Consider the following 111324-nt stretch of genomic DNA (forward strand, 5'->3'; position numbering starts at 1 on the left):
GCTTGTCCGCGCCCCGGGTCACAAGCCCCGCCGTCTCACATTCTCAAGCGTTCCCGCCGGCCGCCTCACGCCTGGGCCCCGGTCCTCGGCCCCTGGCCGAAACCAGGACGACGGCCGTGGGGGCGACCTTGCGCCCCTATCCCTCCAGCGCCGCCACGAACGCCGCCACGCCGGCTTCGGGGGTCGTGTTGTTGCGCACCTGGACCACGTCAGGGCCCTCGACCTTGAACGCGCCGGCGCGAGCGACCCGCTCCTCGATCTCCTCGGCGCTCTCGCGGCCCCGGCGCAGGAGGCGCTCGCGGATGACCGCCTCGTCGGCGCCGATCGAGACGATGCGCACCCGGCCGAAACGTTCCCGCGCCTCGTCCAGCACCGCCCGGGAGACGTTGGCCACCACCGTGCGGCCCTGGGCGAGGTCGTCGCGCACCGCGGCCGGAACGCCGTAGCCCAGGCCATGGGCCCGCCACGACAGGGCGTAGGCGCCCGCCGCCTGGCGGGCGGCGAAGTCCGCCTCGCTGACCGGGATGTGGTTCTCCCCGCCGGCCTCGGCCGGACGCGTGATCTCGCGGCGGGCGAAGACCACGTCCCTGCCCGCCAGCGCCGCGCGGGCGCCGTCGATCAGGGTGTCCTTGCCCACGCCGGACGGGCCGACCACCAGCACCAGCAGGCCGGCGCCCGGCGCGCCCGCGTCAGGCGTACTTTTCGACGAAGTCTTCGGCGTCGAGGCGGCGGAAGTCTTCAAGGCAGTCGGCAAGGCGTTCGTGCTCCCAATCCCACCAGGCGATCGCCAGGATGCCGTCCTGCACCGCCTTGGGGAAGCGCTCGCGGATCGGCTTGGAGGGCACGCCGCCGACGATGGTGAAGGGCGGCACGTCCTTGGACACCACCGCGCCCGCCCCGACCACCGCGCCGGTGCCCACGCTCACCCCCGGCAGCACGGTCGCGCCGTGGCCGATCCACACGTCATGGCCGAGTGTCACCCGGTGCGAGCGACGCCAGTCGAAGAACTCGGCGTCGTCGGCCTCCCCCAGTTCGTAGGAGACGGCGCGGTAGCTGAAGTGGTGCTGGGCGGCCTTCCAGGTCGGGTGGTTGCCGGGATTGATCCGCGCGTCGCGGGCGATCGAGCAGAACTTGCCGATGTCGGCGTAGACCGCGCTGGAGTCGTTGACGATGTAGCTGTAGGCGCCCATCGACACCTCCGACAGGCTGGTGCGCGCGCCCACCCGCGTCCATGGCCCCAGGATGCAGTCGTGCACCTGAGCGTCCGGGTGGATGGCCGGCGCCGGCCCGCCCTTCTTGGCGGGCGCCTCCTTGTCGGCGACGAAGCGGTCGAAATAGGCGTAGCCGGGCGAGAGCGGCCGTTCGGCGAGAAGCAGGCTCATCACGCGGCCTCGACCACGGCCGGCGAGAAGGCGCCGGCGCGGCGTCCCTTCGAGCCGTTGCGGCCGGCGTAGACCCGCTCGACCACCTCGGCCGTGAGCGCGGAGGCCGGCCCGTCGAACACCACCTTGCCCTTGGCCATGGCGACGATGCGGGTGCAGTAGCTGCGGGCGATCTCCAGGCTGTGGAGGTTCACGATCACCGGGATGCCCCGCTCGCGGCACACGCGCTCCAGGGCGTCCATGACCACCTCGGCGTTGACCGGGTCCAGCGAGGCCACCGGCTCGTCGGCCAGCAGGATGTCCGGCTCCTGCATCATCGCCCGGGCGATCGCCACCCGCTGCTGCTGCCCGCCCGAGAGGGTGCCGGCCCGCTGCAGGGCCGCCGGCGCCATGTCCAGCGCGTCCAGCTCCAGGATCGCCCTGGCCCGCTGCTCGGCCGGGAAGAACTTCACCATCGAGGCCGCCAGCGGCCGTTCGGCGAGTACGCCGACCAGCACGTTGGTGATCACGTCCAGGCGCGGCGACAGGTTGAACTGCTGGAAGATCATGGCGCAGCGCCGCCGCCACAGGCGCAGCTCGCGCCCCTTCAGGCGGGTGACGTCCTGGCCGTCCCAGGTCACGCGGCCGGCGGTCGGCTCGGCCAGGCGGTTGATCATGCGGAGAAGGGTGGACTTGCCGGCGCCGGACCTGCCGATCACGCCGACCAGTTCGCCGCGGCCGACGCTCAAGGAGACTTCGTCCACAGCGAGGGTCTCGCCGTAGCGCTTCGAAACACCGTGCAATTCCAGCATGTAAGCTCCACTCCCCGCAGGGCTGCTGGACAGGAAGGCTAGCCCTGGGGCGTGACCCTCCGATGACGGCTCTTCCGGACCGGCGGCGCACCAGGGCCGGATTTGTGCAGGCGCGGCGGTCACGGCTCCGCCATCAGGGCTTCACCGCCGCCCGCTAGGGTGGCGGTTCAGTTCGCGGAGGCGCAGGTGACGAAGCTCTTGGTGATCGGCGCGCTCGCCTGGGACCGGCCGATCCGCATATCCGGTCCCCTGGCGCCCGGCGCGCGCCTGGTAGGCCGCACCCTGGACGGCCGGCTGGGCGGGCGGCTGGGCGGCGGCGGCGCAAACGCCGCGGTGGCCCTGGCCAAGGCCGGCCGCGCCGTCGCCCTCGCCTCGGTGGTCGCCGGGGACGCCGCCGCCGACGCCGCCTTCGAGGACGCCGAGGGCGCGGGCGTGGACCTGGCGCTGGTGCGCCGACGTCCCGGCGAGACCAAGACGACACTGATCTTCATCGACCCCGCCGGCGAACGCGTCGTCATGGGGCTGGACTGGGAGCCCAAGCCCCTGCCCGAGCTTGACCCTCCGGCCCGCTGGCCGGACCTGCGGCCCGCGGGCCTCTTCGTCCGCTCCGCCTATCCGGGCGCTGCGGCCTGGGCGGGCGCCTGCCAGGGGCCCGTGGTGCTGCACTGGCCCGCGCCGGGCTACGAGGGCCGCGCCGACGTGGTGGTCGCCTCGGCCGACGACCTCTCCGCCGAGGTCCTGGCCGATCCCCTGGCCGCAGCCCGCGCCGACCTGGGCGAGGGCGTCTGCCACGTGGTGGTGACGCGCGGCGCGCACGGCGCCGAGGCCTACGGCCGGGACGGGATCGTCCGGACCCCCGCCCCGCCCGCGGCCGTGGTCGACGCCACCGGCGCCGGCGACATTTTCGCGGCGGGGCTCCTCGACGCCCTGTCCGCCGGGGCGCCGATGGAGGCGGCCTTGGCCCACGCCTGCGCCTGGGGCGCGGCGGCGGTGGGGCTGGACAGCTCCGCCCCCCTCGACGCCGGTCCCGGCGCCTTCAGGGCCTTCGCCGCCTAGCCGGTCAGGCCAGGCGCTTGCGCAGCTCGCGCGAGATGAGGTCCAGGAGCGCCACGCAGGCCATGTAGAGCAGGATGATGAAGGCGGCCTGGTCGAAGGCGAAGATGCGGATGCGCTCTTCGAGCTCGAAGCCGATCCCCCCGGCGCCGACGATCCCCAGGACCGCGGCGTTGCGGAAGTTGCCCTCCAGGAAGAACAGGCACTGGCTGGCCATCACCGGCGTCACCTGGGGCGCCAGGGCGTAGCGCATCACCGCGAGCGGCGGGGCGCCGGCGGAGCGCACGCCCTCCTCCGGCTTGGGGTCGCAGTTCTCCAACGCCTCGGAGAACAGTTTGGCGAGGTTGGGCACGTCCGCCAGCGCCAGGGCGACGACCCCCGCGAAGGGGCCGAGGCCGAAGGCCGAGACCAGGATCAGCGCCCAGACCAGGGCCGGCACGCCGCGGAACAGGTCCAGGAAGCGGCGGAAGGCGAAGTGCAGCACCTCGTTGCGCACGATCGTCTTGGCCCCGATGAAGCCGAGCGGCAGCGCCGCCAGGGCCGCCAGAACCGTGCCGGCGAAGGCCATGGCGAAGGTCTCGCCGAGCGCTTTCAGGATCCGCGGGAGCTGCCCGCCGCTGGTCGGCGGAACCATGGCGCCGAAGAAGGTCCCGAGCTTGTCGACCCCCTTCATCAGGGCGCCGGGCGCCAGGTCCAGGTCGCGGGCCATCTGCACCACGCAGGCGACCGCCAGCACGGTCAGGCCGATCCGCAGCAGGCGGGTGGGAAGGCTGGCCGCCAGCGCCTGGGGGGCGATCGCGGCGGCGCGGGCGCGGACGTCGCCGTTCATGAGCGGCCTCCCAGGCCGATCAGCCGGTGGCGGATCGCCTCCGACAACAGGTCGAGGACGAAGATCATCCCCACGATCAGCATGAGGATCGCCAGATAGGTGTCGAACTCGGTGTAGGTGATCGCCCGCTGCAGCTCCAGGCCGATGCCGCCGGCGCCGACGATCCCCAGGGCCGCGGCCCCGGCCAGGTTGCCCTCGAGCCGGATCAGCACATAGGAGGCGTAGTTCGGCAGCACCTGCGGAATCACCCCGAAGCGGATCTTCTTCCACAGCCCCGCGCCCGCCGCCTCGAGCGCTTCCAGCGGCCGCGGGTCGACCTCTTCGTTGATCTCGGAGAACAGTTTGCCGAGGCTGCCCATGGTCGAGATCGCCAGGGTGATCACCCCTGGCAGCGGTCCGACGCCGAACGCCGCCACCAGGATGATGGCCACGATCAGGTCCGGCAGGGTGCGGATCGCCTCCAGCGTCCGGCGCACGAGGAAGCGCAGCGGCGAGAACGGCATCAGGTTGCGGGCGCAAAGGAACGAGGCGCCGACGGCCATGATCGCGCCGAGGATGGTGGCGAGAATGGCCATCTCCAGCGTCTGCCAGCCGGCCTTCAGCCAGAGCGGCAGGTCGTAGAACCACCAGGACAGCGAGCCCTCGGTGCGGCGGTCCTGGAAGAGGGCTTCGGCCCTGAGGTCCGGCGTCAGCCGCCGCAGGAACTCGCCCATTCGGCCGAGGGGATCGCCCCCCAGGTCGGCGTCGAAGAACTGGCTGCGCTGGAAGGAGATCACCAGCACCGCCGAGAACAGCAGGAGTCCGACCAGCGCCTGGCTCCGCTGCCGCAGCAGGCTCGCCCGGCGCAGGCGCTCGAATTCGGCCACGGCGAGGGGCGTGTCCTCACGCATGGTTCAGCGCGCCGGACGGGTGGCGAGGAGGGCGTCGGCCTCGGTGGGCTCGAACTCGGCGGCGTTGGGCGTCCAGGCGGCGGCCCAGGCGAAGGCGTCCGGGGCTTCCAGGTGCATGGGCATGTGGATGCCGATGAGCCGATAGCGCAGGGCGAGCGGCATGTCGCGGCGCACCACGATCGCCTTGGCCGCGCGCTGGCGCCCGCGCCAGATCTCCGCCAGGTCGGCGCAGCGGTCCTCGCCGGGCGCGTCGCCCCGGCACAGGCGCTGCCAGGCCGCCGCATTGAGCACCATGGCGTCCACCGCGCCGGCCCGCAGGCGGGCGACGGCCAGGTCCGGCGTCGCCTGGGTCTCCTCGCGAGCGAAGAAGGCGTCGTCGGCGCCCTGGTCGGCCAGGGCGCGCAGGGGCGCGTCATAGGCCGCCCGCCCCGTCCCGCCGAAGGCGACAGCCCCGCCCTTGAGCGCCGCCAGCGTCTTGCGCGGGGAGGCCTTGGGAACCGCCAGCACGATGGGGATGCGGTTGAGACTGTCCGCCGGCCGGACGGTGAGGATCGGGCGCGTGGTCTGGGCCACCGGCGCATAGGCGGCAGGATCGAGCACGGCCATGTCGGCTGCGCCGTCGGCGAGGGCCTTGGCGGCGGCCGCGGCGTCCGCCACCGGACATTTCTGGATCTCGGTCTCCAGCCTCTTGGCGAGCAGGCCGTAGTAGGCGCGTTCGCCGGCCGGGGCGGAGGCGCCGAGGGGCGCACAGGCGCCGTCGCCCGCGCCGGGGGCGGCGATCCGCAGGGCTGCCGCCGAGGCGAAGGCCGGGGCGGTCCAGAGCAGGACCGCGGCGATCAGGGCGCGCTTCACGGCCGGCCTCCTTCGCGTCCGCCCTCGCCGGCCCGGCGCTGGGCGATGTCGGCCGCGCGCAGCTTGATGATGTCGGCGTAGTGGCTGCGGTTGACGGCGGTCAGGGCGCCGCCGTCCGCCTGGCCGGTGTCCACCCAGAGCTGGGGGTCGTCGTAGGGCATGGCCGCCAAGGCGCCGCGGGCCAGGTCGATGAAGGCCTGCGGCCGGTCGGTGCGCACCACGATGGCGGAGTTCGGGATCGGGCCGACCACCCAGATGATCCGGAAATCGTCGATGTCCACCAGCCCGCGGCGGGCCATGGTGTAGTGGGCGCCGGTGGCGAAGCCGTGCTCCGGATCGCCGCCGCCGACGTTGATGATGGCCGCGTCGAACTGGCCGTTCTCCAGCGCCATCACCGCCTGGGTGTGGCCGCCGGCGAAGGAAGTCTTGCCGAAAAAGGTTTCTGGATCAATTCCTTGCTCGCGCATCTTGGCGCGTGGGAAGAGATAGCCGGAGGTCGAATTGAAATCGACATAGCCCAGGCTCCTGCCCTTAAGGTCCTGGATGCTGCGATAGGGACTGTCGGATTTCACCAGCAGGGCCGAGTAGTATCCCATGTCCCCCTCGGCCTGGCGCACGGTCAGGATCGGGGCGACCTTTTCGCCCACCTGGGCGTCGACGTTGGCGTAGCCGCCGCCCGCGATAGTGGCGATGTCCACCTGGCCGGACGACAGCGCCTGGATGGTGCCGTTGTAGTCAGAGGACTCGTAGAGCTTGACCGGCACGCCGCTCGCCTTCTCCAGGTAGTCGCGATAGGCGCTCCAGCGCTTGGCCATGCGCGGGTCGTCCTCCGAGCCGCGGACCGCCATTCGAATCTCGGACATGCCGGCGAAGGTCCCGCCATCCGCTTCCGGTTTGCCGCCGCAGCCCGAAAGGACCGCCGCGCACAGGGCGATGACCGCCCCCGTGTTCGTGGATAAGCCTCGATACACTCCAACAACCTCCTGGCGCCGCGCGGGGGCGAGCGGGCGGGCTGGGATGATGTGATGACACCGGCGTATGTCGTGGTCGTGACGCGGCGGCAGGCCTGGCGGACGACCGATGCCGAGGTTGTCGAGGACAAATCCGTCAGGCGAGCGCCGCCGCCACGCCGAGCAGGAATCCGACCTCGAAGGCCTGTTCGACCGCCCCCAGGACATCCCCGGTGTACCCGCCGATCAGCCGCCGCGCGGCGAGCGCGGGAACCAGGGCGAAGGCCGCGCCCAGGGCGAGCCCGAGGCCCGCCGCGGCGGGCGCCAGCAGAGCGAGGGGCCAGGCGGCGAGGGCCACGGCGAGGGCGATCTCCCAGGCCTTGAGGGTCTCCGGCGCCGGCTTCCACTTGGCCGCCTCGCCCCGCGCCACATAGGGCAAGGCCCCCATGGCAAGGACCGCCGCCGCCCGGCCCGCGCCGTGTCCGGCCAGAAGCGCCGCGGCGGCGGAAAGCGGCGCAAGGCCCGCCAGGGCCGCGGCCTTCAATCCAAGCGCGAGCACCAGGGCCAAGGCGCCGTAGGTCCCCAGGCGGCTGTCCTTCATGATCTCCAGCCGGCGCTGCGGCGAAGTTCCGCCCCCCAGGCCGTCGGCGGTGTCGGCCAGGCCGTCCTCGTGGAAGCCGCCGGTGAGGAGCACGCCGGCCGCCAGAGCCAGGAGCGCGGGAACCGCGCCGGACCAGACTTGGGCGCAGGCCAGGAGCACCGCGGCGCTCAGCGCGCCGACCATCTGCCCGACCAGGGGAAAATAGCGGGCGCTGCGGGAGATCCATGCGGGATCGAAATCCCGCAGCGGCGGGGTCGGCAGCCGTGTCAGGAACTGCACGGCGCAGAGCAGGAGCGCGACCTGGCGGCGCAACTCACACCCGCCCGGCCAGCACGTCGTCCAGGTTGGCGACGTCGGTGAGCAGGCGCGCGGCCGCGCGCACCAGGGGCAGGGCCAGGAGCGCTCCCGTCCCCTCCCCGAGCCGCAGGTCCAGGTCGAGGAGCGGCCTGGCCCCAAGCGCTTCGAGCATCAGGGCGTGGCCACGCTCGGCCGAGAGATGGGAGAAGACGCAGTAGTCTGCCGCCGCCGGCGCGATCCGGACGGCCGCCAGGGCCGCGGCGCCGGCGATGAAGCCGTCGACGATCAACGCGCGCCCGGCCGAGGCCGCGCCGAGAACCGCCCCGGCCATCATCGCGATCTCCAATCCGCCGAACTCGGCGAGCACCTCGAGCGGCGCGCTGGCGGCCGAGCGCGCCGCCGCGCGCGCCAGCACCGTTCGCTTGCGCGCCAGGCCCTGCGCGTCGTGCCCCGCCCCCGCGCCGACGGCCGCCTCCAGCGGGACTGGTCCCAGCCGGTGCAGGATCAGGGCCGCCGCAGCCGAATTGCCGATGCCCATCTCGCCGATCGCCAGCACGTCGAAGGACTCGGCCGCCAGGGCCGCCAGGGCCGCGCCGCGGGCAAGGGCGAGCTTCACTTCGTGCGCCGTCAGCGCCGGCTCGAGCTCGGCGTTGCGCGATCCCGCCCGCACCTTGGCCTGGACCAGCCCCTGCGCCGGCGGCAGGTCGGCCGCCACCCCGGCGTCGACGACCTGGACCTCGGCGCCCACCGCGCGGGCGAAGGCGTTGGCGCTGGCGCGGCCGGCCAGCAGGGTCGCGACCATGGCGGTCGTCACCTGCGAGGGATAGGCCGAGACGCCGGAGGCGTTCAGCCCGTGGTCGCCGGCGAAGACCATCAGCAGCGCACGGTCGGCCACCGGCTCGCGTGCGCCGGCGATCAGCCCGAGCTGCACCGCCAGGTCCTCGATCCGGCCCAGCGCGCCGAGCGGCTTGGCCTTGCCGTCGATTCGGGCCCGCAGGGCGGCCTCGCCGGAGCGGTCGAGGGGGGCGACCTGCGGGATCACGGGCGCAGGCCCAGGCCGGCGATGGCGGCGAGCCGCGGAATGTCGAGGGCCGTTTCCAGGACGGCGGCGATCTCGTCGAGAGCCGTTTCCACCTTCGTCTCCTGGTCCGCACCGTCGGATGCGCCGCCGAGGCCGTCCAGCAGCGCGGCGCGGGCCGCGCCCCGGTCGAACAGGCCGTGGACATAGGCGCCGGCGATGCGCCCATCCGGCGACGTCGCGCCCTCGCCGCTCCCGTCCCCGCGGATGAGGAAGGGACGCGAAGTGTCCGGTCCCTGGGTGCGGCCGACGTGGATCTCGTAGCCCTCGAAGGGCGCGCCGCCCGCCAGCCGCCCGAGGGTGCGCCGCAGCACCTTGTCACCTGTCAGCGTCGTTTCCACGTCGAGAAGGCCCAGTCCCTTGGCTTCGCCCGGCGCGCCCTCCACCCCCAGGGGGTCGCGGACGACGCGGCCCAGCATCTGATAGCCGCCGCAGACGCCCAGCACCCGCCCGCCCCTGCGCACGTGGGCGGCGAGGTCCACGTCCCAGCCCTGTTCGCGCAGGAAGGCGAGATCCGCCAGGGTGGCCTTCGTGCCCGGAAGGATCACCAGGTCCGCATCCCCCGGCAGCGCCGCGCCGGGCGGGACGAACCCGAACTCCACCTGCGGCTCGCCGCGCAAGGGGTCGAGATCGTCGAAGTTGGCGATCCTGGAGAACATCGGGGCGACGATCCGCAGCCGCCGGCCCGCGGCGGCCGCCCCGGTCCGCTCCAGGACGACGGCGTCCTCGGCGGGAAGCCGGCGGGCGGCGGCGAGCCACGGGACGAGCCCGCAGTCGGCCCAGCCGGTGCGCGCCCCGATCTGCGCGCGCCCCTCGTCGAACAGGCGAGCATCGCCGCGGAACTTGTTGATCAGAAAGCCCTTCACCATCGCCCTGTCGTCCGGATCGAGGACCGCGTGCGCGCCGACGAGGGCGGCGATGACGTGGCCGCGGTCGATGTCGCCGGCCAGCACCACCGGCACGTCCGCCGCGCGGGCGAAACCCATGTTGGCGATGTCTCCGACGCGCAGGTTCGTCTCCGCCGGACTGCCGGCGCCTTCGACCAGCACGAGGTCGGCCTCCGCGGCGAGGGCCTGATAGCTCTCCAGGACTGTCTGCAGGAGTTCGCCCTTGCGATCCTGGTAGGCGCGCGCCTGCCAGGTTCCGGCCATGCGGCCGCGGACCACCAGCTGGGCGCCGGTGTCGCTCTGGGGCTTCAGCAGCACCGGGTTCATGTGGACGCTCGGCGCGGCGCGCGCGGCGCGGGCCTGCAGGGCCTGGGCGCGGCCGATCTCGCCGCCGTCGGCGGTCACGGCCGCGTTGTTGGACATGTTCTGCGGCTTGAACGGGCGCACGGTCAGGCCCCGGTCGGCGAACAGGCGGCAGAGGCCGGCGACGAGCACCGACTTGCCCACGTCCGAGCCGCATCCTTGGATCATCAGCGCGGCCACGCAAGCCCCCCCGCCGCCAGCAGCGCCCCGGCGAGGGCGCATGCGCCGAGGTAGCGCCCAAGGCCCCGCGTCAGGTCAAGCGGACCCGGCCTTGGCCCCTCGCCCAGGACGGGACGCTGGTGGACGGCGCCGTCGTAGCTCGCTGGGCCGCCGAGCCGCACGCGCAGGGCGCCCGCCATGGCCGCCTCCGGCCAGCCGGCGTTGGGCGAGGCGTGGCGGGGCGCATCGCGCCGCATGATCCGCCAGCCGCGGCCGGAGGCCAGGCAGATGAGCCCGCCGGCGATGCGCGCCGGCACGAGGTTCATCGCATCGTCCGCCCGCGCCGCGGCCCAGCCGAAATGGGTGTAGGGCGGCTCGCGGTGGCCGATCAGGCTGTCGGCGGTGTTCACCGCCTTGTAGACGAACAGCCCGCCGAGGCCGCCGGCCAGGAACCAGAACACCGGGGCGACGACGCCGTCGCAGAAGCTTTCCGCGAGGCTTTCCAGCGCTGCGGCGCTGACGCCCGCCGCGTCCAGCCCCTCCACGTCGCGCCCGACGATCCGGCCGAGCGCGGCGCGCGCCGCCGGCATGTCGCCGAGGCCGAGGGGCCCGGCCACCTCCGCCACGTGGTCGAAAAGGCTGCGGGCGGCCAGGCCCAGGGCGCCCAGGGCCGCGATCCCCGCCGCGCCCCAGGGCATGCCGCAAAGCGCCCGCTCCAGCAGCCAGCCGGCGCCGCCGGCCGCGGCCACGGCCGCCAGCAGGGTCGCAACGCCGGCGACGCGCCGCGCGCCGTCGCTCCATCCGGGGCGGTTGAGCCCGGTCTCCAGGCCTCCGATCAGGGCGGCGATCCAGGCCACCGGGTGCGGCAGGCGCGCATGCAGCGCCCGCGGATATCCGACCGCGCCCTCGATGGCCGCGGCGCCGAGCACGATCCAGGGATCAGCCGGCACGGCCGAGAATCTCGATCAGCGGGCCGTCGCGCCCTTCGGTGACGGCGGTGTCGACGCCGTAGGCGCGGGCCAGGCTCTGAGGCGTCAGCGCGGCCTGCGGGGAGCCGGCGGCCAGCACCTCCCCGTCCACCAGGAGCAGCACCCGGTCGGCCATGCGGGCGGCGAGCGGCAGATCGTGCAGGGTCACGATCACGCCCCGCCCCTCCTGATGCGCCAGACGGCGGAACAGGTCGGCGGCGTCGAGCTGGTGGCCTGGATCGAGCCCCGCCAGCGGCTCGTCCGCCAGGAGCCAGGCGGGATCCCCGGCCAGCGCCCGGGCGATCAGCACCCGCGCCCGCTCGCCGCCCGACAGGGTGGTCACGTCGCGGTCGGCCAGGGCTTCGACCTGGGCCGAAGCCATGGCCCGGTCGATCGCCGCGGCGTCCTGGGCCGACAGCCCGCGCGCGCCGATGAAGGGCGTGCGCCCCAGGCCCACGAGGATGCGCGCCTCCACCGCCCAGGCGATCTCCGGCGTCTGCGGGATGAAGCCGATCCTCTGGGCGCGCGACCGGGGCGAAAGGCGCAGGATGTCCTGGCCGTCCAGCCGCACGCGCCCCCTCCCGGGGCGACGCAGGCCGGCCAGGCAGGACAGGAGGGTCGACTTGCCCGCCCCGTTGGGGCCCAGGATCGCCGTCACCTCGCCCGCCCGGAAGCTGGCCGTCACCCCACGCAGCACCGCCTTGTCGCCGAGACGGACGGCCAGGTCGGCGGCCTCGAGCCCGCTCATGCGATCCTCCGGCGCAGGGATAGAAGAAGGGCGAAAAAGAACGGTCCGCCGAGGGCGGCCATGGCCACGCCGAGCTTCACCTCCGCCGCCGACGGCGTCAGCCGGACCGCGATGTCCGCCGCCAGCACCAGCAACGCGCCGCCGAGGGCGCTGGGGACCAAGAGCGCTCCGGGGCGCGCGCCCACCAGCGGGCGCAGCAGGTGGGGCACGATCAGGCCGACGAAGCCGACCACTCCCGTCACGGCCACGCTGGCGCCCGTGGCCAGGGCCACGCCGATCGCCAGGCGCCAGCGCAGGGCCGGCAGGCTGACGCCGAGCGAGCGGGCGCCCATCTCGCCGATCATCAGGGCGTCGAGGCCGCGGCCGGTAAGCAGCAGGAGCGCCAGGCCCCCGACGACGAAGGGCGCGGCCAGGCGCACGTCGTCGATGCTGCGGTCGGCGAGCGAGCCCATCAGCCAGGAGACGATCTCGTTCACCGCCCAGGGGTTGGGCGCCAGGCTGAGGGCCAGGGCCACGCCCGCGCCCGCCACCGTCTGCAGGATCACGCCGGCCAGGACGAAGGTGACGATGCTGGACGAGGCGCCGGACAGCGCCAGGAGCATCAGCACGGCGGCCAAGGCGCCGACCATCGCCGCGCCGGCGATGACCCAGGGGATCTGGGCGCCGGCGCCGAGATAGAGGGTGAGGACCGCACCGAACGCCGCCATGGCCGAGACGCCCAGGGCCCCGGGATCGGCCAGGGGGTTGCGGGTGTAGCCCTGCATCGCCGCGCCGGACATGCCAAGGGCCGCCCCGACCAGCAGCGCCAGGAGGGTTCGCGGCAGGCGCAGGTCGAAGATGATCGACCAGCGCGGGTCGGTCTGGTCGGTCCAGGCGGAGACGGGAACCCAGACGCGGCCCGCCTGCAGGCTGAGCACGGCGGCCAGCGCCAGCCCCAGCGCCAGGGCGCCGACGGCGAGGGGACGCGGGACGCGCTTCATCCGCGCGCCCTGCCCGCCCCGGCGGCGAGCGCATCGCGGCGGGTCTGCGCCAGGAGGGCGGCGGTCTCGATCAGCACCGGCCCGCCGCAGAACATCAGACGCTGCGGGAACGGGGCGGCGTGCACCTTGCGCGAGAGGCGGCCGAGGGCCGGATGGGTCAGCACGCGCTCGGCCCAGGTCGGAGCCCCGGCCTTGGGCTGGCCGGCCAGGATCACGTCCGGCGGATCGGCGACCAGGGCTTCCAGCGGGATGTTGCCGGTGCGCCGGAGCCCGTAGCGGCCGGCCGCGTTGTCCAGGCCCGCCCGGCGCATCATCTCGTCCATCAGCGTCCCCTCCGCCGAGGCGAAGCCGCTGGACTGGTAGACGATCGCCGACAGCCGCGCCTCTCCGGGCGCGGGCGCGGCGGCGGCGATCGCGGCGCGGATCCGCGCGACCAGGGCCGCGCCGCGTTGCGGGCGGCCGACGGCCGCGGCGACCCGCGTCACCTGCTCCAGGCTGGCGTCCACCGATTCCGGAACGCCGAACAGCTCGGCCTTCACCCCGAGCCGCTGCAGCGCCGCCCGGGTGGCCGGCGAGGAGTGGCGCGCCATCAGCACCAGGTCGGGGCGCAGGGCCACGACTTCCTCAGCGCTCTCATAGGTGATCGCCAGGCCCCGGCCCGCAGCGCCGACGCTGGAGTTCTCCGGATCGCGGGCGTAGTGGCTCAGGGCGGCGATCTGCGGGCGGTCGGCCACCTGCACCAGGATGACGTCCAGGCACGGGTTGAGCGAGACCACGCGACGCGGCGCCGGCGCGGTCGCGCGTGCGGAGCCGGCCGCCGCCAGCCCCCCGGTCAGCCCGGCCGCCAGCGCCCGCCGCGTGATCGCGCCGCTCAAAAGTCGATCCCCCGCTGCGCCTTGACGCCCTTGTCGAAGGGGTGGCGCACCAGCGTCATCTCCGTCACCAGGTCGGCGATCTCGATCAGCTCCGGTTTGGCGTTGCGGCCGGTGACGCAGACATGTTTGTCGCGCGGACGCGCCTTCAGCCCTTCCACCACCACGCCGATGTCCAGGTAGTCGTAGCGCAGGGCGATGTTGAGCTCGTCCAGCAGCACGAAGTCGAGTTCCGGGTCCGCCAGCATCTCCATCGAGGCGGCCCAGGCGGCCTCGGCGGCGGCGATGTCGCGGGCGCGGTCCTGGGTGTCCCAGGTGAAGCCCTCGCCCATCGTCCTCCAGCGGACCTGGTCGGGGAAGCGGGCGAAGAACTGGCGCTCGCCGGTGATCCACTTGCCCTTGATGTACTGGACGACGCCGACCTTCTGGCCCCATCCCAGCGCACGGGCGACCATGCCGAAGCCGGCGCTGGACTTGCCCTTGCCGTCGCCGGTGTGGACCAGGAGCAGGCCTGGCGCGTCGGCCTTCTCGGCCATCAGGACCTCACGCTCGGCCTTCAGCGCCTTCATAGCCTCGGCGTGGGCGCGGTTCTTGTCGTCGTCATGGCTCATGGTTGCAGGCCTCCAGGGCGGCGCCCAGGCGCCGCCAGTCGCCGGGTCCGGGCAAGCCGAACCGAAGCACGTCGGGGTCGAATGTGAAGGGGCGCGTGAGGATTCCCCGGGCGGCGAGCGCGGCGAACCGGCGCTCGGCCCGGGGCGCGCGCACAAGCCGGAAGAGGTCCGTGCCGCCGAGGGGGGGCAGGCCGCCCCGCTTCAGCAGCCTGTCGAGCCGGGCTGCGTCCCAGCGCAGATCGGCGCGGGCGCGGGCGGCCCAGGCCGCATCGGCGTAGGCGCCGAGCCCGAGGGCGAGCGCATCGGCGCCAAGCGGCCAGTCGCCCAACCTCGCCCGCATAGCCGCCGCCAGCCGCGCATCGCCGACCAGGAACCCCAGCCGCGCCCCCGGCAGGCCGTAGAACTTGCCGAAGGAGCGCAGGACCACCAGGCGGCCGTCAGCGAAGCGGGCGACGCTGAGTTCGGGCCGCACCTCGACGAAGGATTCGTCGACGATCAGCCAGGCGCCCCGCGCCGCGAGCCGGGCCGCGGCGTCCAGCACCTCGACCAGGCTGGTGGCCGACCCGTCAGGGTTGTTCGGGTTGACCAGCACCACCGCCCCGGCGTCGGCCTCGGCGAGGCGGTCACGCTTGACCAGGCTGACCTCGGCGCCGGCGGCCGCCCAGGCCTCGGCGTGGCCGCCGTAGGTGGGCGCGGCGATCGCCACCCGGCGCGCGCCGGTCAGCGACGGCAGCAGGCGAAGGGCCGCTTCTGCGCCGGGGCAAGCCGCCACGGCCTGCGGGCGGGCGCCGAAGGCGTCGGCGGCGAGGCCTTCGAGCCTCGCCACGTCCTCCGGGTCCGGCAACCGGCGCAGGTCGCCGGACGGCGCCCGACGCCCCGGCCAGGGGCGCGGGTTGATCCCGGTCGACAGGTCCAGCCAGGGCGCAGGCGCGTCGGGAAAGGCCCGACGCGCCCAGGCCAGGCGCCCGCCGTGGCGCAGGGGCGCCACGGCCGACGCCTCAGAACCTCGCCCGCACACCGGCGTAGACCCCACGCCCAAGGGCGCCGTAGTTGCGGATCGTCTCGTACTCCTCGTCGAGCAGGTTCTCGATCCGGCCATAGAGCTCGACGCGCTCGCCCACCGGCCAGGCCCCGCGCAGATCGAGCAGGGTGTAGCCGCTGATGCGGTTGCTGTTCGAGGCGTTGTCGAAGCTTTCGCCCACATAGCGCACCTGCGCCGTCGCCGATGGGCCGGCGGTCCAGGTGTAGGTCCAGGCGATGTCGGCCTGGTGCTTGGGCCGGCGGGTCAGGTTCCTGCTGACGTTGCTCCCGGGGGAGCGGTTCTCCGCGTCGGTCCAGGTGTAGTTCGCATCGATGGTGATCCGACCGAGGTCCGCCTGGCCGAACAGTTCGACCCCCTTGGTGTCGGCCGCCGCCACATTGGCGTAGTAGCCGAAGCGGGCCACGCCATCGACGACGCACAGGGGATCGGCGCCCCCGGTGCAACTGAAGTAGTCAATCTGGTTCGTCGTCCTGCGCTGGAACCAAATGGCCGAGACCCGCAGGCGTCCGTCCGCAAGCCGCTGCTCGATCCCCGCGTCCCAGGAGTCGGCCTCCTCCGCCTCGAGGCTGCGATTCCCGTACGGGCTGTACAGCTGGTAGAGGGTCGGCGCCTTGAAGCCCTGGCCGAAGCTGGCCCGGAGCACCGTGGCGCCCTCGTTCAGCGACCAGGCGAGCGCAAGCTGACCCACGGTCTTGCCGCCGAAGGTGTCGTGCTCGTCCCGTCGCAGCCCGGCGGTGAGGGTCAGTCCCGGTTTCAGTTCGCCGTGGGCCTGGGCGTAGACCCCCTCGATCACGGCCTCGGAGCGCGCGGGCGTGGGATCTGGATCGAACGCCGAGGGCGAGGCGGTGCGCATCTTCGCCTCCTCCCGCTCCGCCCCGAAGGTGGCCGACCAGGTCCGCCCGAACGCCAGTACGCCCTGGTACTCCAGCCGCCGGTTCTCGCCGCGGGCGTCGAAGGTGTGGTCGGTGTTCGCCTGGTCGGGATTGAAGTTGTCGCGGTCGGTGCGGGTGTAGCCGTAGGCCAGCCGGTTCTTCAGGGCCCCGTCGAACAGCGCCGCGTTGAATCCGGCGTAGGCGACCAGGTCCTTCGTCTCGCCATGCTCGGCGGTGTCGGCGAAGACGTATGCGGGCGCCGGAAAGCCGTCGAAGTCGTTGCGGCCCGACGAATAGAGCGCCCGAAGATCGAGTGAGGCGGCCGGCCCCAGGATCACCCGGCCGCGCCCGCTGACCTGGGTGTTGCGATAGCCGTCGTCCTCATCGCCCCTGGCGTAGGAGGAAGCGCCGCCGTCGGTGACGTAGCGGCTCGCAGCCAGGCGCCAGACCAGGCGTTCGCCGGCGCCGCCTGCGGCCGCGCGGGCGTAGGCTGTGCCGTCCGAGCCGCCCTCGACGGCGACCGAGCCCTCGAACGGCTTGCTCGGTTCGGCGGTGACCAGATTGACGACCCCGCCGATCGCCTGGCTGCCCCACAGGGTGGATTGGGCGCCGCGCAGCACCTCGATCCGCGCCACGTCGCCGATCACCAGGTTGGCGAAGTTGTAGCCGCCGCCGGTCGAGGACGGGTCGTTCAGCTTCACGCCATCGACCACCACCACAGTCTGGTCGGTCTCGGCGCCGCGGATACGCAACTGGGTCGCCCCCCCGACGCCGCCGTTGCGGGTGACGCTGACCCCCGGCGTACGGCCGAGGAGGTCGGAGGCGATCACCGCCTGGCTCGCGGCGATCGCCTCGGCGTCGAGCACCGTCACCGACTGGCCGATCCGGTCGGCGGCCTGGGGCGAGCGGGTCGCGGTGACCACCAGTTCGCTGAGCCCCGCGGCGGCTTCGGCGCCGGCGGCGTCCGGTTCGGGTGCAGGGCGCTCGTCGGCCCATGCGGGCGCGGCCAGGATCAGCGCGCCGGCGAGCGCGGTGGTGGAAATCAGAACGGTCTTCATCGGGTCATCCCCCTCTTCCTGACGACGGACCGTCGCGGAAGAAGGCCGGGCCGGAGGCTGACGCACGCCGGACGGCCCGCGCCCGCGCGCGGTCCAACAGCGTCGTCTCTCGGGACACCCCGTTCGCTCGGCGCACCCCGGCCGGACGAAGGACGACCGCGTCAGGCAGGTCTCCTGGCTCGCGGGTCACAGCCGATGCGCGTCGCCTTCCCAGACCAAGGTCCAGTGGCATATGACGCGCGGGCTCGCCGCTTACAGTTGCGGGGGCAGCCCAGGTCTTGCACCTGAGTTCCCTTTTGATCCCCTTGCGGGGAACCTGTCGCGACGCCCGCATTAGGCGGCGCGTGCGGGCTCGTCAATTCAGGAGTGTGGATGGCCTGGACCCTGGTCCTCGGCGGCGCCCGGTCAGGAAAGAGCGCCTACGCCCGGCGCGAAGCCGAAGCCGCGCCCCGCCGCGGCCGTCTGGTCATGATCGCGACGGCCGAAGCCCACGATTCGGAGATGGCCGAGCGGATCGCCCGCCATCGGGCCGAACGCGACGCGGCCTGGGCGACCCTGGAGGCGCCGCGCGACCTGGCGGGGGCCGTCTGCGGCCTGGCGCCGGACGATGTCGCGGTCGTCGACTGCCTGACCCTGTGGCTGTCCAACCTGATGCTGGACGAGGCCGATGTCGGCGCGAACCTGGCGCGGCTGGCGTCGGCGCTCTCGGCCAGCCCAGCGCGCCTTCTGGTGGTGTCGAACGAGGTCGGCCAGGGGATCGTCCCGGACAACGCCCTCGCCCGCCGCTTCAGGGACGAGGCGGGGTTCATGCATCAAAGGCTGGCCGCGGCCGCCGACCGGGTGGTGCTGGTGGTCGCGGGCCTGCCGCTGGTGCTGAAGGGCTGAACGCCCCTACCGGCCGCTGCTGGCGACGGTTTGCTGCAGCTTCTGAAACTCGACCCGGCTGATGCAGCGCGGGTTCGCCCAGGCCTCCTTGTCGCGCGCGACGGCCTCGGCCGTCACGAACTCCATCGAGCCGTGCGCACGCTCGAAGGAACGGCGGGTCAGGTCCGAGGTGTCGCAGACATAGAGCATGCGGGCCTTGGCGGGCGCCGCGCCTTCCCGGGCGGCGGCGTTCTTGGCCGCGTCCTCCGCGGAGGGGGCGGTGGTGGCCAGGGCCGGGGTCGCGAGCGCGGCGGCGAGCGCCGCACTGATCAGAACCTTCCGCATAACGTCGTCCTCCAGGTCTTGTTCTTGAGCCGGAACGGGCCGGTTGCGGGCCACATTGGCGCCGGTCGCGGCTTATGTGAAGTTTTTGCGACAAATGAATGAATGCTTCATGACGTCGCATGGCGTCGTTCGGCCCTCGGCTCGCCTGTCACGACAAGGCGGCGGCTCCATCGCGGAGTCTTCACGGACGCGTCACGCAAGTGTCGCGCAACCCCGGAATAAGCGCGGCTCACCTTCAAGGTTTCCGGCCCATGACCGCCCGAGCGAGCGGGCCGGCTGGACGCCCATGCGCTACGGCATCATTCGCGACGCTTCGTTCCTTCCGCCTCCCGCCGAGCAGCGTGAACTTCTGGAATCCAGGGGCTGCGACGTCATCATCCAGGAGCGCGGCTCGACCCCCGACGCCGCCCACCGCATCGACCGGCTGCTCTTCAGCGTGAAGAACGGAGACGAGGTGGTGGTCCAGAGCCTGGTGGTCTTCCTGAAGAGCACGGGCGATCTGGTGCAGACCCTGCGCAATCTCCTGGAGCTCGGCGCCAGGATCACCATCGCCTCGTCCCGGACGGACAGCGTCACCCTCTCGCCCAGCGAGGAGCTGATCGGGGCGCTCAACCTGCTGGCCGACCACGAGAGCCGCCGCCCGGCTCCGCCAGCCACGCGGGCGCGAGGCCGCATCGGCGGAGGCAGCCGCAATCCGCTGTCGCCCTATCAGATCGACTACGCCCGCAAGCTGCACGGGGAAGGCGCGTCCCTTCGCTCCATCGGCCTCTTGTTCCAGCTCTCCCCCGAGGACGTCTGGCAGTTGATCGGCCGCTGAGGACCTGCGCATTTCGCGCCCCATGGGGATCGACCATCTCTTCTGGGCCATAGCGAGCGTGGCGCTCGGGCCGATCATCGGCAGTTTCATTGCGCTGGCCGCGCAGCGGATGCCCCTTGGCCGGCCGGTGGCCGTGTCGCGCTCGGCCTGCGACCACTGCGGCCGCACCCTGGGGCCGCTCGAGCTTGTGCCGATCGTCAGCTACCTCGTCCTGCGGGGGCGTTGCCGTACCTGCGGCGAGCCGATCGGCGCCCGTCACCTGGCGGTCGAGCTGGCCGCCGCGGGCCTGGCGCTGTGGGCGGCGCTCGTCCTGTCCGGCCCCGCCGTGCTCATCGGCTCGATCCTGGCCTGGCAACTGCTGCTCCTGGCGCTGCTGGACGCCGAGCATTTCTGGCTGCCCCGGGTGCTGACCCTGCCCCTGATCGGATCGGGCCTGGCCCTGGCGGCGGCGCTGGGCGTCGAGCCGCTGTTTCACCACGCCCTCGGGGCGGCGATCGGTTATCTGGCGCTCAGCGTGATCGGCTTCGCCTACCGCCGGCTGCGCGGCCGCATCGGCCTGGGCGGCGGCGACGCCTGGCTCGCGGCGGGCGCCGGCGCCTGGACCGGCTGGATCGGCCTGCCGAGCGTGCTCGTCATCGCCGCGCTCAGCGGAATCCTGGCGCTGCTGGTCGCCCGGCTGGCGGGACGCCGCGTGGCGGCCGACACGCCCACGCCCTTCGGCGTCTTCCTGGCGCTAGGCGTCTGGCTGACCTGGCTCTACGGCCCCCTGGGGCTTTAGGGCTCGCAGGCGATCAGGCCGCCGACGGGCGCCACCACGCTCCAGCCGGACGGGTCGCTGAACTCCAACGCGCCGTCGGGAATGACCACGCCGCCGGGCGTGGGCCTTTGCCCGGTCAGATCCAGGTCGAGACTGAGCCGCAGCCCCTCGCCCTCGTAGACCTGCCGCGCGGTCTGGCCGGCGACGCTGGTCCCCTGGGCCGACACCCGCGCCAGGTCCAGGGTCCGTCCGGAAAGGCGGATGCGCGCCCGCGGCGGCCCCTCCAGGACCATGACGATACGCCGGGCGTCGGGAGCGCGGGTCCAGAGGACGAGGGCGCAGTCGCCCCGCTTCAGCGCCTGCGGCGGAAGCTCCTGCAACGGCAGGCCAGGCGCCGGCGCGGCGGCGGCCAGCAGCAGCGCCGCACAGGCGACGGCGGCAAGGATCCTAGGCGCCCGCATGGCCGAGCCGTCCCTGATCCACCCGGCCGAAACCGTCGAGGGTGCGCCCGAAGCCCGACAGCCCCAGGGCGGCCTCCACGGTCGGATCGGTGACGCGCACACGACTTTCCAGGCGCCAGGCGCCGGCGCCCTCGACCCGCAGGCTGCCGTCGAAGCGCACGCCTGCGGACTGGCCGGTGAGCGGGATGACCAGGGCGCCGTCCCGGCAGCCGAGACGGCCGGCGAGTTGCAGGCCCGGCACGTCCGGGCCACGCGCGCCCACGCCGAGCCGGTCGATCACCGCCCCTCCGCGCGCCGCCGTGCATCGGCCCGACTGGAAGCGTACGGCGGCGTCGCTCAACTGAAGTCGGCCCCGGAGCGCCAGGCCGGGAAACACCGTCAGCAGCGGGGCCTCGAGGTCGGCGCCCTCCAGGGCGATCCCCCGGCCGCCGAACCCCACCTTGCCGCCGCCCGACACCGCGCCGCGGGCATCGAAGCGCAGGCGCACGGCGCCCGTCGCCAGGGCCAGGGGGTCGAGCCCGGCCTTCACCACGCCCAGCGGAACCCCCGCGAGGCTCGCGTCGTGCAGTTCCCCCGCCCAGACGGGCCCCTCCACCTGGCGCGCGAAGAGGCCGGCGGCGCTCGCCCCGCTCCAGTCCAGCGCCAGCCGCAGCGGGAACAGCGCGACGGCGGCGACCAGGGCGGCCGATCCGAAGACGAGGCCGAGCCGGACGGCGCTCACGGGCCCGCCCGCACGAAGGTGGCGTCCACGTCCACGCCGCCGTCGCCCTTCAGCACGGTGAGGTGGCTCGCGACCACGCCGTGCTCGCGCTGCAAGGCCAGCAGCCAGGGGAACACCGAGGTCGACGGGGCGCCTTCCAGCACGGCCTGCACCCCGCCGGAGGCTTCGACCTCCACCCGCGCCAGGGTGAGGCCGGCGGCTTCGGCCGCCTGGCTGACGGCGGCGTCGACGGGGGTCGCCGAGGGCGCCGGCCGGGCCGCGCGCTCGAGGTCGGCGATCTCGGCCGTCGCCCGCGCCACGACCAGCCGGGTCTCGACGGCGCGCTCGAGCCTGGCCGCCGAAGCCTGGCGGGCCGCGCGCAGCGGCTCGACCAGGCCGAACCAGCCGGCGAGGCCGAGGCAAAGGGCGCCGAGCACGGCCAGCATCGCCTGTTCGCGCGGACTGCGCGCGCTCCACAGCTGCACCAGGCTGTTCATGGGCGGGCTCCCAGGATGATGTCGCTGACCACGCGCCCGGCTTCCTCGCGCGCGCCCTCCTGGCGAACGGTCACGCCGGCGCGGCGCATGGCCGCCGAAAGGCCGTCGATATCGGAGTAGTTGGCGTAGCTGACCGTCGCGCGCATGGCGCCGTCAGGCATGGAGATGAGGCTCTCCACCTGCCCCTGGTCCAGCGCCTCCACCGCCGCGAAGAGCTGGGCCGCAAGGCCCGTCGGGCCGGCCCCCGCGCCGATCCTCGCCTGGGCTAGCCGGGCCTCGACCTGCATGGCCGGGTCCTCGACGGCCGTCCCCTTGGGCAGGACCGTGGCGGCGAGCTCGGCCGCCTGGCGCTCCAGGCTGCGGGCGGCGCTCTCCTGGCGCACGACCTGCGCGGCCATCACCAGCAGCGGACTCGCCAGGACCAGGGCGGCGAGCACGGCCGCCAGGCGCAGGTCCCTCGGCTTCAGCCCCTGGCCGCGGGCCGGGTCGAAGGCGCCCTGCAGCAGGTTCACCGCCGGCGCGGCGGCCGCCTGCGCCATCGCCTGCTCCAACTCGGCGGAGTCCGGCTCGCGGGTCTCTCGTCCCTCCAGCAGCTGGGCTGCAAGGGGCTCCTCCACCGAGAAGGCCTGGCGCCATCCTCGGAGCGCCGCCCGACCGGGCGCGCGCGCCAGGTTCAGGGGCTCGCCCTCGCCGGGCTCCGGCAGCATCAGCGCCTCCGGCGTCGCCACGTCCGGCGAGAGGCCGTAGCCGGCCACGCGCGCCAGCCAGCCGCTCAGCAGCTTCGGATCGACCACCGCGACCGCCCGCCGGCCGTCGGCCTCCAGCGGCCCCAGGGCGAGGTGAGCCTCGCCGACCGGCGCGGCGAGCTCATCCTCCAGCGCCAGGGCGGCGGCGGCGCGCGCCTGCACGAGGTTCCGCGTCGGCGCGTTCACCCACCGCACGGTCACCTCGACGCCAGGGATCACGAGCACGCAGCGGGCCGAGGCCGCCTCGGCCGGGTTCAGCGGCTGCAGGACGCCTCGCTCCAGCACGCCGCCCCCAGCCGCCAGGACCAGCTGGAACGGAGCCTCCTCGGCCGCCGAGGGCAGGAAGACGATACGGGTTCGGGTCATTCGTCACGGGTCCAGCGTCGGGCCGCCAGGCGGGGTTCGCCGGCGGGGTCGATCTCGAAAAGGACGCTCGAAACCACCTCGGCGCCGCGATAGGCGACCTCAGTGTCCAGCGTCAGGTAGCGGGGGCGAAGGGCGACCTGATTAAAGACCGCATTGAGCGAATCGGTCCGTCCGGCCGCCGCGCCGCCGCCGGTCAGCTCCAGGCTGGCCATGCGCTCCATGGCGGCGAACATGCCCTCCGACTGCCAGAACGCGGCGGCGTCGCTCCAGCCGCCGCCAGGGCGGCCGGCGATCACCTGGCGCGCCTGGTCCAGGCTGAGCGCCCCGTCGGTCAGCATGACCAGCAGCACCGCCTTGTCCGCCGAAAGGGTGTTCACGTTGATGGGCGACAGGTCCGAGGTGGGCAGCGCGCACACATAGGGCCGGATGCGGCGGTAGACGTCGGGGGTGAAGCCGCGCACGGCGCGCAGCTCGCTGACCTCGGCGACCAGGGTTCCGGCGGTGCGGTACGGCCTCGGGCCCCGCGCGTAGGCCTCGTCCTCGGCGCCGCCGCTCTGGCGGATCTGATCGCTGTCGATCCAGTCGGTCAGGGCCGCGGCAAGGGCTTCGGCCTCGCCCGTCCCGGTCTTCAGGGCCGTCAGGAGCGCGATGAACTGCCGTCGGCCGGCGTCCCGGGGCTTCAGCACCTCGCCGTAGCCCTGGACCACGCTGTTGAGGTTGAAGCAGTCCGCCCCGGGCGAGAGCCGCGCCTGGATGGCGCCCTCCTCCACCGGAAAGCGGAACACGCGCCCGCTCCACTCGCCGGCCGCCGAGGAGGTCGGGTCGAGCAGGGCCATCCGCCGGGCCTGCACGGCGACCAGGGTCTCGGCCCCGATGGCGTACCAGCGCGCCTGGTCCACCGCCTCGGCGTTGAGGGTGCGGCGCTGAGCGAAGCGGATGTCGTCGAGGACGCTCACCGCCAGGGCGGACATCACCGCCACCAGCAGCAGCACGACCAGCAGCGCCATGCCGCTTTCGTCGGGACGCCTCATCGCGCGCCTCCCGGCAGGAGGAAGAGCTGGCGCACCTCGCCCACCGCGGCCACGTCCAGGTCGAGCCGCACCGCCTCGGGCAGCACCGCTGCAGGGCTGGACGTCCAGGCCTCCAGCCATTCGCCGCGGGTGAGGAACGCGGTCCTGGCGCTGCGCACGCCCCGGAGCAGGACCTGCGGGCGGCCGAGCTCGGCGCCGTCCAGGGCCGAGCGCGCGCGGCGCACTAGGGCGCCGTCCTCCAGGCTGTACTCCACGTACTGCAGCGAGGCCCGGGGGGCCTGGTCGGGATTGTCCCAGCCGCGCCGGGTCAGGCTGACCAGGGGGCCCTGCCCGCCGCCAGCGAAGGCGGGCCGCGCCGCGCCGGTCGCCTCGCGGGTGCGCCGGCCCGCGGCCTGCTGCAGGTCGGCGGCGATCAGGGCGCGGGCGCGCTGGAATTGGCCCAGTTCGGCCGTGCGCCCGCGCACCGCCTGCTGGTTGTCGACGCTGAAGCCCATGACGGCGACGCCCGCCGCGGCCACAAGGCCGAAGATCAGCAAGGCCACCATCACCTCGATCAGGGTGAAGCCCTTCATCGGCCCGGCCCCCGGAAGACGACCACCTCGGCCGCGGTGCGCCGGCCGGAAGGATCGGCGACCCGCACCGCCACCTGCAGGATCTGCGGATCGCCGGTGCGCGAGACCTGGCGGGTCCAGCGCCAGCGCCGGCCGCCCGCCTGCTCCTCGCCGCGCACGGCGCCCACCGCCGGCGGCAGCGGGCTGGTCAGGGCCTCGATCGCCTGGTTGTCGGCGACCACCCGGGCCAGAACCCGCGTCTCGGCGGCGGACACGGTGCGGGTGTTCTCGCCGGCCAGGTTGAGCAGGGCGAGCACCGCCAGACCGAAGACGGCCAGGGCGACCATCACCTCGATCAGGGAGAACCCCTCCTCGGCCCGCCGGCGGCGGGGCGCCTCAGCCCTCGACGCGCACATTGCCGGCCTCGTCGACGGACACCCGGGCGCGGCGCGCCTCGCGGGTCAGGGTGATGACGGCGGGATCGGCGCCGCCTGTGGGATCGAAGCGCACGCCGGTGCGGCCGCCGTCGGCCTCGAGGCTGGCCTTCAGTCCTTCGCTCCAGCGCGCCTCGCCGAACGGCTTTTCCGCCAGCGGCGCCCAGGCGCCACGCACATAGACGCGGAACCGATAGCCGGCGCCGGTGACGGCCACGTCCACCGACCGGTTCGTCAGCACCGCCTCTTCCTTGGCGCGGGTCAGGCGCGCGGCGAAGCGCTCGGCCTCCTCGGAGACCGGCGGCCGGTGATCGGGAATCGTCAGCACGACGGCGGCCCCGGCCAGGCCGATGACGAACAGCGTCACCATCAGCTCGACCAGGGTGAAGCCCGCCTCGGCCTCAGCTCCAGTTGCCGATGTCGGCGTCATCGCCCTCGCCGCCTTTGCGGCCGTCCGCGCCATAGGAATAGACGTCGAAGCGGCCGTGCTCGCCCGGATAGGCGTACTGATAGGGATTGCCCCAGGGATCGTCCGGCAGACGGCGGATGTAGCCGCCCTCACGGTAGCGGTCGGCCCGCGCCAGGCCGGCCGGGGGCGCGGTCAGTGCGCCAAGGCCCTGGTCCGTCGTCGGGAAGGTGAAGTTGTCCAGGCGGTAGCTCTCGATCGCCTGCTCCAGCACGGCGACGTCGGCCTTGGCCTTCTCCTTCATCGCCCGGTCCTGGCTCGGCAGCACGTTGATCATCACCACCGTGGCCAGAAGGCCCAGGATGACGATGGCGACCATCAGCTCCAGGAGGGTGAAGCCGGCTTCCGCCGGCGGCCGTTCGGGCTCGTGCATGCGGTCCTCCATCAGCTGAACGCAAGGGTGTTGATCTGCAGGATGGGCAAGAGGATCGACAGGACGATCAGGGCCACGACCCCGCCCATGACGATGATGATCGCCGGCTCCAAAAGGCTCAGCGCCACCGAGGTGAAGGTGTTGAACTCGCGCTCCAGGTACTCGGCCGCGCGCTCCAGCATCAGGTCGACGCGTCCGCTCGTCTCGCCGCTGGCGGCCATGTAGATCAGGAGCGGCGGAAAGACCCCTGCGCGCCGCAGCGCCGTCGACAGGCTGCCGCCCTCGCGGATGACCGCGGCCATCTCCTCGGTCGCCTGGCGCAGCACCCGGTTGCGCACGGTGGGCGCGGTGATCACCAGCCCCTCGAGGATCGGCAGGCCGCCGGCGATCATGGTCGACAGGGTGCGGGCGAGGCGCGCGGCGTGCAGGTCGCGCATCAGCTTGCCCAGCACCGGCAGGCGCAGGAGCGCGCCGTCGAAACGCAGGCGGAACGCCGGCGCCCTCAAGGCGCGGCCGAGCAGGAAGGCCCCGCCGGCCAGGCCCAGGAGCGCCAGCCAGCCGAAATCGCGCACGCCGGTGGAAATGGCGATGATCACCCGCGTCAGCAGCGGCAGGGTCGCGCCCATGCTGTCGAACTGGTCCACCACCTTGGGCACCACGAAGGTCATCAGGGCGACGATCACCACCAGGGCGGTGATCGCCAGGGCCGCGGGATAGACCACGGCGGTCAGGACCTTGCCGCGGGCCTGCTGCTCCTGCTCCAGGAGGTCGGCCAGGCGCTCCAGGATCGAGGGCAGCGAACCGGAGGCCTCGCCCGCCGCGACCATCGCCCGGTAGAGCGGCGGGAACGACGCGCCCTGGCGGGCCATGGCGGCCGACAGCCGATGGCCTTCAAGCAGCGCCCCGTGGGTCGCCAGCAGGACACGGCGCACGGCGGGCCGGTCGGCCTGCAGGGCGATGGTCCTGAGCGCCTCCTCCAGCGGCGCCACGGCGATCAGCGTGGCGAGCTGGCGCGTCACGAGGGCCAGAGCCCGCGCGTCCAGCCGCTGGCCCAGCCGCCCCAGGGCGCCCAGCCGGCTCTGGGCGGCCGGACGCGCGGGCGCCAGCTTCACCGGCGCCAGGCGGCGTTCCTGCAGCTCCTGCCTGGCCGCGCGCTCGGTCTGGGCCGAGATGACCCCCGTGCGTGTGCGCCCCTGGGCGTCGAGCGCCTGGTACTCAAACGCCGACACTGTCCGCCGTCTCCTGCCGGGTCACCCGGACCGCCTCTTCCACCGTGGTGATCCCGGCAGCCACATAGGCCCGCGCCTCCTGCGACAGGGGCGAGCCCCTGGCGAAGGCGACGGCGGCGATCTGCGCCTCGTCCGCGCTCTCGCTGATCAGGGCGCGGATCTTGTCGTCGACGCGGATCGCCTCGTAGACGCCGATACGCCCCGAGTATCCGGTGTGGCTGCAGCTGGAGCAGCCCACGGGCCGGAACAGCGGCGTTCCTTCGGGCAGACCGACGAGGGCGGCGGCGGCGTGCGAGGCCGGCTCGGGCTTGCGGCACTCCGGGCACAGCCGCCGCACCAGCCGCTGCGCCATGATCAGCCGCACGGTTGAGGCGAGCAGGAACGGCTCGATCCCCATGTCCCGCAGCCGCGTGATCGCCCCGGCGGCGTCGTTGGTGTGCACCGTCGACAGGACCAGGTGGCCGGTGAGGCTGGCCTGTACGGCGATCTGGGCGGTCTCGACGTCGCGGATCTCGCCCACCATCACCACATCCGGGTCCTGGCGCAGGATCGCACGCAGGCCGGCGGCGAAGGTCATGCCGACCTTGGTGTTGACCTGGGTCTGGCCGACGCCGGTCACCGCGTATTCGACGGGATCCTCGATGGTCAGGATGTTGCGGCTCGTGTCGTTCAGCTCGCGCAGGCCGGCGTAGAGGGTGGTGGTCTTGCCCGAGCCCGTAGGGCCGGTGACCAGGATCACGCCGTTGGGTTCGGCGAGGGCCGCGCGGAACGCCGCCAGCGTAGGCGGGCTCATGCCGAGGTCCGCCAGGCCGATCCCGGCCTGCTCCTGGTCGAGGATCCGCATGACCACCCGCTCGCCCGCCCGCGACGGCAGGGTCGAGACCCGGACGTCGAGCGAGCGCCCGCCGAGGGCCAGGGAGATGCGCCCGTCCTGCGGGATGCGCTTTTCGGCGATGTCCAGGCGCGCCATCACCTTGACCCGCGAGACGATCAGGGGCGCGAGCCGCGGCGAGAGGCTGAGCACCTCGCGCAGGACCCCGTCCACCCGCAGGCGAACGGCGAGCGCGGTCTCGAAGGGCTCGATGTGGATGTCCGAGGCGCCGGTGCGCGCCGCCTCGGCGATCAGGCCGTTGATCAGGCGGATGATCGGAGCGTCGTCCTGGGTGTCCAGCAGGTCGGCGGCGGCCGGAATGTCCTCGACCAGGCCTTCCAGCGTGCCCGGCAGGTCGAGGTCGTCGGCGCCCGGGGCGGCGAGGCCGTCGCCGGCATAGGTGTGGGACAGCCGCCGCTCGAACTCCGCCCGCGGCATACGCTCCACCTGAAGCGGACGGCCGAGGACCCGCCGCGCTTCGAGCAGGGCGAGCGGATCGGCGCCGTCGCGAAGGCCGACGTGAGCCTGCGCGCCCAGGCCCAGAAGCACGACGCCGTGCTGCTTGGCGAAGGCGTAGGCCAGTTTCGGCGCCGCCGCTCCGGAATCGGCGCCGGTCATTGCGGGCGAGCCGGCGGCGGGGGCGCCGCCGTAAGGGGCTCGGCGCCCATGTACTCGCGCACCAGCCAGTCCAGGTCGCCCACGCCGTCGCGGGCGGCGGCGGCCTGCTGGTCGCGGATGTAGCCATAGCGCGGCGCGGTGACCGCCCGGGCCCCGGCCGCGTCACGCACGATCGTCGGGCGGATGAACACCATCAGGTTGGTCTTGGCGCGCTCACGCGAGGTCGACCGGAAGAGGTTGCCGACGCCCGGGATGTCGCCCAGCAACGGCGTGCGCTCCACGGAGACCCGCTCGTTCTGGTCCAGAAGGCCGCCCAGCACGATGATGTCGCCGTCATCGACGTTCACCGTGGTCTGGATCTCGCGCTTGTTGAAGATCAGCTCGTCGGAGGACGAGGAGACCGGCCCGGCGACGCTGGAGACCTCCTGGCGCAGGTTCAGGGTGATCGTGCCGCCCTCGTTGATCTGCGGCTTGACCTCGAGCTGCACCCCCACGTTCTGGCGCTGCACGGTGCGGAAGGCGTTGGAGTTGGAGTCGCTCAGCACCTCGCCGGTGGTGATCGGCACCTCCTGGCCCACCAGGATCGAGGCCTCCTGGTTGTCGAGGGTCATGATCGAGGGCGTGGAGAGCAGGTTCGAGGCCGTGTCGCTCTTCACCGCGTTGATGATCAGTCCAAACAGAGCGTCGTCGTTCAGTTCGCCCCAGCCGCCGGTGATCAGGCCCTTGGCGCCCAGCAGCGCTTCGGCCGCGGCCGCCTGCAGCGACTGGGCGACGGTGGAGTCCTCGCCGAGCTTGTCCGTCGCCGCCGCGGCCCCCAGCAACGTCAGGAGGTTGGGCGAGGCGTTCGAGAAGTTGGTGGCGGTGAACGGCACGCTGGAGCCGTTCTGCCCGGCGATGGCGAACTGCACGCCGAGCGCCTTGGCCGCATCGTCGGAGACCTCCACGACGATCGCCTCGACGAGCACCTGCTCGCGGCGCAGGTCGAGCTGGCGGATCACCTCGGCCAGGGTCTGCTGCAGCTTGGGGTCGGCGGCGATGACGATGGCGTTGGCGCCGGGGAAGCGGGCGATGTTGGCCCGGCCCGTTCCGACCGCCACCGGCGCGGCCGCGCCGGTGGAGGCCTTTGCGGCCTCGCCCTCGCCGTCCGCCGCGGCGGCGCCGCTGGCGCTTTGCCCGACCATCTGCTGCAGGACCGGCACGAGCTGCTCGGCGCTGGCGTGCTGCAGGCGCACCACCCGCACGTCGCCGGCCGTCTCGGCCCGCTGGTCGAGGTCCCGGACCAGGGCGGCCATCGGGCGAACCGCTTCCGGATCGCCGCGCAGGATCAGGGAATTGCTGCTCTCCACGGCGACGACCGAGACCACGCCGTTGCGCGCGCCCGCGTCCTCGCCCGGCGCCTTGAGCAGTTCGTTGACCACCGAGGCCGCCTCCCGCGCCGAGGTCGAGCGCAGGCCGATCATCTCGGTGACGCTGCGATCGGCGTCGATCTGGGCCAGGAGGCTGCGCATCCGCCGCAGGTTGTCCGCATAGTCGGCGACGACCAGCAGGTTGCCGCGCCGGCTCGGCATGATCACGCCATTGCGCCCGATCAGCGGCTTGAGGGTCTCGGCCGCCGACGCCGCGTCCAGGGTGCGAAGGCGGAACACCTGGGTGGAGAAGCCAAGGCCTGCGCCGCCGCCGACGCTGGCGGCCTGCTGGGCGGCGCCCTCCTCGGGGGCGATGCGATAGGTCCCGCCGCCGGTCGGGACGGCGACGAGGCCGTTAGCCCGCAAGGTCGAGAGCATCACCTCGAACAGCTCGGTGCGCGACAGCGGCTCCTGGCTGGCGATGGTCACCTTGCCCTGCACCCGCGGGTCGATGACGAAGGTCTGGCCGGTGGCGCGGGCCACGTCCTGGATGAAGGCGCGGATGTCCGCGTCCTGCAGGTTCAGCACCTGGCCCTTGGATTGCGCCAGGACAGGCGGAGCCGGCGCGAAGCCGACGGCCGCGGCGAGGCACGCGGTGGCGATCAGTCGTTTCAACGGGGAGCGATCCGTACGCGAGTGGTGATGGTCTGGCCGCCGCGCTCGACGCGCAGATCGACCCATTCGGACTTGGCCAGCGTGTCGGGGAGGTCCTGGGCGCGCTCGGCGTTGAACCCCTCCCCGTCGATGCTGAGGATGACGTCGTTCGGTTGCAGGCCCGCGCGCGCCAGGATGTCCGCGCCGGCCGCGCCGCGCGGGGTGACCCGATAGCCCTGCTCGCGCCCGTCCTTCATCCGCGGCGACAGCGCCGCGGCGGACAGAAGCTGCTGCGCCGGGACGGCCTGGCCGGCGGCCCCGGCGGGAGGCTGTGGCGCAGCGGCGGCGCCGGCCGCGGCCGCGACGGGCGCGGCGGGCGCAAAAGTTGAGGCGAACTGGGCGAACTCGAGCCGCTGGCGCGCCCCGCCGCGGGCCAGGATCACGTGGTCGTCGGCCACTTCGCGCAGCACCAGGCCCGGCTCGACCTCCTCGCCCACGGCGAAGGAGGCCTCGCGCCCGGCCGAGGTGCGGATGATCGCCGAGCCCGAACCGGAGCCGTCCGCGCGGACCCCGAACAGGCGCAGTCCGCCGGCGTCCTGGGCGGCCGTCGCCCCGGCGGGAGGCGCCGCGCCGCCCGCGTCCGCCCGGAAGAACGGATCGAAGCGCGCCAGGATCGCCAGGTCGGCGGCGCCCTTCGCCTCAGGTGCGGGGGGCGGCGCCTGGCCGATCGGGCCGGGCGGCGCCAGGAGAATCCAGGCGATCCGGGCCGCCTGCACCGCCAGAACGATGACAAGCCCCGCCTCCAGCCCGGTGACGAGCCGCCTGACCCCTCGCGCGCCGATGTTTGGAAAACCGAGGAAATTCAACAAAACGCCCCTGCGATGCCCGATGCCCGGGCGCGCGGAGCATCTGTCACTTGGCGCAAAGTCCCGTGAAACTTCGATGACATTACAATGACGAACGCGCGCCCCGGGGACCGAAGCGCGCGTCGAACGCCTGTGGCGGCGGACGGCGTGAAGCCGTCCGCCTTCTGAAGGTTCTAGAACTTGGTCGACAGGCTCACCGAGAAGCTGCGGCCCAGGTCGTAGCGCAGGTTGTCCACCCGGCCCGAACCCAGCTGCTGGAACTCCTCGAACTCCTCGCCCAGCAGGTTGCGGGCCTTGAAGCCGAACGAGAAGTCGCGTTCCCAGGCGGTGAACTCCTTGTTGTAGGTGAAGTCCACCATCGTGCCGGGGCTCTGCTCCAGGTCAGGCTGGCCAGGACGGCCGCGGGCCGAGATGCGGTCGCTCACATAGGTGACGAGGATCGTCGCCTGCGAACGGGCTTCTGCGTCCTCGAAGCCGAACTGGAGGTTGGCCGTGTGATCCGACTGGCCCTGGAGCTTGTCGCCGTCGTCCACATAGTCGGTGGCCGGGCGCGACGCCCCGCCGCCGGCCAGGGGATAGACCACGTCGCCGGCGTCCACCTGCACCTCGGAGTTGGCGTAGGTGTAGTTGGCCTGGATCAGCCAGCGCTTGGACGCAAGCCAAGCCGCCTCGCCGATCGGCTCGAACACCTTCTTGACCTCGATCTCGGCGCCGTAGAGGCGAGCCTTGGGCGCGTTGATGTAGGTCTGCTGGACCGCCGAGCCGGACTCGTTGACCACCGACTCCACCGGCTTTTCCATGTCCTTGTAGAAGGCGCCGATGGTGAAGAACTGGCCGTTGTCGAAGTACCACTCGAAGCGGGCGTCGAAGTTGGTCAGCTCAGTGTCGACCAGGTACGGGTTGCCGATGAACAGGCGGTCGCTGTCCGGGTCCAGGTACTGCTGAGGCGCCAGTTCGCGGAACTGAGGGCGGGCCAGCGTCTTGGAGGCGCCGACGCGAAGCTGCATGTCCTCGGCGAAGTTCCAGGTCACCGTGGCGGCCGGCAGCCAGTAGGCGTTCTCCAGCGGCGCCGGGGCGGCCGGGTTGGCCCCGCCGAACAGGTCCAGCGGCTGCACGCTCTGGGTCGCGTCCTCGTAGCGCACGCCGACCGCCGCACGCACCAGCGGGATCACCTCGGCGTCCACCTGGACGTAGGCGGCGTTCACCTCGAGGTTGCCGGCGTAGGCCGCCGCGCCTTCGGCCCCGGTCGTCTCACGGATCACCAGCCGGTCGGGGCCGATGTTGTAGTCCGACAGGAGGTAGTCCGGCCGCTCGCCCTGGACCTCGACGGGCAGCGCCGAGTTCAGGGCCAGGAAGCGGAACTCGCGGGATTCGGCGTGGCGGTCGTTGTCCGTCCGCGCCACCCCCGCGCTGAACACGGCCTCGCGGGCTTCCGACAGCGGCAGGGTGTACTTCACGTCCACGCCGCCCGACAGGACCTTGTCCTCCACCTCGCTGAAGCGGGTGTAGTTCTGCTCCTGCGAGGCGTTGTGCAGGTAGACCCCGTTCACCAGACGGTAGCGGATGCCCTTCTCGTAGGGCGCATCGCGCGTGCTCTTGGCGTAGGCGGCCCGCCAGTCGACTTCAAGCTGGCCGAACTCGTGCTTGCCGGTCAGCTGGCTGTTCAGCAGCGAACGCTCGAACCACTCGGTGTAGTCGTCGCGCACGCTGGCGCCGGCGGCTTCGTCGTTGCCGGCGCGGCTGCGGGCCTTCTTGGTGGTGTTGTGGACGTAGAGGGTGGTCCACTTGAGCTGGTTCTGGCCCCAGTCGAGGCCCGCGCCCAAGAGCCCGTTCAGCGTCACGTCGTTCTGGGTCGAGGTGAAGTCGTAGTCGGTGCGGACCTCGATGTCCGAGCCCTGGACCAGGCCCTCCTGCTGCACGCCCTCGCGGGTGCGCCAGCTGTTGTCGAAGCCGACCACGGCGATGTAGCCCAGCGAGCCCCAGCCGAGGTCGTAGGAGTCCCCGCCGCTGACGTCGATCGAGTAGTCGACGTCGATCTTGTCTTCCTTCTGCAGCAGGTTCAGCGGCGCGTTCACGAACGAGCGGCCGATGAGCTGCAGCTCATAGTCGCTGAAGTTGGCTTCGTTGATGCGCTGCTTGTTGGCGAACGCCTGGCGCACGAGGCCCGGCACCTTGCGGGTGCCGTCGTCGTAGCCGGTCCAGTCGGTGTCCGACCCGTAGTAGACCAGGCCGGATTGCAGGGTGGTCTCGGTGTTGCCGCCGATGCTGGCGCCGACCGACAGGAAGCGCTGCACGGGGATGGCGACCGTCTGCAGGTCGATCACGCCGCCGCCGAACTCGCCGGGATAGCTGGCCGAATAGGTCTTCTGCACGACCGTGCCGGCCAGGATGTTGGACGGGAACAGGTCGAGCGGCACCACGCGCTGCAGCGGCTCGGGGCTGGGCAGCGGCGATCCGTTCAGCAGGGCCGAGGAATAGCGCTCGCCCAGGCCGCGGACGTAGACGAAGCGGCCGCTCACGAGGCTGACGGCGGAGACGCGGGTCAGCGCCACCGCGGCGGTGGCGTCGCCGGAGCGTTGCAGATCCTCGGCGGTCAGCACGGTGGCGACCTCGGAGGTCTCGCGCATGACGTCGGGGATGAAGCGGCCCAGGACGACCAGTTCGTCCACTTCGCCCTCCGCCGGCGCGTCCTGCGCGAAGGCGGCCTGCGGCGCGATCAGGGCGGAGGTGGCGAGCAGGGCGGCGGCCAACGAGAGGTGAAGTCTTTTCATGATCGATGCCTTGTGTGTGTCAGCGGCGAAGGGATCCGGCGGCCCCTCGCAGGGGCCGCCGGATGGCCGATCAGCAGGACGAGCCGGAGGCGAGGCCGCAGGTCCAACCCTGCCACCAGGTGTCGCTCGAGTTCCGCACGGCGCCGATGTAGGTCACCTGGGTGAGGGCCGAGGAGTAGGTGGAGATGTTGGCCACCGGCGTGACCGCGGTCTCGTTGGCGCCGTTGATGAAGGTGCTCGTCAGGGTCGACGTGCCGTTGGCGGTGTTGTTGGAGCCGGCGTTGAAGATCGCCGCCGCCGCCGCCGCGTTGACGCTGCTGTCGTCGGTGAAGGCCGTCGGGCACGAGAGGTAGACCGACTGGAAGGTGGCCTTGCTGGTGGCGTCGTCGATGTCGACGCAGGTCCCCGCCGCGCGGTTCTTGGTGGTGATGACGCCGTTCAGCAGGATGTCGTTGGTGCCGGTGTTGGCCAGCACGCCGACGCCGCCGGCGCCGCGCATCACGAAGGTGAAGTTGGCGAACTTCGGATTGGACAGGGCCTTGGCGCTGGCGTCCGAGGACTCGATGCCGCGGTCGCCGCCGTTGTCGCGCTGCACCAGGATGATGAACTGCAGGGCGCCCTTGAAGCCGACGTCGGTGTCGAGGTTGTCGTCGTCGTTGCCGGTCAGGACGATGTGCTTGCCGTTGACCGTGCCGCCGAAGAACTCGATGCCGTCGTCGGAGCTGTTGTGCACCTGCACGTAGTCCAGGGTCGTGCCGGAGCCGACGCCTGCCATGGTGATGCCGTTCAGCTCGTTGTTCGGCAGGATCTGGAAGCCCGAGTGCTGGACGCGGACGTAGCGCAGGACGCCCGAATTGTCGGTGGCCGAGTCACCGCCGTAGAAGGCGTTGGTGCCTTCGACCTGGGCTTCGCAGGTGGCCGAGCCGGGGGTCACCGTGCCAGGGCAGTTGGCGATCGGCGCGCGGCCCAGGATCACCAGGCCGCCCCATTGGCCGATCGAGTCGACGCCGGTCGTGCCTTCGATGCTCTGCTTGCTGGTGAAGACGATCGGCTGGGCGGCCGTGCCGTCGGCGAAGATCTGCGAGCCGCGGTTGACGACGATGTAGTCCAGGCCCGAGGAGCCGAAGATCCGGACGCCCGGATCGATGGTCAGCACCCCCTTGGCCGCGCCGGCCTTCGGCGAGGCCGAGGCGCCGCCCTGGTCGGCGCCGACATCCACCCGGCCGCTGACCGAGTAGACCGTGCCCGAGCGCAGCGGGACCGTCAGCGACCCGGTGATCGAGGACGGCAGCTGGCAGTTGCGCAGGGTTCCGTTGGCCACGGTGCCGACGTTGGTGAAGCCGGTGGGGCAGTCGCTGGCCGCGCCGGACCCGCCGCTGGAGCCGCCGCCGGAGCCGCCGCTGGCGGGGGGCGTCGCGCCGAAGCTGCCCTCGCCGGGCGAGGCGACGTCGCTGCCGCCGCCGCCGCAAGCCGCAAGGGTGAGCGCGCTGAGCGACGTGATCAGGATGGTTCTGAAGTTCGTGAGGCCGGTCATCGTTCTCTCCACCGTGGCTCTTCGATGGCGCACGCGAGACCCGGCTCAGCTCCCAGTCCTTGCTGTAGCCCCGGCCGCCCGCCTGCCCCGGCTGGCCTTCTAGGCGCCCCAGGTGACAACTGGTCGAATGTTTTGCGACAGGATTGTTGCGGCCGGCCAACGCGATTGGTACTAGGCGGGGCGCACAAGCGAGGCACTTGTCGGGACGCACAAGAGGCGTAACCTGTAAAATGGGTTATTTAATCTTTGTACGGACGATTTTTATGCTTCATCCGCCGAGGCGTCGCCTGAGCGACCGCCTCCGACATCTGGCCCCTTGCGCGAATTAAATCGGAAATGGCCATGGTCCTGCGACTGACGACCGAACAAAACGACCTCCTGTCTGAAATGGCGCGCGAGGGCCTTGTGCGCCTTGCCCTGGGCGACACCACCGATGCGGCGGCCCGCCGCCGGACGGCGGCCGAGGGGCTTCGCGAGGCCGGGCTCCTGCGCCGGGCGGACACCATCGAAGACGGCGTGCGGCGGCGCGACTACGTGCTGACGGGCGCCGGCATCGTGGCGCTGCGCCGTCGCGGACATCGCCTGGGCGTCTGGACCGAGGCCTGAGGGCGCATCCGCCGCCGCTTCGGCGGCGACAAGGCGTCACAATGTCGGCGGGTGTGGCATTTTGGGCGCCATCGCCCTTGCAGCCCTCCCGCCGCTGGCCCCGGTGGAACAGGCCGCGGCGCGGCGGATTTCCCCTTGATCGGAAGTCGATCGGGAGAATCGCCATGACATCCATCGCCAAGACGGGCCTGCTGGGCGCAGCCGCCCTCGCGCTAGCGGCGTGCGGAACCACCATGACCGAACGGGCCGCGACCGGCGGCCTCGCCGGCGCCGCGGTCGGCGCGGCCGTGGACAGTTCGGTCACCGGCGCCCTGGTGGGCGGGGCGGCCGGCGCGGCCCTGGGCGCGGCCACCACGCCTCAGACCGACAACGTGAACCGGCGCCAGTACTACGACGAGCAGGCGCGGCGGTACTACTTCTACGACCCCGCCACGCGCCGCTACTACTGGGAAGACGGCAGCCCCCGCTACTGACCGCCAAGGGCGCCCGCGGGCGCCCGGCCGGCGGCGGCCCGGAACCGGCGGCCCGCCCTGCCGTTGGCCTAGCACGCCAACCGCAGGGCCCCGGTCCCGGGGCGCCGCGCAGCCAATGGAGGAAACATGAGCTGGGAACTGTTCTTCGCCGTAGGAGCCCTGATCCTCGGCGTCGTCATCGCCTATGCGGTGATGCGCAACCGCTCGCGCAATCGCGCCAACGACGCCCTTACCGAAGAAGCCACCCGTGAGCAGTACGCCCACCCGGAAAGCTACGGGAAGACCCACGATCGCATCGAGGAACGCCTGCGCCCGCAGCGCTAGGCCCCAACCGGCGGCTCCGGGAAAACTGATTGTGAACTTGCGGGTTTCGGCCCGCCCGAACCCTATCGCGGCTGATCCGTATCCCCGGCGAACGGCGAACGTCGTTCTTTCACTACAGGGGAGATACAGATGCGCACCTCATCGATCGCCTGCCTCGCGGCGGGAGCCGGCCTTGCCGCATCCGCCGCAGCCGCCCAGGTCAGCGACCCGCTCGTACGGCGCGGACAACTCAGCGCCCCGCCCGGGGAGTTTTACCTGAACAGCCAGGACGCGCGGGAGATCATCCACTACTCGAGTCCAAGGGACGTGCGGCTTTGCCTGCCGCGCCGGACGGACGCCAGCGCGCCGCCCGCCAAGGACGTGCCGCTGAAGATCACCTGGGACGACGCAACCGCGGTGCTGGCGCCAGGCAACTGCCTCTTCTTCGACGCCAGCCGGGTCAGCGTCAGTCCGGCGGCGCCGCTCCCGTCGGGCGTCTCGCTCCACGGGTCGGTCGAAACCGCCCAGGCCCTGCGCTGACCATGAGGGGGAAGCGCGACATGACCTTGTCGGTCACCTGGACCGCGGCGGCAGCGGCGGCCGCGGCCCTGTCCGCCTGCGCCGGCGGCGCCCCTCGCCCGATGGCGTCGGGCGCGCCGCATCAGTGCTTCTACGCCCAGAACATCAACGGCTTCGCCGCCGTCGACGAGCGCGCCGTGAACATCCGGGTCGGCGTGAACGACTACTATCGCCTCGACCTGCTGGGCCCGTGCCCGGACATCGACTGGGCGACCGAAGTGGTGATCCAGTCCCGCGGGACGAGTTGGATCTGCTCGGGCCTGGACGCCATGGTCATCGCCCCGTCCGCGATCGGGCCGACGCGCTGCCCGGTGCGCACCATCACGAAGCTGACGCCGCCCCAGGTCGCCGCCCTGCCCGCCGCCCAGAAGCCCTGACCGGCGGCGACTCCTCCCGCCGGCGAAACCGACCGCCTCCGGCGGCCCCTCGCCGCCTCGCCCTGAACGCCCCCGCCGCCACCGCTTCGGTGGAACCGCTGGGCGCCTTAATTGTTGTCCGCGCGCATAGGCCAGAACGGGAGAGCACGATGCCGGCGAAGTCGAAGTCCCAGCAGAAGGCGGCGGGGGCCGCGCTCTCGGCCAAGCGCGGCGACACCAAGGTTGGCGACCTGCAGGGCGCCTCCAAGTCGATGTACAAGTCGATGAGCGAGTCCGAGCTTGAGGACATGGCCTCGACCAAGCGCAAGGGCAAACCCGAACACGTCTCCAAGGACTGATCCGTGGCGACCACGCTCAGCGCCGACGAGGCCCGATCCGCCCGCGCCGACGCCGCCGGCCACGGCCGTCCCGCGCCTGTCTCCACCATGCGTGCGGCCGTCCTGACCGGCCCTGGACAGATGCGCATCGAGGAGGTTCCCGTTCCCGAGCCCGGTCGCGGCCAGGCCAGAATCCGCGTCCAGGGATGCGGGGTCTGCGCCTCCAACCTGGAACCTTGGGCCGGCCCGGACTGGATGACGTTCCCCACCGCGCCCGGGCAACTCGGTCACGAGGCCTGGGGCGTGGTGGACGCCCTGGGCCCCGAGGTCTCCGGGCTTGAGGTCGGCGATCGGGTGGCCGCGGTGTCGCACCACGCCTTCGCCGAGTTCGACGTGGCCGAGGCGAGCGCGCTCGTCCGGCTGCCGCCGGACCTGCCGGCCGGCCCGGTTCCAGGCGAGCCGCTTGGCTGCGCCTTGAACGTTTTCGCCCGCAGCGACGTCCAGCCCGGCCAGACCGTCGCCATCGTCGGCCTGGGGTTCATCGGCGCCCTGCTGACCTCCCTGTGCAAGCACAAGGGGGCGCGGGTCATCGCCGTCTCCCGCCGCGGATACGCCCTGGAGGTCGGACGACGAAACGGCGCGGACGAGACGCTCGAGTCCGACGATCCCCACGCCGTCGTCGCGCGGGTGGGCGAGCTGACGAACGGCCGGCTCTGCGAGCGGGTGATCGAGGCGGCCGGAAAGCAGGCCACCCTGGACCTCGCCGCCCAGCTCACCGGCGAACGGGGCCGCCTGATCATCGCCGGATACCACCAGGACGGCCCGCGCCAGGTCGACATGCAGATGTGGAACTGGCGGGGCTTCGACGTCGTCAACGCCCATGAGCGCGATCAGGCGGCCTATGTGGAGGGCGTCAGGCGGGCGATTGAGGCCTGGCGGCAGGGGATCATCGATCCCGGCCCGCTGATCACCCACCAGTATCCGCTGGATCAGCTCGGCGCGGCCCTGGACGCCACCCGCGACCGTCCCGACGGGTTCCTGAAGGCGGTGGTGACGCCGTGAGCGGCGGCGTGCGGCCGGCCCGCGTCGGCTTCGTGGGCGTCGGATGGATCGGCCGCAACCGCATGGCCGCGATGCTGGAGACCGGCGCGGTCCAGCCCATCGGCGTGGTCGAGCCGGCGGAGGAGAGCGCCCGGGAGGCGATGGCGCTGGCGCCCAAGGCGCGGCGGCTCGCCAGCCTGGAGGAGCTGCTGGACCTTCGCCCCGAGGGGGTGGTGATCGCCACGCCGAGCGCCCTGCACGCGGCGCAGGCGGTGGCCGCGCTGGAGGCCGGCGCCGCCGTCTTCTGCCAGAAGCCCCTCGGCCGCACCCAGCACGAGGCGGCGCAGGTGGTCGGCGCGGCGCGCAGGGCCGACCGCCTGCTGCAGGTGGACCTCTCCTACCGCCGCACGGCGGCCATGCAGGCGATCAGCCGGGCGGTTCGCGAGGGCCAGCTTGGGCGCGTGTTCGCGGTCGACCTGACGTTCCACAACGCCTACGGCCCCGACAAGGCGTGGTTCTACGACCCCGTCCTGGCTGGCGGCGGCTGCCTGATGGACCTGGGCGTGCACCTGGTGGACCTGGCGCTGTGGGTGCTGGGCTATCCGCAGGTCGTCGAGGCGAGCGGCGCCCTGGCGCGCGGCGGGGCGGCCTGGCGCGGCCCGGACGACGGGGTGGAGGACTTTGCGACGGCGAGCCTGCGCCTGGCCGGCGGCTGCATTGTCCGCGTCACGACGTCCTGGCGGCTGCACGCGGGCCAGGACGCCGAGATCTCGGCCGCCTTCTACGGCGAGAACGGCGGGATGCGCATGCGCAACCTGAACGGCTCGTTCTACGATTTCGTCGCCGAACGCCTCTTGGGATGCAGAACCGAGACCCTGGTCTCGCCGCCGGACGCCTGGGGCGGCCGGGCCGCCGCGGCCTGGGCGCGCCGGCTGGCGACGGCCCCGGGCTTCGACCCCGAGGCCGAAGACCTGGTCGCCCTGGCCGCGGGCCTCGACGCGATCTACAGCGCCGCGACCGCCTCGGCCGGGCGGCTCACGCCCGTGGCGGCGGCGTAGCGGCGGACCATCTGGGCGCAGAAATCGGCGAACTCAGCCGGCTCCTGCGGCGGGCTGGTGTGATGCGGCTCGATCCCGCGGTGCTCGGGGGTGAAGCAGAACGTGAGCGTCACGTCGAACTCGGCGAGCGCCTCCATCTGCCGGTCGAACCAGTCCAGCGCGCCGGGACGGAAGACGTCCGCCCAGGACAGCCCCGTGCGCAGCTTGCGAACCCCCAGGCTCCGCAGCCATGCGACCGCGTCGTCGAGGCGATGGTCTTCGAAGTGGAACCACTGGCAGACGCCGAGGTCGTGGGCGTGCTCGGCGAAGGCGGCCAGCGCCTGCTTGGGCGTCCCGTCCTCGCGCAGGAGGCCCATGTGGAAGTGCCGATAGTAGGAGGAGCCTTCCGCCTCCTTGTGCCGGGTCGTCGCCTCCCAGGCGCTGGGCAGGTCATAGAGGCTGTACCAGTGGATGCGCGGCGTGCGCCCGGCGAGCAGTTCGACGGTCCGCCGCAGCCCCCAGGCCTGCACCTCCTCGGCGCCGAAGCTGGAGACGCCCGCCTCGGTGACCCATACCGGCTTGTCGGTCAGAGCCTGAATCTCCGCCAGCCGGGCCGGCCACTCGTCGATCCGCCACAGGTTCCAGTCCAGGGGAAAGCCGTGCACGGCGAGCACGTCGACGTGCTCCATCACGCCTCTCGCCTCGAGCGCCCTCAGGAAATGCGGATCGATGGGCGAAACGCCCCCCAGCACCCGCGGCAGTTCGGGCGCCTCGGCGGCGATCGCCTGGCCGGCCAGGCAGGTCATCTGCGAGAAAATCGCCCAGTCCGGATCGAGCACCGGGTCCCAATGCGACTTGTTGTTCGGTTCGTTCCAGATCTTCACCGCTTCCAGCATCGGCTCCCCCTCGCCTAGCGGCCGGCCGCGGGACGCGCGGGGTGGACCGCGCCCCCGGGAGAGGCGCCCGCGGAGCGACGGCAGAGGTAGACCTCCGGCTCCGGGCGCTCGACGATCTCGAAGCCGGCGCTGCGCAGCATGGCCGCGCTGCAGGCCGCGTTCGGCGCCCACCAGTTGCTGGGATCGCCGGCGTAGCGATGCTCGATGAAGTGCATCTTCGGGTAGCCCGGGGCGGCGAAGTGGTCCTGCTCGAAGAAATCGTAGTCTTCGGCGACCGGCGCCTCCTCCTCCGAGCCCCTCTGCATGGTCTGGAAGATCATCAGGTCGCCGACCACGTGTTCGCCCACCAGGTCGAGGGCCAGCAGCGGGTGGCGCAGGTGATAGAGGACGCCCATGAACAGCACCAGGTCGAAGCGCTCGCCCAGCTCGGCCACGTCATACACGGACATCTCGCGCAGCTCGATCTCCAGCCCGGTCACTTCCGAGGCGAGCTGCGCCTGGGCGAGATAGCGGGGATCGGAATCCACCCCAAGGACACGCGCCGCCCCGCGCCGCTTCATCTCCAGGGCGTAGAACCCGGCGTTGCACCCCAGATCGAGCACCGTCCTGCCGTCCAGTCGCTCGGGCACCACATGCTGGAAGCGCCGCCATTTCACGTTCGGATAGTCGTGGAGGAAGTGGTCGGGCGCGGTCTGCACGCCGTTCAGGTCCAGGTTGTGGAACCAGCGGCCGAGCGCCTGGGCCCGGTCGCGGATCTCCGAAGCGGTCAGATCGGACATGCAAAGGCTCCGTTCACGCACAACACCCGCCTGCCCCAGTCCCCCACGCTGATGACGCAGATCGAGCCGGGCGGCAGGTCCAGCCGCTCATGGGCGTCTCCCGAAAGGCCCAGGGCCAGGGCGACGGCGGCCTTGATGGTCTCGGCATGGGAAACCGCAGCCACGTGCTGGCCCGGATGGCGACGGGCGAGCCGGCCCATCCAGACGTCGAGGCGGGCGCGGACCTGGGCGAGGCTCTCGCCGCCCGGCGGGCGTTCGGCCTCGCGCGCGGCGTTCCACCGGCCCCAGCGGGGATCGTGGGCCAGTTCGTCGAACTTCTGCCCGGTCCAGTCGCCATAGTCGATCTCGTCGAGGGCGGGCTCGACGTCGGCGGACAGCCGCAGCCGCTCGGCGATGATCGAGGCGGTTTCCCGCGCCCTTTCCCGCGGGCTGGAATAGAGCGCCTGGATCTGGCGTCCGTGCAGGCGCGCGGCCAGGTCCGCCGCCTGGGCCCTGCCGGCGTCGTTGAGATGGACGCCGGACATGCGCCCGCACAGGACGTCGTGCACGCGCCCGTGCACGGCATGGCGCAACAGCCAGAGCGTCGCCGTCATGAGAGGACGGGGCCGGGCTCCTGCACGGCGCCGGAATGCGTTCGGATGAAGCTGAGGGTGAGGTTGCGGGCCTCGTGGTCGGTGTACTGCTCGGGCGGCGATTTCATGAAGTAGGCGCTGGGACCGAGCAGCGCCCCGCCGACCCCGCGGTCCAGCGCGAGCTTTGCGCATCGCACCGCATCGACCACGACGCCGGCGGAGTTGGGGCTGTCCCAGACCTCCAGCTTCAGTTCGATGGTCAGGGGCGCGCCGCCGAAGGCCACGCCCTCGACCCGAACGTGGGCCCACTTGCGATCGCTCAGCCAGGGCACGAAGTCGCTGGGCCCGATGTGGACGGAGTCGCTCGGCAGCGGCGCGCCGAGCTGGCTGGTGACCGCGCGGGTCTTGGAGATCTTCTTGGAGGTCAGCCGCTCGCGCTCCAGCATGTTCTTGAAATCGGCGTTGCCGCCAAAGTTGAGCTGATAGGTGCGCTCGACCCGCACGCCGCGTTCGCGGAACAGGTTGACGAGCTCGCGGTGCAGGATGGTGGCGCCGACCTGGCTCTTGATGTCGTCGCCGACGATGGGCAGGCCCCGCTCGGCGAAGCGTCGCGCCCACCTGGGCTCGGAGGCCAGGAACACCGGCATGCAGTTCACATAGGCGCAGCCCGCTTCCAGGGCGCACTCGGCGTAGAACTCGCTGGCCGCCTGGGAGCCGACCGGCAGGTAGGAGATCACGACCTCCGCGCCCGATCGGCGCAGGGCCGACGCCACGTCGGCGACGGGGGCGCCGGACTCCACGAGCTCCTCGGCCATGTAGCGGCCGATCCCGTCCAGCGTCGGCCCCCTCAGCACCGGTACGCCGAGCCGCGGGACCTCGCAGAAGCGCAGGGTGTTGTTGGGCTCGGCCAGGATCGCCTCGGCCACGTCGCGGCCCACCTTGGCGGCGCTGACGTCGAAGGCGCAGACCACCTCCATGTCCGCCAGCCGGTAGCCGCCGATCTCCTCGTGCATGAGGCCCGGCGGGCGCTCGCCGTCCTGCCCATAGCGCACCAGCCCCTGCAAGAAGGCCGAAGCGCAGTTCCCCATTCCAACGATGGCGATACGGATCCGTCGGCGTGACATCGCAATCCCGCTTTCCTGCGGCCGGCGGATCGCCGGCGCTGGACGGAAAGTCCGGTCGGCCAGGTTTGTTCCCAGGGAGGGTTACTTTATCGGCGAACACATGAGAGCAACAAAAGCTAAGCTCGCGCCAGCAAAGCTTGCGCCTTTTGTTAATATCCGGGCTTATGCATATATTTTAATTACCGGCGGTCGGAACTGGCTTCCTCATCATCTGTTTAGTTCGCCGCAGGCTGGATCGCTGCGGCCGCTTCTACTGAAGCCAAGCTCAAGCGTATTCAACTATCGCTCAAGAAAACAGCTGCTTACGGGCCGCCCCCGGCGTGTTCCGTGTTGAGGAACGCATGTCCCGAACCGTCCTGATCACCGGCGGCGCAGGCTTCATCGGCCGTCACCTCGTCGATGCGCTGCTGGATCGCGGCGACAACGTCCGCATTCTCGACGCCCTCATCAGCCAGGTGCATCCCACGCGGCGGCCGCCGCAGGGGCTGGCCGACAAGGCAGAACTGATCGTCGGCGACGTGCGCGACGCCGAGATGGTGCGACGCGCGCTGGACGGCGTCGACCACGTCGTCCACCTCGCCGCCGAGGTCGGCGTGGGTCAGAGCATGTATGCGGTGGACCGCTACACCTCGGTCAACGACTACGGCACGGCGGTGCTGTTCCAGGCCCTGATCGACCAGCCGGTGAAGCGGGTCGTCGTCGCCTCCTCCATGAGCATCTATGGCGAGGGCCTCTATCGCACCGTCGACGGCGAGCTCGTCGAGGACGTCGTGCGCAACCGCCGCCCCGGCGACGCCTCCTGGGATCCCCTCGACCGGGAGGGGCGGCCGATGCAGCCGCAGCCCACGCCCGAGACCAAGGCCAACGCCCTGCGCTCCATCTATGCGCTGGGCAAGTTCGTCCAGGAGCGGATGACGCTCACCCTCACCCGCCAATACGGGATGGAGGGCGTGGCCCTGCGGCTGTGGAACGCCTACGGCCCCGGCCAGGCGCTCTCCAACCCCTATACCGGCGTGCTGGCGATCTTCGCCTCGCGCATCGCCAACGGCCGCTCGCCCGAGGTGTTCGAGGACGGGCAGCAGAAACGCGACTTCGTGCACGTCCATGACGTGGCGCGGGCCTTCGCCCTGGCCCTGGAGAGCCCCGACGCGGACGGCGAGGTGTTCAACATCGGCAGCGGAAGGACCCGCACCATCGAAGAGGTGGCGCAAGTGCTCGCCACCGCGATGGGCCGCCCCGAGCTGCAGCCGACCATCACCGGCAAGGCCCGCGCCGGCGACATCCGCCACTGCATTCCGGACCTGACCAAGGCCCGGGACGTGCTGGGATTTAAGGCCACGACGCCGTTCGAGGACAGCCTGCGCGAACTGGCGGAATGGGTGGCCAGCCAGCAGGCCCACGACCGCGCCGCCGAGGCCCGCCGCGAACTGGAAAGCCGGGGGCTCGTCGCATGAGAGACGGTCCGATCCTGGTGACGGGGGGCGCGGGCTTCATCGGCAGCAACCTCGTCGATCGCCTGGCCGGCGACGGCCGGGACGTGGTGGTGCTCGACAGCCTCACACGGCCCGGGGTCGAGGCCAACCTGGCCTGGCTGGAGCGGAGGCACGGCCGGCGCGTACGCCGCCTGCGGGCCGACATCCGCGACGAAGGCCTCGTGGCCGCCGCCGTCGGCGACGCAGGCGCGGTGTTCCACTTCGCCGCACAGGTGGCGGTGACCGCCAGCCTGACGGACCCGCGCCACGACGGCGAAGTCAACATCACCGGCAGCCTCAACGTCCTGGAGGCGGCGCGGCGGCGGTCCGAGCCGCCGCCGGTGATCTTCGCCAGCACCAACAAGGTCTACGGCGCGCTGGACGACCTCGCCGTCGCCTGCGACGGGCGCCGCTACGGACCCGTCGATCCCGCCGTTCGCGAGGTCGGCGTGTCCGAGGCCCGGCGGCTGGACTTCCACACGCCCTACGGCTGCTCCAAGGGCGCGGCCGACCAGTACGTCCTGGACTACTGGCGCAGCTTCGGGGTGCCGACCTGCGTCATGCGCATGAGCTGCATCTACGGGCCACGTCAGATGGGCACCGAGGACCAGGGCTGGGTCGCCCATTTCCTGATCCGCGCCCTGCAGGGCCGGGGCGTAAAGATCTTCGGCGACGGGCGGCAGGTGCGCGACATCCTGCACGTGCGCGACGCGGTGGAGGCCTATCTGCGCGCCCTGTCCTGCATCGACAAGGTGAGCGGCCGGGCCTTCAACCTCGGCGGCGGCGTGGACAACGCGGTCACCCTGCTGGACGTCATCGCGAGCATCGACGAGATCGTCGGACGGCGCACGCAGGTGAGCTTCCACCCCTGGCGGCAGGGCGACCAGCGCTACTACGTATCCGACGTGCGGCGCGTGTCGCAGGCGCTCGATCTGCCCGCGCCGCTGGACTGGCGCGAGGGACTGCGCGATCTCGCCAGCTGGCTGACCGCCGAGTCCCCCGTACTCGCGCAAGCGACCGCCGGGGCGGCGGAATGAGCGCCCCCAAGCGGCCCCGTCCAGCGCCGGTCGGCCAGGCGCGGCGCGTGCTGATCACCACGGACGCGGTCGGCGGCGTGTGGACCTATAGCCTGGACCTGGCGCGCGGCCTCGCCGCCCGCGGCGCCGAGGTCAAGCTCATGCAGTTCGGGCCGCATCCCAGCGCCGCGCAGAGGGCGGCGGCCCGGCGCATCCCGGGGCTTGAGCTGCTGGAGACGGACCTGCCCCTCGACTGGACCGCGGCCGACGAGCCGGCGCTCGCGGCCGCCGCGGCGGGGCTGGCGCAGGCGGCCGAGCGCCTCGACGTCGACCTGATCCACCTGAACGGCCCGCCCCTCGCCGCGCGCCCGCTTGGCCGGCCGGTCGTCGGGGTCTGCCACTCCTGCCTGGCGACGTGGTGGGCGGCCGTACGGACCGGGGACTTCCCCGAAGAATTCCAGTGGCGGGCGCGCGCCTATTGGCGGGGCCTGCTGAACTGCGACGCTCTGGCCGCGCCCAGCGCCGCGTTCGCCGAGGCCATCGCGCGTGCCTACGACGTGCCCGCGCCCCGGGTGATCCACAACGGGCGGGCGCGCTTTTCGGCCGAGCCTTCCGCCGATGCGCCGGCCGTCTTCACCGCCGGGCGGCTCTGGGACCCGGGCAAGGACGCGGCCACCTTCGACGCCGCGGCCGCGGCGCTCGAACGTCTCGATTTCGCCGCGGCCGGACCGCTCGCCGGTCCCTCGGGCGAGGGCGTCGAGCTCACGGCCTGCCGTTGGGCGGGCAACCTCGCCCAGGACGAGGTCCTCGCCCGCCTCGCCAACCGCCCGGTGTTCGTCTCCACCGCGCTCTACGAACCCTTCGGCCTGGCAGTGCTGGAAGCTGCGCAGGCCGGCTGTCCCCTGGTCCTGGCCGACATCCCGACGTTTCGCGAGCTGTGGGGCGACTGCGCGGTCTTCTTTGCGCCCCGTGACGCGCGCGACCTGTCGGCGAAGGTGGCGGCCGTGGCCGCCGACCCGGCCCTCGCCCGCCGCCTCGGCGAGGCCGCGCGGGCGCGCGCCGCCAGCTTCACCCTCGAGGCCATGGTCGAGGGCGTGCTCGGCCTCTACGGGGAGCTCGGCTGCGGCCTGACGGGCGAGCTTCGGCTGGAGGCCGCCGAATGAGAATCGCCTACCTCACCCATTCCCTCGCCTCCTGCTGGAACCACGGCAACGCCCACTTCATCCGCGGCCTGGCCCGCGCCCTGACTGCGGAGGGTCACGATGTCCTGATCCTGGAGCCGCGGGACGCCTGGAGCCGGGTGAACCTGGTCGCCAATCACGGCGAGAGCGCCCTCGACGAGTTCCGGCGCGTCTATCCCGACCTGAAGTCGACCACCTACGAAACCCCCGAGGCGGCCCTGGCCGCCGCCTCCGGCGCCGAGCTCGTGATCGTGCACGAATGGACCGATCCCGGCGTCGTCGCCGCGTTCAACCGGGCGCGGAGCCGGGGCGGAGCCTTCCGCCTGCTGTTCCACGACACGCACCACCGAGCGGTCAGCGAGCCGAAGGCGATGCGGGCCTACGACCTCGACGCCTTCGACGGCGTGCTGGCCTTCGGCGAGTCCCTGGCCGAGGTCTACCGCGGCTGGGGCTGGGGCCGTCAGGTTCACGTCTGGCATGAGGCCGCCGACGTCACCGTGTTCCGGCCCCTCCCCTCCGACACGCCTCGCGAGGGGCTGGTGTGGGTCGGCAACTGGGGCGACGGCGAGCGGACGCAGGAACTGAAGGACTATCTGCTGCAGCCGGCCCAGGCGGCCGGCCTGCCGCTCGAGGTCCACGGCGTGCGCTATCCGGGAGAGGCCCGCCGCCTGCTGCAGGGCTTCGGCGCCCGCTACGGCGGCTGGCTGGCGAACGCCCGGGCGCCCGCGGTCTACGCCGCGCACCTGGCGACGGTGCACGTGCCGCGACGCTTCTATGTGGAACGCCTGCCCGGCATCCCCACCATCCGGGTGTTCGAGGCCTTAGCCTGCGGAATCCCCCTCGCCAGCGCGCCGTGGCGCGACGAGGAAGGGCTGTTCGCCCCGGGGGAAGACTTCCTGGTCGCCCGCACGCCGCAGGAGATGACGGCGCGGCTGCGCGAGCTGAAGTCGGACGAGGGCCTGCGCCGGGCGCTGAGCGAAAGCGGCCTGGGCCGCATCCGCAGCCGCCACACCTGCGCCCATCGGGCGGCCGAGCTCATGGCCATCGTCGACGACCTGAACCTTCAACCCCTTCGTACGGGAGCCGCGCTCGCATGAAGATCGCGTTCTACGGGTCCAGCCTGCTGTCCGCCTACTGGAACGGCGCGGCCACCTACTACCGCGGCCTGTTGAAGGCGCTGGCCGCGCGGGGGCACGCGATAACCTTCTACGAGCCCGACGCGTTCGACCGCCAGAAGCACCGCGACATCGACCCGCCCGACTGGGCCGAGGTCGTCGTCTACCCGGCGGATGAAGACTCCGCCCGCCGCGTCGCCGCCCAGGCCGCCGACGCCGACGTCGTGGTCAAGGCCAGCGGGGTGGGCGTGTTCGACGATCTGCTCCTGGACAGGGTCATGGCCGCCGCCCGCCCCGGGGCGCTGAAGATCTTCTGGGACGTCGACGCCCCGGCGACCCTTGCGGAGATGCGCAACGCCCCGGACCACCCGGTGCGCCGGGCCCTGCCCCAGCTCGATCTGGTCCTCACCTACGGCGGCGGCGCGCCGGTGACGGAGGCCTACAAGGCGCTGGGCGCGCTGCACTGCGCCCCGATCTACAACGCCATGGACCCGGACACCCACTTTCCGGCGCCGCCGGCGCCAAAGTACCGGGCCGACCTGAACTTCCTCGCCAACCGCCTGCCGGACCGCGAGCAACGGGTGGACGCCTTCTTCTTCGAGGCCGCACGACGCGCGCCGGCACGCCGGTTCCTGCTGGGCGGATCGGGCTGGGAGGACAAGGCGACGCCGCCGAACGTGGCCAAGCTCGGTCATGTGGGCGCCGGCGAGCACAACGCATTCAACTGCTCGCCCCTCGCCGTGCTCAACGTCGCGCGGGACTCCATGGCCGAAGTCGGCTTCTCCCCCGCCACGCGCGTGTTCGAGGCCGCGGCGGCCGGCGCCTGCCTGATCACCGACGACTGGGTGGGCCTGGAGATGTTCCTGGAGCCGAACCTGGAGGTGCTGGTCGCCCGCGACGGGCGAGAGGTCGCCGAGATCCTAGAATCCCTCACGCCCGCGCGGGCCGAGGCGATCGGGGCGGCCGCCCGCCGCCGGGTCCTGTCCGGGCACACCTACGCCCAGCGCGCCGCCGAGGTGGACCGCCTGCTGCTCGAAGCCCGCGTCGACGCGGGCGTCTCGTCAACCGTCTGAGGCGCGCATGAGACTTGTCGTCCTAGGCCTGTCGCTCTCCTCGTCCTGGGGAAACGGCCACGCCACCACCTACCGCAGCCTGCTGGCGGCCCTGGAACGGCGCGGCCACGAGGTGCTGTTCCTCGAACGGGACATGCCCTGGTACGCGGCCCATCGTGATCCGGACCCCGGCGTATGCCGGCTGAAGTTCTACGGCGGCGTCGCCGAACTGCAGGCCGAATGGGCCGAAGCGATCCGCCAGGCCGACGCCGTGCTGGTCGGCTCCTACGTGCCGGACGGACGGCTCGTCATCGACTGGGTGCTGACCACCGCCACGGGGCCGGTCGCCTTCTACGACATCGATACGCCGATCACCCTGAGCGCACTGGCCGAAGGGACGTGCGAGTACCTCAGCGTCGACCAGGTGGCCCGGTTCGACGCCTATTTCTCCTTCAGCGGCGGACGCAGCCTCGAGGTGCTTCACGACCGCTACGGCGCGCGCCGGGTGAGCGCGCTCTATTGCGCCGTGGACCCCAGGGCGCACCGGCCGCTCGAGGCCGAACGGCGATGGGACCTGTCCTACCTGGGCACCTACAGTCCGGACCGCCAGCCGCCGCTGGAGCAACTGCTGCTGGAGCCGGCCCGCCGGGCGCCCGACCTGAAGTTCTGCGTGGCCGGGCCGAGCTATCCCATCGACATCGCCTGGCCGGCCAACGTCGAGCGGATCGATCACGTGGGTCCGGCGGACCACCCGGCCTTCTACGCCGCCAGCCGCTTCACCCTGAACGTCACGCGCAAGGACATGATCGCGGCCGGCCACAGCCCCAGCGTGCGGCTGTTCGAGGCGGCGGCCTGCGCCTGTCCGGTGATCAGCGACCGCTGGCGCGGGATCGGGGAGATCTTCGAGCCCGGCAGGGAGATCCTGCTCGCCTCTTCCCCCGGCGAGGTCCTGGAGGTCCTGCGCGGCGCGGACGCCGCCGCGCGCGACGCGCTCGCCGAGGCGGGCCGCCGCCGCGTGATGCGGGAACACACCGCCGACCACCGCGCCGCGCTCGTCGAGAGACAGCTGTGGGGCGAGGCCCGGCCGCGCGAGGCCCGCGCGGCGCTGAACGTCTGAGATGGCCGCATAGAGGCCGGAGGAGACCCGACATGCAGTATGAAGTTGGCCGCCACTCGAGAGTCCTGGTCGCCGGAGGCGCCGGCTTCGTCGGATCGCACCTTTGCGAGGCCCTGGCGCGCAAGGGCGCCGAGGTGGTCTGCCTCGACAACTTCCAGACCGGCGATCGGGCGAACCTGCGCGCGCTCGAGCGGAACGAGCGTTTCAGCCTGATCGAGCGCGACGTGGTCAGGCCCCTGCCGGCCGAGCTGAAGCGGCGGCGCTTCACCCACATCTGCAACCTGGCCTGCGCCGCCTCGCCCAAGCTCTACCAGGCCGACCCGGAGCATACGATGCTGACCAGCGTGCTCGGCGCCGACCGGCTGCTGCGCCTGGCCGAGCGTCACAACGCCCGCTTCCTGATGGCGTCCACCAGCGAAGTCTACGGCGACCCGGACGTCCATCCCCAGTCGGAGACCTACTGGGGCAACGTGAACTGCACGGGACCGCGGGCCTGCTACGACGAGGGCAAGCGGGCGGCGGAGTCCCTGTGCTTCGACTTCGACCGCATGGGCCGGGCCTCCGTGCGGGTGGCGCGCATCTTCAACACCTATGGCCCGCGGCTGGCGGCGGCCGACGGCCGGGTGGTCTCGAACCTGATCACCCAGGCCCTCGGCGGCGAGGACATGACGGTCTTCGGCGCCGGCGACCAGACGCGCTCGTTCTGCTTCGTCAGCGACCTGGTCGAGGGCCTCATCGCCCTGCTGGAGCACGGCGGCCCGCAACCCGGCCCGGTCAATCTCGGCAACCCGACCGAGGTGACGGTCGGCCGGCTGGCCGAGATGGTGCGCGAGCTGTGCGGCTCCAGCTCCGCAATCGTGCACCTTCCCCTGCCGACCGACGATCCGCGGCGGCGGCGTCCCGACATCAGCAAGGCGCAGCGCCTGCTGGAATGGAGTCCGCGGGTCGGGCTCGTGGAGGGCCTCTATGCGACGATTGACTGGTTCGAACATCCGCGGGAGCCCGTCGGCGAAGACCGCAGCCGCGACGCCGCCGTGGTCGCGCCCTAGGCTCCTCCGGGAGCCTTCGCATGGACGTGAGCTCGCGGGCCGAGGCTTGCGTCGAGACGCCGAGGTCCCTGGCGCCTGCCGGAGCCGATCCGCCGATGGTCGCCAGCCGCTTCCGTAGCCGCCGTTCCGTCCAGGCGGTCGATGTGGTCGTCCGCCGCCTCGGCGGACTGGCCAGCCTCTCCGAGCGTGAGGTGGACCTCGTGCGCCGCCTCTCCGGAGACGGCGAGGTCCATGCCGCGAACTCGGTGGTCCTCGCGGCCGAGACGGAGCCGAGCGGCGCCCGCTTCATCATCTCCGGCTGGGCCTGCCGATACAGGATCCTGCCGGACGGCCGCCGCCAAGTGTTCTGCTTCCTGCTGCCGGGGGACGGGATCGCCCTGGGCGGTCCGCGAGACGCCGGCGCCCTGGCCAGCGTGGGCGCCGTCACCGAACTGCAGACCGTCGACGGGGAGGCGGTCCGGCGCGCGGCGGCCAACCGCAAGGAACACCCCGGCCTGGCCCAGTCGCTGTACATGGCGGTCCGGGCGGAGGAGGCGCTGCTCCTCAACCAGCTCGTCCGGCTCGGCCGGCAGACGGCCTATGAGCGCGCGGCGCACCTGCTGCTGGAATTGCACGAACGGCTCGCCCTGGTGGGGCTCACCCAGGGCTACAGCTTCCCCCTGCCCGTCACCCAGGAAGTGCTCGCCGACATCCTGGGCCTCAGCGTGGTCCACGTGAACCGCACGCTGCAGCAGCTCAAGCGCGAGAAGCTGATCGAGGTTCGCGGCGGCGAAGCCAAGCTGCTTGCGCCCCAGGTGCTGACCGCGCTGTCCAACTACCGATCGCGCGACCTTGCGGGGGGAAAGGGCGGCGAGCCCTGAGGACCGACCGGCGCTCGCGCCGGCGCGGCCTCAAGCATTGCCGATCGGAAAGGGCCGCTCGGCCTCGCCTTCCTCCAGCAGCTGTCCGTCGATGCGGCCGCTGCAGGCGATGCGTTCCAGCAGTTCCTCGGCCTCGTCGAAGTCCCGCGCCTCCAGGTGGAACACCCGTTCGCCGCCATGAGCGTCGAGGAAGGAGCCGGTGAAGATCGCCATGCCGAACGCCTCGCCCGGCCGGTCAGTAAACGCCGGCCAGTATGCCGTAGTCGATGAAGGCGGCGGCCCAGAACCAGAACGCCGTGGCCAGCAGCAGCATCACCCAAAGGACGCCGCGCGCCGCCGCGCCGCCCCCGGCCCGACCGCCGACGCCATAGCCCGTGTCCGCTTCATGCCTCGCCATCGTCAGGCTCCCTTGGCTGCGTTTCCCAACGTCGAGCGGACTAACGCCGTGCGCCTGCGGGGGTTGCCGCGGAGGCCGAAGGCCACGGTTGGGGCGGGCCGGAACCGCGCCGCCACCAAGGTGTTGGGAGAGGGCCGGCCGCCCCGTTGGAGACGCCGGCGCCCCCTGTCCCACCGGTGGAAGAGGTCTCCCATGTCCACAGCCCGCATCGCATTCTCCCGCCTCGCCATTCCGATGCTGGCGGGATGCCTGGCGCTGGCGGGGTGCGGCCGCCAGGACGGCACGGTGGATCCGGCGACGCAGGACAAGGGCGCGTTCCGCAACCCGCCGATCGCCCCCGCCGACCCGGTGATCGTCACCCTGCCGAACGGGACCCAGATCACGGCCACGACGGCGATCTCCAGGCTGGCGGACTATCTGGCTTCCGACCGGCCGGCCGGCGAAACCTTCGCCCTGCCCTCGATCCGCTTCGCCAACGCCGGGGAGGTGCGGTCCGACCCCGACGGCGCCTTGAGCGCCCTGGCCGCAGTGGTGCAGGCGCACCCGGACGCACGGGTGCGCGTCGAGGTCGTCTGGCGCAATCCCGGACAGCCCACCCCGAGCCCCGAGGCCGCGGCGCGGGCCGAGCGGGTCCGCAGCGCCCTCATCGCCAACGGCATGCCGGAGGGACAGGTCTCCGCCGCCGGGGTCAGGAACGAGGACGCCGCCGCGCCCTATGTCCAGATGGTGGTCACGGCCAAGTAGCCGCCCCGGCCCTGCGGCCCTCAGTCCCCCTGCGACGGCGCCGGAATGATGCTGATGTCCCCGCTCGGCTCCAGGATCGCGTAGCGGATCTGGCTGAGGCGGGTCAGGCCCCGTTGGGCGCGGGCCACCTCCAGGACGTCCGACACCGCCACCCGGGCGCGGTCCATCACCGGCTTGTCGGGACGTCCGTCGACCACCAGCACCGTGGGCCGTCCGTCGAGGACGTCGCTGAACCAGGGGGCCGCGCGCTTGATGTAGCTCAGCGCGATGTCCAGGGTGAACAGCGTCAGGATCAGGACGAGGGCGTTGATCACCGAGAAATCCTCTCCCAGGAGCGCCTGCTGCGTGGTCTCCGAGACGATCAGGATGAGCACCAGGTCGAACGGGCGCATCTGGGCCAGCGTGCGCCGCCCGCTCAGCCGGATCACGATCAGCATCACCACGTAGATGGCGGCGCCCCGGACTACGGATTCCATCTTCGGCTCCTATGGCAGGACGTTGAGGCGCAGGTCCGCCGGCCGGCGGTCAGCGATGGCGATCGTCGCGGGCCTGGCGAACGCCGGCCGGCGGGGGCGCACCTGGATCGTCACGTACAGCGGACGGCCGGCGTCCTGGGGGGCGAAGGCGAGGCTCTGCCCCTGCGCGCCCGCGCTCCACCGCACCGGCGTCGGCCGCACCTCCTCGATCCGGAAGACTCGCGCAAAGCCGGGACCCAGCCGCACGGTCGGCTGCGGGCCGCCGTCGCGGATCACCAGCTCAATGTCGTCGGGCGTGCTCCAGCGCGCGATACGGGGATAGTCCACCTCCAGGCCCGGGGCGCGGGCGACGCTGCGCGCCAGCGGGCCGCCGCGGCCTGTGAGGCCCAGGAGCGCGCCAAGGATCAGCAGGCCGAAGACGACCCAGGCGACCCGCTCGACGCGCCAATGGACGATCGTTCCTCCGAGGTCCTCGGAGAAGCCAAGCTCCTCCTGGGCCCGGCGCCGGGCCTGGGGCTGAAGCCCGGTCAGCTCCTTTTTCCGCGCCGACGCCATCTTCTTCTCACCTGTTGCTCGCGTGCGCTGAACACGCGTGCGGGGGCTTGGTTGCGGCTTGGGGAGGCCGGGAACCGGGGCGGCCGGCGGCCGTTCCGCGGCTTCCCCCGGAGCGGTCCGGCGACGGCGAGGCGGCTTCCCCGCCCCCGGAACCTGCCGCGCCCCTCCAGGTTGTTGCGTTTTCCGGAGGCCAGCCGATGGGTAATGACAAGGTGACGAGCGCCCAGGAGAGCGACGCCCCGCTCTCTGCGGCGGTGCACCAGCGGGCGATCACGAAGGAGGCCGCCGAGGCCCGGGACTGGGACGACGCCTCCCTCGCGGGGCGCACCGTGACGGTGAACTGCAGCCGCGACGAAGCCTACGCCTTCTGGCGGGATTTCCGGAACCTGGCGCGCTTCATGGAGAACGTCGAGGCGGTGAGCATCGACGGCGCCGGCCGCTCGACCTGGACCGTCAAGGCGCCCGGCGACCGCCAGGTGAGCTGGGTGAGCGAGCTGACCGAGGACGAGCCCGGGCGGGCGCTGGCCTGGAGGTCGGTCGAAGGCGACATCCGCAACGAAGGCCGCGTGGAATTCCGCGACGCGCCGCCGGGCCGCGGCTCCGAGATCACCGCCACCATCCTCTACGAGCCCCCGGGCGGCGACCTCGGCAAGCTGGTCGCCAAGCTCTTCCAGCGCGAGCCCAAGCTGCAGGTTCGCCGCGACCTGCGACGGCTCAAGCAACTGCTGGAGACCGGCGAGATCTCCACCTCCGAAGCCCCCGACGCCGCGCCCCGCGGACAATCCTAGGAGATCCCATGCGCGCCCTCACCTGGCACGGCAAGCACGACGTCCGGATGGAAACGGTCCCCGACCCGAAGATCGTCAATCCGCGCGACGCCATCATCAAGATCACCTCGACCGCGATCTGCGGCTCCGACCTGCACCTCTACGACAGCTTCATCCCCACCCTGCGGGCCGGCGACATCCTGGGTCACGAGTTCATGGGCGAGGTCGTCGAGGTGGGGCCCGGCTCCACCCTCAAGAAGGGCCAGCGGGTGGTCGTGCCGTTCGTCATCGCCTGCGGGAAGTGCTTCTTCTGCGAGAAGCAGCAGTACTCGGCCTGCGACAACTCCAATCCCGCCGAGAAGGCCGAGATGTCGGAGATCGCCTACGGCTATCCGATGAGCGGCATCTACGGCTACTCGCACCTGACCGGCGGCTATGCAGGCGGACAGGCCGAGTACGTCCGCGTGCCCTACTCCGACGTCGGGCCGATCGTCGTTCCCGACGGGCTGGATGACGACAAGGTGCTGTTCCTGTCGGACATCCTGCCGACCGGCTGGATGGCGGCCGAGAACTGCCAGATCGAGCCGGGGGACACCGTGGCCATCTGGGGCGCAGGGCCAGTGGGCCTGTTCGCCGTGCAGAGCGCCTTCCTGCAGGGGGCGCACCAGGTGATCAGCATCGACCACAATCCGCGCCGACTGGAGCTGGCCGCCGCCAAGGGCGCCCAGTGCATCAACTACCATGAGGTCAAGGTGCGCGAGGCGCTGCGGGAGATGACCGGCGGCATCGGGCCGGACGCCTGCATCGACGCCGTCGGCCTGGAAAGCCATGGCTTCGCCCTCGACAACATCATCGACGCCATCAAGACCGAGGTGCGCCTGGCCACGGACCGCACCCATGTGCTGCGCGAGGTGATCATGGCCTGCCGCAAGGGCGGCCGGGTCTCGATTCCCGGCGTCTACGGCGGGATCACCGACAAGTTCCCGATCGGCGCGCTGATGGAAAAGGGGCTGCAGGTCCGCACCGGCCAGACCCACGTGCAGCGCTACCTGCGCCCGCTCCTGGAGATGATCGGCGAAGGCCGCGTCGACACCACCTACCTGATCAGCCACCGGCTCCCCCTCGAAGAGGCGCCGGAGGGCTACAAGATGTTCAAGACCCAGCAGAACGAGGTGACCAAGGTCGTCCTCAAGCCGGGCTGGGAAAGGCAAGCCGCATGACCCCCGCCGCCCGCCCTCTCGCCGTCGTCACCGGCGCCTCCTCCGGCATCGGACTGGAACTCGCGCGCCTGGCTGCGCAGGACGGCCACGACCTGGTCATCTGCGCCAACGAGCCGGCCCTGGCCGAGGCCAAGGCCGCCCTGGAGGCCCTGGGCGCGCGGGTGGTCGCCGTGCAGGCGGATCTCGCCACCATCGAGGGCGTCGAGCGGCTGATCGCCGCCTGGGATGGCCGCCCGGTCGAGCTTCTGATGGCCAACGCCGGGCGCGGCCTGGGCGGCGGCTTTCTCGACCAGGCCTGGGAGGACGTGCGCTATGTGATCGACACCAACGTCACCGGCACGCTCTACCTGCTGCAGGCGGCGGCCCGCGGCATGCGCGAGCGGGGGCGCGGACGCATCCTGATCACCGGCTCCATCGCGGGGCTGATGCCGGGCTCTTTCCAGGCGGCCTACAACGGCACCAAAGCCTTTCTGGACAGCTTCTCCTGGGCGCTCCGCAACGAGCTGAAGGACAGCGGCGTGACCGTCAGCTGCCTGATGCCCGGCCCGACGGACACCCGCTTCTTCGAGCGCGCCGACATGCTCGACACCAAGGTGGGCTCGGACCCGGACAAGGCCGATCCCGCCGAGGTGGCCAAGGTGGGCTATCAAGCCATGCTCGAGGGCAAGGGCGACGTGGTCGCCGGAATGGGCAACAAGGTCCAGGCGGCCATGGCCGCGGTCACCCCGCAATCGGTGCTGGCCGAGCAGCACCGCAAGATGGCGGAACCCGGAAGCGGCTCCGGCTGACCGGCGCGCAGCCGTCGCGCACGAAAAAGCCGCCCGGGGCCAGGGGCCTCGGGCGGCGGAGTGCTGAACCCGCGTCAGATGCGGCGGGTTGCGGGGGAGGCCCCGGTCGCGGGCGTGGCGCCGGCGCTCTCGCCCTGGCGCTCGGAGACCCGCAGATTGTTCTGCACGTGGGCGACGGCGAACACCTCCTCGCAGATCTCCTCGGCGCGGCGCTTGTCGCGGCGCGAGCGCACAGTCCCGTCGAGCGTCACCTCGCGATCCTCGACCTTCACCACGATGTCGGTGGCGTCCAGCCAGCGATCGTCGGTGAGCCGATCGTGCACGTCCTCGCTGATCCGCTCGTCCGAACGCCGATAGCCGCTCGGGCCGCGGCCGCGGTGGGACCGGGCCTCATCCATGTCGCGCCGGCGTTCGGCGTCCTCGTCGCCGAACCAGCTGCGGGCCTCGTCGGCGGCGCGGTCCCACCAGCTGCGGTCCTCCTGGGCGCGCCGGCCGCTGCGGTCGTCGCCGTACCCGCCGCCGTAGCCGGCGTAGCCGTATTCATCGTCCCGGCCTGAGGAGCCGGGCCAGTCGGCGTAGCCGCGCGAGCGTGAACGTGCGTAGTCGACGGGCGGCCACATGTCGCCGTAGCCGACGCCCGCGTAGGGCGCGCTCGAACGTCCACGGCCGCGCCAGGAATCGCCGCCGTCGTAGCCGTATTCGCCCTGGTTGTAGGGCGTATCGTCCCCGCGATAGCCGCGGCCGCCCCGGAACTGGTTGTCGTCGCGCGGATCGCGGCGCCGGGGGTCCTCGCGCTCGTCGCCGTACATGCCGCTCGGATAAGCCATGCGTGTCCTCCGATGCTGGGGTGTCGCGTCCGGCTTGGACGCCTTGGGCCAAAACCCACCGGGGACGGGACCGTTCCCCTTCGCGCCGGGCGCGCCACGCGCCGGCGGTCAATTGAGTTTGAAGTCCGGCTCCGGAACCCGAGCGCTCAGGCGGCGGAGGTGGCGGCCGCCGCCGGCTCCACCTGCGCCGGCGCACGCCGAGCGGGTTCGGCCGGCGCGCGCCGGTCGCCGTCGCGGGCGAGCGCCTGCAGAAGCGGGATGTCGCAGACGAGAAGACGGTCGTTCTCCACCACCGTGGCGCCGCGGGCGGCGAGTTCCTTCAGGACGTGGCGCACATGGACCACGCTCATCCCGAGCGCATCGCTGCAGTGGACCTGGCGCAGCGGCATGGCCACCCCGTTCTCCCCGGGGGGAGAGACCTCCGTCATCCGCTCCGCGAGTTCGGCGAGCAGGTCGGCCATGCGCCGCAGCGCGGACAGCCGCGACAGGCGCAGGATCTGGTTGCGCTGGTAGTTCTGGTGCCGGGCGTCCAGGCCCGAGAACGCGCGCATCAGCGCCGTGCGGGACATCAGGTAGCGCGCCCGATCGCTTCGCAGCCGGCGGAACGTCAAGGGCGTCAGGGTCCAGAGGCTGTCGCCCGCCAGCGACTTGGTGGCCGGGCCAAAACCCACCGCATCCCCAGGAAGCAGGAACGACATGATCTGGCGACCGCCGTCGGCGGCCGTGCGGGTCAGGCACGCCCAGCCGCGCAGGATGACAAACGGGGTCAGGTCGTCCCCCGCCAGCTGGACCCTGGCCTGGCGCATCTGCTTGGGCCCGAGCGCCGCATCCAGCGCGGCGAGATCCTCGCTGGTGGTCTCCTCGTTGATGGCGCGCAGGCGCATGTCCACCAGTTTCGTCGAGCGTACGATCTCCAAGGCGCCCTCCTTCGGCCACTTCCGGTCTGGATCCGTCGGCGCGACGCGGTGCGGCGCGCCGCGGGGGGCCGCGGCCGCGGCGCCGGCCGCGCCCGCGCCTGGACCGCCGCGCACGGGGACCTTTGGCGGCGATCCAGTTCCATGGCGGCTGGGGCCGAACGAGCTTGTCGGCCGGCTGGCCTCAGGCATGGCGGACATGGTTCCCTCGCTGCGCCGGACCTCTACGGCCGTCGCGCATCCTGAGGTCGAAACACCGACGTGCGGCGAAGGTTTCCGACATTAACATGGTTTAGAAAACGGCCGGGCACAGCTGCGCTTGCGGGCGTCAAGTCCTGCCCCTTCGGCGCGGAAACAGCGAGGCCGATAAACTACTTAAGTGCGCCGTTCCGGATGCTGGTCCAGCATTTCCTCGACCCGACGATATCCAGCCGCCCGAAACGCCATGCCTCTCTTTGTTTGCCTCGTCCACACCCGCCGTTCGGCCGTCCCGCAGCTGCGCGCGGTGAACGCCCCCGGCGGCGGAGAGCTGGAGCGCGACGTCAGGTGCGCGGTCTCACGTGATCCCGGGCTGGACCGGATCGAGCTCGTCGAGATCTTCGACGAACAGCTTCGTTTGCTGATGGCGTTGGACGCCCGGCGCCTGCGCGGGCCTAGGCCCCTGGGTGCGCGTCCAGCTCGTGCAGGCGACGCGGAGTCTCACGCTCCGCCGCAGTCGACAAGGCGGACCAGTCCGGAACCCTGAGTTGGCGGCCGCGGATGTCGGCCAAGCCCCGACTGCGCAACTGCTGCAGCAGGCGGTTGGTGTGCACGCCCGAAAGGCCCAGGGCGTCCGCCAGGTGGGCCTGGGTCGCGGGAAAATAGCAGCGATGATTGCGCACCAGCCCGGCGGCGCTCGAGCGGCCGAACACCTCGCACAGCAGATGGGCCATGCGCTCGTAGGCGGAGAGCTGCCCCATCGCCAGCAGGCGTTCGCGCAGCAGGGCGGCCTCGGCGAGGCTTTCCCGCCATAGCGCGAGCCCCAGGCGCGGCCGCTCGCCGAGCAGCGTCTGAAGCTGCCCCAGTGTCAGGGACGCCGTCACGCAGGCGGTCAGGGAGGTGACCGTGCAGTCGCGGCCCAGCAGCACCTCCTGGAAGTTCAGGATGTCGCCGGGAAAGTGGAAGAGCAGGATCTGTCGGCGGCCGTCGGCCAGGGTCTTGTGGCGGTAGGCCTGCCCCTCCATCAGGACCGTGCAATCCGACGAGGCGGCGTCCTCGCCCACCAGGTCGTTCCCCGCCCGGGTCGAGCGCGGCGGTCCCAGGAGCTCGCCGACGGCCACGCGGTCCTCGACATCGAAGCGGGAGAGATAGGCCAGTTCCGACACCTTGGGCGTCGCCTTGCGTCCCAGGCCGCCGCCCAGCTCCGGACCGGGGTCGCCCGAACGGCGCCCGTCGCCGGAATCGATGGAGCCGGACTCGATCGAGCCGGAATTGCGGCGGGCGGCTTTGGGGTCGTTCGTCATCATGTGCGCACCGCTTGCGCCGCCATCGAACCAGACATGACGCCTCCTTCTGTCGCGCGGGCGACCGCGCCGGTGTCCGCCCCTCCCTGGCCGCACACCGTCGACGCATCCACGTGCTCGAGGATGGCGTGACGCAATCGCGCAGCGCTTGAACACAACGAGCGACCGGGCAGAACGCCCCCGGCCGATCAGCTCATCACGAGGAACCGGATTCGGATCAGCAACGGGCCGTTTTTGACGAGGGCGTCGCCAGAGACGAGCAGGCGCTGAGTAAACGAGATGCTTTAGCCAAAGCGCTCGATGCTTTAGTCAAATCGCTCTCAGCCCATGGCGCAAGGCAAATCTTATCAAATATTATTCCCATCGCCAGGAATCCTGGAAAACGCTCAGGATTTCCCTGCGCAAGAATTCGTGACCAGCGAGCTTGACTGTCGAAATTCTCCGCCGCTCTTCATCATGAACCGGGCGATCTTCCCGTCGGCGCCAGGAACCAATTGCGGCGGCGCCGGTTGTCCTTGCCCCGAGCGGCCACCCGCAGCGGAACGCGGGCCGACCTCGCAAGGAAAGCTAGGAGTCGTCATGGCCACGGACAGAGCGGCAGGCGCAAAAGCCCCTACCCCAGAACAGCTTCGCGCCGCCGTCGACACAGGCGCAACGGGGGACAAGACGCCGGGGACGGACCCGGCCGCCGCCCCCTTGAGCGCGGACGCCGAAGCGGCCGGCGCGGGGCCGACCGCCGACGAAACCACGCAAGCGCTGCGGACCGAAGGCGCAGCCGCTCCTAACCGCCGCATGAACGCGGCCGAGCCGGAGCTCGCCCCGGACGGCGACGCAGACCGCCTCAACCAGACGAAGTCATTCAGCGTCGCGACCGTTCTGGCGGTCGTCGCCGCGCTCCTCTTCGCCTTCATCCTCTATACGGCGCTGGTCTGAACCCGCCCGGCGGGAATTTCGAGCGCCAGGAACATTCAGTCCGCCCCTGAGTTGGTGCCGGTCCCTGAACCCTGAAACCCGAGAGGTCGCCCATGCCGTTCAACCCCCTCGCCGAAAAGGGCATCCCGCTGGGGCGCCAGCTTCGGAGCTGGTCCGAGCTCAACGTCGATCCCTACAGCTCGGAGGAGGTGCACCCCTACACGCGCTGCCGGGTGATCCTGATGAACGGCGTGGAGGTGGAGGCGATGAACTTCTCCCACGCCTTCAACCGCAACTGCGCCGACGTGGACCTGAAGCAGCGCCTGCAGGCCGTGCGCCGCATCGAGCAGCAGCAGCAGAAGGCGGTGAACTGGCTGGTGCCGGGCGAGGCGCATGAGAACGTGCTGGAAGTGACCATCGGCTACGAGCAGGTGGCGGTCGACCTCACCGCCTGGCTGGCCCGCAACGAGCCGGACCCGTACCTGCGCCAGGTCTACGAGTACGGCCTGCTGGAGGACTTCGACCACCTCTACCGCTACGCCAACCTGATGGACCTGATGGGCAACAGCCGGCGGGCCGAGGAGATCACCGGCGACTACACCGAGATCACGCCCGGACGGCCGACGATCTTTGAACACCGCGATCCCTGCGACGACATCCGCCGGCCGATGACGGTCCAGGCGGCCCATCGCCAGTCGCTGCTGAACGCCATGACCCTGGTCTCGGCCGAGCAGCAGACGATGAATTTCTATATGAACTCGGGCAACCGGCCGAGCGACCCGCTGGCCCGGGCGCTCTACATGGAGATCGCCCAGATCGAGGAGCAGCACGTCAGCCACTACGAGTCCTGCCTGGACCCGACCGTCTCGTGGCTGACCAACTGGGTGCTGCACGAAAACCATGAGTGCTGGCTCTACTGGTCGTGCCTGGAGACCGAGGTCGACCCGCGGATCCGGGCGATCTGGGAGCTGCACCTGAACATGGAGCTGGAGCACCTGCGGCTGGCGGCGCAGGCCCTGGAGCAGATCGAGGGCAAGGACGCCGCCGAGCTCGTCGGCCCGGGATACGAAGCCCCCATGACCTTCGAGGAGAACAAGGCCTACCTGCGGGACGTGGTCGCCCGGCAGGTGGACCTGACGGCCTGGGATTCGGAGTTCGTGCCCATCAGCAGCCTGCCGCCGGATCACCGCTACTTCGCCTACCAGGCCAAGGTGAACGACGGCGGCGCGCCGTCCGAGCGGGTGATCGAACAGCATCGGCGCACCTTCGAAGGCGGCGAATACCGGTTCGAGACCGAGGGGCCGCATCCGGTCGAGGCCCTGCGGCCGGACGGACCGCACCAGGACCTCGGCTACCAGCGCGCCGCCGGGCAGCACGGCGCCGCCTCGGCCTGACCGGGTGCGACCAGGACGCCGTCCGGGCGTCCTGGTCCGCCGCGTCTCATCCGGGATAGGCGTCCTGCTTCAGGAGGCGTGCCAAGTGCGCGGCGTTCGAGGCCAGGCTGGCGGCGGTGCTGGCGATCTTCTCAGGAACCTTGTCCAGGTCATTGAAATTCTTGGCGTGCATCGCCTCGCCCACCCAGTAGCAGCTCGCCGCCGCCGGCAGCGTCCAGCCCACGTCGTTCAGCGCCTGGAACAGCTCGGCGGCGACGTGGTGCGCGCCGTCCTCGTTGCCGACGACGGCGACCACGGCCACCTTCGAATAGGGCGGCATGCGACCGGCGTCGTCGGTTTCGCCGAGAAAGGCGTCCATCCGCTCCAGCACCCGCTTGCAGACGCTGCTGGGCTGGCCGAGCCAGATCGGCGTGCCGAGGATCAGGATGTCGGCTGCCAGCACCTGGCGGCGGATCTGCGGCCAGGCGTCGGCCGGCCCCTCGTCGGAGGTGACGCCCGGACGGACGTCGTGGGCGGCCACGCGGATCGTGTCGGCCACCTGGACCTCATGTCTGCGGAACTCCTGAGCGATCAGCGAAATCATTGCATCGGTTGAGCTTTCGCTCTCCGTCTTGAGACTGCAGTTGAGCGGCTGGGCGATCAGGGACATGGGGGCGTTCCTCGGGGAGACGGGTGCTTCAAGGACGCGCGCCGGCGCCATGCGTTCCGTCGCGTTCGGGCGGGTTTCGCCCCCACGCCCGGGAACCGAAGCCGCCCCCGGGAGCTTCCGCCGCCACCGGCGGGCCGCCACCGCCGCCCGCTCAGCTGGAGGTGGGAGATGTCGTCAAAGAAGCCGCCGTCACCGGAGATCGAGGACCGCGAGGTCCTGGACGCAGGCCAGGAAGAGGTGTTCTCGCGCACCGAAATCGAGCGCGGGGGAACCGAGCATTCGACGGTTGCGGGCCATCACCAACCCCGCAGCGGGCCGGAAGAGACGCCGAAGCGCGAGGCCCCGAAGGACGCTCCCTAGCGCCCGCCCCGGCTCAGCCTGGCGGCTGGGCGGGCAGGATGCGGTCGAGGAGACGGCCGAAGCGGCCTCGGGAATAGGCCAGGCCATGGTAGGCGCCCGCGGCGGCCCGGGCCCAGCCGAGATAGAGCCAGGGCGAGCGCGCGGCGCGGGCCGTCCGGAAGACCGGGTGGCTCCACGCCGAGATCAGGGCGCGGGCGCGGTAGATCAGCCGCCGCCGGAGCATCGGCGGCCGACCCGGAGCCACGCGCTTTCGGAGGCGCGGACCGCCGGGCCAGGTGAGGCGGTAGGCGAGCCCCTCCCGCCGCTGCCGGAACCCGGCGGCCTGGGTGCGAACAACGAAGTCGGCGTCGACCGGCTCAAGCTGCAGCCTTCCAGCGGCCTTCCCGGCCTCCATCAGCTCGCGCATCAGCGACGACCTGGCCACCACGACGTTGGTTCCGCCCGCGTCGCTGGCGTACGGCTCCACCCAGGCGTCGCCGAAGGAGATGTCCGCCGTCTCAGCGATCACATCGTCGCAGGCGTTGCAGGCCGACAGCTGGAAGAAGCCGGCCCCCCAGTCGCCGTCGGCCAGGCTCCACCAGTCGCGGCGACGCACGCCCCCGCCGCGCATCCCGAGCTCGGCGACGTACCAGTTGGCCGGCCTGTCCGGCGCCTTGCAGCGGAACTCCACGCGCTCGACCTGCGGCGACGGCGCGCCCATCTGCCAGGCGAAGCTCTCCACGAAACGGGCGCTCTTCATGTGCCCGCAGAACAGGCCGAGCGTGAACGCCACCCGCCGGCGAAGCAGCGGGTCGTGCCGCCGCGCCAACTGGACCGCCTTGATGAAGCACGGCACGCCGACCACTGCGTAGCGGCCCGGCCGGTCGCGGATCTCCGCCAGCACCTCGGACAGATCCACCGGGTAGTAGCGCGAGCGCGCCCCGCCCTGCACGGCCTCGCGGGTGCGGGAGATGCGGTAGCGGAAGAAGCGCCCGTCCATCGTCGGCGCGACGTGGGCCACCGCGTCCACGAGGCCCCTGTCCAGCAGCTCGGCCGCGACCCAGGTGGCCAGACCGCCGGAGCTGCCGCGCTCGCGCCAGGCGCCCTCGCGCACATGGCCCACGTAGGCCGCCTCCATGCGTCCGATGGTCGGATCGACCACCGGCGCCGCCGGAAACTCGCGGGCGGCGATGGAGGTCTCGTCCTCGGCCGCCGGCGAGAACGGGCAGGCGCGCGCGACCGCCTGGCTCGGGCGCCGGCGCCAGGCCCCTTCGCCGGGGCGCAGGCGGCCGTCCCCGCTCATCACCATCGCCGCGTCCGGTGCGCCGGACAGCGCCGCGCAGACCCCGCAGCCGATGCAGAGCCCGGCGCGGTCGATGGCCTGGGGGCTGACGGTCGGCCGGTCAGGCGATGGCGGCATCGAGAAATCCCTCGGACCCGCGCCGAAGCCGGGCCAGGCGCTCGTCCACGGCCGTATCGTGGGGCCGCTCGACCGCGGCGGCGAAGGCCGCGGAGGTCGCCTCCCCGTCCGCCACGAGGCGGCTCTCCTGGCCGATCGCACTGAGAAGGGCGCGAACCTTGCTGGCCCGATAGGGCATGGTGGTGCAGGCGAACGGCTTGGCGTTCAGCAGGGCGAAGACGCAGCCGTGGAAGAAATTGGTCGCCACGGCCGAGGCCCCTGCCATGGCGGCGGCGAAGGCTTCGGGACCATCGCTGAGCCGCTGCTCGTCCGCCCAGTCGTTGCGGTATCCGACGCTCACCAGCCGCAGGCCCCGTCGCACGGCCCACGCCCGCGCCGCCGCGCCGAAGCCGGCGGGAAAATCGTGACCGTAGACAAGGACGTAGGGTTCGCTCCCCTGCCCTTGCGGGCGAACGCGCGGGGGAAACGCGAGGCACGGGTCGAGCACGATGTTTGGCTCCACCCCTACGGTCTCGCTGACCAGGCGGCGGGAGTTCTCGTCACGCACGGACAATCGGTCCAGGCCGCGCAGGAGCTCGGTCCAGCACGCCGGCAGGCCCGCCGCCGGCTCGTAGCCGCCGACGCTGGCCGCATAGGAGATCCGGCGCGCCGCCTTCACGCCCTGACCGAAGAAGAGGGCCCTCCCGCCGTACCAGGGATGGGAGAGGTTCCACACCTCGTCACTGCCGATGACCACCAGGTCGTAGCTGTCGACGAGGTCCGGAGCGTCGAGGGCGAAGGGCGCCGACCGCGGCAGGGCCTCGACCGCCCGCAGGAAGCTGCGCGCCTTGCGCGAATAGGCGGCGATGTCGGCGCGAGACGAACGCGCCGGCCGCAGGGGGCGAAGGGCGCAGCTCCACTCCGCCCGATCCACCGCCGCCGAGCGGTGGTCGAGCAGCACCGCCTCCAGGCCCCGCCGCCTGAGCCCTTCGACCAGACACCGGGCCTGCCAATAGGAGCCGTAGTTGATGCAGCGGTGGAAGGTCAGCACCCCGACTTTCATGCCTGCGCCTCTGTGCTTCGCCCGCCGTCGCCTAACGGCGCTCGGGCGGCTCTGTTCCCGCACGCGCCAAGGCGGCCGCGGCGATCCCCGGCCGAGCTGGAACCGCCGCGCGCCCCTGCCGTTGGCTAGACGCGGCGCGGCGCGAACGCCGCCCGCGGCGAGGCGTGTGACGGCCCGCCCGGCGGGTGGCCGCCGCCCATGACAGCGGAGACTGAGATGAGCTCACCCACGGCAGGCGACGTCCTGGTCGAGACCCTGATCGACTGGGGGGTGGATACGATCTTCGGCATCCCGGGGGACGGCGTGAACGGGATCATCGAGTCCCTGCGCCGCAAGGCCGACGCCATCCGCTTCATCCAGACCCGCCACGAGGAGGCGGCCGCCTTCATGGCCTGCGCCTACGCCAAGTGGACCGGACGCCTCGGCGTCTGCCTGGCCACGTCGGGTCCCGGCGGCATCCACCTGCTCAACGGGCTCTACGACGCCAAGCTCGATGGGCAGCCGGTGCTGGCGATCACCGGCCTGCAGTTCCACGACCTGCTGCACACCGACACCCAGCAGGACGTGGAGCTCGACAAGCTGTTCATGGACGTGGCGGCCTACAACTGCCGCGTCATGGGCGCGGCCCACATGGAGAACGTGGCCGCCCTGGCGATCCGAACCGCCCTGGCCCGCCGGGCTGTCGCCCACATCACCGTGCCGGTGGACGTGCAGGACCAGCCGGTTAAGCGGGACGCCCGCTCCAAGCGCAACATCGCCCACCACGTCTCCGGGGCGCCGGCGCAACCCCGGCTCGCCCCGCCCGAGACCGACCTTGAGCGGGCCGCCGACATCCTCAACGCCTGCGAGAAGCCGTTCATCCTGGCCGGCCGCGGCGCGCTGGGATGCAGCGACCTTCTCGGCGCCGTGGCCGAACGCCTGGGCGCGCCTGTCGGCAAGGCGCTGCTGGGCAAGGGCGCGCTGGACGACGAGCATCCCCATTGCGTCGGCGGCGTCGGCCTGCTGGGCACCCGGCCCTCGCATGAGGCCATGTCCGACTGCGACGGCCTGCTGATCGTCGGCAGCGCGTTCCCCTACATCGAGTTCTATCCCAAGCCGGGCCAGGCGCGGGCGGTGCAGATCGACATCGCCGCCGAGCGCATCGGCCTGCGCTATCCCGTCGAGTGCGGGCTGGTCGGCGACTGCCGCACGACCCTGGAACGGCTGGCGCCCCTGCTGCGGGAGCGGCAGGATCGCAGCTTCCTGCAAAAGGCGCAGGAGGGGATGAAGGACTGGCGCGAGCTGATGGCCGAGCGCGGCCAGCGGCGAGACCTGCCGATGAAGCCGCAGGTGGTCGCCTACGAGCTCGACAAGCTGTTGGCGGACGACGCCCTCGTGTCCACCGACTCCGGCACGATCACCACCTGGATCGCCCGGCAGATGACGTTCCGCCAGGGGCAGATGTTCGCCTGTTCGGGCAACCTGGCGACCATGGCCTGCGGCCTGCCCTACGCCGCGGCGGCGGCCGTGGCCTATCCCGGGCGGCAGGTCGTGTCCTTCGTCGGCGACGGCGGGATGACCATGCTGATCGGCGAACTGGCCACCTGCGTGAAATACGGCCTCGACGTGAAGATCGTCGTCATCAAGAACAACTCGCTCGGCCAGATCAAATGGGAGCAAATGGTGTTCCTGGGCCATCCGGAATACGTCTGCGACCTGCAGCCGGTGGACTTCGCCGCGATCGCCCGCGGCTTCGGCGTCACCGCCTTCACCATCGAGGACCCGGCGCGCTGCGGCGAGGTGATGCGCCAGGCCTTCGCCACGCCGGGCCCGGTGCTGATCGAGGCGGTGGTCGATCCGAACGAGCCGCCCATGCCCCCCACGGTCACCTTCGAGCAGGCCAAGCACTTCGCCGAGGCGCTCGCCAAGGGCACCCCCGGCCGCGGCGAGATCATCAAGACCGTCACCGGCGACAGGCTGCGCGAGCTGATCTAGCCGCTGCGGAAGACCAGGGCGGCGGTTCCGCAATCGCCGACCAGGGGCGTTCGCGCCGCCCCCGAAGCACCCGGCCGGGAACGGTTGGCCGCGAACGCCGTTGCGGGCTCGCCCATGCACGACTCCGCGCGCGTCATCATCGCGGCCCTGGCCGGCAACCTCGCGGTCGCCGTGTCGAAGTTCGTCGCCTACGCCTTCACCGGCAGTTCGGCCATGCTGACCGAGGCCATCCATTCGGCGGTGGACAGCGGCAACCAGGCCCTGCTGATCCTCGGCCTGCGCCGCTCGGCGCGGCCGCCGGACGCGGCCCATCCCTTCGGCTATGGGATGGAGGTCTATTTCTGGTCCTTCGTCGTCGCGCTGCTGATCTTCGCCCTCGGCGGGGCGGCCTCGATCTGGGAAGGGCTGCACAAGCTGCGCGATCCAGAGCCCATGAGCCGTCCCTGGATCAACTTCCTGGTCCTGGGGCTGGCGATCCTGTTCGAGGGCGCCTCGTTCGCCGTCGCCCTGAAGAGCTTCAACGCGCAGCGCCGGGGCGTGGCGCTGCTGTCGGCCATCCACCGCAGCAAGGATCCCAACCTGTTCGCCGTGCTGCTCGAGGACGGGGCGGCCCTCATCGGCCTGTGCATCGCCCTGCTCGGGGTGGGCCTGAGCGTGGCCCTGCGCCAGCCCTGGGCCGACGGCGCAGCGTCCATCGCCATCGGCCTGCTGCTCGTTCTCGTCGCGGTGTTCCTCGCCAACGAGACGCGAAGCCTGCTGACCGGCGAAGCCGCCTCCCCGCGCCTGATCGCCGAGGTGAAGCGCCAACTCGCCGCCGACGGAAGGTTCGTCGCAGAAGGCGAAGTGCTGAGCCTTCACCTGGGCCCCGACGACATCCTGCTGGCGGTGACGGCGCAGGTGGATCCCCGCCTCGACCGGCGCCAGGCGGAGACCGCCCTCGACGAAGCGGCCGAGAAGATCCGCGCCCTGGACGAGCGCATCGGCAAGGTGCTGCTCACGCCTCCGACCGCGGTTTCGCCTCGCCCGTCGGCGCAAAGTGCTGGGCGAGCCGCCCGATCGTCGTTCCCTGGATAAGGACCGAAGCCACGACCACGGCGAAGGTGGTGGACAGCAGCAGGTCCCGCACCGGGCCCTCAGGCGCCGACAGGGCCAGCGCCAGGGAGATCGCCCCGCGCATGCCGCCCAGCTCAGGATCAGCCAGCCGCCGCGGGTTTCGGTCCGCAAGCGCAGAACGGCGGCGAAGGGCGCGGTGACGACGAACCGCGACAGGGTCACGAGCGCGATCGCCGCCACCCAGAGCCCGGCGAGCCTGGGGTCGAAGGGGATCACCAGCACCTCCAGCCCCAGGAGGAGGAACAGCGCCGCGTTCAGGAGGTCGTCGATCAAGGTCCAGAACCCGCGCACGTAGCGGCGGGTCTGGTCGCTCATGGCGTGTTCGAAGCCGCGTCCCCCGACGTAGAAGCCCGCCGCCACAACGGCGATGGGGCCGCTGAGGTGAGCGGCCTGCGCCGCCGCATAGGCGCCGGTGGCCAGCGCCACGGTGATCGCCACCTCGACGGCGTAGTCGTCGATGGCGCGCATCATGGCGACCGCCAGGGCCCCCAGCGCCGCGCCCAGAACGATGGCGCCGCCGGCCTCCACCGCCACATTGCCGAGGGCCGCCAGGGGCTGGGCGGCGTGGTCCGTCGCGGCGATCGAGACGGCGGCGGAGAACACCACGATCGCCACGCCGTCGTTGAACAGGGCTTCGCCCTGCAGCACCGCCTTGAGCGTCGGGGAGAGCCTGTGTTCGCGGGCGGCGGACAGGACGGCGACCGGGTCGGTCGGGCCGATCAGGGCGCCGAACACCAGGGCCCAGGCCGGCAACAGCTCGATCCCCAACAGCCTGGCTGCGCCCCAGAGCCCGCCGGCGATCAGGGCCACGGAGAAGAGAACCCCCAGGGTCGCCAGCGACGCCACGGTCGCCACCCGCCGCCGCAGCTCGCCGAGATCCACCTGCATCGCCCCGGCGAAGAGCAGGAAGGCCAGCATGTAGCCCAGCACCGTCCTGGGGAAGTCCAGGGAGTCCACCCCGGCGGCGAACGCCGCCGCCGCGTCGTGCGAGGGGGCGATGGACTGCAGGACCATCAGTCCGGCCGCCGCGGCGAACCCCGCCAGCAGCATGGCCGTCGAGGTCGGCAGGCTGGTGAAACGGATGTTCATCCATCCTGCGAAGGCGACCAGCGCCACGAAGACGGTGGCGAAATCGTACGTCGTCATCTCTGCCTCGCAGGAGCGGCCCTGCGCCGCCGCTAGCGGAACGAACGTAACCGCGGAGAGTTGTCCGGACGACCTGAGGGCTGCCGCCAGCGCCGGGAGAGCATCTGCCCCAACCTGTTTGCGCTTCGCCGACTAGTTCACGCGGGCGTGGGGCCCCGCCCCTGCGGCCCGCAGATCTCCAGGAAGCCGGCGGCCATGAACCGGGCCATGCGCCGCTTGACCGCCGGGAAGTCCTCGGAGCGGCAGAGGCCGCCCGACAGCTTGTCGATCCGGCCGGTGCGGGCCAGCGTCACCATCAGGGCGCCGGTCACGAAATGATAGCCCCAGAAGATGTCCTCCTCCGGACAGCCGGGCAGCGCCTTCTTCAACAGGTCGATCAGGCGCAGGACCACCGGATCGAAGTGCTGGTCCATTAGGTCGGCGCCCCATTGCGGGGTGTTCGAGACCAGCGCCCCGAGGGCGCCGTAGTTCTTCCACCCCTCCCCGCCCTGGTCGTAGAGGTCGAGGTCGGTGTCGAGGAAGGCGTGCAGCGCTCCCTCCACCGTGGGCTTGCCGTCCGCCGAGGCCTCGTACTCGTCCAGCGCACGGATCCGCCGCTCGCTCGTCACCACCGCGCGGCGGGCGAACACGGCGTCGAACAGCTTCTTCTTGTCCTCGAAGTAGTAGTTCAGGAGGGTGTGGTGCACGCCCACGCGCCGGGCCACGTCCTGCAGGGTGACACCGTAGAGGCCGTGCCTGGAGAAGAGCTCCTCGGCCACGTCCAGGATCTGCTCCATCGAGGCGGCGCGCTGTTCGGCCTTCTTGGAGCGGCGACGGGGTTTTGCACTGTCGGGCACGCGACTCTCTTTCAACGCGGGGGCCATGAGCGTCAAGCCGCCCGCTCGTGCGTCGGCCGCGGGTGGACTTGCGTCATCGCCCCGTCGCCGGCTGGTCGGGCAGGACCGGGGCGGCCAGGCCCACGTTCCAGTTCCACGGGGTGTCGCCTGCGGCGCGGCGCCGGCGCACCACGGCCTCGTGCAGCGCGTACATGCCCGGCCACAGGCCGCGTCCGGCGCGAGGCTGATCTTCGAACGCCATGTAGCTGCGGTCTTCGCCATAGGCCGGCCAGGCCGGCGCGCCCGCGGCCGCAGGCGCGCCGGCCGTCACGAAGGCGGCCCAATAGCCCTGGATCGCCGCCGCCAGCCGCAGTTCGGCGCCGGACCTTGGCGGCTGCGGCCAGGCCGGGGGCGTCTTCTCCCGGGTTCCGAAGACATAGGGGATCTCCGCGGCGTGGAAGGCGTGCAGCCCCTGCTCGTCGGCGGCGGGATATCCGTGGTCGAACAGGTATAGATAGGCCCGCTGGCCGATCGCGGTCTGCTTGTCCGCCAGCCGCTCGGCCGTCCAGCCGTAGAGGGCGTCGCGCGGGGCGGCCAGCACCGCCTCCTCAAGATCGCCCGCCGGATATAGGCGCAGGAACTCGCCGGCCAGATCGCCGTAGCGCTCGCCGATCGCCTGCTCATACGCCCTTGCGCTCGCCGGTTTCGGCGCCGCCAGGAACCTCAAGGAGCGGATCTCACCGGCGTTGAAGCCCGCCAGCACCGGCACGGGCGCCTGCTCTCCGCGATCGAAGGTCTCCACGAGCTGGCGCGGCAGCACCTTGCCGTCCACCGTCCCGAATGCGGCGTAGCCCGCCTTGAGCGCCTGGGCCGTCAGCGCCGTCCCGTCCATCGCGCGCAGGGCCTCAAGATCGGCGGCGCCGAGCCGCTCGGCCAGCTGCAGGCCCCGCAGCTCCGCCGGCGCCTCGCCGAAGCGGCGTTCCTTCAGCTCGGGGGTGGAGATCATGTAGGCGCTCTGCAGGATCGCCTTGTCGAACAGTCCGCGCGCCAGGGGCGAGGCCATCAGGTACATGATGCTGAGGCCGCCGGCGGACTCGCCCGCCACCGTCACCCGGCCGGGATCCCCGCCGAAGGCGGCGATGTTGCGCTTCACCCAGGCCAGGGCGGCGATCTGGTCGAGAAGGCCGTAGTTGCCCGACACGCCGTCGGGGCTCTCGGCGCTGAGCTGCGGATGCGCCAGCCAGCCCAGGACGCCCAGCCGGTAGTTGATCGAGACCACCACCAGCCCCCGCCTGGCCAGGTCCGCGCCATCGTACATGCTCTCGCGGCTGGAGCCCGTGGTCAGGGAGCCGCCGTGGATCCACACCATCACCGGCGCGTCCCTGGCGTCCGCAGGCGCCCAGACGTTCAGCGTCAGGCAGTCCTCGCTCAGTTGCGGCAGCTCGCTGGCGTAGATCCCGCCCGGCGGCATGCGCGGCTGCAGGCAGGCGGGGCCGAAGGCGGTGGCCGGGCGAACTCCAGGCCAGGGCGCCAGGGCCGCGGGGGGCTTCCAGCGCCTGGCCCCCACCGGCGGAGCGGCGTAGGGCACGCCGCGGAAGACGTGCACCTTCCCCTCGGCCACGCCCTGCACCGCCCCGGCCGGCGCCTGCACCACCGGTGCAGGCCGCGCCGACGCCGCCCCCACGCCAAGCGCCAGCGCAAGGGCCGCCCCCAACCAGCAGCCCCTCATGCGCGGCCCTCTCGCCGCAGGACCCGGGCCAGCGCCAGGAACAGGCCCACCGCCACGGCGTACATCGGCGCCAGGGCGTAGAAGGCCATCTGCAGCGAGTTCTCCGGATGGGTGTCCATCAGGGCGTCGCTGACCATGCCGACGAAGGTGGGCCCCACGCCCATGCCCACCAGGTTCATCACCAGCAGCAGCAGGGCGCCGCTCAGCACCCGCTGCTCGGGGGCGACCTCTTCCTGGACCAGGGCCACGGCCGAGGAGAGATAGAAGTAGTTCAGGAACGTCGGGGCCAGCAGGAAGGCCAGGGCCAGCGGCCAGTCCGGCGCCCAGACGAACGCAAGGTAGGGGACCACCGCCAGGGACAGCGAGATCGCCGGCGCCGCCGCATAGGCGGTCCTGGACGTGCGCGTGAACCGGTCGATCACCCGGCCGGAGGCGAAGATGCCGCCGCCCATGCCGACGGCGACCACCAGGGCGTACCAGAGGGAGACGTCCTGGAGCGTCATGCCCTTCTCGCGCATCAGGAAGAGCACGGTGAAGTTGCCCGCCCCGTAGGTGATCACCTGGGTCGCCGCGCTGGCCAGGGCGACCAGCAGCAGCGCCGGCGTGGAGAAGAACATGCGCACCGTGGGCCAGAACCCCGCCGGTCCGCCCGCCGGCTTCGCAGGCGCGCCGGCCGCCCGGTCCAGCCCGCCGCGCTCGGGCTCGCGCACCCCGAACAGCACCACGACGGCCATGACCACGCCCACCGCGCCGATCAGAAGGAACGCGGCTCGCCAGCTGTAGGCCGCCGCGATCGCGGCGCCGAACGCCACCCCCAGGGCCTGGCCGATTGGCGGGCCCATGTTGAAGACGCCGAGGGCCGTCCCCCGCCGGCCCGGCGGAAAGTAGTCGGTGATGATGGCGTAGGACGGGGGCACCCCGCCGGCTTCGCCCACCCCCACGGCCATGCGCGACAGGGCGAGCTGCGGATAGTTGGCCGACAGGCCGCAGGCCATGGTCGCCGCGCTCCACAGGCCGCAGGCGAAGGCCAGCACCCGGGTCCGGTTGGTCCGGTCGGCCAGCCAGCCCACCGGGATCGAGATCAGGCAGTAGAACAGGGCGAAGTAGAGCCCGCTGATCAGGCCGAGCTGGCCGTCCGTGACCCCGAGCTCGTCCTGGATGGGCTTGGCCAGGATCGACAGGAGCTGCCGGTCCAGGAAGTTCAGCACATAGACGAAGCACAGGATGGCCAGGACCGGCCAGGCTCCCCGGGACGGCTTGAGCGCTGCGGTCGCCGGCGGCGGAGAGCTGGTCCCCGCCGCCGTCTCGACAGATCCGGTCATGGCCTAGAACTCGTAGCCCACGCGCACGCCGACGGTGCGCGGCCGCTGCACGGCGAAGCGGCTGGCGATGAAGGCCTCCGGGTGGACGTAGGTGATCTTGCGGCTGTCGAAGAGGTTCTCGACATAGGCCGCCGCCGTCACCTGGCCGAAGGCTACGGCGAAGGTGGCGTTCACGTTGGTGTAGGCCTCGGTGTAGGCGTAGGTCGGGCTGATCACCCCAGGGCGGCCGGGGGTGTTGGGGAACAGCCCGGGGAAGCTGCCCACGTGCTGCACGACGGCCGAGAGGTTGGCGCGGGCCTCCGGCGTCAGGTCGAAGCCGTAGTTGACGTAGGCCGCGCCCTGGAACTTGGGCGAAGCCAGGCGCGCGCCCTCCACCGCGCCGGAGATCGCCGCCTCGGTGGGCGAAAGCTGGGTGACCTTGGCTTCGTTGAAGGAGCCGTTCACCCCCAGCGTCAGGCCGTCGGCGGGCAGCGCCACGATCTCGAACTCCAGGCCCTTGGACACGGCCTTGCCGATGTTGGTGGCGAACTGGACCGAGTCCGACACCCGGTTGGCCTGGACCTGGATGTTCTTCCAGTCGATCCAGTAGGCGGCGAGGTTGGCCGAGAGCCGCCCGTCCAGCCAGCGTCCCTTCAGGCCGATCTCATAGTTGGTCAGGTCGTCCGAATCCGCTCCGGGCGGAATGACGATGTCGGTGGGGTCGACCACGCTCGCCCGCCCCGCGAAGGCGTTGACCACCGGCGTGCGGAAGCCGGTGGAGACCGTCGCGTAGGTCGTCACCGCCGAGGAGGGCTTGTAGGACACGCTGAGCTTCCAGGAGGGGCCGGTCTCCTTGGCCTTCACCCCCGTCGCCGGCGCCACCTGGGTGATGACCAGCGGGCCGGGATAGAAGGGGTTCAGCGCCGCCGCCAGGTAGTTGCTGGTGTAGCCGCCCTCGACGAACGACTGGGCCTCGAAGCCGCCGTAGCGCAGGCCCGCGGTCGCCCACAGCCTGTCGCTGAAGCGGTAGGTCAGCTCGCCGAAGCCAGCCAGCTCCTGGGAGTTCGTGTGGTTCTGCTGGCGCTGGTAGTATTCGTCCGGCAGTCCGGTGAAGCCGCGCCGCGCCAGATAGTCCGGCCGCGAGCGGTAGTTGTAGTCAACGTCCAGGCGGCGATCGAGGTAGAAGCCGCCGACCACCCAGTCCCAGTCGCCGCCCGGATCGGACGCCAGCCGCACCTCCTCGACGAAGGTGTCCATGTAGGCCAGGGCGTCGAGGCCGAAGGCGATGCCGGCCGCGCCGAAGGTGCCGGCGAGGTCGACGAAGAACTTCTGGTCGAACTCCGACCAGGTCGACGAACTGGTGAGCTGAGCCCCGTCGAACTGGTACTCGACCGTGGCGTTGTAGCTGGTCAGCTTGCCCTGGAAGAGGTCAGGGCGGTCCGACACGCGGATGTCCTCGCCGAGGCTCGGGCTGACGGTCGAAGAATCCCGCGGGCGGCTGTCCTCGTGCGAGGCCAGGAGCTTGATCGACAGCCGCTCGGTGGGCGTCCACAGCAGGCTCGCGCGCGCGCCCCAGGCGTCCAGGGTGTTGGCGTTCGCCCGGCCGGTGCCGATGTTGTTGATGTAGCCTTCCTCGTCGCGCAGGAAGCCGACGACCCGCAGGGCGAGCTTGTCCTGGACCAGGGGCACGTTGACCATGGCGTTGTAGCGCTGGCGCAGGCTGTCCGAGCCGGTCAGGCCGAAATCCACCTGGGCCGACGCATCGAACGCCGAGGGGTCGGGCCGCTTGGTCAGGATGCGCAGCGCGCCGGACAGCGAGCCCGAGCCGAACAGCGTGCCCTGCGGGCCGCGCAGGAACTCCACCCGTTCCACGTCGTAGAGGTTCGGGTCCAGGACGGTGGTGTTGCCGATGGTCGAGATCGGCAGCTCGTCAATGTAGACCGCCACCGTGCTCTGCAGGTTCGCGCCATAGCCGTTGGTGGCGATGCCGCGGGCGGTGAAGTTGTTGAAGTTGGCCGACGGCCGGTTGAGCACCACGCCGGGGGTCTCCACCGCCAGCCCCTCGTAGCCGACGATGCCCTTGGCCGTCAGCGTCTCCTGGGAATAGGCCGTCACGCTCAGCGGCACATCCTGCAGCCGCTCGCTGCGGCGTGTAGCGGTCACGATGACCTCGCTCAGCTCCGTCGCCTGCCCCCCGGTCTGGGTCCTGGTCTGGGCCATTGCGGTTCCGCCGGCGGCGCAGGCCGCGGCGCACGCCGACGCCATGAGAAACGCCCTCATCGTTCCTTCCTCCCTCTCGCACCGGTCGTTCGCGCCGGGCTGTGGTCGCCAGGATTGAGGCCATGTCACGCTCAAGTCAATATTCACTCTCATGTGAGTGAATATCTATGTTCGATGGACGGGTCGAAGCCCGCCCGGCCCGCCTCGCCCCCAGTTGCCGAGCACCGGAACCTCTCGAAGCCGACCGGCCTTAACGGCCGCGGGCGGGCGCCGCCGGCGTGGATCGCCCGGCGCCTGGGCCGCCGCTCGTGAACGCGAGGATGCGATGCCGCAGACGTCATCCCACCAGCCGGGGCGCGGCCCCGCGATCTGGGCCGCCGCGATCGTCATCGGGCTGTTCGGCCTGGCGCTGCTGGCGGGTGGCGGCTACCTGATCGCCCTTGGCGGGTCCTGGTACTACCTGATCGCGGGCGCTGCGCTGGCCGCCACCGCCGGCCTGCTCCTGGCCGGCTCCGCCCATGCCCTGTGGCTCTACGCGGCCCTGGTGCTGGGCACGCTGGTCTGGGCGCTGTTCGAGATCGGCCTGGACTGGTGGCGGCTGGTGCCCCGCGGGGACGTGATCTTCCTGATCGGCCTGTTCCTGCTGACACCCTGGATCACCCGGCGGCTGGCGCGCGGCCGCGGCGCGCCGCCCGCCTCGGCCTTCCGCGGCGGAGGACTGGCGCTCACCGGCGCGCTGGCGCTGGCTGGCGTGGTGGGGATCGCATCCATGCTCAACGACCCGCACCGGCTGGAGGGCGAACTGCCCGGGCCGCGCGGCGGCGGCGCGGTGGCGGCCGGTCACGCACCGCCCGGGGACTGGCCCGCCTACGGCCGCACCTGGGCCGGAGACAAGTGGTCGCCGCTGGACCAGATCACCCCCGGCAACGTGGCCCGGCTGAAGGAGGTCTGGCGGATTCAGACGGGCGACACCATGCGGCCCGGCGATCCGCCGGAGACCACCTATGAGGTGACGCCGCTGAAGGTGGGCGACACGGTCTACCTCTGCACGCCGCACAACATCGTCCTCGCCCTGGACCCGGAGACCGGAGCCGAGCGCTGGCGATTCGACCCGCACATCCGCGTGTCGGACCACCTGCAGCATCTGACCTGCCGCGGTGTCTCCTACCATGACGGCGCCTGGCCCGGCGCCGCCCGCGCCCCGGGCGCGGACTGCCCGCAGCGGATCTTCCTGGCCACCAACGACGCGCGCCTGTTCGCCCTGGACGCCCGCACCGGCCGCCCGTGCGCCAGTTTCGGAGATGGAGGCCAGATCAGCCTGTGGCCCGGCATGCCGGCCTATCAGGACGGGTGGTATCAGTTCACCTCCGCGCCGCTGGTCACGCGCGGCCTCGTGGTGCTGGGCGGCGCCATCTACGACAACGCCTCGGTGTACATGCCGTCGGGCGTGATCCGCGCGTTCGACGTGGTGACCGGCAGGCTCGTCTGGAACTTCGACCCCGGCAATCCCACCGAGACCGAGCCGATCGAACCGGGCGAGCGCTATTCCTGGTCCTCGCCGAACAGCTGGAGCACCTCGGCCGCCGACGAGGAGCTAGGCCTGATCTACGTGCCCATGGGCATGGGCGCGGTGGACCAGTGGGGCGGGAACCGCCCCGCCACCACCGAGCGGTTCGCCAGCACGATCCTGGCGCTGGACATCGCAACCGGAAAGCCCAGGTGGGCCTACCAGACCGTCCACCATGACCTGTGGGACATGGACGTGCCCGCCCAGCCGGCGCTGGTGGACCTGACCCTGCCCGGCCGCGGCCGGGTTCCGGCCCTGGTGCAGTCCACCAAGACGGGAGACATCTTCGTCCTCGACCGCCGCACCGGCGTTCCGCTGTTCCCGGCGCCCGAACGGCCCGCGCCGCAGGGCGCGGCCCCGGGCGACTGGACCGCGCCGACCCAGCCGTCCTCGAGCGTCAGCTTCAGGCCAACGGAGCCGGTGCGCGAACGGGACATGTGGGGCGCCACCATGTTCGATCAGCTGGTCTGCCGCATCGCCTTCCGCCGCCTGCGCTACGAGGGTCCCTTCACGCCGCCGTCGGTGCAGGGGTCCCTGGTTTTTCCGGGCAATTTCGGCGTGATGGACTGGGGCGGCATGGCGATCGACCCGGTGCGCCAGGTCGCCTTCGCGCATCCCAACTACATGGCCTTCATCGACAAGCTGACGCCTCAGTCCGTCCGCCGCGACGGCCCCGAGCAGAGCGCCGACGGCGGGCGTGTGAAGGGGCCCACCGGCGGCTCCGACCGCGGCGGCTCGAGCGAGCACGGCCTGAACCCCAACCGCGGCGCGCCGTTCGCGGTCTACCTCAACCCCTTCCTGTCGCCGATCAAGCTGCCCTGCCAGGCGCCGCCGTGGGGCTATGTCGCCGGCCTCGACCTGGTCACCGGCAAGGTCGTCTACCAGCACAAGAACGGAACCATTCGCGACGAAAGCCCCCTGCCCCTGCCCTTCAAGCTCGGCGTCCCGTCCCTTGGCGGGCCGATCGTCACCGCGGGCGACGTCGCCTTCATGAGCTCGACCCTCGACTACTATCTGCGGGGATATGACCTGACGACCGGCCGCGAGCTGTGGCGGGCGCGCCTGCCGGCCGGGGCGCAGGCCACGCCGATGACCTACCGATCCGACGCCTCGGGCCGCCAGTTCGTGCTGGTGGTGGCGGGAGGCCACGGCTCGCTGGGAACCAAGCTGGGCGACTATGTCATCGCCTACGCCCTGCCCCGGCCTGCCCAGCCATGAGCGAGCTCGACGCCCTCACCCTGGCGCGGATCCAGTTCGGGTTCACTATCGCCTTCCACATCCTGTTCCCGGCCTTCACCATCGGCCTGGCGAGCTGGCTGGCGGTCCTGGAGCTGCGCTGGCTGCAGACCCGCGACGAGCAGTTCCGCGACCTCTACCGGTTCTGGCTGAAGGTCTTCGCCATCTCCTTCGGCCTTGGCGTCGTCTCCGGCATTCCGATGAGCTTCCAGTTCGGCACGAACTGGTCCGGCTACGCCGACTTCACCGGCGACGTGCTGGACCCGCTGATCGCCTATGAGGTCGTGACCGCCTTCACCGTCGAGGCCGGCTTTCTGGGCGTGATGCTGTTCGGCTGGAGCCGGGTGGGCGATCGCCTCCATTTCCTGGCCACCTGCATGGTCGCCCTGGGCACGCTGATCTCCGCCTTCTGGATCCTCTCGGCGAACAGCTGGATGCAGACCCCGGCCGGCTACGCCATCGAGGGCGGCCGCGTCGTGCCGGCGGACTGGCTGAAGATCATCTTCAACCCCAGCTTCCCCAACCGCTTCGCCCACATGGTCATGGCCGCCTACCTGACCACGGCCCTCGCGATCGCCGGGATGTCGGCCTACATGCTGCTGCGCGCCCGCCGCGGCCGCGAGGCCCCCGAGCGCCAGCGGCTGGCCCGCACCTCGCTGTCCTGGGCCATGTGGTTCGTCACCGTCTTCGCGCCGGTGCAGGCCTTCCTGGGCGACCAGCAGGGCTTGGCGGTGCTGGACCAGCAGCCCACGAAGCTGGCCGCCATCGAGGCCAACTGGGAGACCGGCCGCGGCAAGCCCCTGGTGCTGTTCGCCTGGCCCGACGCCCAGGCCGAGGTGAACCGCTACGAGGTCGCCATTCCCAAGCTCGGCAGCGTGATCCTCACCCACAGCCTGGACGGGCGGGTGCCGGGCCTGAAGGACGTCCCGCGCGACGAGCGCCCGCCCATATGGCCGGTGTTCTTCTCCTTCCGGATCATGGTCGCCCTCGGCCTCCTGATGATCGCCCTGGGGTTCTGGAGCCTCTGGCTGCGCTATCGGCGCCGCCTCTACGACTCGCGCGCCTTCCTCATCGCCTGCCTGGCCATGACCCCCGCGGGCTTCCTCGCCGTGCTGTTCGGCTGGTTCACCGCCGAGATCGGCCGTCAGCCTTACGTCGTCTACGGGCTGCTGCGGACCGCCGATGCGGCCTCGCCCGTGTCGGCGGCCAGCGTCTCGACCTCGCTGGCCCTGTTCGTCGTCACCTACCTCTTCATCTTCGGCGCGGGGACCTACTACCTGCTGAAGATCCTGCACCGCGGCCCGCAGCCCCACGAAGCCACGACGGGCGGACACACCGCGCACCGGCCGAAGCGTCCGCTGTCGGCCGCCGAGGACTCGCCGAGCGCCCCGTCGGCGCCCCAGACCGGGAGTTGAGCATGCCCCCCGCTGCGGAAGGACTGGCGTTCTGGCTGCCCCTGACCGGGGCCGCCGTCATCGCCCTGGCGGTCGTCATGTACGTCATCGTCGACGGCTTCGACCTGGGCGTGGGCATCCTCTTTCCCTTCGCCCGCGAGGAATCCTGGCGCGATCGGATGATGCTCTCGGTCTCGCCGGTGTGGGACGGCAACGAGACGTGGCTGGTGCTGGGCGGCGTCGGCCTGTTCGCCCTGTTCGACGTCGCCTATGCGATCATCATGCCGGCGGTCTATGCGCCGGTCCTGGTGATGCTGATCGCCCTGGTGTTCCGCGGCGTCTCGTTCGAGTTCCGGTTCAAGGCCGAGCGGTCGCGCCCCCTGTGGGACCGCAGCTTCTTTCTGGGATCGCTGGTGGCGACCTTCGCCCAGGGCTGCGTCCTGGGCGCCTTCGTCCAGGGCTTCACGACCCAGGACCAGCGCTTCGCCGGCGGCCCCTTCGACTGGCTGACGCCCTTCAGCCTCCTCACCGGCCTGGGCCTGGTGGCCGGCTACGCCCTTCTGGGCGCCACCTGGTGCGTGATGAAGACCACAGGCGAGCTCGCGTCCTGGGCGCGGCGCATGGCCCGGCGGGCGCTGCCGGCGGTGGCGCTGGCCATGGCGGCGGTCAGCCTGTGGACCCCGCTGCTCGACGCCGAGATCCGCACCCGCTGGTTCTCCTGGCCGAACCTGGCCTGGCTGGCGCCCGTGCCGCTGCTGACCGCGGCGGCCTTCGGTCTGCTCTGGCGCGCCCTGGGCCAGGGGGGCGAGCGCGCGCCGTTCTTCCTGTCCATAGCGCTGTTCCTGCTGGGGTTCGTCGGCCTGGCGGCGAGCCTCTTCCCCATGGTCGTTCCCCCCGACCTCTCCATCTGGGACGCCGCCAACACCCCGAAGTCCCAGCTCTTCCTCTTGGCCGGCTTCGCCGTCGCCGTCCCCGCCACCTTCGCCTACAACGCCTACTCCTACTGGGTCTTCCGCGGGAAGGTCGGCGAGGACGCGGCCGAGGCCTATCACCTGTGACGGGACGGCGGGTGCTCTGGTTCGTGCTGCTGTACGCGGCCAGCGTCGCCACGGCGGCGGCTGCGGTCTATGGCCTGCGCGCGCTCGTGGCGGCGCTGATCGGCGGCTGACCCTTGCGTGGGCCGGCCGTCAGGCGCGGCGGGGCTGAAACGAGGGCGGATCGCTTGCGGGGAAGCTCTCCTCGGAGCCTTCGTCGATCCTGGCCTCCTCCCGGCTTTCCGCACGCTCGACCTTGGCTGCCAGTTGATCCGGCTTCTCATCCGGCGCCAGCGGCTCGGCGCGCCGGGCGTAGGGCTGGTCGGCGGAGCGCCCGGCCAGGTCGGGCCGGCCCTCCACCGCTAGGTCGGCGGTCGACCCGCTCGACCCGTGCTCGAAAGCGCGCCGCGCCTTGCGCTCCTTGTCCTTGTCCGACTTCTTCATGCTCTGCGTCCCTAGGAGGGCGGGCGAGGCGCGCCGGGCCCGGGTCTAGTGGCGGATCTGCTCCAGGCGCTCCAGATGGCGCTGGACCATCGGCAGCGCGCCGGCCGCCACGGAGCGGAGCTGTGCGTTATCGCCGCTCTCGGCGTAGCCCTTGTGCAGGGCGATCGCCTCCTGGTGAGCCATCTTCTGCTGGTCCAGGTACATGTCGTCGAACGACTGGTCGGGGGCCTTCTCCAGGTGCTCGATCATGCCCTTGCGGCGCTCGTCCAGCTCGGTGGTGGGCTTCAGGTCGCTGTACTGGCGCGTCACCTCGCTGCTCTTCAGGGCCGACACCATCTGGTGCGCGGCCGTCATATGATGATCGACCATCATCTGGGCGAAGCTGCGGACCTCGTCGGTGCGCGAGCGCTGCAGAGCCAGCTTCGCCGCGTCGATCTCGTAAAGATCGCCGATGCAGGCGTTCTTCACGAACGCGCCGGTGTCGTGCGAGCCGGCCGTGGAGGCCGAGGCCATGCCGACCATGCCGCCGACCATGTCCTGCATCTTGTCCATCGCGCCCTGTGCGCCCGTGTGGGCTTCGCGATCCTGCATGTGTCTGTCTCCTCGTGTCAGATGGAACGGCCGGCCCGCAGTGCAGGCCGCCGGTGCGGGGGGCCGAACCGCTCCTGGGGTCCGAACCAACCCCCGGGCGTCGGGGGAGTTTCCGCCCCGCGCCTCACAACTTGTTGCGGAAGGCCCCCGCGCTCAGCGATGCGCGTCGTGCTCGCCCTGGGCGCGGCGCTCGGCGGTGTCCCGCCCGACGAGCTTGGAGAACATGCTGTCCTCCTCGTAGAGCAGCGCCAGTTCACTGTCCTCGAACGCCTCGAAGAACTCGTCCCAGCTGATCTCTGTCAGGGCGTCGTGCTCCGAATTCGGCGCTTCGGGAAACATGATGCGGATGATGCCCACGTCGTCGCCCTTGTGGGTCTGCTCGACAGCGGCGGGCTTGCCGCCCTTGCCTTCGGCCCAGGTGCGAATCTTGTCGTGGTCGGTGGTGACTTCAGCCATTGCGGCTTCTCCTCCTGCGGTTCGCTAGGAGAACCGACGAGCCCTGCGCCGGTTTCCCCGGGCGAAGGCCGGGCGGGCTCAGCCGCCCGCCGGGAGGCGAGCTTCGCCGTCCATCCGTCCCGCGGCGGGATGCGCCGCCATCGGCGGGCGCGCCGGCGGCGGCGCCGCGCAGAGCCCTGCGGCGAGCTGGCTGGCCGTGGCCGGCTCGGTGATCAGCCGGGCCCGGCGGCGGAAGGTCAGGTATTCCCAGAGCCAGCTGAAGGCGACGGCGATCCGGTTGCGGACGCCGATCAGAAAATAGACGTGGACCACGCTCCACAGCACCCAGCCGGGAAAGCCGGTGACCTTCGCCTTCCCCAGGCTGACGATGGCCGCGTTGCGCCCGACCGTCGCCAGGTCGCCCTGGTGACGATAGCGGAAGGGCGGCGGCGGCGCCTCGCCCCTGGCCCGCGCGGTGATCACCTGCGCCACATAGGCGCCCATCTGCTTGGCGGCCGGAGCGATGCCCGGCACGGGGCGGCCCTCCTCGCCGGCCACGTGGGCGGTGTCGCCGATGACGAACACCTCCGGATGGCCTGGAACGGTGAGGTCTGCGTCCACGCACACGCGGCCGGCGCGATCACGCCGCGCGTCCAGCCAGTCGGCGGCGGCCGACGCGGCGACGCCGGCCGCCCACACCACGGCGCCGGCGGCGATCCGCCGCTCGCCCAGAGCCACGCCCTCGGCGTCGATGGCGGTAACCGGCGTCCCGGTCAGCACCTCCACTCCGCGCCGCCGCAGCGCATCTTCGGCATAGCGGCTCAGGGTTTCGGGGAAGGTCGACAGAATCCGGGGTCCGGCCTCGACGAGCACCACCCGCGCCTTTTCCGGGTTCACCCGCCTGAAGTCCGGCGGCAACGCCTGGCGGGCCATGTCGCTGATCGCGCCGGCCATCTCCACGCCCGTAGGCCCGCCGCCGACCACCACGAATGTGGTCAGGGCCCGCCGCTCGGCCTCGTCCTCGGCGAGTTCGGCTCTTTCGAAGGCCAACAGCAGGCGCCGGCGGATGTCGGTGGCGTCCTCGATCCGCTTCAGCCCGGGAGCATAGGGCGCCCACTCGTCGTGCCCGAAGTAGGCGTGGGCCGCTCCGGTGGCGAGCACCAGCAAATCGTACTCGAACGCCCCGCCCGCGGTCAGCAGACGCCGGCCCGCCAGATCCACGCCAGTGACCTCGGCCATGTAGACCTGGGCGTTGTCCTGTCCGCGCAGCATCGAACGGATCGGCCAGGCGATGTCTGCCGGCGTAAGCGCCGCCGTCGCCACCTGGTAGAGCAACGGCTGGAAGGACTGGTGGTTCTGCCGGTCGAAGACGACCACCTCGACGGCCGCGCCCGCCAAGCCCTTGGCCGCCTGCATGCCGGCGAACCCCGCCCCTGCGATCGCCACGCGCATGCTCGCCCTCCGCGGCCACTGGCCCTGACGCATCCGCCGCGCCAACGGGCGAGACCCTCGCCTGTTCCGTGCGGGGCGTACACGATTGACGCGAAGGCCGAAGCATCAGGGGGGCGAGGCCCGCGCCGCCCCCCCCCGCTCCTCAGTGGCGGTCGGCGGTGTCCTTGTCGTCGACGCGTCCATCGCCGTTGGTGTCCAGGCGCGAGAAGGTGCGCTTGGCCGTGGCTTCGTATTCCTCGCGGGTCATGCGCGCGCTCTTGTCGGCGTCCATAACCCCGAATCGCACGTGGGCCTGCTTGATCTGGCGCTCGCGCATCTCGGCAAGCTGGGCGTCGAGGCGCGTGGTGTATTCGGCGACGTACTCCGCGTCGGTCAGGGCGCCGTCCTTGTTCGCGTCGGTGCGGTCGAAGTCGCCGCGGCGCACGGCCGCGTACTCCTCGCCGTCGACGGCGCCGTCCAGGTTCGAGTCGTAGGTCTTCAGGAACTCGGTCTTGCTGTGGCCGCGGGCGGGCGCCTCCTGGGCGTGGGCCGCGCCGGCGGCGGCGAACAGAATGCAAAGGGTCGCAAGGGCGATCTTCATGGCGCAGGGTTCCTTCAGCGCATCACTTCAAAGGTCAGGGAGGTGGTGTAGCTGCGCACGGCGGTCTCGGCGCCGGGCGGGGCGTCGGCCTGGTGGCGGGTCATCACCAGATAGGCGCCGGGACGATCGAGATCGAGCTTCACCCTTCCCTCGCCGTCTGTCCGCAACACCTTGTGAAACTTGGGTTCCTCGTAGGCGCCGCCCTCCCGGTCCAGCTCCAGCGGCTGGTCGGCGAGCGGAACGCCGTCAAAGGTAATCGTCAGGGTCACGCCCTCGTCGAGATAGATGGCGTTCGGGTGGGCGTCCGTGCGGATGGCGAGCCGGCCGACCGGCACGTCCAGCACGGCGCGGGTCGGCGCGCCCTTGGTGACATAGACCTCGGCGACGGTCGCCGTCTGGCTTCGCCGCACCTCGGCTCCAGCCGGCGGCGTCTGGCCCGGTTCGAGCGGGCGCCACGCGCCGTCGACCTTGACCTGGGCGCCGATGCGTCCCAGCCGCTCGCCGGTGGTGAAGCGATAGGTCCCCGGCTCCGCAAGGTCGCTCTCCAGGATCGTGACCTGCCTGAAGGCCTCCACCCGGTCGTAGACCTCGCGCCGGCCGTCCGGCCGGTAGAGGTGGAAGTCCTGGGAGGCGACCGCCACCTCGGGCCGGAAAAACGCCCGCTCCGAAAACGAGGCCTGCAGCGTGACCGTGTCGGCGTCCGCCGTCGAGAACTCCGACGGCAGCAGATAGGAGGTGTGCGCCTGGGCGCCGGTCCCCGCCAGCGCCGCCGCCGCCACCGCTGCGGCGATCGTCCGCCGCGTAAGCCGAATGCTCATTTTGTCCCCCGAGGGTGCGTCCGCTCACTTGCGAACCGCTCGCAAGAACTGCTAGCAACCAATCGCACTTTCTGCAACTGACTCTTATTTGCGTTCACCAGGTGCGTTCATGGCTCCCATCCTTCCGGCCTTCCTCGGCGTCGGCCTGGCCCTCGCCCCGCCGCCGACGATCCTCGAACTGGACGTGGCCCGATGGAGCGGCGAGCACCTGCTCGGCGCGTCCGTCGACCTCGCCGTCTCCGGCGGCGGCGGCGCCACCCTCGCCGCCGCGGCGCACGCGGCCATCGCCGAGATCCGCCGGCTGGACGCGATCCTCAGCGCCTGGCGGCCCGACAGCGAACTGGCGCTTCTGAACGAGGCGCGGACGATGAGCGTCTCGCCCGACCTGTTCGCCGCCGTCGCCATGGCCGAGCGCTGGCGCACGGCGACCGCCGGCGCCTTCAGCGCCCGCCTGGGACGGCTGACGTCCGGCGCCCTGGCGGGCCGGCCGGCCGGCGAGGAGGCCGAAGCGCTGCGCCAGGCCGCCGAAGCCGCACGGGTCGATCTCAACCCCGCTCTTCGGCGCATCACGCGTCCCGACGCCGTGCGCTTCGATCTCGACGCCGTGGCCAAGGGCTTCATCCTGGACCGCGCCCTGGCCGCCGCGCGCCGCGGCGCCCCGGAGGCGGACGGCCTGCTCATCGACATCGGCGGCGACGTTAGGGTCTGGAGCGCCGAGCGCCGCCCGGCGCCCTGGGTGCTGGCCGTGGCCGATCCCGACGCCCCGTTCGACAACGCCGCCCCGCTCCAGACCCTGCGCCTGCGCAGCGGCGCCCTCGCCGTCAGCGGCCGCAGCGCCCGCGACCGCCGCGACGGATCGGCGGCCGTCTCCCACGTGCTCGACCCGCGGACCGGCCAACCGGCGCCGGGCCGCATGGCCGCCGTCGCGGCGCCCCAGGCCGCCCAGGCCGACGCCCTGGCCACGGCGCTCCTGGCCGCATCCCCTGACGAGGGGCGAAGCTGGGTGGACTCCGCCCCTGGCGTCGGCGCCCTGGTGGCGGCGCACGGGGGAAGCGCCTTCGAAGCCGGCGCCTGGAACGGGCGGCCCGCGGCGGCGTGCCAGGGCCCGGCGGCCTGGCCGAAGGGTTTCGCCCTCACCGCCAGCCTCGAGATTCCCCGTCAGACCGCAGGAGACTACGAGCGCCCCTATGTGGCCGCCTGGATCACCGACGAGGCGCGCAATCACGTGCGCACCCTTCTGATCCTCGGCCCCCAGGCCCGGTGGCGGGAGAGCAACTACATCTTCTGGCGCCGGGTGGAGCGGATGGACCTCGCCGCGGTCGAAAGGGTGGCCCGCCCGACCCGGGCGCCCGGCCGCTACGACGTGGTCTGGGACGGCCGCACGGAGTCCGGCCTGAGCGCCCCGAGGGGCAAGTACGTCCTCAACATCGAAGCCAGCCGCGAGCACGGCGGGCACAGCTTCATCTCCATTCCGCTGAACCTGGGGGCCAGACCGTTCGAAACCCGCGCCGAGGCGGCGCAGGAACTGGGCGCGACCCTGGTCCGATATGGGGCCGCCAGATGACCGCGGCCGCCTCCACGCCCCGTCGCCGGCCGCCTACCAAGGCGGCCGTGTTCCGCGCCTGCAGGGACTGGCACGGCTACCTCTCGGCCCTCGCCTTCCTGGCCCTGATCTTCTTCGCCGCCAGCGGACTGCTCCTCAACCATCCCGACTGGCTGCCCGAGCGCCCCGCGGCGAAGGAGACCAGGGTGGTCCTGGACCGCCAGATCCTCGCCGATGCGACCGAACAGGGCGATCCGGCGCCTGCGCTCGCGGCTGCGCTCAAGAACCATGCGCCGGTCCTGGGCGGCTTCACCAGCGGCGAGGTGTTCGACGGCGAGGCGGTCCTTCGCTTCGAGAGCCCCCGCGGCGCCAGCGACGCCGTCATCGACCTGGCCACGGGCGCGGCGTCGGTGAGCGTGCGCCCGGCGGGCCTGCCCGGCGTCCTGACCGACCTCCACCGCGGCAAGTCGGCCGGCGCGTCCTGGAAGCTCCTGATCGACGTTCTGGCGATCCTGATCCTGGCGATGTCGCTGGCAGGCTACGCGCTCTTCTTCATGCTCCGCTTCCGGCTGCGCTCGAGCCTGATCCTGACCGGCGTCAGCCTGGCCGTGGCGGCGGTCCTGTTCGTCACGCTCGTTCCCTGATGGGGGTCCGGGCGACCACCCCCGCTCGCCCGGCGCCCCACCGGCCGGGGCCTGATCGCCGACCTCGAAGCCCTGGAGCCGGACGAGGCGCCGATCGCCTGACGGTCGCCGGCCGGACGGGCCCGCTTGCCCGCCCCTCCTGCGCATGCTTCACCAGGGCGGCGGTCCCCCTCGGCGGGCGCGGCGAAGACCGAGACCCTGCATGTCCTTGATCCTGACCGGCCTCGCCAAGACGTTCGGCGCCGTCTCCGCGCTCAGGGACGTGAATCTCGAGGTGGCGGAGGGCGAGTTCCTGGCGCTCCTAGGCCCCTCCGGCTCCGGCAAGACCACCCTGCTGCGCATCCTGGCCGGCCTCGACCAGCCGACCTGCGGCCAGATCGCCTTTGACGGCGACGACATGCTGGCGATGAGCGCGCGGGAGCGCCGCGTGGGCATGGTCTTCCAGAACTATGCGCTCTTCCGGCACATGACGGTGGCGGCCAACGTCGGGTTCGGCCTGAGCGTGCGGCCACGCGCCCTTCGCCCCTCCGGCGCGGCGATCTCGGCGAGAACGGAGGAACTGCTGAGGCTCGTCCAGCTCGACGGGTACGGCGCCCGCTATCCGGCCCAGCTCTCCGGGGGCCAGCAGCAGCGGGTGGCGCTGGCCCGGGCCCTGGCGATCGAGCCGCGCCTGCTGCTGCTGGACGAGCCGTTCGGCGCCCTGGACGCCAAGGTCCGCCGCGAGCTGCGCCTGTGGCTGCGCCGCGTGCACGACGAGACCGGCGTCACCACCATCTTCGTCACCCACGACCAGGAGGAAGCCCTGGATCTGGCCGACCGCGTGGCGATCCTGCGCGACGGCGCCGTGGAGCAGGTCGGCGCCCCCAGCGAGGTCTACGACGCCCCCGCCTCGCCGTTCATCTTCGACTTCCTGGGCGCGGCCAACCAGGCCAGAGGCGCGGTGGCCGGCAAGCGCCTGTCCCTGTTCGGGACCCGCTTTGAGGTGGACGCCGACGCCCCGCAGGGCCCTGTGACCGTGTTCTTCCGGCCCCACGACGTCGATCTGACGACGGACGACGGCGCAGGCTTTCCGGCCCGCGTCCACAGCGTCATCGCCCGCGGATCGTCCGTCCGCCTGGAATGCGCCGCCGAGGACGGGATCGTCGAGGTGGAGTTGCCGGCGCCGCCGCCCGCTGGACTGGCCCGGGGCTCCGAGATCCGGCTGCAGCCCCGGCGCTTCGCCCTCTTCCCCGTCTAGCGACTCCGCAGCGCCGCACCGCTCGCGGCGCGGGTTTCCGCAGGGCTGAACCGCAGGCGCGGATCCGCGTTGGATCTGCGCCAAGCCTGGCCGTGGCCGCGGCGACCGCGCCGAGGGTCCGGCCCGCCCCGCACAGAATCCGCCCGAGGGCGACGACGAGGAGACGCGATGAAACCCACATTCGCCAGCACGGACGCCCTGCTCCGGCGCATTCTCGACCACAATCCGCGCGCCACCTTGCACGACATCCGCAAGGCCCATCCCGCGCTGAAGTCGATGTCCTACGACCATCTTGGGCTGCGGGTCAGCCGGCTGCTCGAGCGAGGCCCCGCGCTCGGCAAGTGACCGCCGGGCTGCGGTCGCCTTCCCTTAGCGAACGCCGACGGCCTCGGCGTCCGGGCGGCGGGTGTCGGCCGCGCCGTAGAGCACGCCGTCGGGACCGATCATGATCGACTGGGTGCTGCCGATGATCTGCGAGCGCTCCACCTCGTGGCCCAGGGCCGTCAGCATCTTGACCTGGTCGTCGGGGATCGCCTCCTCCACCTGCAGCGGACCGTCGACTCCGGACTGGTAGATGCGCGGGCGCTGCACGGCCTCGGCGATGTTGAGCTTGAAGTCGATCAGGTTGACGAGCACCTGCACCATCGTGCCGATGATCGTGCCGCCGCCCGGCGTGCCGGTGGCGACCCAGGGCTTGCCGTCCTTGAACACGATGATCGGCGAGATCGTCGACTGGGCCCGCTTGCCCGGTTCGATCCTGTTGCCGAGGCTGCGCGGCGTCGGGTTCCAGTCGAAATTGCCCAGCGAGTTGTTGAGCAGGAAGCCCGTGCCCGGCGCGACGACGTGGGCGCCGTAGGAGGCGCTGAGGGTGTAGGTGTTGGTGACGACGTTGCCGTCCTTGTCGACGACCGAGAAGTGCGTGGTGTCCGGGCTCTCGTACGGGGTCGGGTCAAGCGGCGGGATCTTCGACTGGTCGAGCACGTGGTCCATCGAGATAAGCTTGGCGCGCTCCTTGGCGAAGGCCTTGCTGGCCATGCCTTCGGCCGGCGTGGTCCACTGGGGCGGGCCGCCCGAGTAGCGCCGGTCCACGGTGACCACCTTCAGGGTCTCAGCGATCAAGTGCATGGTCGCCACGTTCCCGGCCCCAAGGCTCTCCACGGGGAACTGCTCGAGGATGTTCATCGCCTCGGCCACGCTCGAGGCCGCCGAAGTCGGCGGCATGTAGGCGATCCGATAGCCCCGGTAGTCGCCCCAGATCGGCTCCAGCACGCGGGCCTTGTACGACGCCAGGTCCTTGTGGGTGATGATCCCGCCTCCGGCCTCCATGCCGGCCACGATGCGGTCTGCGACCGGGCCCTTGTAGAAGCCGTCGGCGCCGTCCTTCTGGATGTGCCGCAGGGTCCAGGCCAGGTCGGGATTCCTGAAGACCTCGCCCTGGCGGTAGGGAACGCCGCCGGGCTTGAAGTAGAGCTTGTAGGCGCCGTCCGGGTCGCGGCTCATGGCCTCCTTGCGCGCGGCGAGGGCGATCGCCTCGTCGTCGCTCATCATCAGACCCTTTTCCGCAAGCTCGATCGTGGGCTGGATCAATTCGGCCCACGGCAGCTTGCCGAAGCGCCGGTGCGCCTCGTAGAGGCCCGCCACGGTGCCCGGCACCGTCACCCCCTTGAACGACATGACCTTGGCCTCGGACACGCGCTGGTCGTTGCCCAGCAGCAGGTCCGGCGTCACCTCCAGCGGCGCCTGCCCGTAGTATTCGATGGCCGTCGTCGCCTGGTCCTTGGCCGAGTAGACCAGCATGTAGCCGCCGCCGCCGATGTTGCCCGCCCGCGGCAGGGTCATGGTCTCGGCGAAGCCCACGGCGACCGCCGCGTCCACGGCGTTGCCGCCCCGGCGCAGGATCTCGGCGCCGATGCGGGCGGCGATCTTGCTCTGCGCCGCGACCATTCCGTCGCGGCCGATGACGGGGTGGTGGATCGAGCGGTAGCCGATCAGGTCCCCGCCGCCGATCGGAGCAGCCTGCGGGGCTTCCTGCGCCAGTCCCGCGACGGGAGCGAAGGCAAGCGAAGCCGCCGCGGCGATCGTCAGGCTGAGGCGGCCAAGAATGGCGCGCCGGCTGTCGGCAGGACGTCTCATGAATCTTCCTTGGCGAAATGGCCCCCGGCGCGGGCCGAGGCGGGAGGATAATGGAGGGGTGGGCGCCGCAGCGGCGGCGGCCCCGGCGTTGTACACGCGCGGAGCGGCAGGTCCACGGCCAAGCGCGGCCGCGCGACGCCTTCCGACCGATCGCCCAAAGTCCGTGCTGGTTGCGGGGCGGATCCTCGAAAGCGCCCGCCGGCCGGCGACCCGGCGGCGGCTCGGCCGGTGGACGCGAGAGCGTCTCCAGCTCCTGCTCCGCCCCCTGGCGACGGGAGAACTCGTCGTCGGCGAGCTGATCGACGGCGTGGATGCGGCTTCTCTGGTTCTCGAAGTCCGAGACCAGCCGCTGCTTGTCGTCCACAAGCGTCTTGAGCAGGAGATTCAAGCCCCGGCGATAGGATTCCAGCAACCTCGCCCGCGCGTCGAGCTGCGGCGGTGGAGGTGGCGCGGCGGGCCGCTTCTCGGCTTGGGCGACAGGCCTCAGCCGACGCCGCCCACCTTGCGATAGGCGGCCCGCGCCGCGGCGACGGCGGCCCGGGCCGAGGTCCTGGCCTTCACATAGGCGTCCTGGGCCGCGGCCCGCCTGGCGTCCAGCGCCGCCTGCTCTTCTTCCAGTTTCGCCTCTTCCGACTTGCGCCGCTCATCGAGCGCATGCAGCGCCGCCTCGGCCGCGTCGAGGTCGGAGCGGTCGGGCGGCGGCGGCGGCTTATCCGGCTTCGCCCGCGTTCGCCGCGGCCCCTTGGCCCCGGGCGGCGGGTCGGGAAGCTGGGGCAGGCCCGAAGGATCGAGCTCGAACGGCGCCTTTGATCCCACCGGCCGCTTCAGGACGACGCCCGGATGGGCGCTGGCCGCCGCCACCGCCGCGGCATCGCTCGTCTCCCTGGCCGCGCCGTCCGCGAACAGGTTCTGGCGCACGCCCCAGGCGCGCATCGCCGCGGCCCGGCTCGGCGCGGCGATCACCGTGTCGTAGAAGCCGAACTGAGCCTGGAACACCTTGAGCTTGCGCGCCCGGGGCTTGGCCACGGCTAGTCGGCGTGGTGATCGCCGCGGTCGCCCCGCCCGGGCCCTGCGTCCTTTTTCGCCTTGTGGCGGCTGTCGGCCGACAGCGAGCGGCCGACGTCCACCTGTTTGGCGAACTGGCCCTGCGCGTCACGGCGGACATAGCGCTTGTCGCCCTCGTTCGGCTCGATCAGTTCACGTCTGGACATGGGGGCCTCCTTCGCCAGGAGAATCCGGCTCCTTGGCCGAGGTTCCCGATCGCCTTCCCCGTCGGCGCATGCCGGGCCGCCGAGCGCCCGAAGGCCCTTCCACCCCTGCGCGAGTGTGTGCGAGCATGGCGGCTCATTTCGAACCCTTCGGCCCTCAATTTTCCGGCGCCTTTCGGGGCCGCCGCCTTGCCCATTTCAAAGACGAAAGCCGACGACGCCATGAACCAGATCCTTGCGCCCCAGGCGGACGCCGCCGCCGACCTGCAGCATTTCGACGTGATCATCGTGGGCGCTGGCGTCGCCGGGATCGGCTCGGCCTATCACCTGAAGACGCAGTCGCCGGACAAGAGCTTCACGGTGCTGGAATCCAAGGACGGCTTCGGCGGCACCTGGCGCACCCATCGCTATCCAGGCGTGCGCTCCGACAGCGACCTGCACACCTTCGGCTATCGCTTCAAGCCCTGGCGCGGGGCGCCCATCGCCACCGCCGAGGAGATCCTCAGCTACATGGGCGAGGTGATCGCCGAGAACGACCTGGACCGATACATCCGCTACGGGACGAAGGTCCTGTCGGCCAGATGGTCCAGCGTCGACGACCTGTGGACCGTGGAGACGCAGGACCTCGCCTCCGGCGCGCGGCGGACGCTCACCACGGGCTTCCTCTGGATGTGCCAGGGCTACTATCGGCATGACGCGGGCTACACCCCCGAGTGGCCGGGCATGGACAGCTTCAAGGGCCCGATCGTCCATCCGCAGGCCTGGCCCGAGGACCTGGACTATGCGGGCAAGCGGGTGGTCGTCATCGGGTCGGGCGCGACGGCCGCGACCCTTGTGCCCGCGATCGCCGACAAGGTCGCGCACGTGGCCATGCTACAGCGCTCGCCGACCTACTTCACGCCCGGGCGCAACCGCAACGAACTGGCCGAGACCCTTCGCGAGCTCGACATCGACCCGGAGTGGACCCACGAGATCGTCCGCCGCAGCATCCTCAGCAACGGCGCGAAGATGACCCGTCGGACCCTGGCCAATCCCGACACGGTGCGCGAGGAACTGCTCGGCGTCCTGCGCGGCGTGCTGGGTGAGGACTATGTCGCCCGGCACTTCACGCCCAGCTACGATCCCTGGCGCCAGCGGATCTGCTTCGTGCCCAACGGCGACTTCTTCGAGGCGATCAAGGCCGGCAAGGCCTCGGTCGTGACCGACGAGATCGAGCGCTTCACGCCCGAGGGGATCCGCACGAAGTCGGGCGAGACGCTGGACGCCGACATCATCGTCACCGCGACGGGCTTCGACCTCAGCGTCCTCGGCGGCATCGACTTCTCCATCGACAACGCGCCGCTGGACCTGTCCAAGTCGGTCACCTACCGCGGCATGATGTTCACCGGCGTGCCGAACCTGATCTGGGTGTTCGGCTACTTCCGGGCGAGTTGGACCCTTCGGGCCGACCTGATCGGGGACTTCGTGCCGCGCCTGCTCCGGCACATGGACGCAAAGGGCGTTCGGCGCGTGGAGCCGGTCCTTCGCGCCGAGGACGAGGAGATGGAGCTCGGCCCCTGGGTCGATCCCGGCGACTTCAACCCAGGCTACCTGATGCGCAGCATGCACCTGATGCCGAAGAGCGGCTCCAAGCCCGAATGGCGGCACACCCAGGACTACTGGTCCGAGAAGGACGTCTTCCCCGCCATCGACCTAGACGGGCCGGAGTTCCGCTACCGCTGAGGGCGCGCGGGGGCGACGCGAAGCTCGCCCCCGGCGCCTAGGGTCGGAGCTCGATCCAGGCCGGGGCGTGGTCGCTGGCGTTGTCCTCGCCCCGCGCCGAGCGGTCGACGCCGGCGTCCCGCAGCCTGGCCGCAAGATCCGGGGACAAGAGCAGGTGGTCCAGGCGCAGGCCCTTGTCGTTCGGCCAGCGCCGGCGGATGTAGGCCCAGAACGTCCACAGCGGCCCTTGCGGCTGAACGGCCCTGAGCGCGTCGACCCAGCCCTGGTCCAGCAGGCGGGCGAAGGCCGCCCGGGCCTGAGGGTCGACGAGGGCGTCGCCCGCCCAGTGGTTGGGCTGGTAGATGTCCGCCTCGGTCGGCGCGACATTGTAGTCCCCGGCAAGGACCACCGGCACGCTGGCGGCCTTCAGGTTCGCGGCATGCGCAACCAGCCGATCCACCCACGCCAGCTTGTAGTCGAACTTCGGTCCCGGGTTCGGATTGCCGTTGGGCAGGTAGAGGGAGGCGACGAGCACCCCCTCAACCGCCGCCTCGATGTAGCGCGCCTGGAGGTCGGACGGATCGCCCGGCAGGCGACGGCGCGTGACCACCGGCCTTGCCCCGCGGGCCAGGATCGCCACCCCGTTCCAGGTCTTCTGCCCCGCCCAGACGGCTTCATAGCCGGCGGCGCGCAGCGCCGCCTCGGGAAAGGCGCGGTCCTCGGCCTTCAGTTCCTGCAGGCAGACCACGTCAGGCCGAGCGCTCCCCAGCCAGGCCAGGAGGTTGGGCAGGCGCCTGTTGACGTTGTTGACGTTGAAGGTGGCGATCTTCATGCACGCGCCGCTCGGGAGGAGCCTGCCTCCGGCGCCTGGCTCATTGCCCCTCCCCGAGCCGACGGATCGCCGCGGTCAGCGAGCGCTCGCCATCGCAATAGTCCTCCCAGGCGGTCAGTTTCTCGACCAGGGCCGGCACGGTGCGGATCGTGAATCGCGAGGGGTCGAGGCCCTTCTTCACCTGGGTCCATCGCAAGGGCATGGACACCGGCGCCCCGGTCCGGCCCCGGGGGGACAGCGGCGCCACCGCCGTCGCCATCCGGTCGTTGCGCAGATAGTCCAGGAAGATGCGGCCGCCCCGTTGGGCCTTGGCCATGTTGATCAGGTACCGGTCGGGAGAGTCCGCCGCCATCGCCTTGCAGACCTGCATGGCGAAGGCCTTGGCTGTCGGCCAGTCCACCGCCTCGGCCGCCAGCGGGGTCACTACGTGGAGGCCCTTGCCGCCGGTGGTCTTGCAGAAGCTCACGAGGCCAAGATCCTCCAGCCGCTCGCGCATCTCCCGCGCAGCCGCCACCACCTGGTCGAAGGGCACGTCGGGGCCGGGGTCGAGGTCGAACACCAGCCGACCCGGCTGCGAGGGCTGGAACGGCTCGCAGTTCCAGGGATGCAGCTCCAGCGCCGCCACCTGGGCCGCCGCCACCAGCGCCTCCACGCGGTCGAACTGCATGTAAGGCTTGCGGTCGCCGGAGACGCTCACCGCTTCGATCAGGTTCGACTGCCCCTTGGCCGGGTGACGCTGGAAGAAGCGCTCCTCGGCCTCGATCCCATCGGGAAACCGGATGATCGAACAAGGCCGGCCGCGCACGTGGTCGATCAGCCAGTCACCCACGGCCTGGTAGTAGCGCGCCAGGTCGAGCTTGGAGACCGGCTCGCCGTCGCCGGCGTGCGGCCACATCGGCTTGCCCGCGTTGGAGATGGTGACGTCCATCACCACCGCCGAGCCGGCGGCCCGCACAGTGTTGGCCCGCACCACGCCCGGCGACGGCGCCTGCAGCGCCGTGCTGGCCGGCGCCGGTTCGACCGCCTGCACCTCCCGCGCGGGCTTGTCCTCACGCAGGCCCTTGAAGGACGCCTGGCGCAGGAGCCCGTCGGCGGTGAAGCCCTCGTACTCGATCTCCGCGACCAGTTCGGGCCGCACCCAATGGATTTCGCCTGGCTGGCGGCGCCCCGACGTCGCGGCGAAGGGGCTTTTCCTGATCTCCAGGGCCTTCAGCTTCGGCAGGATCCGCGAGACCTTGCTTCGGCCGAAGCCGGTCCCGATGCGGCCGACCTCCACCAGTTCCCCATCCCGGTTCACGCCGGCGATCAGCGAGCGGAAGGCGCCGTTCGTTGTGGTGTAGCCGCCGATCACCACCTCGTGCCCGGCGCGGCACTTGGCCTTGGCCCAGCTTTCGTTCCGTCCGGATCGGTACGGCGCGTCCAGCCGCTTGGAGACGACGCCCTCAAGGTTCATCCGGCAGGCGGAGAGCAGCACCGCTTCGCCCGCGGTTACGAAGTGATCGACGTAGCGGACGTTGTCGGGCGCCTCCGCAAGCGCCGCCTGCAGCCGCGTCTTGCGCTCGGAAAGGGCGATGGCGCGCAGATCCTCCCGGCCCTCGAACAGCAGGTCGAAGACGAAGAACACCAGCTCGCGGGTTCGCCCGTCGGTGACGGCCGCCTGCAGGGCCGCGAAGTCCGGCGCGCCGGTCGCATCAAGCGCCACCACCTCGCCGTCGTAGATCCCGTCCGGCAGGCCGGCGCCGGCCTTCAGCAGCTCGGGATATCGGTCCGACCAGTCCAGGCCCTTGCGGGTCTTCAGCGTGGCTTCGCCGTCTTCGAGCCGAAGCTGCATGCGATAGCCGTCGAACTTGATCTCGTGCGCCCAGCCGTCGCCGCCCGGCGGCGCGCTCACCGACTTGGCCACTTGCGGCGCGATGAAGCCGGGCAGACGGCTGCGGCTCCTGGACTTGGCCGGGCGCGCCGGCTTCGGCGGTTCGACCAGGCCCGCCGGCCCGCTGTCGTCGCGGTCGCTGCGCCACACCGCGCCGGCCGGCGCGCCGGCCGCGGTCATGAACGGCTCGGCGGACCTTCCCTTGCCGGCGGCGATCTCGCCCATGGTCCGCCCCGAGGCCACCGAGCGGTCCTTGTCGGTCGGGCCTGCATCGCCGGGTGCGGCCCCCTCGTCGCGGTGCTTGATGAGAATCCAGCTCGCCCGGCCGCGCTCGTCGCGCCGGGTGCGCACCAGCACCCAGGCGCCGTGCATCCGCTCGCCCTCCATGACGAACTTCAGCTCGCCCCGGCGCAGAGCCTTGCCTACGTCCTCGAACCCCTTCTCGGGCGCCCAGAAGCCGCGGTCCCACAGCATCACCGTGCCGCCGCCGTACTGCCCCTTGGGGATGGTCCCCTCGAAGTCGCCGTAGTCCAGCGGGTGGTCCTCGACCTCCATCGCCAGACGGCGGTCCTTGGGGTCCAGGGACGGACCCTTGGGCACCGCCCAGGAGCGGAAGGTGCCCTCGTATTCCAGCCGCAGGTCGAAATGCAGATGGCTGGCGGCGTGCTTCTGGATGACGAACCGCAGCGCCTCGGATGGGACCACCCTGTCGTCGCCCGAGGGTTCTTCGGTCTTCGTGAAGTCCCGCATCTCCCGGTATTTCGCGAGCCTGGTCGCGGCCATGGTCCACTCCGACGCTGGTCAGACTGGATCAACGAACAGCCCTGCGCGGCGATCCGCCCTCCGGAAGGGCCGCCCGACGAATCCTTTTCCGCCGCCTGGCGTTATCGACACTGAGGAGGATCCGCATGGCCGAGCCGGTTCTGGAGACCCATCGATTCTGCGTCTATGCGCGCCATCTGGACCGACACCGATCCCGCGTGCTCGAGGAGACCTCGTTCGAAGCGGCGGCCGTGGCCTACGTCGAGGACTTCTTCGAGGTCGAGGCGGACAGCGCCGAAGTGCGGGTCATCGTCTGCAATCTCGAGGACGGCCGCGAGCACTGCTTCACCATCGACCTCGAGAGCGGCGAGGCCGAACCCTGCTGACGGGCGTGCGGCGGCGAGGCGGGCGAACGAATCACCCGAAGAGCCGTTGAGTCGTTTTCCACAGCGCGGCCACGGAGCCGCGCCCCTCAGACGGATGCGACCATGGCGTACCGGCCGACCTGGAGCGGTCACCTGAAGCTCTCGCTCGTCACCTGCCCGGTGGCGCTCTACACCGCCACGAGCTCGGGCGGCGACGTCCACTTCCATCTGATCAACCCGAAGACGAACAACCGGATCAAAATGCAGACCATCGATCCGGACACCGGCCCGGTCGAGCGCTCGAAGCTGGTGAAGGGCTATGAGGTCTCCAAGGGCGAGTACGTGCTGCTCACCAACGAGGAGATCCAGTCGGTCCGGCTGGAGAGCACCAGGACGATCGACATCGAGCGGTTCGTGCCCGCCGACGAGATCGACCGGCTCTACTGGGACAACCCCTACTTCCTGGCGCCGGACGGCGAGATCGCCCAGGAGGCCTTTGCGGTCATCCGCACGGCCATGGAGCGCTCCGGCCAGATCGCCCTGGGCCGCGTCGTCATGTCCACGCGCGAGCGCATCCTGGCGCTGGAGCCCCGAGACAAGGGAATCCTGGCCTATACGATCCGCACGGACGCGGAGGTGCGCGACCCGGCCGTGGTCTTCGACGGCATCCGTGACGTCAAGCCGGACCGGCAGATGATCGCCATCGCCGAAAAGATCATCGAACAGCAGCAGGGCCCGTTCGACCCCAGCCAGTTCGTCGACCGCTACGAAGAGGCGCTGAAGAAGCGCATCGAAGAGAAGCAGAAGGGCCGCAAGGTGGCCGCCGTCGCCGAGCCGGACGACACCAACGTTGTGGATCTGATGAGCGCCCTTCGCGCCAGCCTCGCCGCCAAGGGCAAGGGATCGGCCCGCCGCCCGGCCAAGGGCGCGACCGGGAAGCCGGCCGCCAAACGCGCCGGCTCGGCGAGCAAGGCGAGCAAGGCGCGCAAAGCCGGCTGAGGGGGCTCACGGGACGCTCCGGCGAGCCGCCGCCGCCTTGCGCCGCCGCGGGCGCCGGGTAGAACGTGCGCATGTCCGACGTCGCCACCAATCCCGCCTACGACATCGCCTTGCGCTCCGCCGGCCCGGGCCGCTGGACCACCCATGCCGCGCGCGAGTGGCGCAATCCCGGAGGCGGCCTGTGGGGCGGCTACGCCCTCGGCCTGTGCGTCCGCGCCCTGGAGGCCGAGCCCGAGGCGGGCGGCGAGGCCCTGTCCATGACGCTCACCTACGCCGCGGGGCTTCCCGCCGGCGACCTGGACGTGCGCACCCGCCGGTTGCGGCAGGGCCGCTCGATCGGAGTCTGGGAGGTGGAGGTCAGCCCCGCCGGCGTCGAGGAGGTCGGAGTCCACGGCATGGTCACCCTTGCCACGCGGCCGGCCACGCCCCCGTTCGCCTTCGCCGCCCTGCCGCAGGCGCCCGCGCCGGAAGACCTGCCGAGCCCCGAGCATCCTGCCGGGCCGGCGCACTTCGGCGCCTCGGCCTTCGAGCGCCGCACCCTCGACGGTTTTCCGCCCAGGCCCACCGGCGACTCCCGCTCCCTGGCCTGGGTGCGACCCCGCAACGGCGTGTGGGACAAGGCGCTGCTGGCGATGGTCACCGACAATTCCGCGCCCCGGGCGATGTACGCCCTGGAGCGGGTGATGACGACGACGCTGTCGCTGACGGTCTATCTGCACGCACGGGCCGAGGAGCTGGCCGAGCTGAAGGACGACTTCATCCTGATCGAATGCGAGGGACGCGTCGGCGGGGGCGGCGCCTCGGACGAGCGCTCCAGTTACTGGTCCCGCGACGGCCGCCTGCTGGCCACCAGCGAGCAGCTCGCCTGGTACCGCCAGATGCCGCCGGCCTCTGCGGAATAGGTCCGCAAGGCCTATGCCTGCCGGTTTGACAATCCTGGCGGGCGATGCCCTAACGGCCGGGATGCTCGTTCGCTCGACATTCCGGCGCTTTCGCCATCACGGCGGCAGCCTGCAAGCAGGCTCCTGACCCCGGCCGGGGTTGCGCCTGCGCGCGCCGGTCCGGGGCCTCCTTCCCAGAACCCAGCCCACAGGACCCGCGCTCGCGCTTCCGTCGAGCGCGCCGGTCGATGCATGGAGCATCAGATGCCCTCCCCGGCGACCGAACACGCACGTCCCGACATCGTCCTGGCCCAGAGCGAGGCCGCCCGCCTTTCGGCCCTGGCCCTGAGCCTTGAAAGGAGCGCGCCCTTCGCGGCCGGGCTCCTGCTTCAAGAGATCGACCGGGCCGAGATCCGACCCGACGGCGCCATGCCGCCCGACGTGGTGCGGATGCACTCCACCCTTCAGTTCGTCGACAGCCTGCACGGCCGCCCCCGGACCGTGATGTTGGTCTATCCGGCCGAGGCGGACATCAGCGCCGGCAAGGTCTCGGTGATGACCCCGGTCGGAGCGGGCCTGATCGGCCTGCCCGTCCGGCAGCCCATCTCATGGCCGGACCTGGAAGGCCGCGAACGCCTGCTCGAAGTGGTGAAGGTCCGTCCGCCGACGAAGCTGCGGTTCTGAAGGCCGCGCGCGCCCGCGCCGCCGCCCCCAGGAGGCGGCGCGGGCCAATGCTACGCTTCCGTGAAGTTTGAATGAAATCCGCTGTCACACGCTGAGGGGCCGCACCGCGGCGGCGTTGACCGGGTCGGGGGCAAGGGCCGGACGCCAGGCGCCGGCTCTCCGCCATTGCAAACTCGACCTGCGGAGATTTCCAAGTGAGCGGACCAAACCACAACGGCGGCTGCGGCCGCGCGCGCAAGTCGGCTTGGCTGATGACGAGCTGCGCCGCGATCGCGATGCTCGGCGCCTCGGCGGCCCACGCCGAGGACGCCGAAAGCGAAGTGGAGGAACTCATCGTCACCGGCAGCTACCAGCGCAGCCTGGAGCAGGCGGTGGAGCTCAAGCGCGAAAACGTCGGCTTCTCCGATTCCATCGTGGCCACGGACGTCGCCGACTTCCCCGAACAAAACCTGGCCGAGGCGCTGCAGCGCATGCCGGGCGTGACGATCGAGCGCAACAAGGGCCTGGGCCAGCGGGTGATGGTGCGCGGCCTGCCCAGCGAGTTCACCTTCGTGACGATCAACGACCTGGCGACCGCCTCCGGCAGCGGCGGCCGCGACGTCGAGTTCGACATTTTCGCCTCCGAGATCATCCAGCAGGTCACCGTCCAGAAGTCGCCCACGGCGGCCGACGAGGAAGGCGGCATCGCCGGATCGATCAACATCTCCACCGCCCGTCCGTTCGACTACGGCGACCGGCGGCTGGTCGCCTCGATCGAGGGCGCCTACAACTCGATCTCCGAGCAGACCGATCCCAAGATCGCGCTCCTGGCCAGCGACACCTGGGGCGACTGGGGCGCGCTGGTGTCGTTCTCGACCGCCCGCCGCACCAACCGCACGGACTCCAACTCGGGCATCAACTTCCGGCCGATGTTCCGCTTCCTGGAAGCTTCGGGCACACGCGGAACCCAGGCGGCCGCGGTGCTGGCGCGCGACGCCGGCGTCATCGTCCAGAACCGCACCAACCGCGACGAGACCGGCCGCATCATCTTCCAGGACAAGGTCGGCGACCGGGTCTACCTGAACGAGCAGGATCAATGGGGCGCGACCCTGTCGCTGCAGTACCGCCCCTCGTCGAACTTCAGCCTCGCCTTCGACGGCATGGTCGGCGGCTACGACGCCACCGAGGACGAGTACGACGCGGCCGCCTACTCGGCCTCCAGCCGCAGCACCCTCGAGACCATCCATGAGTATGACGACACCACCCTGGCCGAGTACGGCATGGTGGTGCTGCGCGACGTCTCCTACACGGCCACGCAGCACGAGTTCCTGAGCAAGGAGCGGATCAACAAGACCGACTACGCCCAGTTCGGCGCCGAGCTGAACTGGAGCGGGACAAGCTGGGAGTTCAACGCCCTGGCCGGCTACTCCGGCGCCGAGAAGACTCTGGACTACGCCAACCTCAAGCACGTCGCCTACGCGCCCTCGCGCACCCGCTGGACGGCCCAGGGCGGGGAGACCATCCCCAGCGCCAACCCGGCGACGATCGACATGTACAATGCGCCGACCCGCTACCTGTTCGAGGCCTACGAGACCAATTTCGAGAGCATCAGCGACGACAAGTACGCCGCCCAGGCGGACTTCACCCAGCGCTTCGACCTCGGCTTCTTCCCCGCCCTTTCCAGCATCCAGGTGGGCGCGCGCTACACCGACAAGTCCAAGGAGCGCCAGTACGGCTCGCTGAACATCCAGGGACCGGGGCCCGGCGACGCCTCCTGGGTCAACACCCGCACCCTGGCCGACAGCCAGCTCACCCCCATCGCCGATCTGGTGCCCGGCGGCGCCTACAGCGTGCGTGATCTCGCCTGGAGCCAGGTCTCCAACGAGTACGCCCGCAGCACCTTCCGCTACCCCGGCTTCGTCACCCCGTTCGACGACGGCCAGTACTACGAGGTCTCCGAGGAAACCTTCGCCCTCTACGCCATGGCCGATCTGGACTTCGACATCGGCCCGGTGCCGGTCTACGTCAACGGCGGCGCGCGCTACGTGGACACCACCGTCGTCTCGTCGGGCTACCACCAGATCCAGAACACCGACGGCTCCACCGGCTACACGCCCGAGCCGGTGTCCAGCGAGGGCGGCTACCACAAGGTTCTGCCCAGCCTGAACATCCACGCCGAGATCACCGACAGCCTGGTGGTGCGGGCCGCGGCCTCCGAAACCCTGATCCGGCCGGCCCTGACGGACCTGGCCTACAAGCGCACCGCGAGCTGGAACTCGTTCCGCTTCACCGACGGCAACCCCAACCTTCGGCCCACCTATGCCAAGCAGTGGGAAGTCGGCGTGGAGAAGTACCTGCCGCAGGGCGGGCTCCTCGCGGCCTCTTACTTCTGGAAGCAGATCGAGGGCGTGGTCCGCAACGAGCTGACGGGCACGGTGCCGAACGTGACCAAGTACAACGCCAACGGCACCATCGACGGCGTCTACGAGTTCGACGTCTACCAGCCCGTAAACGCCGACGGGTCCTACGACGTGAGCGGCGTCGAACTGGTCGCCATCGTGCCGCTCGGCCTGATCTACGCGCCGCTGGAAGGTTTCGGGATCAACGCCAACTACACGATCCTGGAGAGCTCGCTGACCGGCGAGTCGGACCTCGGCATCCCGACCCCGCCGGTCGGCCTGGCCGATCGCACTTACAACGTCACGCTCTACTACGAGAACGACCGCTTCCAGGCGCGCGCCTCCTACAACTTCAAGGACAAGTACGTGGAGGCGATCGGCTACGAGATGTATCCGATCTGGCGCGACGCCTACGGACAAACTGACATCTCGGTCCGCTACAACGTCACCGATCGGATCCACCTCACCCTGGAGGGGATCAACATCACCGACGAGGCGACGAAGGGCTACACCATGGATCCCTCCTTCCCGACCATGTACGAGCTGTCGGGCCGCCGCTTCACCCTGGGCCTGCGCATGGAGTTCTGAGCCGCTGCGTGACGCCGGCCTCCATCCGTTCCTTCGGGCGAGCCCGTGATCCCCTGGCGCTCGACCTGGCGCGACGCCCCCTCCGGCGGCGGAGGGGGCGTGCTTGCGCCTGCGCGTGCGGCGGCGAGGCCTTCCGTGGGCGCCGGGCCTGACCTCGCACGCCTGCGGGCCGAACTGGTCGCCTACCTCAGGCGCAGGGCGCGCAAGGACGAGGACGCCGAGGACCTCGCGCAGGAGGCGTTCGTGCGCTTTCACCGCGCAGGCCACGACCTGGCGGCGGCGGACGCGCGGCCTCTGCTGTTCGTGATCGCGCGCAACCTCCAGCTCGACCGGTGGAAGGCCCACGGGCGCGAGGCGCTCCGGCGCAGCCCCGACGACGTCCACGACCTGGACGCCGGCCCCCGCGCCCTCGTCAGCGACGCGCCGGGCGCCGACCGGCGCCTGATCGACCGCCAGGACCTGGCCGCCGCCGCCGCCGCGATCCGCGCCCTGCCGCCGAAGACCCGCGACGCCTTTCTGCTGCACCGCTTCGAGTCGCTGACCTATCGGCAGATCGCCGTGCGCCTCGGGGTGTCGGTCAGCATGGTCGAGAAGCATATCGCCGAAGCCCTGCGGCGCCTTAAGAGCTCACAGGAGGACTGAGGTCGTGGCCGCCTGGATCGTTGTCGTCTGTGAACCGGGCTGGGCCCGCCGCCCGCCCCTGGGGGAATCGCCGCGCTGATGCAGCATCGCCTGCCCCGCCTGTTTGCGTCGCGGCCGAAGTCGGCCGAGGCCTGGCTCGCCCGCATGGGCAGGCCGGACGTGAGCGCGCGCGACCAGGCGTCCTTCATGGCCTGGCTGGAGGCGGACCCCGATCACCTGCGCCAGTACGAAAGCGCCAAGGCCCTCCACGCGGGACTGGGGGACCTGCGCGGGGACCTGTCGATGGACCTGGCCCGCCTGCGGAGCGCCGAGCCCCGCCGCCCGACGCCGGACAGGCGCGGCCTGGTCCTGGCCGGCGGCCTGGCCATGGCGGGGCTCGCCGCCGCCGTCATCCTGCGGCCGATGCTGGCCGCTCCCGAAACGCGTCTGTACCGCAGCCCTCCGGGGCGGGTCGTCGACGTCGCGCTCGACGACGGCTCTCGCCTGACGCTGGACTCGGGATCGGCCGTCCGCGTAACCTTCGCCGCAGACGCGCGCCGCCTGACGCTGGAGGAGGGCGCGGCCTATTTCGAGGTGGCGCACGAGGCCGGCCGGCCCTTCCAGGTGGCGGTCGGGGATCGGCGGGTGATCGTCACCGGCACGCGCTTCGTCACCGCCTTCACGGGGGACGGCGCCGAGATTTTCGTCCTGCACGGCCGGGTCGTGGTCGGGCGTCGAGATGCGGCGCGTCCGGACGCGCTGGACGGGGCCTTGCCGCTCGTTCCCGGCGAGCGCGCGGTCTTCCGGCCCGGCGAACCGGGCGTCCGCAAGGCCCCCGCCGACGTCGAGGCCGCGACCGCCTGGCGCACGCGCCGTCTGGTCTTCCGCGAGGCCCCGGTTTCCGAGGTGATCGCCGCCGCCGCTCGCTATTCGGACGTCCCGCTGGTCGCCGCCGATCCCGCCCTGGCGCGGATCCGCGTCACCACCGTGCTGCCGCTGGAAGGCGACGGCGCCCTGGCCGACCGCATGGCCGCCCTGCTGCCGGTCCGGAGCGAGCGGGCGGCGGACGGCCGCGTCCTGTTCCACGCCGACTAGTCCATCGCAGAGCTGTCACGCCCGTGCGCTAGGGCCGCCGGGGATCGTCTCCTCGGGGCCTGCCGCGCGTGAACCATTCCGCCGCATCGTCGACAGCCGGCGCACCGCGCGGCCTGCGCGGCGCGGCGGCCGCAGCCCTGCTCCTGGCGATGGCCGCCGCCCCGGCCGCCCGGGCCGCGGAGGCCGGCTTCCAGACCTTCGACATCCCCGCTCAGGAGGCCTCCTCGGCGCTGCTGCAGCTCTGCATGGCGGCCGACTGCGAACTGGCCTTCACGCCGCGGCCCGGCGCTCCCGTGCGCACCCGCCCCGTGCGGGGACGGATGAACTGGCGAACGGCGCTGGGGCGGATGTCGGAGGGCACGGCGCTGCGCTACCGGTTCGTCGGCGCCCGAGGCGTGCGCGTATGGGTCGAGGCGCAGCCCCCGGCGCCCGCCCCGCCCACCGAGGCGGTCGAGGTCGAGTCCCTCGTGATCGTCGCCCGCCTCTCGGACCAGATCGACGAGGCCCTCGCGCGCAAGCGCCAGGCCGACTTCATCTCCGACGGGCTGACGGCGAGGCGGATCGGCGACCTGCCCGCGGCCAACCTCGCCGAGGCGCTCCAGCGCGTGCCGGGCGTCGCCATCGAGCGCGAGGTGGGCGAAGGCCAGTTCGTCAGCGTTCGGGGCCTGGGTCCGCTCTTCCAGTCGGTGACGCTGAACGGCGCCCCGGTCGCCTTCAACGAGAACATCCGCAACTCCACCCAGAGCGGGCGTCAGTTCCGCTTCCGCGCCCTGTCGGTCGACCTGCTGGCCGGCGCGCGGCTGGCCAAGTCCTCGACCCCCGACCTGATCGACGGAGGCATAGGCTCCAACATCGACATCGAGACCGCCGGCGGCCTCGACGGCGAGCCCTTCCTGTCCCTGCGCCTGGGCGGCGAGGCGGAAGCCCGCACAGGCCGCCTGAGCCCTGACCTGGCCCTCGCCGGCCGCCTGGTCTCGGCCGATGGCGAACTGGGCCTGATCGCCGGGCTTTCGCATGAGGAGCGTACGGTCCGCTACGACCGCTTCCAGATCATGCGCTACGGCGAGACGGTCATCGACGGCGAAGAGCTCGTCACCCCCAACGACGTGCGCACCACCGTCGAGCAGGAGGCCCGCCGCCGGCGCAGCTTCTTCATCGGCGCCGACTGGCGCTTCTCGCCGGACCTGCTGCTCGACTTCGACGGCCTCGTCTCGACCTTCGACAACGCCATCCGCGAAGACCGGCTCGTCTACGCGCTCGGCGAGCGGCTGGCCCTTCCCGGATCGAGCGTGCGCGTGGAGAACGGCGTGGTGACGGCGGCCACCGTCGCCGAGGGGCGCATCGACAACAACACCGAGTTCTCCGACCAGTCGCACCTCAACATCGTCGCCTCTCTCGGGGCGAGCCTGCGCCTGGGCGCCTGGCGCCTGACGCCGCGCCTCAGCGCCTCGAGCGCGCACTCGGTGCTGGACATGCCCCTGGAGCGGTTCTCGGCGCAGTCGCCGGACGGGGTGTCCTACGTCTTCGACCTGGGCGAGGCGGTCTCCTCCCGCCGCGCCGCGCGCCTGACCACCGCCTTCGACGTGCTCGACCCGTCCAGCCTGACCTTGGCGCAGCTTGGCATCCGCGCCGTGGAGTCCCGCGACGACGACGTGACCGTCGTCCTCGACGCCAGTCGGAGCCTGGGTTCGGCGTGGGGCGACCTGCGCCTGTCGACCCTTCGCCTGGGGGTCCAGCTCAGCGACCGCAACCGCGACTATCAGCGCCGCGACCGCCGGGCCGAACTGCTGTCCGAGGACGAGGGCGTCGCCGACTTCTACGCGGCGACCACCCCCGGCGACGTGTTCGCCGACCTCGTCGAGGCGCGCGCCGCGCCCTGGGTCGTCGCCGACTTCGCGCGGCTGCGCCCGGCCTTCCGCATCGCCGGAGAGCGTGACGACGTCGTCTTCCGTCCCGGCGACCTCGTCCCCACCGGCGCGGACCGGCAGAACTCCTACGCGGTCGGCGAGCAGGTGGCGGCGGCCTATCTGCGGCTCGACTTCGAGGGACGCGCGGGCCGGCCGTTCTTCGGCAATCTCGGCGCCCGTCTGGTGACGTCTCGCACCCATGTCGAAGGCGCCCGGCTGCAGCGCGCGGGGCGCTTCGCCGAAGTCCGGCCCGTCGTCTTCGACGGCGACCACCAGGTGCTGCTGCCGAGTTTCAACCTGGCGGTCGACCTGGACGACGCCTCGGTCCTGCGCCTGGCGGCGTCGCGCTCGATCACCCGCCCCTCCCTGGCCGACCTGCGGGCGTCCACGGTTCCGGCCAGCGTCCTGGTCTCGGCGGTCTACGAGCGCGGGGCGGCGGCCTTCACCGATCCCGAGCCGGGCGTCATCGTGAGCGGCGTCGGCGGCAACCCCGCCCTGTCGCCATACCTGTCCGCCAACCTGGACCTCTCCTACGAAGTCACCAGCCGGCGCACGAGCTTCAGCCTGGCCTATTTCCACAAGACCATCGACGACTTCATCCGCACGGTGGAGGCCCCCGAGACCCTGGTCTTCGAGACCAAGGACGGCGAGGCGGTGGAGGCCGAGGTCCTGATGGCCCGGCCGCAGAACGCTGGGCGCGCCCGGATCGACGGTCTGGAATTGGGCCTGCACCACCGCCTGGACGCGGGCCTGGGGATCTGGGCGAGCGCCACCTGGACCAACAGCCGGCTCGACGACGGCGGCCGCCTCACCGGCGTCTCCGACTGGGCCTGGAGCGTCAGCCCGTACCTGGAACGGGGCCCGCTCGCCGTGAACCTGTCCTGGTCCTGGCGCTCGGCGTTCCGCTCCGAGGCGGACATGCAGGGCGGCGGGGTCGCCGACTTCATCGTCGACGCGGCCGGCTACCTGGACGCCCAGGCCAGCTACGAACTCTCCGACCAGGCCGAACTGGTCGTCGCCGCCACCAACCTCACCGACACCCGGGAACTCGCCTACGACGGCTCCCGCAGCCGCCTGCTCCAGCTCGGCTCGTCCGGCCGGCAGGTTTCCGTCGCCCTGCGATGCGTCTGGTGAGGCGAGGCAGCCCCAGCGCCGCGCGGTTCAGCCTCACGGCGTCAGCGGCGCGGGCCCAGATCCAGCGCGGCTGCAGTGGCAAGGATCTGGCCCGGCCCCCGAAGATCCAGACGGAACACGCTCCTCAGCGCGGCGACGGGCTCAACGGAACCCTTGCGGTGAAGGCCCCGCGCAGGTCGCCCATGGCGTAGCCGCGCGCGGCGTCGCGCGGATAGGCCGCCGCGAGCGCGGCCTCGGTGGCGGGCGACACCTCGGCGCCGCCATGGCAGCTCACGCACAGGGCGCCCGTGGGGATCGGCCGCATCCAGCGCAGTTCTGCGCCGTTCACCTGGCGGGCCTCCATCGCCGACCACGCCTCGCCCCCCGCGCGCCGCGCCTCGAAGGCTTCCAGCACTTCACGCTCCCAGGCGTCGGGGGCGTTGGCCGGATTGCGCACGCGCAGGGAGGTTCGCCCGATCCTGACGCCGGTCTCGCGGGCGATGTCCTGGGCTATCGCGGGGGCGCGGTCGCGACAGACGCCCACCGCTCCCGGGGGGCCGCCGGCCTGCATCGCCGCCGACAGCTCGCCGCTAAGCCTCGTGAACAGCAGGTCGGCCGCCTCGCGCGCCCGCGCTTCCGCAGCGTCCACCCGGGCCTCCGGCGCTGCGGTGGCGCAGCCGGCGAGCACGGCCATGGCCGACAGGGCCAAGCGCCGCGCCCCCGCCCCGGGGCTCAACCAGGCTCCAGGACGCCCGCCGGCGTCACGACTTCCAATCCGTCTGGCCAACCAGCCCATCCGCGGCTCCTCAGTGGCGGGACTCGATCACCGTCCGACGGTCCCATCGCATGTACAGGATGAACCCGACAGCGGCTCCATCAACGGGAAATCGCGCCGCCGACGGACCGGTCAGGCCGCACGCCCGATCGCCAGACCGCTGGCGGGCGGGGCTGCGCGCCGCCGCGCCGATGTCGCAGCCCGGCCGCGACACGCCCGTCAAACCATCAGGCCGCCGCCTGGCCGAAATCAACGGCCCGCCTGTCCGGTCCCAAGGCGCAGACGGCGGCCGGCGGCTAGGCTGCAAAGGCCTTGAAACCTGGAGACAGCCCGATGCCTCGGTACAGACACCAAGCGGCCGGCGCGCTGGTCGCACTGCTCGCCGCATCCGCGCTTGCGGTTCCTGCGGCCTACGCCGAGCCCGAAGCGGACACCACGGTCGCCGCGATCGACGCCCCTGGGCGCAGCCCCACCAGCGTGACGCTCCGGATCGCCGGGCTCGGCGTCGCGGCCGTGGAGGCCAAGGTGCACCGGGCGGCGCGCCAGGTCTGCCGCAACGCCGTGGCCAACCAAGACATGGGCCCGCTGGACTATGAAGGCTGCCGCGAAGCCACCCACGACGCGGCGATGTCGGACTACGGCGAGCTGGCGCGGGCGGCCCGGGGAAACCTGCTGCAGGCCGGCGACGGCCTCGTCCTTCGCCTCGCCGCCGGCATGCCGCGGATGGACACGCTGCGGCGGGTCACGCCGGCGCCGCCGACGGTCACGCCGGGCGCTCCCTCCAGGATGTCCGCCAGGTCGGAGGCGAACCGCCGGCGAATGTCCTCCTGATGATGACGGTCACGCTCGCCGGCACGCCGGCGGCGCCGGCGATGGCGGCGAGCAGCACGCCCGTCGCCGGGCCCTTGAGATACGAGTTTCACTGAAGTCCCCCAGACACAGGGGACTTGCTTGTAATATTATAACGTCTCGGTCGCGAGTGTTGGAAGCCTTCGTCCATCGGTCCATGGCCGCCGGCGAGGCGGCGTCGCCGAGGCCGCGTCTCCGGAGCCGGCCGGCGGATTTCCGGGCGGCGCGCCGCCGCGCGCCGCCCGGAGCCACGACGCCCGGGGATCGGCGTCAGTGGGTGTAGGCGAAGCGGACCAGGAATGTGCGGCCCGGCTCCATGTAGTCCTTCTGGTAGGACGGGCTTTCGCCCTTGGTGGTGTAGTAGCGGTGTCCGTCCAGGATGTTCTGCACGTCGAAGTCCACCGACAGGCCGGGGCGGATCGTGTAGCGGGAGTGGAAGTCCAGGCTCTTGTTCGGCTGAACCCACTTGTCGACCGCGTTGTCGCGCAGGTCCTCGATATATGCGCCCTGGTAATTGTAGGACAGCTTGGCCTCCAGGCCCCACTTCTGGAAGGTGAGCGAGGCGTTGTAGAGCAGGTCCGGAGCGCCGACGAAGGAGATCGGCTTTCCCTTGCGGTAATCCAGGCCTGTCTCGGCCTCGCTTTTCTGCACCGTGACGTTGCCTTCGAACCCGAACCCGTCGAACGGCTCGATCAGGCCGTCGAAGGACTTGATCAGGTTGAATTCGGCGCCGATGATTTCGGCCGTCTCGCCGTTCTTCGGCTGGGTGATCTCGATCGTCCCGTTCGAAGTGGTGGC

General features: G+C 71.6%; 110 protein-coding genes, 1 pseudogene and 1 riboswitch (1 of these 112 only partly in view). Of the genes and pseudogenes, 45 read left to right on the forward strand and 66 right to left on the reverse strand.

Annotated features, from left to right (window positions below):
- Positions 1-136 precede the first annotated feature (136 nt).
- From phnN to phnC, 3 genes are read right to left on the reverse strand one after another with little or no spacing between them, the layout of a single operon-like run.
- On the reverse strand, positions 137-742 hold the full coding sequence (gene phnN / locus ACK4YQ_RS09455; protein WP_409610693.1) for a phosphonate metabolism protein/1,5-bisphosphokinase (PRPP-forming) PhnN: 606 nt from the start codon (positions 740-742) through the stop codon (positions 137-139).
- Complete coding sequence (locus ACK4YQ_RS09460) at positions 690-1382, reverse strand: DapH/DapD/GlmU-related protein (RefSeq protein ID WP_409610695.1); 693 nt, start codon at positions 1380-1382, stop codon at positions 690-692. The genes phnN and ACK4YQ_RS09460 overlap by 53 nt, the downstream gene beginning before the upstream one ends.
- Positions 1382-2173: a phosphonate ABC transporter ATP-binding protein gene (gene phnC / locus ACK4YQ_RS09465; protein WP_409610697.1), complete on the reverse strand. Its 792-nt coding sequence runs from the start codon at positions 2171-2173 to the stop codon at positions 1382-1384. Before phnC ends, ACK4YQ_RS09460 begins: the two co-directional genes overlap by 1 nt.
- 186 nt (positions 2174-2359) lie before the next feature.
- On the opposite strand from phnC, the gene ACK4YQ_RS09470 reads away from it, so the two are divergent.
- Entirely contained in the window at positions 2360-3229 is an 870-nt protein-coding gene (locus tag ACK4YQ_RS09470) for a carbohydrate kinase family protein (protein WP_409610699.1), read from the forward strand.
- Positions 3230-3233: 4 nt separating this feature from the next.
- Here ACK4YQ_RS09470 and phnE (ACK4YQ_RS09475) read toward each other — a convergent pair whose 3' ends face one another.
- From phnE (ACK4YQ_RS09475) to ACK4YQ_RS09540, 14 genes are read right to left on the reverse strand one after another with little or no spacing between them, the layout of a single operon-like run.
- Positions 3234-4055, reverse strand: coding sequence for a phosphonate ABC transporter, permease protein PhnE (phnE, locus tag ACK4YQ_RS09475; protein WP_409610701.1), 822 nt, complete (start codon positions 4053-4055; stop codon positions 3234-3236).
- Entirely contained in the window at positions 4052-4945 is an 894-nt protein-coding gene (gene phnE / locus ACK4YQ_RS09480) for a phosphonate ABC transporter, permease protein PhnE (protein ID WP_409610703.1), read from the reverse strand. The genes phnE (ACK4YQ_RS09475) and phnE (ACK4YQ_RS09480) overlap by 4 nt, the downstream gene beginning before the upstream one ends.
- A 3-nt stretch (positions 4946-4948) precedes the next feature.
- Positions 4949-5797, reverse strand: coding sequence for a PhnD/SsuA/transferrin family substrate-binding protein (locus ACK4YQ_RS09485; protein ID WP_409610705.1), 849 nt, complete (start codon positions 5795-5797; stop codon positions 4949-4951).
- A complete protein-coding gene (gene phnD / locus ACK4YQ_RS09490; protein ID WP_409610707.1) occupies positions 5794-6975 on the reverse strand; it encodes a phosphate/phosphite/phosphonate ABC transporter substrate-binding protein in 1182 nt (393 codons plus the stop codon). The genes ACK4YQ_RS09485 and phnD overlap by 4 nt, the downstream gene beginning before the upstream one ends.
- Entirely contained in the window at positions 6905-7660 is a 756-nt protein-coding gene (gene cobS, locus ACK4YQ_RS09495) for an adenosylcobinamide-GDP ribazoletransferase (RefSeq protein WP_409610709.1), read from the reverse strand. The genes phnD and cobS overlap by 71 nt, the downstream gene beginning before the upstream one ends.
- 1 nt (position 7661) lies before the next feature.
- Entirely contained in the window at positions 7662-8687 is a 1026-nt protein-coding gene (gene cobT / locus ACK4YQ_RS09500; protein WP_409610711.1) for a nicotinate-nucleotide--dimethylbenzimidazole phosphoribosyltransferase, read from the reverse strand.
- Positions 8684-10153, reverse strand: coding sequence for a cobyric acid synthase (locus tag ACK4YQ_RS09505; RefSeq protein ID WP_409610713.1), 1470 nt, complete (start codon positions 10151-10153; stop codon positions 8684-8686). Before ACK4YQ_RS09505 ends, cobT begins: the two co-directional genes overlap by 4 nt.
- Complete coding sequence (gene cbiB / locus ACK4YQ_RS09510) at positions 10141-11082, reverse strand: adenosylcobinamide-phosphate synthase CbiB (RefSeq protein ID WP_409610715.1); 942 nt, start codon at positions 11080-11082, stop codon at positions 10141-10143. The genes ACK4YQ_RS09505 and cbiB overlap by 13 nt, the downstream gene beginning before the upstream one ends.
- Entirely contained in the window at positions 11072-11848 is a 777-nt protein-coding gene (locus ACK4YQ_RS09515) for an ABC transporter ATP-binding protein (protein ID WP_409610717.1), read from the reverse strand. Before ACK4YQ_RS09515 ends, cbiB begins: the two co-directional genes overlap by 11 nt.
- A complete protein-coding gene (locus ACK4YQ_RS09520; RefSeq protein ID WP_409610719.1) occupies positions 11845-12828 on the reverse strand; it encodes a FecCD family ABC transporter permease in 984 nt (327 codons plus the stop codon). The genes ACK4YQ_RS09515 and ACK4YQ_RS09520 overlap by 4 nt, the downstream gene beginning before the upstream one ends.
- On the reverse strand, positions 12825-13703 hold the full coding sequence (locus ACK4YQ_RS09525; protein WP_409610721.1) for an ABC transporter substrate-binding protein: 879 nt from the start codon (positions 13701-13703) through the stop codon (positions 12825-12827). The genes ACK4YQ_RS09520 and ACK4YQ_RS09525 overlap by 4 nt, the downstream gene beginning before the upstream one ends.
- Positions 13700-14311, reverse strand: a complete 612-nt coding sequence (gene cobO / locus ACK4YQ_RS09530; protein WP_409610723.1) for a cob(I)yrinic acid a,c-diamide adenosyltransferase — start codon at positions 14309-14311, stop codon at positions 13700-13702. The genes ACK4YQ_RS09525 and cobO overlap by 4 nt, the downstream gene beginning before the upstream one ends.
- Positions 14301-15299 (reverse strand): threonine-phosphate decarboxylase CobD, encoded by a 999-nt coding sequence (cobD, locus tag ACK4YQ_RS09535; RefSeq protein ID WP_409610725.1) that lies wholly within the window; start codon positions 15297-15299, stop codon positions 14301-14303. Before cobD ends, cobO begins: the two co-directional genes overlap by 11 nt.
- Positions 15300-15309: 10 nt before the next feature.
- Positions 15310-17283, reverse strand: a complete 1974-nt coding sequence (locus ACK4YQ_RS09540; protein WP_409610727.1) for a TonB-dependent receptor plug domain-containing protein — start codon at positions 17281-17283, stop codon at positions 15310-15312.
- Positions 17284-17429: 146 nt separating this feature from the next.
- A riboswitch (cobalamin riboswitch) is annotated at positions 17430-17618 on the reverse strand.
- A 37-nt stretch (positions 17619-17655) separates the two neighbouring features.
- Here ACK4YQ_RS09540 and cobU point away from each other — a divergent pair.
- Entirely contained in the window at positions 17656-18168 is a 513-nt protein-coding gene (gene cobU / locus ACK4YQ_RS09545) for a bifunctional adenosylcobinamide kinase/adenosylcobinamide-phosphate guanylyltransferase (RefSeq protein ID WP_409610729.1), read from the forward strand.
- 6 nt (positions 18169-18174) lie between these two features.
- Here the strand turns inward: cobU and ACK4YQ_RS09550 are convergent, their stop codons facing one another.
- On the reverse strand, positions 18175-18492 hold the full coding sequence (locus ACK4YQ_RS09550) for a hypothetical protein (protein ID WP_409610731.1): 318 nt from the start codon (positions 18490-18492) through the stop codon (positions 18175-18177).
- A gap of 286 nt (positions 18493-18778) precedes the next feature.
- Between ACK4YQ_RS09550 and ACK4YQ_RS09555 the strand changes: the two genes are divergently transcribed.
- Both ACK4YQ_RS09555 and ACK4YQ_RS09560 read left to right on the forward strand, forming a co-directional pair.
- The gene (locus ACK4YQ_RS09555; protein ID WP_409610733.1) at positions 18779-19309 is read left to right on the forward strand and encodes a recombinase family protein; all 531 of its coding nucleotides are present in this window, start codon (positions 18779-18781) and stop codon (positions 19307-19309) included.
- 22 nt (positions 19310-19331) lie between these two features.
- The gene (locus ACK4YQ_RS09560; RefSeq protein ID WP_409610735.1) at positions 19332-20087 is read left to right on the forward strand and encodes a prepilin peptidase; all 756 of its coding nucleotides are present in this window, start codon (positions 19332-19334) and stop codon (positions 20085-20087) included.
- Here the strand turns inward: ACK4YQ_RS09560 and ACK4YQ_RS09565 are convergent.
- From ACK4YQ_RS09565 to ACK4YQ_RS09635, 15 genes are all read right to left on the reverse strand, one after another.
- Positions 20084-20527: a hypothetical protein gene (locus ACK4YQ_RS09565; RefSeq protein WP_409610737.1), complete on the reverse strand. Its 444-nt coding sequence runs from the start codon at positions 20525-20527 to the stop codon at positions 20084-20086. The genes ACK4YQ_RS09560 and ACK4YQ_RS09565 overlap by 4 nt on opposite strands.
- Complete coding sequence (gene gspN, locus ACK4YQ_RS09570; protein WP_409610739.1) at positions 20514-21248, reverse strand: type II secretion system protein N; 735 nt, start codon at positions 21246-21248, stop codon at positions 20514-20516. The genes ACK4YQ_RS09565 and gspN overlap by 14 nt, the downstream gene beginning before the upstream one ends.
- A complete protein-coding gene (gspM, locus tag ACK4YQ_RS09575) occupies positions 21245-21724 on the reverse strand; it encodes a type II secretion system protein GspM (protein WP_409610741.1) in 480 nt (159 codons plus the stop codon). The genes gspN and gspM overlap by 4 nt, the downstream gene beginning before the upstream one ends.
- Complete coding sequence (gene gspL / locus ACK4YQ_RS09580) at positions 21721-22836, reverse strand: type II secretion system protein GspL (protein WP_409610743.1); 1116 nt, start codon at positions 22834-22836, stop codon at positions 21721-21723. The genes gspM and gspL overlap by 4 nt, the downstream gene beginning before the upstream one ends.
- Positions 22833-23867, reverse strand: a complete 1035-nt coding sequence (gene gspK / locus ACK4YQ_RS09585; RefSeq protein WP_409610745.1) for a type II secretion system minor pseudopilin GspK — start codon at positions 23865-23867, stop codon at positions 22833-22835. The genes gspL and gspK overlap by 4 nt, the downstream gene beginning before the upstream one ends.
- Positions 23864-24439, reverse strand: a complete 576-nt coding sequence (gspJ, locus tag ACK4YQ_RS09590; RefSeq protein WP_409610747.1) for a type II secretion system minor pseudopilin GspJ — start codon at positions 24437-24439, stop codon at positions 23864-23866. The genes gspK and gspJ overlap by 4 nt, the downstream gene beginning before the upstream one ends.
- Complete coding sequence (gspI, locus tag ACK4YQ_RS09595) at positions 24436-24834, reverse strand: type II secretion system minor pseudopilin GspI (RefSeq protein ID WP_409610749.1); 399 nt, start codon at positions 24832-24834, stop codon at positions 24436-24438. The genes gspJ and gspI overlap by 4 nt, the downstream gene beginning before the upstream one ends.
- The gene (locus tag ACK4YQ_RS09600) at positions 24815-25282 is read right to left on the reverse strand and encodes a GspH/FimT family pseudopilin (RefSeq protein WP_409610751.1); all 468 of its coding nucleotides are present in this window, start codon (positions 25280-25282) and stop codon (positions 24815-24817) included. The genes gspI and ACK4YQ_RS09600 overlap by 20 nt, the downstream gene beginning before the upstream one ends.
- Positions 25254-25691 carry a type II secretion system major pseudopilin GspG gene (gspG, locus tag ACK4YQ_RS09605; RefSeq protein ID WP_409610753.1) on the reverse strand — a complete coding sequence of 146 codons (438 nt, stop codon included), beginning with the start codon at positions 25689-25691 and terminating at the stop codon, positions 25254-25256. Before gspG ends, ACK4YQ_RS09600 begins: the two co-directional genes overlap by 29 nt.
- Positions 25692-25702: 11 nt before the next feature.
- Complete coding sequence (gene gspF / locus ACK4YQ_RS09610) at positions 25703-26920, reverse strand: type II secretion system inner membrane protein GspF (RefSeq protein ID WP_409610755.1); 1218 nt, start codon at positions 26918-26920, stop codon at positions 25703-25705.
- Positions 26907-28409 (reverse strand): type II secretion system ATPase GspE, encoded by a 1503-nt coding sequence (gspE, locus tag ACK4YQ_RS09615; RefSeq protein WP_409610757.1) that lies wholly within the window; start codon positions 28407-28409, stop codon positions 26907-26909. Before gspE ends, gspF begins: the two co-directional genes overlap by 14 nt.
- Positions 28406-30430: a type II secretion system secretin GspD gene (gspD, locus tag ACK4YQ_RS09620; protein WP_409610759.1), complete on the reverse strand. Its 2025-nt coding sequence runs from the start codon at positions 30428-30430 to the stop codon at positions 28406-28408. The genes gspE and gspD overlap by 4 nt, the downstream gene beginning before the upstream one ends.
- A complete protein-coding gene (locus ACK4YQ_RS09625) occupies positions 30427-31275 on the reverse strand; it encodes a type II secretion system protein N (protein ID WP_409610761.1) in 849 nt (282 codons plus the stop codon). The genes gspD and ACK4YQ_RS09625 overlap by 4 nt, the downstream gene beginning before the upstream one ends.
- A 173-nt stretch (positions 31276-31448) precedes the next feature.
- A complete protein-coding gene (locus tag ACK4YQ_RS09630; RefSeq protein ID WP_409610763.1) occupies positions 31449-34046 on the reverse strand; it encodes a TonB-dependent receptor domain-containing protein in 2598 nt (865 codons plus the stop codon).
- Positions 34047-34116: 70 nt separating this feature from the next.
- Entirely contained in the window at positions 34117-35580 is a 1464-nt protein-coding gene (locus tag ACK4YQ_RS09635) for a hypothetical protein (protein ID WP_409610765.1), read from the reverse strand.
- Between the two features lie 342 nt (positions 35581-35922).
- On the opposite strand from ACK4YQ_RS09635, the gene ACK4YQ_RS09640 reads away from it, so the two are divergent.
- The 8 genes from ACK4YQ_RS09640 (at position 35923) to ACK4YQ_RS09675 (ending at position 40334) form a co-directional block, all read left to right on the forward strand.
- Entirely contained in the window at positions 35923-36186 is a 264-nt protein-coding gene (locus tag ACK4YQ_RS09640; RefSeq protein WP_409610767.1) for a hypothetical protein, read from the forward strand.
- Between the two features lie 164 nt (positions 36187-36350).
- Positions 36351-36659: a hypothetical protein gene (locus ACK4YQ_RS09645; protein WP_409610769.1), complete on the forward strand. Its 309-nt coding sequence runs from the start codon at positions 36351-36353 to the stop codon at positions 36657-36659.
- A 126-nt stretch (positions 36660-36785) separates the two neighbouring features.
- A complete protein-coding gene (locus ACK4YQ_RS09650; RefSeq protein WP_409610771.1) occupies positions 36786-36983 on the forward strand; it encodes a hypothetical protein in 198 nt (65 codons plus the stop codon).
- Positions 36984-37112: 129 nt separating this feature from the next.
- A complete protein-coding gene (locus tag ACK4YQ_RS09655; RefSeq protein ID WP_409610773.1) occupies positions 37113-37502 on the forward strand; it encodes a hypothetical protein in 390 nt (129 codons plus the stop codon).
- 20 nt (positions 37503-37522) lie between these two features.
- Positions 37523-37918 (forward strand): DUF6491 family protein, encoded by a 396-nt coding sequence (locus tag ACK4YQ_RS09660; protein ID WP_409610775.1) that lies wholly within the window; start codon positions 37523-37525, stop codon positions 37916-37918.
- A 149-nt stretch (positions 37919-38067) separates the two neighbouring features.
- Complete coding sequence (locus tag ACK4YQ_RS09665) at positions 38068-38256, forward strand: DUF3008 family protein (RefSeq protein ID WP_409610777.1); 189 nt, start codon at positions 38068-38070, stop codon at positions 38254-38256.
- Positions 38257-38259: 3 nt separating this feature from the next.
- Positions 38260-39297 carry an MDR/zinc-dependent alcohol dehydrogenase-like family protein gene (locus ACK4YQ_RS09670; RefSeq protein ID WP_409610779.1) on the forward strand — a complete coding sequence of 346 codons (1038 nt, stop codon included), beginning with the start codon at positions 38260-38262 and terminating at the stop codon, positions 39295-39297.
- The gene (locus ACK4YQ_RS09675) at positions 39294-40334 is read left to right on the forward strand and encodes a Gfo/Idh/MocA family protein (RefSeq protein ID WP_409610781.1); all 1041 of its coding nucleotides are present in this window, start codon (positions 39294-39296) and stop codon (positions 40332-40334) included. The genes ACK4YQ_RS09670 and ACK4YQ_RS09675 overlap by 4 nt, the downstream gene beginning before the upstream one ends.
- Here ACK4YQ_RS09675 and ACK4YQ_RS09680 read toward each other — a convergent pair.
- From ACK4YQ_RS09680 to ACK4YQ_RS09695, 4 genes are read right to left on the reverse strand one after another with little or no spacing between them, the layout of a single operon-like run.
- Positions 40280-41209 carry a beta-xylosidase gene (locus tag ACK4YQ_RS09680; RefSeq protein ID WP_409610783.1) on the reverse strand — a complete coding sequence of 310 codons (930 nt, stop codon included), beginning with the start codon at positions 41207-41209 and terminating at the stop codon, positions 40280-40282. The genes ACK4YQ_RS09675 and ACK4YQ_RS09680 overlap by 55 nt on opposite strands.
- A gap of 14 nt (positions 41210-41223) precedes the next feature.
- Positions 41224-41988, reverse strand: a complete 765-nt coding sequence (locus tag ACK4YQ_RS09685; RefSeq protein WP_409610785.1) for a TIGR04290 family methyltransferase — start codon at positions 41986-41988, stop codon at positions 41224-41226.
- Positions 41976-42581: a histidine phosphatase family protein gene (locus ACK4YQ_RS09690; RefSeq protein ID WP_409610787.1), complete on the reverse strand. Its 606-nt coding sequence runs from the start codon at positions 42579-42581 to the stop codon at positions 41976-41978. The genes ACK4YQ_RS09685 and ACK4YQ_RS09690 overlap by 13 nt, the downstream gene beginning before the upstream one ends.
- A complete protein-coding gene (locus tag ACK4YQ_RS09695; RefSeq protein ID WP_409610789.1) occupies positions 42578-43684 on the reverse strand; it encodes an inositol-3-phosphate synthase in 1107 nt (368 codons plus the stop codon). The genes ACK4YQ_RS09690 and ACK4YQ_RS09695 overlap by 4 nt, the downstream gene beginning before the upstream one ends.
- Positions 43685-44025: 341 nt before the next feature.
- Between ACK4YQ_RS09695 and ACK4YQ_RS09700 the strand changes: the two genes are divergently transcribed.
- From ACK4YQ_RS09700 to ACK4YQ_RS09735, 8 genes are read left to right on the forward strand one after another with little or no spacing between them, the layout of a single operon-like run.
- Complete coding sequence (locus tag ACK4YQ_RS09700; RefSeq protein WP_409610791.1) at positions 44026-45138, forward strand: NAD-dependent epimerase/dehydratase family protein; 1113 nt, start codon at positions 44026-44028, stop codon at positions 45136-45138.
- Complete coding sequence (locus ACK4YQ_RS09705) at positions 45135-46193, forward strand: NAD-dependent epimerase/dehydratase family protein (protein WP_409610793.1); 1059 nt, start codon at positions 45135-45137, stop codon at positions 46191-46193. The genes ACK4YQ_RS09700 and ACK4YQ_RS09705 overlap by 4 nt, the downstream gene beginning before the upstream one ends.
- Complete coding sequence (locus tag ACK4YQ_RS09710; RefSeq protein ID WP_409610795.1) at positions 46190-47335, forward strand: glycosyltransferase family 4 protein; 1146 nt, start codon at positions 46190-46192, stop codon at positions 47333-47335. Before ACK4YQ_RS09705 ends, ACK4YQ_RS09710 begins: the two co-directional genes overlap by 4 nt.
- Complete coding sequence (locus ACK4YQ_RS09715; protein WP_409610797.1) at positions 47332-48450, forward strand: glycosyltransferase; 1119 nt, start codon at positions 47332-47334, stop codon at positions 48448-48450. The genes ACK4YQ_RS09710 and ACK4YQ_RS09715 overlap by 4 nt, the downstream gene beginning before the upstream one ends.
- Positions 48447-49541, forward strand: a complete 1095-nt coding sequence (locus tag ACK4YQ_RS09720; RefSeq protein WP_409610799.1) for a glycosyltransferase — start codon at positions 48447-48449, stop codon at positions 49539-49541. The genes ACK4YQ_RS09715 and ACK4YQ_RS09720 overlap by 4 nt, the downstream gene beginning before the upstream one ends.
- Before the next feature lie 7 nt (positions 49542-49548).
- Positions 49549-50637, forward strand: coding sequence for a glycosyltransferase (locus tag ACK4YQ_RS09725; protein WP_409610801.1), 1089 nt, complete (start codon positions 49549-49551; stop codon positions 50635-50637).
- Between the two features lie 32 nt (positions 50638-50669).
- Positions 50670-51686 (forward strand): UDP-glucuronic acid decarboxylase family protein, encoded by a 1017-nt coding sequence (locus ACK4YQ_RS09730; protein WP_409610803.1) that lies wholly within the window; start codon positions 50670-50672, stop codon positions 51684-51686.
- 20 nt (positions 51687-51706) lie between these two features.
- Positions 51707-52546 carry a Crp/Fnr family transcriptional regulator gene (locus ACK4YQ_RS09735; protein WP_409610805.1) on the forward strand — a complete coding sequence of 280 codons (840 nt, stop codon included), beginning with the start codon at positions 51707-51709 and terminating at the stop codon, positions 52544-52546.
- Positions 52547-52576: 30 nt separating this feature from the next.
- Here ACK4YQ_RS09735 and ACK4YQ_RS09740 read toward each other — a convergent pair whose 3' ends face one another.
- Positions 52577-52759 (reverse strand): hypothetical protein, encoded by a 183-nt coding sequence (locus tag ACK4YQ_RS09740; RefSeq protein ID WP_409610807.1) that lies wholly within the window; start codon positions 52757-52759, stop codon positions 52577-52579.
- Between the two features lie 22 nt (positions 52760-52781).
- Positions 52782-52943, reverse strand: coding sequence for a hypothetical protein (locus ACK4YQ_RS09745; RefSeq protein ID WP_409610809.1), 162 nt, complete (start codon positions 52941-52943; stop codon positions 52782-52784).
- Between the two features lie 192 nt (positions 52944-53135).
- On the opposite strand from ACK4YQ_RS09745, the gene ACK4YQ_RS09750 reads away from it, so the two are divergent.
- On the forward strand, positions 53136-53687 hold the full coding sequence (locus ACK4YQ_RS09750; protein ID WP_409610811.1) for a hypothetical protein: 552 nt from the start codon (positions 53136-53138) through the stop codon (positions 53685-53687).
- Between the two features lie 20 nt (positions 53688-53707).
- On the opposite strand, the gene ACK4YQ_RS09755 is transcribed toward ACK4YQ_RS09750, so the two are convergent.
- Together ACK4YQ_RS09755 and ACK4YQ_RS09760 are read right to left on the reverse strand one after the other, a co-directional pair.
- Positions 53708-54163 carry a DUF421 domain-containing protein gene (locus tag ACK4YQ_RS09755; RefSeq protein ID WP_409610813.1) on the reverse strand — a complete coding sequence of 152 codons (456 nt, stop codon included), beginning with the start codon at positions 54161-54163 and terminating at the stop codon, positions 53708-53710.
- A 9-nt stretch (positions 54164-54172) separates the two neighbouring features.
- Positions 54173-54718, reverse strand: coding sequence for a hypothetical protein (locus ACK4YQ_RS09760; RefSeq protein ID WP_409610815.1), 546 nt, complete (start codon positions 54716-54718; stop codon positions 54173-54175).
- Between the two features lie 197 nt (positions 54719-54915).
- On the opposite strand from ACK4YQ_RS09760, the gene ACK4YQ_RS09765 reads away from it, so the two are divergent.
- Genes ACK4YQ_RS09765 through ACK4YQ_RS09775 form a run of 3 tightly spaced genes read left to right on the forward strand, consistent with a single transcriptional unit; the run spans position 54916 to position 57493 of the window.
- Positions 54916-55506, forward strand: coding sequence for an SRPBCC family protein (locus tag ACK4YQ_RS09765; RefSeq protein WP_409610817.1), 591 nt, complete (start codon positions 54916-54918; stop codon positions 55504-55506).
- Positions 55507-55514: 8 nt separating this feature from the next.
- On the forward strand, positions 55515-56705 hold the full coding sequence (locus ACK4YQ_RS09770; protein ID WP_409610819.1) for a zinc-dependent alcohol dehydrogenase: 1191 nt from the start codon (positions 55515-55517) through the stop codon (positions 56703-56705).
- Positions 56702-57493 (forward strand): SDR family NAD(P)-dependent oxidoreductase, encoded by a 792-nt coding sequence (locus ACK4YQ_RS09775; RefSeq protein WP_409610821.1) that lies wholly within the window; start codon positions 56702-56704, stop codon positions 57491-57493. Before ACK4YQ_RS09770 ends, ACK4YQ_RS09775 begins: the two co-directional genes overlap by 4 nt.
- A 74-nt stretch (positions 57494-57567) precedes the next feature.
- Here the strand turns inward: ACK4YQ_RS09775 and ACK4YQ_RS09780 are convergent, their stop codons facing one another.
- The 3 genes from ACK4YQ_RS09780 to ACK4YQ_RS09790 all read right to left on the reverse strand — a co-directional run bounded on the left by ACK4YQ_RS09780 (position 57568) and on the right by ACK4YQ_RS09790 (position 60739).
- A complete protein-coding gene (locus ACK4YQ_RS09780) occupies positions 57568-58320 on the reverse strand; it encodes a BON domain-containing protein (RefSeq protein WP_409610823.1) in 753 nt (250 codons plus the stop codon).
- Positions 58321-58466: 146 nt separating this feature from the next.
- Complete coding sequence (locus tag ACK4YQ_RS09785) at positions 58467-59237, reverse strand: Crp/Fnr family transcriptional regulator (protein ID WP_409610825.1); 771 nt, start codon at positions 59235-59237, stop codon at positions 58467-58469.
- A 650-nt stretch (positions 59238-59887) separates the two neighbouring features.
- A complete protein-coding gene (locus tag ACK4YQ_RS09790; protein ID WP_409610827.1) occupies positions 59888-60739 on the reverse strand; it encodes a Crp/Fnr family transcriptional regulator in 852 nt (283 codons plus the stop codon).
- 693 nt (positions 60740-61432) lie between these two features.
- Here ACK4YQ_RS09790 and ACK4YQ_RS09795 point away from each other — a divergent pair.
- Entirely contained in the window at positions 61433-61669 is a 237-nt protein-coding gene (locus ACK4YQ_RS09795) for a hypothetical protein (RefSeq protein WP_409610829.1), read from the forward strand.
- 92 nt (positions 61670-61761) lie between these two features.
- Positions 61762-63042, forward strand: a complete 1281-nt coding sequence (locus ACK4YQ_RS09800; RefSeq protein ID WP_409610831.1) for a hypothetical protein — start codon at positions 61762-61764, stop codon at positions 63040-63042.
- A 46-nt stretch (positions 63043-63088) separates the two neighbouring features.
- Here ACK4YQ_RS09800 and ACK4YQ_RS09805 read toward each other — a convergent pair whose 3' ends face one another.
- Complete coding sequence (locus tag ACK4YQ_RS09805) at positions 63089-63691, reverse strand: flavodoxin family protein (protein WP_409610833.1); 603 nt, start codon at positions 63689-63691, stop codon at positions 63089-63091.
- 168 nt (positions 63692-63859) lie between these two features.
- Here ACK4YQ_RS09805 and ACK4YQ_RS09810 point away from each other — a divergent pair, with 168 nt between their 5' ends.
- Positions 63860-64051 carry a hypothetical protein gene (locus ACK4YQ_RS09810; RefSeq protein ID WP_409610835.1) on the forward strand — a complete coding sequence of 64 codons (192 nt, stop codon included), beginning with the start codon at positions 63860-63862 and terminating at the stop codon, positions 64049-64051.
- 13 nt (positions 64052-64064) lie between these two features.
- Here the strand turns inward: ACK4YQ_RS09810 and ACK4YQ_RS09815 are convergent, their stop codons facing one another.
- Together ACK4YQ_RS09815 and ACK4YQ_RS09820 are read right to left on the reverse strand one after the other, a co-directional pair.
- Entirely contained in the window at positions 64065-65450 is a 1386-nt protein-coding gene (locus tag ACK4YQ_RS09815) for a Coenzyme F420 hydrogenase/dehydrogenase, beta subunit C-terminal domain (RefSeq protein WP_409610837.1), read from the reverse strand.
- Positions 65434-66492, reverse strand: a complete 1059-nt coding sequence (locus tag ACK4YQ_RS09820; protein WP_409610839.1) for a polysaccharide pyruvyl transferase family protein — start codon at positions 66490-66492, stop codon at positions 65434-65436. The genes ACK4YQ_RS09815 and ACK4YQ_RS09820 overlap by 17 nt, the downstream gene beginning before the upstream one ends.
- A gap of 216 nt (positions 66493-66708) precedes the next feature.
- On the opposite strand from ACK4YQ_RS09820, the gene ACK4YQ_RS09825 reads away from it, so the two are divergent.
- Complete coding sequence (locus ACK4YQ_RS09825; RefSeq protein ID WP_409610841.1) at positions 66709-68466, forward strand: thiamine pyrophosphate-dependent enzyme; 1758 nt, start codon at positions 66709-66711, stop codon at positions 68464-68466.
- A 114-nt stretch (positions 68467-68580) separates the two neighbouring features.
- Positions 68581-69540 (forward strand): cation diffusion facilitator family transporter, encoded by a 960-nt coding sequence (locus ACK4YQ_RS09830; RefSeq protein ID WP_409610843.1) that lies wholly within the window; start codon positions 68581-68583, stop codon positions 69538-69540.
- Between the two features lie 177 nt (positions 69541-69717).
- Here the strand turns inward: ACK4YQ_RS09830 and ACK4YQ_RS09835 are convergent.
- The 5 genes and pseudogenes from ACK4YQ_RS09835 to ACK4YQ_RS09855 all read right to left on the reverse strand — a co-directional run.
- Positions 69718-70725: pseudogene (locus ACK4YQ_RS09835) on the reverse strand (cation:proton antiporter); the annotation flags it as partial.
- Positions 70726-70862: 137 nt separating this feature from the next.
- Positions 70863-71588 (reverse strand): TetR/AcrR family transcriptional regulator, encoded by a 726-nt coding sequence (locus tag ACK4YQ_RS09840; RefSeq protein WP_409611320.1) that lies wholly within the window; start codon positions 71586-71588, stop codon positions 70863-70865.
- 46 nt (positions 71589-71634) lie between these two features.
- Positions 71635-73269 (reverse strand): carboxylesterase/lipase family protein, encoded by a 1635-nt coding sequence (locus ACK4YQ_RS09845; RefSeq protein ID WP_409610845.1) that lies wholly within the window; start codon positions 73267-73269, stop codon positions 71635-71637.
- Positions 73266-74591, reverse strand: coding sequence for a spinster family MFS transporter (locus tag ACK4YQ_RS09850; RefSeq protein WP_409610847.1), 1326 nt, complete (start codon positions 74589-74591; stop codon positions 73266-73268). Before ACK4YQ_RS09850 ends, ACK4YQ_RS09845 begins: the two co-directional genes overlap by 4 nt.
- A gap of 3 nt (positions 74592-74594) precedes the next feature.
- Positions 74595-76790 (reverse strand): TonB-dependent receptor, encoded by a 2196-nt coding sequence (locus ACK4YQ_RS09855; RefSeq protein ID WP_409610849.1) that lies wholly within the window; start codon positions 76788-76790, stop codon positions 74595-74597.
- 325 nt (positions 76791-77115) lie between these two features.
- On the opposite strand from ACK4YQ_RS09855, the gene ACK4YQ_RS09860 reads away from it, so the two are divergent.
- The 3 genes from ACK4YQ_RS09860 to cydB are packed head-to-tail and all read left to right on the forward strand — an operon-like array spanning position 77116 to position 82045.
- Positions 77116-79575: a membrane-bound PQQ-dependent dehydrogenase, glucose/quinate/shikimate family gene (locus tag ACK4YQ_RS09860; protein WP_409610851.1), complete on the forward strand. Its 2460-nt coding sequence runs from the start codon at positions 77116-77118 to the stop codon at positions 79573-79575.
- Positions 79572-81008: a cytochrome ubiquinol oxidase subunit I gene (locus tag ACK4YQ_RS09865; protein WP_409610853.1), complete on the forward strand. Its 1437-nt coding sequence runs from the start codon at positions 79572-79574 to the stop codon at positions 81006-81008. The genes ACK4YQ_RS09860 and ACK4YQ_RS09865 overlap by 4 nt, the downstream gene beginning before the upstream one ends.
- Before the next feature lie 2 nt (positions 81009-81010).
- Entirely contained in the window at positions 81011-82045 is a 1035-nt protein-coding gene (cydB, locus tag ACK4YQ_RS09870; protein WP_409610855.1) for a cytochrome d ubiquinol oxidase subunit II, read from the forward strand.
- 129 nt (positions 82046-82174) lie between these two features.
- On the opposite strand, the gene ACK4YQ_RS09875 is transcribed toward cydB, so the two are convergent.
- The 6 genes from ACK4YQ_RS09875 to ACK4YQ_RS09900 all read right to left on the reverse strand — a co-directional run bounded on the left by ACK4YQ_RS09875 (position 82175) and on the right by ACK4YQ_RS09900 (position 86341).
- Entirely contained in the window at positions 82175-82465 is a 291-nt protein-coding gene (locus tag ACK4YQ_RS09875) for a hypothetical protein (protein ID WP_409610857.1), read from the reverse strand.
- A gap of 45 nt (positions 82466-82510) precedes the next feature.
- Positions 82511-83056, reverse strand: a complete 546-nt coding sequence (locus tag ACK4YQ_RS09880) for a DUF4142 domain-containing protein (RefSeq protein WP_409610859.1) — start codon at positions 83054-83056, stop codon at positions 82511-82513.
- Positions 83057-83209: 153 nt separating this feature from the next.
- A complete protein-coding gene (locus tag ACK4YQ_RS09885) occupies positions 83210-83512 on the reverse strand; it encodes a hypothetical protein (RefSeq protein ID WP_409610861.1) in 303 nt (100 codons plus the stop codon).
- A 78-nt stretch (positions 83513-83590) separates the two neighbouring features.
- Positions 83591-84943, reverse strand: coding sequence for an NAD(P)/FAD-dependent oxidoreductase (locus tag ACK4YQ_RS09890; RefSeq protein ID WP_409610863.1), 1353 nt, complete (start codon positions 84941-84943; stop codon positions 83591-83593).
- 142 nt (positions 84944-85085) lie between these two features.
- Positions 85086-85523 carry a hypothetical protein gene (locus ACK4YQ_RS09895; RefSeq protein ID WP_409610865.1) on the reverse strand — a complete coding sequence of 146 codons (438 nt, stop codon included), beginning with the start codon at positions 85521-85523 and terminating at the stop codon, positions 85086-85088.
- A 14-nt stretch (positions 85524-85537) separates the two neighbouring features.
- A complete protein-coding gene (locus ACK4YQ_RS09900; RefSeq protein WP_409610867.1) occupies positions 85538-86341 on the reverse strand; it encodes a DUF4198 domain-containing protein in 804 nt (267 codons plus the stop codon).
- 109 nt (positions 86342-86450) lie between these two features.
- On the opposite strand from ACK4YQ_RS09900, the gene ACK4YQ_RS09905 reads away from it, so the two are divergent.
- The 4 genes from ACK4YQ_RS09905 (at position 86451) to ACK4YQ_RS09920 (ending at position 90110) form a co-directional block, all read left to right on the forward strand.
- Positions 86451-87905: a DUF2271 domain-containing protein gene (locus ACK4YQ_RS09905; RefSeq protein WP_409610869.1), complete on the forward strand. Its 1455-nt coding sequence runs from the start codon at positions 86451-86453 to the stop codon at positions 87903-87905.
- Positions 87902-88528 carry a PepSY-associated TM helix domain-containing protein gene (locus ACK4YQ_RS09910; RefSeq protein ID WP_409610871.1) on the forward strand — a complete coding sequence of 209 codons (627 nt, stop codon included), beginning with the start codon at positions 87902-87904 and terminating at the stop codon, positions 88526-88528. The genes ACK4YQ_RS09905 and ACK4YQ_RS09910 overlap by 4 nt, the downstream gene beginning before the upstream one ends.
- A gap of 202 nt (positions 88529-88730) precedes the next feature.
- On the forward strand, positions 88731-89765 hold the full coding sequence (locus ACK4YQ_RS09915; protein ID WP_409610873.1) for a sulfate/molybdate ABC transporter ATP-binding protein: 1035 nt from the start codon (positions 88731-88733) through the stop codon (positions 89763-89765).
- A gap of 168 nt (positions 89766-89933) precedes the next feature.
- Positions 89934-90110, forward strand: a complete 177-nt coding sequence (locus tag ACK4YQ_RS09920) for a hypothetical protein (RefSeq protein ID WP_409610875.1) — start codon at positions 89934-89936, stop codon at positions 90108-90110.
- 24 nt (positions 90111-90134) lie between these two features.
- On the opposite strand, the gene ggt is transcribed toward ACK4YQ_RS09920, so the two are convergent.
- From ggt to ACK4YQ_RS09935, 3 genes are all read right to left on the reverse strand, one after another.
- The gene (ggt, locus tag ACK4YQ_RS09925) at positions 90135-91898 is read right to left on the reverse strand and encodes a gamma-glutamyltransferase (RefSeq protein WP_409610877.1); all 1764 of its coding nucleotides are present in this window, start codon (positions 91896-91898) and stop codon (positions 90135-90137) included.
- Positions 91899-92381: 483 nt separating this feature from the next.
- Positions 92382-92924 carry a hypothetical protein gene (locus ACK4YQ_RS09930; RefSeq protein WP_409610879.1) on the reverse strand — a complete coding sequence of 181 codons (543 nt, stop codon included), beginning with the start codon at positions 92922-92924 and terminating at the stop codon, positions 92382-92384.
- A gap of 2 nt (positions 92925-92926) precedes the next feature.
- A complete protein-coding gene (locus ACK4YQ_RS09935; RefSeq protein ID WP_409610881.1) occupies positions 92927-93109 on the reverse strand; it encodes a hypothetical protein in 183 nt (60 codons plus the stop codon).
- Positions 93110-93328: 219 nt separating this feature from the next.
- On the opposite strand from ACK4YQ_RS09935, the gene ACK4YQ_RS09940 reads away from it, so the two are divergent.
- Positions 93329-94828, forward strand: a complete 1500-nt coding sequence (locus tag ACK4YQ_RS09940; protein ID WP_409610883.1) for a flavin-containing monooxygenase — start codon at positions 93329-93331, stop codon at positions 94826-94828.
- 37 nt (positions 94829-94865) lie between these two features.
- Here the strand turns inward: ACK4YQ_RS09940 and ACK4YQ_RS09945 are convergent, their stop codons facing one another.
- Both ACK4YQ_RS09945 and ligD read right to left on the reverse strand, forming a co-directional pair.
- Positions 94866-95639 (reverse strand): exodeoxyribonuclease III, encoded by a 774-nt coding sequence (locus tag ACK4YQ_RS09945; RefSeq protein WP_409610885.1) that lies wholly within the window; start codon positions 95637-95639, stop codon positions 94866-94868.
- A gap of 40 nt (positions 95640-95679) precedes the next feature.
- Complete coding sequence (gene ligD / locus ACK4YQ_RS09950; RefSeq protein ID WP_409610887.1) at positions 95680-98292, reverse strand: DNA ligase D; 2613 nt, start codon at positions 98290-98292, stop codon at positions 95680-95682.
- A 125-nt stretch (positions 98293-98417) separates the two neighbouring features.
- Here ligD and ACK4YQ_RS09955 point away from each other — a divergent pair, with 125 nt between their 5' ends.
- The 8 genes from ACK4YQ_RS09955 (at position 98418) to ACK4YQ_RS09990 (ending at position 108923) form a co-directional block, all read left to right on the forward strand.
- Positions 98418-98657, forward strand: a complete 240-nt coding sequence (locus ACK4YQ_RS09955) for a DUF5961 family protein (RefSeq protein ID WP_409610889.1) — start codon at positions 98418-98420, stop codon at positions 98655-98657.
- Positions 98658-98759: 102 nt separating this feature from the next.
- Entirely contained in the window at positions 98760-99635 is an 876-nt protein-coding gene (locus ACK4YQ_RS09960) for a Ku protein (RefSeq protein WP_409610891.1), read from the forward strand.
- 71 nt (positions 99636-99706) lie between these two features.
- The gene (locus tag ACK4YQ_RS09965) at positions 99707-100537 is read left to right on the forward strand and encodes a thioesterase family protein (protein WP_409610893.1); all 831 of its coding nucleotides are present in this window, start codon (positions 99707-99709) and stop codon (positions 100535-100537) included.
- Between the two features lie 243 nt (positions 100538-100780).
- Positions 100781-101200: a nucleoside diphosphate kinase regulator gene (gene rnk / locus ACK4YQ_RS09970; protein ID WP_409610895.1), complete on the forward strand. Its 420-nt coding sequence runs from the start codon at positions 100781-100783 to the stop codon at positions 101198-101200.
- A 194-nt stretch (positions 101201-101394) separates the two neighbouring features.
- Positions 101395-104166: a TonB-dependent receptor gene (locus ACK4YQ_RS09975; protein WP_409610897.1), complete on the forward strand. Its 2772-nt coding sequence runs from the start codon at positions 101395-101397 to the stop codon at positions 104164-104166.
- Between the two features lie 135 nt (positions 104167-104301).
- Entirely contained in the window at positions 104302-104808 is a 507-nt protein-coding gene (locus tag ACK4YQ_RS09980; RefSeq protein WP_409610899.1) for an RNA polymerase sigma factor, read from the forward strand.
- Between the two features lie 78 nt (positions 104809-104886).
- Entirely contained in the window at positions 104887-105882 is a 996-nt protein-coding gene (locus ACK4YQ_RS09985; protein ID WP_409610901.1) for a FecR family protein, read from the forward strand.
- 68 nt (positions 105883-105950) lie between these two features.
- Positions 105951-108923, forward strand: a complete 2973-nt coding sequence (locus tag ACK4YQ_RS09990; RefSeq protein WP_409610903.1) for a TonB-dependent receptor — start codon at positions 105951-105953, stop codon at positions 108921-108923.
- Between the two features lie 124 nt (positions 108924-109047).
- Here the strand turns inward: ACK4YQ_RS09990 and ACK4YQ_RS09995 are convergent, their stop codons facing one another.
- The 3 genes from ACK4YQ_RS09995 to ACK4YQ_RS10005 all read right to left on the reverse strand — a co-directional run.
- The gene (locus tag ACK4YQ_RS09995) at positions 109048-109638 is read right to left on the reverse strand and encodes a DUF3365 domain-containing protein (RefSeq protein ID WP_409610905.1); all 591 of its coding nucleotides are present in this window, start codon (positions 109636-109638) and stop codon (positions 109048-109050) included.
- 674 nt (positions 109639-110312) lie between these two features.
- On the reverse strand, positions 110313-110600 hold the full coding sequence (locus ACK4YQ_RS10000; RefSeq protein WP_409610907.1) for a TonB-dependent receptor plug domain-containing protein: 288 nt from the start codon (positions 110598-110600) through the stop codon (positions 110313-110315).
- A 196-nt stretch (positions 110601-110796) separates the two neighbouring features.
- Positions 110797-111324: the final stretch of a TonB-dependent receptor gene (locus ACK4YQ_RS10005; protein WP_409610909.1), read on the reverse strand. The gene runs 2310 nt beyond the window's last position; the window shows 528 of its 2838 coding nt (coding positions 2311-2838); the start codon falls outside the window, past its right edge; the stop codon is at positions 110797-110799.

The organism is Phenylobacterium sp., from assembly GCF_046291545.1.
Classification (GTDB): Bacteria; Pseudomonadota; Alphaproteobacteria; order Caulobacterales; family Caulobacteraceae; genus Phenylobacterium.

Coding starts and splice junctions, on each gene's coding strand:
- ACK4YQ_RS09895 (WP_409610865.1), bottom strand. CDS start 85,523: ATGAAGATCGCCCTTGCGACCCTTTGCATTCTGTTCGCCGCCGCCGGC.
- ACK4YQ_RS09915 (WP_409610873.1), top strand. CDS start 88,731: ATGTCCTTGATCCTGACCGGCCTCGCCAAGACGTTCGGCGCCGTCTCC.
- ACK4YQ_RS09845 (WP_409610845.1), bottom strand. CDS start 73,269: ATGAGGGGCTGCTGGTTGGGGGCGGCCCTTGCGCTGGCGCTTGGCGTG.
- ACK4YQ_RS09550 (WP_409610731.1), bottom strand. CDS start 18,492: ATGCGGAAGGTTCTGATCAGTGCGGCGCTCGCCGCCGCGCTCGCGACC.
- ACK4YQ_RS09635 (WP_409610765.1), bottom strand. CDS start 35,580: ATGACCGGCCTCACGAACTTCAGAACCATCCTGATCACGTCGCTCAGC.
- ACK4YQ_RS09555 (WP_409610733.1), top strand. CDS start 18,779: ATGCGCTACGGCATCATTCGCGACGCTTCGTTCCTTCCGCCTCCCGCC.
- gspI (WP_409610749.1), bottom strand. CDS start 24,834: ATGTGCGCGTCGAGGGCTGAGGCGCCCCGCCGCCGGCGGGCCGAGGAG.
- ACK4YQ_RS09565 (WP_409610737.1), bottom strand. CDS start 20,527: ATGCGGGCGCCTAGGATCCTTGCCGCCGTCGCCTGTGCGGCGCTGCTG.
- phnE (WP_409610703.1), bottom strand. CDS start 4,945: ATGCGTGAGGACACGCCCCTCGCCGTGGCCGAATTCGAGCGCCTGCGC.
- ACK4YQ_RS09880 (WP_409610859.1), bottom strand. CDS start 83,056: ATGCAGGATCGCGAAGCCCACACGGGCGCACAGGGCGCGATGGACAAG.
- ACK4YQ_RS09965 (WP_409610893.1), top strand. CDS start 99,707: ATGTCCGACGTCGCCACCAATCCCGCCTACGACATCGCCTTGCGCTCC.
- ACK4YQ_RS09735 (WP_409610805.1), top strand. CDS start 51,707: ATGGACGTGAGCTCGCGGGCCGAGGCTTGCGTCGAGACGCCGAGGTCC.
- ACK4YQ_RS09805 (WP_409610833.1), bottom strand. CDS start 63,691: ATGTCCCTGATCGCCCAGCCGCTCAACTGCAGTCTCAAGACGGAGAGC.
- ACK4YQ_RS09800 (WP_409610831.1), top strand. CDS start 61,762: ATGCCGTTCAACCCCCTCGCCGAAAAGGGCATCCCGCTGGGGCGCCAG.
- ACK4YQ_RS09820 (WP_409610839.1), bottom strand. CDS start 66,492: ATGAAAGTCGGGGTGCTGACCTTCCACCGCTGCATCAACTACGGCTCC.
- ACK4YQ_RS09920 (WP_409610875.1), top strand. CDS start 89,934: ATGAAACCCACATTCGCCAGCACGGACGCCCTGCTCCGGCGCATTCTC.
- ACK4YQ_RS09515 (WP_409610717.1), bottom strand. CDS start 11,848: ATGAGCGGGCTCGAGGCCGCCGACCTGGCCGTCCGTCTCGGCGACAAG.
- ACK4YQ_RS09865 (WP_409610853.1), top strand. CDS start 79,572: ATGAGCGAGCTCGACGCCCTCACCCTGGCGCGGATCCAGTTCGGGTTC.
- ACK4YQ_RS09775 (WP_409610821.1), top strand. CDS start 56,702: ATGACCCCCGCCGCCCGCCCTCTCGCCGTCGTCACCGGCGCCTCCTCC.
- ACK4YQ_RS09945 (WP_409610885.1), bottom strand. CDS start 95,639: ATGAAGATCGCCACCTTCAACGTCAACAACGTCAACAGGCGCCTGCCC.
- ACK4YQ_RS09765 (WP_409610817.1), top strand. CDS start 54,916: ATGGGTAATGACAAGGTGACGAGCGCCCAGGAGAGCGACGCCCCGCTC.
- cobO (WP_409610723.1), bottom strand. CDS start 14,311: ATGAGCCATGACGACGACAAGAACCGCGCCCACGCCGAGGCTATGAAG.
- ACK4YQ_RS09900 (WP_409610867.1), bottom strand. CDS start 86,341: ATGAGCATTCGGCTTACGCGGCGGACGATCGCCGCAGCGGTGGCGGCG.
- ACK4YQ_RS09685 (WP_409610785.1), bottom strand. CDS start 41,988: ATGTCCGATCTGACCGCTTCGGAGATCCGCGACCGGGCCCAGGCGCTC.
- ACK4YQ_RS09740 (WP_409610807.1), bottom strand. CDS start 52,759: ATGGCGATCTTCACCGGCTCCTTCCTCGACGCTCATGGCGGCGAACGG.
- ACK4YQ_RS09730 (WP_409610803.1), top strand. CDS start 50,670: ATGCAGTATGAAGTTGGCCGCCACTCGAGAGTCCTGGTCGCCGGAGGC.
- ACK4YQ_RS09960 (WP_409610891.1), top strand. CDS start 98,760: ATGGCGTACCGGCCGACCTGGAGCGGTCACCTGAAGCTCTCGCTCGTC.
- cydB (WP_409610855.1), top strand. CDS start 81,011: ATGCCCCCCGCTGCGGAAGGACTGGCGTTCTGGCTGCCCCTGACCGGG.
- gspL (WP_409610743.1), bottom strand. CDS start 22,836: ATGACCCGAACCCGTATCGTCTTCCTGCCCTCGGCGGCCGAGGAGGCT.
- ACK4YQ_RS09825 (WP_409610841.1), top strand. CDS start 66,709: ATGAGCTCACCCACGGCAGGCGACGTCCTGGTCGAGACCCTGATCGAC.
- ACK4YQ_RS09725 (WP_409610801.1), top strand. CDS start 49,549: ATGAGACTTGTCGTCCTAGGCCTGTCGCTCTCCTCGTCCTGGGGAAAC.
- ACK4YQ_RS09560 (WP_409610735.1), top strand. CDS start 19,332: ATGGGGATCGACCATCTCTTCTGGGCCATAGCGAGCGTGGCGCTCGGG.
- ACK4YQ_RS09700 (WP_409610791.1), top strand. CDS start 44,026: ATGTCCCGAACCGTCCTGATCACCGGCGGCGCAGGCTTCATCGGCCGT.
- ACK4YQ_RS09710 (WP_409610795.1), top strand. CDS start 46,190: ATGAGCGCCCCCAAGCGGCCCCGTCCAGCGCCGGTCGGCCAGGCGCGG.
- gspM (WP_409610741.1), bottom strand. CDS start 21,724: ATGAACAGCCTGGTGCAGCTGTGGAGCGCGCGCAGTCCGCGCGAACAG.
- ACK4YQ_RS09940 (WP_409610883.1), top strand. CDS start 93,329: ATGAACCAGATCCTTGCGCCCCAGGCGGACGCCGCCGCCGACCTGCAG.
- ACK4YQ_RS09695 (WP_409610789.1), bottom strand. CDS start 43,684: ATGTCACGCCGACGGATCCGTATCGCCATCGTTGGAATGGGGAACTGC.
- gspE (WP_409610757.1), bottom strand. CDS start 28,409: ATGACCGGCGCCGATTCCGGAGCGGCGGCGCCGAAACTGGCCTACGCC.
- ACK4YQ_RS09810 (WP_409610835.1), top strand. CDS start 63,860: ATGTCGTCAAAGAAGCCGCCGTCACCGGAGATCGAGGACCGCGAGGTC.
- ACK4YQ_RS09890 (WP_409610863.1), bottom strand. CDS start 84,943: ATGCGCGTGGCGATCGCAGGGGCGGGGTTCGCCGGCATGCAGGCGGCC.
- phnC (WP_409610697.1), bottom strand. CDS start 2,173: ATGCTGGAATTGCACGGTGTTTCGAAGCGCTACGGCGAGACCCTCGCT.
- ACK4YQ_RS09720 (WP_409610799.1), top strand. CDS start 48,447: ATGAAGATCGCGTTCTACGGGTCCAGCCTGCTGTCCGCCTACTGGAAC.
- ACK4YQ_RS09745 (WP_409610809.1), bottom strand. CDS start 52,943: ATGGCGAGGCATGAAGCGGACACGGGCTATGGCGTCGGCGGTCGGGCC.
- cobU (WP_409610729.1), top strand. CDS start 17,656: ATGGCCTGGACCCTGGTCCTCGGCGGCGCCCGGTCAGGAAAGAGCGCC.
- ACK4YQ_RS09650 (WP_409610771.1), top strand. CDS start 36,786: ATGAGCTGGGAACTGTTCTTCGCCGTAGGAGCCCTGATCCTCGGCGTC.
- ACK4YQ_RS09690 (WP_409610787.1), bottom strand. CDS start 42,581: ATGACGGCGACGCTCTGGCTGTTGCGCCATGCCGTGCACGGGCGCGTG.
- phnE (WP_409610701.1), bottom strand. CDS start 4,055: ATGAACGGCGACGTCCGCGCCCGCGCCGCCGCGATCGCCCCCCAGGCG.
- ACK4YQ_RS09715 (WP_409610797.1), top strand. CDS start 47,332: ATGAGAATCGCCTACCTCACCCATTCCCTCGCCTCCTGCTGGAACCAC.
- ACK4YQ_RS09660 (WP_409610775.1), top strand. CDS start 37,523: ATGACCTTGTCGGTCACCTGGACCGCGGCGGCAGCGGCGGCCGCGGCC.
- ACK4YQ_RS09755 (WP_409610813.1), bottom strand. CDS start 54,163: ATGGAATCCGTAGTCCGGGGCGCCGCCATCTACGTGGTGATGCTGATC.
- ACK4YQ_RS09875 (WP_409610857.1), bottom strand. CDS start 82,465: ATGAAGAAGTCGGACAAGGACAAGGAGCGCAAGGCGCGGCGCGCTTTC.
- ACK4YQ_RS09770 (WP_409610819.1), top strand. CDS start 55,515: ATGCGCGCCCTCACCTGGCACGGCAAGCACGACGTCCGGATGGAAACG.
- ACK4YQ_RS09750 (WP_409610811.1), top strand. CDS start 53,136: ATGTCCACAGCCCGCATCGCATTCTCCCGCCTCGCCATTCCGATGCTG.
- ACK4YQ_RS09630 (WP_409610763.1), bottom strand. CDS start 34,046: ATGAAAAGACTTCACCTCTCGTTGGCCGCCGCCCTGCTCGCCACCTCC.
- ACK4YQ_RS09540 (WP_409610727.1), bottom strand. CDS start 17,283: ATGAAGACCGTTCTGATTTCCACCACCGCGCTCGCCGGCGCGCTGATC.
- ACK4YQ_RS09760 (WP_409610815.1), bottom strand. CDS start 54,718: ATGGCGTCGGCGCGGAAAAAGGAGCTGACCGGGCTTCAGCCCCAGGCC.
- ACK4YQ_RS09680 (WP_409610783.1), bottom strand. CDS start 41,209: ATGCTGGAAGCGGTGAAGATCTGGAACGAACCGAACAACAAGTCGCAT.
- ACK4YQ_RS09910 (WP_409610871.1), top strand. CDS start 87,902: ATGACCGCGGCCGCCTCCACGCCCCGTCGCCGGCCGCCTACCAAGGCG.
- phnD (WP_409610707.1), bottom strand. CDS start 6,975: ATGTCCTGGGGGCGGTCGAACAGGCCTTCGAGGTCGGATTCCTGCTCG.
- ligD (WP_409610887.1), bottom strand. CDS start 98,292: ATGGCCGCGACCAGGCTCGCGAAATACCGGGAGATGCGGGACTTCACG.
- ACK4YQ_RS09935 (WP_409610881.1), bottom strand. CDS start 93,109: ATGTCCAGACGTGAACTGATCGAGCCGAACGAGGGCGACAAGCGCTAT.
- ACK4YQ_RS09790 (WP_409610827.1), bottom strand. CDS start 60,739: ATGATGACGAACGACCCCAAAGCCGCCCGCCGCAATTCCGGCTCGATC.
- ACK4YQ_RS09460 (WP_409610695.1), bottom strand. CDS start 1,382: ATGAGCCTGCTTCTCGCCGAACGGCCGCTCTCGCCCGGCTACGCCTAT.
- ACK4YQ_RS09520 (WP_409610719.1), bottom strand. CDS start 12,828: ATGAAGCGCGTCCCGCGTCCCCTCGCCGTCGGCGCCCTGGCGCTGGGG.
- ACK4YQ_RS09905 (WP_409610869.1), top strand. CDS start 86,451: ATGGCTCCCATCCTTCCGGCCTTCCTCGGCGTCGGCCTGGCCCTCGCC.
- ggt (WP_409610877.1), bottom strand. CDS start 91,898: ATGAGACGTCCTGCCGACAGCCGGCGCGCCATTCTTGGCCGCCTCAGC.
- ACK4YQ_RS09665 (WP_409610777.1), top strand. CDS start 38,068: ATGCCGGCGAAGTCGAAGTCCCAGCAGAAGGCGGCGGGGGCCGCGCTC.
- gspJ (WP_409610747.1), bottom strand. CDS start 24,439: ATGAAGGGCTTCACCCTGATCGAGGTGATGGTGGCCTTGCTGATCTTC.
- ACK4YQ_RS09705 (WP_409610793.1), top strand. CDS start 45,135: ATGAGAGACGGTCCGATCCTGGTGACGGGGGGCGCGGGCTTCATCGGC.
- ACK4YQ_RS09955 (WP_409610889.1), top strand. CDS start 98,418: ATGGCCGAGCCGGTTCTGGAGACCCATCGATTCTGCGTCTATGCGCGC.
- ACK4YQ_RS09600 (WP_409610751.1), bottom strand. CDS start 25,282: ATGACGCCGACATCGGCAACTGGAGCTGAGGCCGAGGCGGGCTTCACC.
- ACK4YQ_RS09855 (WP_409610849.1), bottom strand. CDS start 76,790: ATGGCCCAGACCAGGACCCAGACCGGGGGGCAGGCGACGGAGCTGAGC.
- ACK4YQ_RS09815 (WP_409610837.1), bottom strand. CDS start 65,450: ATGCCGCCATCGCCTGACCGGCCGACCGTCAGCCCCCAGGCCATCGAC.
- ACK4YQ_RS09655 (WP_409610773.1), top strand. CDS start 37,113: ATGCGCACCTCATCGATCGCCTGCCTCGCGGCGGGAGCCGGCCTTGCC.
- ACK4YQ_RS09860 (WP_409610851.1), top strand. CDS start 77,116: ATGCCGCAGACGTCATCCCACCAGCCGGGGCGCGGCCCCGCGATCTGG.
- ACK4YQ_RS09645 (WP_409610769.1), top strand. CDS start 36,351: ATGACATCCATCGCCAAGACGGGCCTGCTGGGCGCAGCCGCCCTCGCG.
- ACK4YQ_RS09885 (WP_409610861.1), bottom strand. CDS start 83,512: ATGGCTGAAGTCACCACCGACCACGACAAGATTCGCACCTGGGCCGAA.
- ACK4YQ_RS09830 (WP_409610843.1), top strand. CDS start 68,581: ATGCACGACTCCGCGCGCGTCATCATCGCGGCCCTGGCCGGCAACCTC.
- ACK4YQ_RS09985 (WP_409610901.1), top strand. CDS start 104,887: ATGCAGCATCGCCTGCCCCGCCTGTTTGCGTCGCGGCCGAAGTCGGCC.
- gspG (WP_409610753.1), bottom strand. CDS start 25,691: ATGCACGAGCCCGAACGGCCGCCGGCGGAAGCCGGCTTCACCCTCCTG.
- rnk (WP_409610895.1), top strand. CDS start 100,781: ATGCCCTCCCCGGCGACCGAACACGCACGTCCCGACATCGTCCTGGCC.
- ACK4YQ_RS09840 (WP_409611320.1), bottom strand. CDS start 71,588: ATGGCCCCCGCGTTGAAAGAGAGTCGCGTGCCCGACAGTGCAAAACCC.
- gspK (WP_409610745.1), bottom strand. CDS start 23,867: ATGAGGCGTCCCGACGAAAGCGGCATGGCGCTGCTGGTCGTGCTGCTG.
- ACK4YQ_RS09780 (WP_409610823.1), bottom strand. CDS start 58,320: ATGGCTTATCCGAGCGGCATGTACGGCGACGAGCGCGAGGACCCCCGG.
- ACK4YQ_RS09640 (WP_409610767.1), top strand. CDS start 35,923: ATGGTCCTGCGACTGACGACCGAACAAAACGACCTCCTGTCTGAAATG.
- ACK4YQ_RS09850 (WP_409610847.1), bottom strand. CDS start 74,591: ATGACCGGATCTGTCGAGACGGCGGCGGGGACCAGCTCTCCGCCGCCG.